The sequence below is a fragment of the Nitritalea sp. genome, assembly GCF_054166705.1.
Genome location: NZ_JBSZCV010000007.1, coordinates 1 through 115343, shown reverse-complemented (window position 1 = coordinate 115343; position 115343 = coordinate 1). Strand labels below are relative to the sequence as shown.

Genomic DNA, 115343 nt, shown 5'->3' with positions numbered 1-115343 from the left:
TGCGATACGCTTCTCTTCTTGCATTACGTCATCCACAGACTTGTATAGAAGATATCCTAATCCAAAGGAAATCAGCAGCGCTACAAGGGATACAATACGTGTTACGTTCATTTCAAATTAAATTTATGAGGTAAACAAAGGTTGATGGTTTCAATTAAGGTGCTATTTTAGGTATTATTTTTCAAATTTAAAATAACCTTTCCATTTTAGCACATCATTCACCGTTTTTATTCCCCAAAATAACTGATGTACGGCGTCCTGTGGTAAAGCAGCGATTGTTTTCGCATCCATAAACCGTAATTCCTCCAGTAATTGCTCGTTTTCAGGCATCTCAGGGTCTTTGCCCAGCAGGGGCTCCCCCGCCACACGCTCCACCTGGAAGAAGAGCTCTACCGCATGGAGTGGGGGCTCAAGGTATTCATGTACGCCTAAAAAAGCTCCCACACGGACTTTCAAGCCTGTTTCCTCCCAAAATTCGCGGCGCAGGTTTTCACGGGCACTACTCCCGAACTCCATCCCTCCGCCAGGTACATTCCAAAACAGCCGCTCCGACCCCATTCGGTGACAGAGCATAAGGACCTTGCCTTCCTCGATTAGGACCCCATTTACGCGTGTACGCAGCCGATGCCCGAAGGTCTTATCGATTTCATTCTGTATATTTGACATCTTTTGTTGAATCGCCCTAAAAATTTTCCCTTTTCATGGAGGAAAACCCTCGGAACCCGGTAAAAGTTGCACTTCTTCCCCATCTGCTTCGGCAGTTTCCTTTTGCGCCCACGGCGGGGCAGGAAGACTTCTTCCGTCAGATAGCGGCTTTTTTAGAAGGTGCGGCGCTGCGCCAAACTCCCTTTGCGCTCTTTATCCTAAAGGGTTTTGCAGGAACGGGGAAGACCAGTGTGCTCGCGGCACTCGTGCGCGTGTTGCCGAAAATCAACATGCGGGCCTTGCTGCTGGCACCGACAGGAAGAGCCGCCAAGGTGATGGGCAACTACAGCGGGCGCTCCGCCTTTACCATCCATAAAATCATTTATAGGCCCGTAGAAGAAAATACGCCAGGGGAAGGTTTTTTTCTGCTGCAGCGCAATTACTACAAAAACACGCTCTTCATCGTCGATGAGGCTTCCATGCTCGGAGATCAGCTCAGCGCCGCAGCAGGTAATCTACTTCGAGATCTGATTGAATTTGTACAAGACGGGGAGGGGAACCAACTCCTTTTCGTGGGAGACACGGCCCAGCTCCCTCCCGTGGGGAGCACTGAAAGTCCCGGGCTGGATGCAGACTATCTGCGTACGCATTTTCGCCTGCCTGTGGAGGAGGTGCTGCTCACCGAGGTGAAGCGGCAGGCAGAAGCTTCGGGGATCCTGTGGAATGCCACTGCACTGCGCCAGCTTTTACCCCTACCGCATCCAGAAGTTCGCTTCGTGACCAAAGGATTCCCCGACTGTTTTCGCATGACAGGGCAGCGGCTCGAAGATGGCCTGCGCTATGCGTATGAAAAGTATGGCGTGGAGCAGACCATTATCATCACACGCTCGAACCGCGCTGCTGTACAGTATAACGGCTATATCCGTCGGGTTATCCACTTCTTTGAAGAAGAAATCGAAGCGGGTGACTTCTTGATGATCGTGAAAAACAACTATATGTATATGGCCGATTCCGATCAGGTTAATTTCCTGGCAAATGGGGATTTCGTAGAGGTCATGAAAATTCGCGGCTTTGAGACGCAGTATGGCTTGCGTTTTGCTACATTGGAACTTCGTCTTGTAGATTATCCCGAAGAGCCTTATTTCGAAGCAAAGGTGCTGCTCGATGTCTTGGCTAGCCATGCGCCGAGCCTGGAACCCGATGCCTATCGCGCCCTGTATAAGGCAGTGGCCGAAGACTATATGGATGTGGCCTCAAAAGTAGAACGCAGAGACTTGATCCGTAAGGATCCCTTCCTAAATGCGTTACAGGTGAAATTCGCCTATACCCTTACCTGCCATAAAGCGCAGGGCGGGCAGTGGGACGCCGTTTTCGTGGATCAAGGCTTCCTCCCTGAGACCGGCGTGGACCGTGAGTTTATCCGCTGGCTATATACAGCCATCACGCGGGCAAGAAAAGAGTTGTATTTCGTGAATTTCAAACCGGAATTTTTCGGCGGAAGCCCCTCTTCGGAGCCGTAAGAAAGCAGGCATAGAAACTTATTTGAGACTGGCTTCGTTACTTGGGTGAGAGATTTGCACAACATTAAATTACCCATATATTTCCTATCATGAAAAAGTATCTTTTATTTTCAGTGGCTGCCCTCTTTTTACTGTTAGCTGAGGCGCATGCTCAGGCCGATGGTGCTGTCATCACCTTTAAAGAAAAAGAGGTAGACTATGGCGATATCAAACACGGCGAGAAAGTGACGCACGTTTTTACTTTCGAAAACACAGGTAAACAGCCGCTAGTCATTTCGAACGTGGCGGCTTCCTGTGGCTGCACGACCCCTCAGTGGCCGAAAGAGCCGATTCTACCGGGTAAAACTGGTGAAATGAAAGTAGTTTTCGATTCCACAGGGAAGCGCGGTGCGCAAAAAGCAACGGTCCGCATCTATTCAAATGCTACCGAACCGATCGAGCGTATTGCGATTATCACCAATGTGATGACGCGTTAAGCGGCTAAGCAAAAAAATAGGAGCGGGCAGCCTGATGAGGTAGCCCGCTCTTTTTCGTTTAGGTGTGCCCTCCTGACACGTATCCACGCGCGTAGGGAGAAAAATGGGGACTTTAAAATTCCCAAAGAAAGCCTACTTGTCCGCCGCCTACTTGGACCTTTTCGAGTAAGGGATAGAGGGCCTGGGTATTTGCCCGATGAAAGAAGTACTTGATCAAATCAAAGCTAAAGAGAAAGGCACCCTGCAGCATCACCGACTGCCCCCATCCCTGCAGGCGTGGCTGTTCCCGCCGCTGACCTCGCTCGATGAGGTAAAGCCCTCCTACCATGTAACCCACGTCGAGGGCAGCATTTACTAACAACACCTTTTCTATGCTATGCTGCTCCTGCAGCGACAGCAGCAAGCTCCCCCCATCTGAGGCACGCGTGGCGCTGTAGTATCCCACACCCGCGATGGCTAGGTTAACGGCATTCCACCCGATATTCATTTCATGGAAGCCGCGCACGCGACCGCTGGTACTGCCGAGCTGGCTTGCCCCCCATGCCATATTACCGATGGCCCAGCTCCCCAGGATGAGCATGCCTTGTTTATTGTAGCGCTGTCTTTTCAGGTCGATGGATTGGATTAGGTCTGTCTGTTCAGGGGATTGCGCCAAGCAGAGAGGCAGGCTGCCAAAAAAGAGGAGGGAGACAAGCAGGAGGCCCGTTAGCCAAGTGGGGGTAGGGAATAGGGTGTGCATGTGGATATAACAGGCTGGTCGATGGATTTGTTGGCAGTGTAGGGAAGCATGCAGCTAATTTTGCCCCTCAGGGCGTAATCTCCAGCAGCCCCTGTTTCTGGTAAGCGAACCAGAAGAGGCGCAGCGCAAAGCCCAGCATCCCGATGGCCACGGCCTTATTGAGCAGCAGCATGCGCGCCTCATTCAGGAAGGGGCTCAGCCGTTTGGCCGCAAAGGCTTTCAGCAGGTCGATGCTAAAAACGGTGCCTAGGATGGCACTGTAGTAGGCGGTAGTATCTAGTGGGCTTTTGTCTTTTAGATGCAGGAATCCTGCGATGGACAACCAAAAAAGGAGTACAAAGGGATTAATGCCATTTACCCCGAAGCCTTTCAGCAAAGCACTTTTTTTACTGCTGCTTCTAGGTAGTAGTCCACCACTATTCGGTCGAGGGGAGCTTTTTTTCCACCAGGCGCTCAGCGCAAAGCCCAGCAGGACAAGGGCTCCTCCATAACCCAGGCCCACCTCCAGATAAGGGTTTTCTTGTAGGCGGGAGACCCCCCAGTAGGTGGTCAGGACATAGATTAAATCGGAAAGCAAAATGCCCGTAGCCACTAGGGCGGCATAGCGGAAGCCTTTCGTTAGGCTGCTCTGCAGCAAGGTGAAAAATACGGGGCCGATCATGGAGGAGAGCACCAGGCCCATGAGGAGCCCTTCCTGTAAGGACTGGATCATTTCGTTCCTTGGATAAATGCCTCCCAGGCGCTGGCCTTCTCTCCTTTTAAGACACGTGGAAATTTATTTTGTCCCCCTTCTTTGCCCTGCGCCCGCATGTGAGCATAGAAGATTTCAGGGGGAAGGATATGTACATATATCGCTTTCAGCGCATGGGCTCGCTCTACAGCATAGTCATCGTTACAAGCTTTAAGTGCCGCATCTAAGGTCTCCGCGACCTGTTGCTCATCCACCGTATCGCTACTGCCGATGTACCAGTGATGGGCGAAAAGATTGCCCTCAGGCTTCCCGATAACTGTAAATTCACGGATGTGGAGGTCCAGTTTTTCTTCCAGCGCCCGGATCCCCTGGTTCATGTTGTCCACCGACAGATGCTCCCCACAAAGGGAAAGAAAATGCTTGGTGCGGCCCACTATACGGATTTCTGCCTCTTTCACCTGGTCGAATGCGATCACATCTCCGATCAGGTACCTCCAGGCACCTGCACAGGTGCTAATCAAAAGTGCGTAGGGCTTGCCGGGCTCCACCTCCTGAAGGGTAAGCGCCTCTGCTTCGGGCAGGAGCTGACCGTCGGCATCGAAATTTTTCTGGTCGAAAGGGATAAATTCGTAATAAATACCATTATTTAAAAGCAGGCGCATGCTCGGGGCGAACGGTTTGGCCTGAAAGGCCAAAAATCCCTCAGAGGCCAGGTAGGTTTCCATGTAAATCAGCGGCCTGCCGAGGAGCTTTTCGAAACTTTTTTTATAAGGGCTAAAAGAAACTCCGCCATGCACGAAGATTTGTAGATTGGGCCAGATGTCGTGGATATGGTTTACTTGGTAGTGCTGGATGATTTTTTCCATCAGGATCTGCAGCCATGCAGGCACCCCGACGATGATGCCGATGTCCCACTTGGGCGCCATTTCGACGATTTGATCTAGCTTCTCCCCCCAGTTTTTCTGGCGGGAGATCGTTTTTCCAGGCTTGTAAAAGCGCTGAAACCAGATGGGCAGTCTGCCAGCGGTAATGCCACTTAGGTCGCCGGAGAAATAGGTGCCGTTAAATTCCAGGTCGGTGCTGCCTCCGAGCATCAGGATTCCCTTCGTGAAGAGGCTGTCAGGCAGCTCGTATTTCGAGAGGCTGAGCATCTGCCGGATGCCGCCCTTGCGGATAGCCTTCACCATGGCGCTGGTAATGGGGATATACTTAGAGCTCGCGCCGGAAGTGCCGCTGCTGAGTGCAAAATAGCGGGTGCGGCCAGGCCAGGTGATGTTTTTTTCTCCCGCCTGCTGCCGCTGCCACCAGCCGGCATAGAGGCTTTCGTAGTCGTGCATCGGCACCTGCTGGCGGAATAGCGCTAAGGCCTCCTGCTCGTTTTGGCGAAATTTTTTTAGAATAGGGAGGAAGCCATACCTTTGGCCGAAGGCCGTCTTGCGCGCGCGCAAAAGCAGTTTCTGAAGCTCCTGCGCCTGCAGATCTGCCGGATTTGTGTATTCCTGCACCAGTGAATCGCGTAAACGAATGCCTTTTTTTAGTAATGTCCCTAATATCGCCATATCTTTGTGTGTAGTAGCTGTTCGAATTCCAAAATTATAAGAATGAGCATCAAAGAAAACCTTTCCAACCTTAAAAATTCTTTTCTACATCCAGATTGTACCCTAGTGGCGGTTTCGAAAACCAAGCCAGTGGAAGCCATACAGGAAGCATATGCAGCCGGCATTCGGGATTTCGGGGAGAATAAAGTGCAGGAGTTAATGGAGAAAGCGCCACAATTGCCCCCAGATATTCGCTGGCACATGATCGGGCATCTGCAGCGGAATAAGGTCAAATATCTCACAGATACGGTGCACCTGATTCATGGGGTAGACTCGATGCGGCTGCTGCGGGAGATCGAAAAGCAGGGGGCGAAGGCAGACCGTGTGCTGCAGGTGCTGCTGCAGGTGCATATCGCCGAAGAAGACAGTAAGTTTGGCTTTGATGCCGAGGAGCTAGAGGAGGCGCTGCTGAGTGAAGAGCTGGCGGCTTATCGCCACGTGCGGGTATGCGGTCTGATGGGCATGGCCACGTTCACGGACGATGAGACGCAGGTAAGTCGGGAATTTGAAGGACTTAAGCGACTTTTTGACCACTGCAGGGCACTGTCCCTGCCGGAGCATGTGCAGCTAGAGACGCTGAGCATGGGCATGAGCGGAGATTATCTTCTCGCCCAAAAGGCGGGCTCCACGATGGTGCGCATCGGAAGTGCTATTTTTGGCGCGCGCGCCTAAACTTGTTTAACCGTTTAATTCATCACTATGCAAGGGAATACCATTCTCCAAATCGCAGCTTTTTCGGGTGCGCTGGCAGTAGGTGTCGGTGCCTTCGGAGCACATGGGCTGGCTGAGACGCTGGCCGCTAATGGCCGCACAGCCACCTTTGAGACAGCTGTGCTGTATCATTTCTTCCATACCTTAGCCCTGCTGCTGGTGGGGGCAGTCGCGCTTATCCGCCCAGAACACTCATTTAAGGGGGTGGCCATCGCCTTTCTGCTGGGGATATTGATTTTTTCTGGTTCTTTGTATGTGTTGGCGGTGTTCAACTTGCCCTTTTTAGGCGCCATCACTCCTTTTGGCGGGGTGGCCTTTATCGTCGGTTGGGTGCTGTTGGCCCTAAAAATGCGAGGGAAATAGGATGAGGAAATGGTTTTTACTGGCACTTGCCAGTCTTTTTTGGCAGGGGACAGGGCTGCTCGCGCAGCAATTTTCCGGTCAGCAACTCACCCGCTATCAGCAGCTGAATGAGCTGCTCGGCCCCACCTCCTTTTTCGACAATCACCTGAGCGGATTTATGCTCTTCGACCCGGATAGCATGCGCCTGATTTTCGAAAAAAATAGCCACATGCACTTTTTACCCGCCTCTACCACCAAGCTGCTTACCTTTTATGCCTCGCTGGTGGCGCTGAAGGAGGCCCCCGCCCACCTGCGCTATCAGGAGCTGGACGCAGAAACACTGCAGATCTGGGGGACAGGCTCACCCGTTTGGAAGTACGGCACGCTGCCGCAGCCCCCGATCGATGCTTTACTAAAAAAATACCGCGTGATTTATTTTTCCTCGGCCAACTGGAAAAGTACGGCTTTCGGATACGGCTGGCAATGGGACGACTATGTATATGCCTACTCGGCGGAGCGCTCCCCGCTGCCGGTTTACGGAAACGTGGTCTCCTTCCTGAACCAAAACCAGCGACCACGGCCCCGCTTTAATGTTTTCCAAGACTTTATGGCGACGACCACAGAGCCGATACGGAACGTGCGGCGTGATTTTCATCGCAATCGTTTCGTGTATAACCCGAGCCTGTACAATCATCCTGGCCCTCTGCTTCCCTTTATTACCTCGGATTCACTCACCGTGCGGCTTTTGGCCTCCATCACCGAGCGGGAGGTACGCTTGAACCAGGCCCCTTTGCCGGCAGGCCACCAGGTGCTGCGCCATGGCGACCTGCAGCGGGTATGGAAAGATATTTTACAGGAGAGCGATAATTTTCTCGCCGAGCAGCTCCTGCTGATGATAGGGGACGCACTCTTCGGGGAGCTGGATGATGAAAAAGCCATCGCGGCCATCACGAAGACCTTTCTTTGGGACCTGCCCGACCCACCCAAGTGGGTAGACGGTAGCGGGCTGTCCCGGCATAATCTGGTGACGCCGCGCAGTATGATCGCCCTGCTGCAGAAGATCGAGGAGCAGATGCCGCGTCAGCAGGTGCTGGAGCTGCTCCCGAAGGGCGGCGTGAATGGCACGCTGAAGTTCAACTACAACGGTCCGCGGCCCTATGTGATCGGTAAAACGGGGACAGTGAGCAATCATCATTCCCTGGTGGGCTATATCCGCACGAATCAGGACCGCTACCTCATGTTCGCGTTCATGCATAATAATTATAGGGTGACGGCCTCAGAGGTGCGGCGAGAAATGGAAAAAGTGTTGCGCTTTATCCGAGATAATTATTAATTTTATCACTGCCACTGAGGTTTTTTGGCCATGGGCCAAAGCCTTTTTCTCGAAGAGACCTCATGGCTGAGCAACCAGACAGGATATGCAGAAAAGAACTTTTTTAAAGAAGAGTGTACTGGGCCTGGCAGGCCTGCCCCTGCTAATGGGGACTAGCCTGAAGGATGGTCTTCAGGGTGGGAGTTCTACCCCGCTGCAGCCACGCTTGGCACCAGGAGATACGATCGGCTTAATTAGTCCCTCATCGGCCTCTACCCCACGGATGAATTTTGTCCTCGCGCAGGAAACCCTAGAGGCGCTCGGCTTTCGGGTGAAGATGGGAACGCATGTGCAGGCACGTCGCGGGCACCTCGCCGGCACCGATGCGGAGAAGTTGGCCGACCTCCATGCCCTGTATGCCGATCCCGAAGTGAAGGCTATCATGGCCATGCGTGGTGGCTCGGGCGCGGCGCGTCTGCTAGCCGATATCGATTATGCATTGATTCGGGCCAACCCCAAGCCGCTGATCGGCTACTCAGACATTACGGCGCTGCACTGCGCCATTTATAGCCAGACGGGGCAGCTGAGCTTTCATGGGCCGAATGCCACGGGTAGCTGGAATGCCTTTAACGTGGAGCAGTTCCGACGCACTTTCCTAGCCGATGGCCCTATTATACTGGAAAATGAGCAGCAGACAGGCGATGACCTGATCGTGAAGCAAAACCGCATCGAAACCCTGGTTCCGGGACAGGCACGGGGCAAGTTGCTCGGCGGCAATCTCACCGTCCTGGCCGCCCTTTCAGGAACGCCTTACTATCCGGATTTTAGTGGCAGCATCTTGTTTTTAGAGGAAATCGGAGAGGATCCGTATAAGTTGGACCGCCTGTTTTCTACGCTCAAGCTGAACGGTACGCTGGCTCAGATCCGTGGTTTCGTGTTCGGGCAGTGCACCTCCTGCGACCCGAGTGGTGGCTATGGAAGTTTGACTTTAGATGAAATTTTAGACGATTATATTTTGCCCCTCGGGGTGCCTGCCTACCGGGGCGCCATGATCGGGCATGTGAACAAACAGTTTTTCATCCCCCTCGGAGCTGAGGCATCCCTCGACGCCGATCGGGGAACCTTAACCCTTTCAAGCCCTTTATTTCTATGATGTCTTTCACCCGTTTACATCACCTTGGGTGGATGGGACTTGTGCTATTGGCCAGTCTTTCTGCCTGTAAAACCACACAATCCACACGTATGCAGAGCGATTCTTTATCTTATTTGGCTTTAGGGGATTCCTATACTATCGGCGAGGGTGTAGGCCCTATGGATACGTATCCAGAGCAGCTTCGCGCCTTGCTGTCGGTGGAAAAAATTAAGCTGGCAGCACCTCTGATCATCGCGCGCACAGGCTGGACCACGGATGAGCTTAGCGCGGGCATCGATGAGGCCGAAATCGCGGGGCAGACCTATTCCTTGGTGACGCTTTTAATTGGGGTCAACAATCAGTATCGCGGTCGTGCGGTGGAGGACTATGCGCGGGATTTTGATCTGCTGCTGGACCGGGCCATCGCTTTTGCGGGTGGCCGTCAGGAGCGCGTTTTCGTGCTCTCCATACCGGACTGGGGAGTGACTCCTTTCGCCGAAGAGCGCGCGGTAGATGCTGAGGCGGTGGCAGCAGCCATTGATGCCTATAATGCGCAGAAACGTGCCATTTGCGCCGAAAAGGGCGTTCATTTTACCGATATTACAGAAACCTATCGACAGATAGGAGCAGAGGTGCCCGCATTGGTGTCGGATAAGCTCCATCCCAGTGCGCTGGTGTATGCCCGCTGGGCAAAGGCCCTGGTAGACCCAGTGGCTGCGGTCTTGCGTGGGCAGCAGCAGTAGGGGAGCCCGTAAGGTAATTAAGCATTAAGGAGAGCTTCGGACTAGCTCCAGCAGGGAGCAGAAAAAAGCCCTGTCACGGTGTAGTGACAGGGCTTTTAGGCTTAGCCTGTGCCCGTGTGGGAGCTTTGCGCCGGGAGGCGCAAAGAAGAAATGCAATAGACTTAGTCTGCGAGGTATTTTTCTACCGGCACATAGTCCATGTCGAAGGCTTCGGCCACGGCTTTATAGACGATGTCTCCATGGATTACATTTAGTCCTGGAACCAGTTCTGCATTCTCCTGTGCTGCGCGCTTCCATCCTTTTTCTGCCAGCTGGATCGCATACGGGAGCGTAGCGTTCGTTAGGGCGAGGGTAGAGGTGTAAGGCACTGCACCCGGCATGTTCGCCACGCAGTAGTGCAGCACATCGTCGATGATGAAGGTAGGGTTTTCGTGGGTGGTCGGCTTACAGGTTTCGATACAACCACCCTGATCCACGGCTACATCCACAAGTACGGCACCTGGCTTCATGATTTTTAGCATATCGCGTGTGATCAGGTGAGGGGCTTTCGCGCCTGGGATAAGTACGGCACCGACGATAAGGTCGGCATGTACGATCATCTCGCGGATGTTATATTCATTCGACATCATGGTCTTTACGTTCGCAGGCATGACATCGTCGAGGTATCTCATGCGTGGGATGGATACATCCATGATGGTTACATCAGCGCCGAGGCCTGCCGCCATCCAGGCCGCTTGTGTGCCCACGATGCCACCACCGAGGATGAGGACCTTCGCAGGGAGAACGCCAGGAACACCGCCGAGGAGGATGCCACGTCCGCCGAGGGGTTTTTCGAGGTAGTTAGCGCCTTTTTGGATGGCCATACGTCCAGCTACTTCCGACATAGGCACCAGAAGCGGGAGGCTACGGTCTGGCTTTTCTACCGTTTCGTAGGCGAGGCAGACGGCTTTGCTTTCCACCATGGCGCGCGTAAGTGGCTCGTGTGAAGCAAAGTGAAAATAGGTGAAGATGAGTTGGTCTTCTTTTATAAGTGCGTATTCGGGCTCGATGGGCTCTTTTACTTTAATGATCATTTCCGCTATTCCATAGACGTCTTCTATGGTTGGAAGGATCGCTGCACCGGCTTCGGTGTAGAGGTCATCGGAAAAGCCACTTCCTTCGCCAGCTGTATGCTGTACGTAGACGGTATGTCCGCGTTTTACCAGCTCTTTCGCTCCAGCAGGGGTAAGTGCTACCCGGTTTTCGTTGTTTTTAATCTCCTTTGGAACACCTATTATCATGATTATCTGAATTTGGGATTATAGCGGCAAATATACAGCTTGGGACGAAAAGGGCTTCATTTCAAGTCAAATATTTTGATACGCATAAGAAAAATGCTTAATTTTGAAATTATATTTGATTTAAAGGCGTTTATCTGAATATAATTTTAAATCGCTGCTTTAAGCTTAAAAATATTTGGCGAGGTGTATAGCTTTCGAAGGAGGGGCTTGTTTGGGGAATTAGGGTAGCTATATTTTAAAAAGAGTGGCAAAAGGGTTTTTTAAAGAATTTAATTTGGAGCTATACGTTTTTTAGCGGGGTCTTCAAAATAAATTTTCGAAAAAACTGAAAAATATTTACATTAGTGGGTTTGTAAAATTGTGAAAAAGTTTTATTTTTGGAATTACAGTGCTTAGGCATTAGAACCCAAAATAGCTTTAAGGATTACTAAATATGACACAAGTGGCAGCATCAACGAAGCAAAAAAACGGCATTAGCAGAACGAAGGCGCAACTTTTAGAAGATTTCAGGCTCGCATCGGAGAGTCGTCATGCTTCTCTTACGGGGAGGAAGGAGGTCTTTATGGGGAAGGCCAAGTTCGGGATTTTCGGTGATGGGAAAGAGTTAGCGCAGCTGGCCATGGCGCAGTTTTTTCGTAAAGGGGACTTCCGTGCCGGTTACTATCGGGACCAGACCTTTATGTTTGCCGTAGGCGAGCTCACGATTCGCCAGTATTTCGCGCAGCTGTATGCGCATACCGATGTGCAGGCAGATCCGGCCTCTGCGGGACGTCTGATGAACGGGCATTTTGCGACGCGTTCCTTAGATGAGCAAGGCAACTGGAAAAACCTGATGGAGATACATAATTCTACGGCGGATATTTCCCCTACTGCGGGACAGATGCCGAAGCTATTAGGATTAGCCTATGCCTCCAAGCTTTACCGCTCTTCGGAGGAGCTGCAGAAAATGACCCAGTTCACGGATGGGGGGAATGAGGTTGCCTGGGGGACGATCGGGAATGCAAGTACTTCTGAAGGGATGTTCTTTGAGGCTTTAAATGCCGCAGGTGTCTTGCAGGTGCCGATGGTGATTTCCGTCTGGGATGATGCCTATGGCATTTCGGTGGGGAGTGAACACCATACCACGAAAGGTTCTATTTCTGAGGCTTTGGCGGGCTTACAGCGTACGGATGAGCAGCCAGGTTTTGAGATTTTTAAAGTCCGTGGATGGGATTATCCTGCCTTAATCGATACGTATGCACGTGCTTCTAAAATCGCACGTGAGTCACATGTGCCTTGTCTGGTGCACGTGGTGGAGATGACGCAGCCTCAGGGACATTCGACTTCGGGTTCCCATGAACGCTACAAGTCGAAAGAGCGCCTAGAGTGGGAAAAGGAATTTGACTGCATCGCCCAGTTCGCCCAGTACCTCCTGCAGGAGGGCATCGCGGAGCAGGAGGAACTCGATGCGATCGATAAAGCCGCCAAGGATAAAGTGAAACTAGAGAAGGAGGCGGCGTGGAAAGCCTTCAGCTCTTCTATAAAAGAGGAATTAGAGGAGGCAGTGGCTCTTTTGCAGCGAATAGCTGCAGAGGCGGGTGCGGCACAGGGTACGCTCAGCCAGATGGCGGATGACCTCAAGAAGACCATGAATCCGATTCGCAAGGACGTGGTGACCACGGTACGTAGGGCGCTTTGGGAGCTGCGCGGAGTAGATTTTCCTGCTAAAGCGGAGCTGCAAACCTGGTATAAACGCATGCAGGAGCGTAATGCCGACAGGTACAACAGTCACCTCTACAGTCAGTCGCCTTACAGTACGGCGAAGGTAAAGCCGGAACCCCTTCGTTTCGCCGAGGATGCTCCTCTGGTAGACGGAAGAGAGGTTCTACAGGCTTGCTTCGACCAGATTTTAGCGCGCGACCCACGCTTTTTCGCTTTCGGAGAGGATGTGGGCAAGATCGGTGATGTAAACCAGGCCTTTGCCGGCTTGCAGGCCAAGTACGGTGAAAATCGGGTGTCGGATACCAGTATTCGGGAGTGTACGATCATCGGGCAGGGCATCGGGGCTGCGCTTCGTGGACTGCGTCCCATGGCGGAAATCCAATACCTAGACTATATCCATTATGCGCTGATGACCTTATCGGATGACTTGGCGTGCTTGCAATACCGCACAAAGGGTGGGCAGAAAGCACCCCTTATCGTCCGCACGCGTGGCCATCGCTTAGAGGGGGTTTGGCATGCAGGTTCTCCGATCGGTATGTTGTTACATTCCCTTCGGGGCATGCTACTCTGCGTGCCACGCGATATGACCCAGGCCGCCGGGATGTATAATACCTTAATGGAGGCAGATGAGCCAGCACTGGTTATCGAGTGTCTCAATGGTTACCGCTTAAAAGAGCGTATGCCAGAAAACATCGGCAGCTATAAGGTACAACTTGGTCTTCCAGAGGTGATCCGCACGGGCACAGATGTGACAGTGGCTACCTATGGCTCCATGTGCCGCGTGGTACTCGATGCGGCTGAGCTGCTGGCAGAAATGGACATCGAGGTAGAGGTGGTCGATGTGCAGACCCTACTGCCTTTCGACACTACAGGTGTGGTAGGCAAGTCTATCGCCAAGACGAATCGCGCCGTTTTCGCCGACGAGGACATGCCAGGAGGGGCTTCGGCCTTTATGCTGCAGCAGGTCATCGAGGGCCAAAAGGCCTACTATCACCTAGACGCTGAGCCCGTGACCATTCATGCACAGGCGCATCGTCCAGCGTATTCTTCAGATGGAGATTATTTCTCCAAGCCTTCCGTGGAGGATGTAGTGGAGCGCATTTATTTGTTGATGCACGAAGCGGATCCGAAGCGTTACCCGATGATTTAAGTAAAAATTATAGACTTCTAAAAATTATAGACACATAAAAAGGGGAGATGCCGCTACAGGTGTCTCCCCTTTGTTTGTAAAAGTTCGCTAGATGAAGGTAATCTAGTGGTCAAGTATGTTTTTTGCTGCAGGCAAGCACTGGCCTTTCGGCCAAAAAAAAAAACTGACCGGTGACTTATCGACGGCGGATCCCTTGGAGGGTCACCTCCGGACTGCTTACCCAAGCAGAGGAATTCAACTGACGGTCCTGGATACGGACCTCTACGCGGATAGTGTCGTTTCGGAAAATGTTATTCCAGCCGCTACTGATCATGGCATAGGCGATGGTGCCTTCCACCGCTTGGCTGTTATTTCCGGACAAGATGCGCGGAAAGCGCCCATTAAAGCTTGTAAAGAAGGGGGGATCCTCCCAGCGAAACTCCTGGAAAACCCCATTACGCTTGATAAAAAACCGTACGAAGATATTGTTGTGATTCGGATTCGGTTCGACCCAAATGGTATCACGTACTTCTTGATTGTTTACGATCGGATTTATACGCCAGTCGATCGGGTTAAATGGCGGAGCATTTGCTGGTCGATTGCGAAAGGTAATCAGATTACCTCCTTGATCTCTTCTAAAGGTCAGTTCCTGAAAGGGGGGCTGGATTTCGGTGGCGTTCAGGCCTAAGTCACCCTCTGCATCTCGAAAGTCCACAGCCACGATGAGCGAGTCTTGGCCGGGCGTTTCGACGAACTCTAGGGAGTTGAACTCAATTTCCGGAACACTGGGGAAATTCGTGGGCGGTGTCACACAGGCCACCATTCCGAGGAGTCCCAAGCCAGCGCTAACCAGTGTGTTTTTACAATTCATGGGTATGCATATTTTAGCCTAAGCGTTAGATCGTTTATCTTTGTCCTGTCAGCCTGCGCTGCGGCGGATGGAGCTGCAAGGTACACTTTGTAGCAGGACATTACAAATTAGAAAAGGATGATCGAATTCGAAAGTTTTTCCGAACATATTCTTAACGCAAAAAGTATCGACTTTGATTCGAAGGCTTTAGAAATATTTCATTTTCAGGCGGTACATAACCCGATTTACGCTGCTTATCTGCATGCGCGCAGGATTAGACCGGAGCATGTACAACGTGTGGAAGAGATTCCTTTTCTGCCCATTCAGTTTTTCAAGCAACATGCCGTAGTCTCAGGTGATCTTTCCCGCATGCAAGCCTGCTACACCTCCTCTGGAACTACAGGGGCCATCACCAGTCGGCATCATGTCTGGTCCGAAGCGTTTTATTTGCGCCATGCGCGTAATCTTTTTCAAGAGCACTATGGGCCGCTGGAAAACTACCATATCCTGGCGCTTCTGCCGGCATATTTAGAGCGGGAGGGCTCTTCGCTAGTGGCCATGGCGGCGGATTTTATTAGGGCGAGTGCCTCGGAACATAGTGGTTTTTATCTTTATGACCACGATGCGCTGCGGGAGAAGCTGGCGCTGCTGGCGCAGCAAAGGGAACGTAAAGTGCTCTTATTAGGAGTGACCTTTGCGCTTTTAGACTTAGTAGAGTCGGGAATTCCACTACCTGAGTTTCCGGAGTTAATCGTGATGGAAACAGGAGGTATGAAGGGCCGGCGTCGGGAGATGATTCGGGAGGAGGTGCATGCGCTGTTAAGGCCTGCTTTCGGGGTGCCCCATATTCACTCCGAATATGGGATGACCGAGCTCCTTTCTCAGGCCTATTCTTTCGGTGATGGGGTGTATCAGTTGCCAAAAACCTTGCGTGTACTGCTCCGGGATGTACACGACCCGCTTTCTCCAGCTGCGCGCAGCCAAGGAGGGATAAATGTGATAGACCTTGCTAATTTTCACTCTTGTGCTTTTATTGAGACGCAGGATCTAGGTCGTTTACGTCCGGATGGAACATTAGAGGTTTTGGGGCGTTATGATCATAGTGATGTGCGGGGCTGCAATTTAATGGTCAATTAGTTTGGCTATATCCCCGAAATCCTCGATATTTAGGCACAAAAAATACAATTTCATGAAAAAGCTTTTCATCGCCGTTTTGGCCGCGGGTTTATTGGCCTTTAGTTCTTGTGTCAGTACCAAGCCTTGTCCTGCCTACGCGAAGGCGCCGGTAGAGCAGCCCGCGGATGTGAAGGGATAAGCGTATGCGGATTTAATAACCCGCATACTTCTTGATATCTTCTTCCGTTATTTCTTTTTGGCCGAGAATGACTAATCTCTCGACCACATTTCGCAGTTCTCGGATGTTTCCTGTCCATTCGAATCCTTGTAGCGTCTTTAAAGCCGCAGGCTGTATAGATTTTTTAGGTGCCCCCTGTTCTGCTGCCACGTCTGCTAGAAACTTATCTACCAGCAGCGGGATATCTTCTTTGCGGTCCTTCAGGGCAGGGACCTGGATGACGATGACACTGAGTCTATGGTATAAGTCTTCTCTGAAGTTTCCCTCTTGAATTTCTTTCCGTAGGTCTTTGTTGGTGGCCGCTAACACGCGTACATCTACTTTTATGTCTTTATCTCCCCCTACGCGGGTGATTTTGTGTTCTTGTAGGGCGCGGAGTACTTTCGCCTGTGCGGATAAGCTCATGTCACCGATTTCGTCCAGGAATAAGGTGCCGCCATTAGCTTGCTCGAATTTCCCTTGTCGCTGTTTGTTGGCTGAGGTGAAGGCCCCTTTTTCATGACCGAAAAGTTCACTTTCGATTAACTCAGAGGGGATAGCCGCACAGTTGACCGCAATAAAAGGAGCGGCGCTGCGTGCACTTTTTTGGTGCAACCAGTGGGCTACGAGTTCCTTTCCAGTGCCGTTCGGGCCATTAATGAGGACGCGTGCTTCTGTCGGGGCTACCTTTTCGATGGTTTCTTTCACTTCTACGATAGCTGCACTTTCGCCGATCATATCGAATTTCTTCGAAAGCTTTTTCTTGAGCACTTTCGTTTCTGTGACAAGTGTTTTTTTATCGAGGGCATTGCGAACGGTGAGCAGTAGTCGGTTCAGGTCAGGTGGCTTAGGGATGAAGTCGAAAGCCCCTTTTTTGGTCGCTTCCACGGCCGTTTCGATCGTGCCATGCGCCGAAATCATGATGAACTGGGGCTGCTTTTCCAGTTTCGCTACTGCATCGAGGACCTCTATGCCATCCATCTTCGGCATTTTGATGTCACAAAGTACCAGGTCAAAGTCTTCTTCCAAGATTTTTTTAAGTCCTTCCTGGCCATCTTGGGCTTCGGAAATCTGGTAGTTTTCGTATTCTAAAATTTCGCGTAGGGTGGAGCGAATCACCCGCTCATCGTCGATAATCAGTAGTTTTGCCATATAGTGTGTTAAAGGAACAAAAAGTGTGCAAGTCTATAAGCCGGGTTCTGTACTTTTCAGCGAAAAGTGCCTGTCATTTATCTAGGACATTTCTCACGAAATGCCTCTATCGGTCTACCCACTTCGGTTATTTACCAGAGTAAAACGGACGAGCAGCCCTTCACCCGAAGCCTATTTGACCTTTCAACCCATGAGGTTTACCTTGCCCGTGCAGTCACCTACACGGCGGTGGGCACTTACTCCACCTTTTCACCCTTACCGGAGAAGTTTCCTCTTCCGGCGGTATCTTTTCTGTGGCACTGGCTGTGACTTGGGCCTTTCGCCCCAAGCCCCTTCCCGTTAGGAAGCATGGCGCTCTATGTTGCCCGGACTTTCCTCCCTCTTTCGAAAAAGACGGCGACAGGCCGACTTGCACACTACAAAATAAACGCTTTTTTTCCAGCTTTTTATCCCGAGGTGAAAAGCTTTTGTTTTTCTTCCCTCTTTCACGGCCTCTCCGCTCCCTAACACCAGGGTAAAGTCTTTTTATTTATCCATACATTTATTTCTGCCTCTTATTTGGATTAAGTTTAAATAGGATATACCTTTGCATTGTTATTAATACTAAATCTAATTAAGACTACAAGATGCGTACAGGACTAACTAGAAAATTATTGTTAGTAGGTGTGGCGGTGCTGCTTTTGGGAGTTGAAACGTCGGCATCTTCCGTTTTTTCCGATACGAAAACCGATAAGGAAAATGAAAAGGAAGAGGTGTTACGAGGCGTTATTCGCGGTAAGGATGGTACCCCGGTACCCTTTGCGAATATCCAAGTACTTGGGACCATTAAAGGGGCTGTGGCGGATATAGACGGTAATTTTTCGCTTGCGAATCTGCCGAACGGGACCTACGAAATCAAGGTTTCAGCAGTGGGTTACCGATCCATCACCCGCGAAGTGAACGTGGTGAATGGCCAAATTCAGGAATTAGAACTGATCTTTAGTGAAATGGGCGTAAACATGCCTGAGTTCACCATCATCTCTGCGAAAGACCGTCTTTTCTCCAAGACTCCAGGGTCGGTGAATTATATCGATAAGCGTGAGCTAAATTTCGTAAATCCGATTAGCATCGCAGAAGCTTTACGTAGAACGCCGGGGGTGAATGTGGTGGAGGATGAACTGACAGGCATGCGCCTCAGCATGGGGATACGCGGTTTAGACCCAAACATGAGTCGTTCTATTTTAATCTTAGAAGACGGGGTGCCTGTAGCCTTAAACCCTTATGGCGAGCCGGAGATGTATTATACGCCTCCTGTAGACCGAATGGAAGGTATGGAAATCTTAAAGGGCTCTGGTCAGATTCTCTATGGTCCTCGTACCGTGGGTGGTGTGGTAAACTTTATCACAGCTAACCCGCCAGAGTCTGCACAGGGACGCGTGAATATACAGGGTGGTCAAGGTGGCTTTTTCTCCGGTCTTTTCAACTATGGGAATACGGTCGGAAATACAGGGTATCATGTCAGCCTACTGAGAAGAAGCGCCGAAAATTTGGGGCCCACCAGTTTTGGACTAACCGACCTGAATGCTAAATTTTTATTTGACCTTAACGATCGCTCTGAGCTGGGCATGAAAATAGGCATTTACGATGAAACATCGAATGCGACCTACATCGGAATGAATCAACTGATGTTTGAGCGTGGGGAGAATGATTTCGATGCCCTGGCTCCAGATGATTTATTAGAAGTTAGGCGTCTGAGCATGAGTCTTTCGCACAAGTACCGACTTAGTGATCGTGCCCGCTTGCGAACGATCGCCTATGGCTACACGACGACGCGTAATTGGAGCCGTCAGGACTTTGCTGTAAACGCGACCAATACAGCGCCTGCAGATTGGACAGGTGAATTCTGGGGGGATCTGAATGTGCCAGGAGGTGCTATTTTTATGCGCGATGGAACAGGAAATCGGGACAGGTCTTATGAAGTAGCGGGCATCGAGCCTAGGTTAGAGCTTGATCATGACCTATTTAATGTAAAAAATGAATTGATTACAGGCATTCGTCTGCATTATGAGCGTGGATTCGTTCAGCGCGTAAATGGCACGCGTGCTGGAGTTCGAAGTGGGGAGTTGCGTGAAGATGAAATCCGTACAGGCCATGCCTTTAGTGCGTATTTTCAAAACACGACGGAAATTACTTCCAAGCTTGATGTCAACGTAGGTTTACGCTATGAAAATTATGTGGCAGAGCGCGATATCTTGAGAAGGCCTTTTGGTGGGGTGGTGCGCGACACTGTCTTAGTGGCCACTAATGTGGTTAGTGAATTTATCCCAGGCGCAGGTTTTAATTACCGTCCCGTGAATAATGTAAATGTTTTCGGTGGGGTGCATAGAGGTTTTGGGCCTCCTCGTCTCCAAGATGCCATTACAGGAGAGGGTGAGCCGCTAGATTTAGATGCAGAGTCTTCCGTGAACATCGAATTGGGGATTCGCAGCCAGTTGTTCCCCTGGTTGTTTGTGGAGCTAGCGGGCTTCCGTATGGATTTCAGTAATCAGATAATACCCGTGGCTCAGTCCCTCGGTGGAGCTGGTTTCGGTGTAGTGAATGCAGGGAGAACGCTGCATGAAGGGGTGGAGGCGATGATCAACCTAGAGCTTTCTCGCCTGTTTAACTGGGAAAAGGTGAATTTATTCTATGATGCGAATATTACGTATGTTAATTCTGTCTTTAGCGAAGATAGAATCATTAATGACGTAAACGTAAAAGGTCTGCGCACCCCTTATGCGCCAGAGTGGCTACTGAATACAGCACTTACGATCGAGACAGAAATGGGCTTTGGCGGACGCCTTACCTTAAACCATGTAGGAGAGCAGTTTACGGATCAAGTGAATACTATCGAGCCACGTTTCGATGGGCGCGTGGGCCTAATGCCTGCCTTTACCACCATCGATGCTACCCTGATGTATGAGGTGAAAAAGTGGAATTCTCGTTTTAATCTAACCATTAAAAACCTTACGAATGAGCGCTTTATCGCCTCTAGAAGGCCGGAAGGTATCCGTATGGGACTTCCACGCTTCATCACGGCGGGTTACGAGTTCCGCTTTTAACAAGCCGATCACTGTCATAAGCGTGCCGCAGTAGGTGGCAAGCAGGTGTCGTAGAAAAAAGCCGAAGAGATGCTCCGTAAAAAGGATCTCTTCGGCTTTTTTATCTAAAAAAATATCGCCTTAGAGAAAAATTTGTTGAAAAGTGCTCTTTTCAAGACTGTAGCAGTTAAGTCTTTGAATTCACCTTCTAATCTGCTATTATTTCTTCCTTTTTTTTTATGTTATTTGGTGATTCAGGTAGGGAAAACGGCAATGCTTGAAAAAAAAATAGTCCGTGTAAAAACCTTTTCAACTCACTTTCAGTTTAATTAGCATAAGGCTTTTAAAGCTTTTCTTCATAGTGCTGGGTTGAACTGTCTCCATTGGAGGCAGTTCTTTTTTTTGGCGTTTTTTAATTTAAATAATAGTTTGTTTGGATTTTTTTTCTGTCTGCAGCTAAAAGTCCAAAGTTCTGATTTGCTACGTATATGCGTGTAAATAAATAATTTAACGCTATGCAAGTCTTTATTCGTTTTAGTCTTTTCTTTTTTCTCTATCTTTTGGTAACTGCTTGTTATCAAACCGAGGAGGAAACACCTATTATAGAAGAACCTGAAGAAGTACAATTAATGGGAACCCTTACCTTAGGTAATGTAGGCGCAAGAGCCTATCTGTTCACAGCCATCGAAGGGGAGGGCATCACGGCGGAATTAGAAGAGGAGAACGCTGACCTTTCACTGGTGATCGGAGGACGATATACCGTGATCAATGGAGCTGGTGCTCCACATCCCTTTCGTCTGCTCGGGCGACAAAATGCGGAAATCCTGCTTTCCGAGGATGAAGCTACAGAAGGTCGCTTCGAGTCTGATCCCGATGTCGATTTTCAGGTAGAGGATTTTGTGATCCAGTTCACCTTGACGCCGGCACTTGCCGCCGAATTAATGCCCTATGTGTGTGGCCGCCACCCTTCGATGACAGGAAATGTAATTGCGGTAGATGCAGAATAATTTCCGATCCTGAGTATTTCGGGTAAGCGACCCCTTGAGCATTTGGATGGTAGGTGTTTAGGATTTCAAGGGGTTTGCTTACCTTTGTGCTTTAAAGCAAGTAGGGATGATCGTAATCGGGAAAACAGTCCTTTCGGACGATATTAAAGAACAATTTTTTGTCTGTAATTTAGAAAAGTGTAAAGGGGCTTGTTGTGTAGAAGGTGATGCTGGAGCTCCATTAGAGGATCGAGAGACCAAACTTTTAGAGCAGCTTTATCCAAAAATCAAGCCCTTTATAACAGAAGCAGGACAGCGGGTAATCGAGTCTCAGGGCACTTGGGTGTACGATATGGACGGAGAGAAGGGAACACCCACGATTGGTGATAACCGAGAATGTGCTTATGCGCTCTATGATGAGCGGGGAATTTTAAAATGCGGCATTGAGCAGGCCTACCTTGCGGGCGTTATTCCCTTTAAAAAGCCCATTTCCTGCCATTTGTACCCGATACGCATCGATAAATATGCTGATTTTGAAGCCTTAAATTACGACCGCTGGGACATTTGCGCCCCCGCCTGTGATTTGGGAACTGCACTAGGAGTTCCTGTCTATAAATTTTTAAAGGATCCGCTTATCCGCAAGTATGGGGAGGCCTGGTACGCTGAATTGGTGCGCCTAATTGAGCAGGAAAAAGATTCAGAGGTCTAAGAATGGTCCTTAGGGCTCAGGGGTAAAATACCGAAGACGTAGTTTTTGGGCGTCCGCCCAAAGAAAAGGTACCAAGCTTCCATAGCCGATCCAGCGGCAGAGGTCCTCGACCCAGTCGGGGTAACTTCCATAATGCACATAGGATAGAAAGGCGATCGCTGTCCAGGGTATGGCAGCGCGCATGCCACTCAGCAGGGCTAAGGGCAGCAGCGGGAGGAGGTACCAGGGATGTAGTGTGGTCTGCGCGATGAGGTACACGCTTAGGGCCATGTAAAAGTAGGCACTCAGGGTTTGAATGCCGGGAATGCCTCTCTTCCATGCCTGCAGGTAAAGTAGCATCAAAGCAATCAGGACAGCGCCGTTCAGGAGTTTGCCCAGCGTCTGAATAGGGTTGTAGCCGAGGAGAAGTTGGCCGATATCCCGTAAGTAGCCGTAAAGAAAAGGGAAAAACTCAAAATTACTTTGATAGAGGCTCAAGCTGCTGCGGAATCCTTCCCAAGCGCCGGGCAGCCAGAAGGGAATACTTAAGCCTAGGGCTAAAAATCCACTTGCCAGGACCTGAAGCGGCCATTTTTTCTTTTTAAGGAGCAGGGGCAGGTAGATCAGGGGGAGCAGTTTAAGCCCGATGGCTGTCCAGCAGACGAGTATGCTCGCTTGCCAGTGACCTTTGGCGAAAGCCAAAAGAAGCACCAACAGACAGCTCACGATGTAAATTTCTGCATGTAAGTTGCCGACGCCTTCCAGGATTACTAAGGGATTCAGGGCATAGAGCAGTGCCTGTCGCGGCTGCGCCAAAAGGTAGAGGAGGAGCCGAATGCTAAGCACCTCAGCCAGTAAAAGCAGCACCTTATGGAAAAGCAGTTGGGTATGCAGCTGTGGTCCGATCCAGGCGCCAAGTGCAAAAAGTGCCTGCTGCAGGGGAGGGTATACGGAGTGATACTGCGGACTGTTCATCTCCTGGAGGAGCTGTAGGGCAGCGTGCCGCTGGGTGGAAGGAAGTAGCGCGATCGCTTCTTCGGGGAGATGGCTGTAAGGGTTTATGCCCTGCTGCACCAGAAGGCCATCGAAAAAAAAGCGGTAAAAATCATCACTGAGTTCTGGCCAAGTGAATAAATAGCTGAAGCGAACTAAAAGTCCTAAAAAAAGGAGTGCATTTAAGTGGTTTTTATCTTCGGCGTGGCGGTAAAGGAGCAGGGAGCTTCCGAAGGTAAGCGCAAAGGTGAGTAGGAGGGGAAGGCTGGCTTCCCGGGTCCAAAAAAAACCCAGCAGCACCATACCGAGGGCATAGGCCAGCCCCAGCACGATGAGGAGGAGGGGGCGGATTTGGGGTTTCGTTTGTAGCATCTGCGATGATCTGTCAGCGAACCGGGGGGTTAGCGGAGCTTTAATTCTTCACGTAGGAAGCTGTCTTCACGACGATTATTTTTCCAGTAGGCTTGTTTTTTTATGGCCTTTCGTGTGGCCTTTGTGCGGATGATGCCACCATTCTTTTCGCTTTGGGTTTCTTCCCAGCCGAGGATTTCATGTGGGAAATCGCGAAGAAAGTCGATTTTTAGGGTTCGTCCTGTATTGCCATAGGTCACTTCCAGCTGCCGGCGCGACTCTGAAATCTCTTGGATACGGATAAAGGCTTCATGCGCCTCGATCGGAGTGTGCCGCAGACGATTTTCTAACACGGAGGGGAATAATTTTACGCTCCCGGTGGGGATGGCCTCCGGTTGGATCCGGACCAGGGTCCAAAGTTCATCTTCTGAGAGTCCATTCACGGAGCCGCTTTGATCACCTTCCGACTCGAAGTAGGAATACATACGCCAGCTGTAGCCATCGTCGCTGTTATGGTTGAGCTGGGCGAAGCTTTGGCCACACCATTCCTGCACGCTGGCGGTGATTTTCGGGCTGGGGCGCTGCACTTTCGTGGGGGTAAAGATGCTGACCATGGTATTGTATTTATAGACCCCGGTCTCGAATTCCCGTATACTGTTTAACTTCAGCACGTTCAGCACGTCTTTTCCTTTAGGGTCATCAAGTTTTACCTGTCTTTTTTTCGAAAAATCTTCTGTCACGTAGATGAGCACAGCCTCTCCTGGGTGAACTTCCCCGTAGCGTGCTTGCTCTAGGGTGAAGGAGCTAACCTCTGCCTCGCCCTTAAACCAGTAGCCACCCCAAACTGAAAAATCGATTCCCTCGCGAGGGATTTCTGACTTACAGCTCCCTAGGATAAGGGTGAGGAGGAAAAAGGGGAGGACTAGCTTACGTATCATTCGCATGAGGTTAATGTCTCTAAAAAAGGAAATCTATCAAAAGGATTGTGTAATTCCCGACCTTCCAGCTGCTGAATCCAGCTTATGCCGGTCACGTTACTCGTCCACACATAGGGAGCGTTTTCGAGGACTTCAGGTAAAAACAAGCCTTCTACAACAGTTAAACCTGCTTTTTGGGCCGCTTGTTTAAGCCGTTCTCTTCCTATTCCCGCGATGCATCCGCTACTCAGCGCGGGCGTGTACCACTGCTCTCCGTCACTCCAAAATACATTAGAGGCGGCGCATTCGCAAATTTCCCCCCGGCTATTTCGCAGAAGCAGTTCGTCCAGCCGACGCCGCTGTTTTTCTCTGGCGGCCCAGACGTAGACCAGCGCACTACCGGTTTTTACCTCGGACCAGGGGGACAGGGGCACCGAGAGTTCTTGGCTCCAGGCGGCTTTCGGTTTTAGTGTGGGCGCATCGCGCCAAGGGTTCAGGCTGATCCACTCTAGCAGTGGGGCCTCGGTGGACAGGTAGCGTCCCTGACCGCTCTTAAAAAAATCATAGCGCACCCGTGCGCGGGCACAGGAAGGGGGGAGATGCTCACGGATGCTGCTTTCGAGGGCATCGAAGGAGGAGAGTGCCGCTTCTGGCCAGCCGAAAAGCTGGCAGGCTTTTTTTCTTCTGGCAGCATGCAGGGCTTGAAACTGGAGACGGTCCTCTGCCCAGCTCATGGTTTCAAAACAGTTTTCTCCGAAAAAGAACCCTCTATTCGGCGGCAGTGCCTTGGCTAGCTGCCATGATCCTCCTGCGCGGAGGAGGTAGATTGTTTCGAAATCGTACACTTTATCGTTCATCAGCGAACAGGTCTTTGCTTGCATTTGGTTTTCCTCCTTAAAAGAAGTGAAAATTTTACGCTTAAAATAGTTTTTCCTGCTTTTAAATGCTTCTCCCATTTTTCACGTACGCTTTCTTTCTATATTAGCATTGTTTTTGGCTAACAGAACTAGAATTATGAGCAAAAGTGGCATTTTCGATATGATCGGTCCCGTGATGATCGGTCCGTCTTCTTCCCATACGGCGGGAGTCGTGCGGATAGGACGTGCTGCCGTACGGGTGCTGGGCAGCATTCCAGAGCATGCGGAGATTACCTTTTATAATTCCTTCGCGCGCACCTATGAAGGGCATGGCAGCGACCGCGCTATTATCGGTGGCTTACTCGACTTTAAAACCGACGATGCGCGGATCAAGCAGTCGCTGGACCTGGCACGGGAAAGAGGTCTCACCTTCACCTTTAAATCAGTAGGAAATGCCTCTACCTATCATCCGAATACAGTGCGGCTGCTGCTGCGCAAAGGAGACCGTCAGGTGGAGGTCATCGGTGAAAGCTTAGGAGGTGGTTTAATTAATATCTCACGTGTGGATGGCTTTCATGCTAATTTTTCTGCGGCGGCACACACCTTAATCATTAAGGCTGAAGACACGCATGGGGCGATCGCCTTTATCGCATCGGTGCTCGCGCAAGAAAAAGCCAATATCGCCACCATGTCTGTTTCTCGGAAAGGCAAGCATGATCGTGCCTGTCATGTAATCGAACTCGATTCCGGTATCCCCGATATTACTGTTCTGTATCTAAAAAGTATTCAGTGGGTGCAGGAACTGATTTACATTCCGGATATCGATATGTGAGCACCTTTTAGCGTGCTCGAATACAAGACCCTGGAGGGCATCTTTACTACTGAAAATGGAACCACTTAAAATGCATATGATGAAAACGATACGAAGTTTATGAAAAAGTATTTCTACGGATTAATCGGCCTATTTTTATACGGCGGCGCAGTCGAGGCCCAACAAATGCGCGTGAACAATTTAGATCTGCGGACCTGCATCGAGGTGGCGCTGGAGAACAATCTAAATTTAAAACGCAGCGAGGTGAATCTTGCACAGGAGGAAATTAACCTCATGCAAACCCAAGGACAGCGCTTACCCTCCCTGTCTGCAGGTGGAAGTACAGGCTATCGCTGGGGGCGTTCGATCAACCCGGTGACCAACCTTTTCGAAACAGATCGGATCGGGAATGTGAACGTAGCCGCCAACTCCTCCATGCCTGTTTTTCAGGGCGGTCAGCTGTATTACTCGGCACAGCAGGCGAAGGTAAATATTCAGGCCGGCATGTATAATGTAGAGGCGGCGCGTAATAGTATCTCCTTGAATGTGATCAACCTTTTCGTCAACATCTTATTTGCTGAAGAGCAGCGCAAAATCGCTGAGAACCAGCTGGCCATAACAGAAGAACAGCTGGGCATTACGCGTAAATTAGTGGAGGCAGGTTCTCTTCCTGTAGCCAGTCAGCTAGATTTAGAGGCGCAAGCGGCCACGAATGAGCTAGAGGTGGTGAATGCGCGTAATAATTTGCGTATCGCGCGGTTAAATTTGGCGCAAGCCATGCAGATCCCCTTTACAGAGGATTTTTCGATCTTTGCTCCCGAGTTAGAGGCGGAAAATTTTCAGCTGACGCAAAATTCCGTGGATGAAATCTTTTTCATCGCCATGGAGGTCCTTCCGGAGGTTCGGGCAGCAGAGCTAGGCGTGGAAAGTGCCGAGTATGGGATTAAAATAGCACGTGGGGCTTTTTTGCCCTCGGTTACAGTAGGGGTAAATATTTTCTCCAACTATGTCGATCGCTTCTTTCTTGGCGAGCGGGACTCCTTCGGGACGCAGCTGGAGAACAACCTTTCTCAGTCAGGGAATATCAACTTAAACATCCCGATTTTCTCGAATTTCCGGAACAAGGCGGGTCTGCAGCGGGCACGCTTACAGAAGCGCTTGAGTGAGTTGCAGGAAGTGGAGACGCGTCAGCAGGTACGGCAGGACATCGAGTCGGCGTACACGAATGCCTTTGCGGCACGCCAATCCTACAATGCTTCTTTACGGCGGGTGGCTTCCTTAGAAGAAGCTTTTCGTATCGCGCAGCAGCGCTTCGATGCCGGTGCGATTAACTCTGCCGACTATCAGATCGCGCAGAACAACTTGTTTAATGCGCAAGCAGATTTAGTAAATGCAAAATATGGTTTTATTTTCCGTGTGAAGGTATTAGACTTTTACTTAGGTAATGACCTAGAATTTTAATTTAACCCAGTAATTTTCATTAAAGCGACATGGCAAAGAAAAAATCGAGCAAAGTACTTCCTATTTTAGGTGGACTTTTGGTTCTCATCGTCCTGTTTGTACTTATCGGTAAGTCGATGGGTTGGATAGGAGGCGAGCGCGAGGTAATAGTAGAAGTGAAGGAAGCGAAGTTCGCTACCATTACCGAAAAAGTGAGTGCTTCGGGTGTGATTCAGCCGGAGATAGAGGTAAAACTTAGTCCGGATGTAGCCGGTGAGATCATCGAGTTAAATGTTTTAGAAGGAGACAGTGTAAAGGTGAACGATCTTTTGGTGAAGATTCGTCCTGATAATTTTGTGTCGGCCTTAGACAGAAGTCGTGCCCAGTTGAATCAAAATAAGGCCAACTTGGCCCAGTCGGAGGCGAACTTAAAGCGTTCAGAGGCGCAGTTTATTCGCGCGGAACTAGAATTTAAGCGAAATGAGAAGTTGTATAAGGATGGCGTCATTTCGGAGGCAGATTTCGAACAGATTAATGCCAATTTCCTCACGGCCCAAAACGACTTGTACGCAGCGGAACAGAGCGTTTTAGCGGCGCAGTATGTGATTAAAAGTGCGGAGGCGACGGTAGCTGAGGCGGCGGAAAATTTACGTCTGACGAATGTATACAGCCCTGTAAACGGTGTGGTCAGTAAACTTCTAGTGGAGAAGGGGGAGCGTGTGGTCGGAACGCAGCAGATGGCGGGTACTGAGATGTTACGTCTGGCCGATCTTTCGCGCATGGAAGTCCGTGTGAATGTGAATGAGAATGATATCGTGCGCATTAATTTTGGTGACACGACGCTAATCGAGGTAGATTCCTACAGTGCGAATGGGCAGCGTTTTAAGGGGATTGTGACCTCGATCGCCAACTCTTCGAATGAAAAAGCCAGTATGGATGCGGTGACGGAATTTGAGGTACGTATTCGTATTTTGAATGAGAGCTATATGCACCTGGTGAGCGAGCGGAACCGTTTCCCTTTCCGCCCAGGGATGACCGCTAGTGTGGATATTATCACACAGAAAAAGGAAAAGGCGTTATCGGTTCCCTTAGCGGCTGTTACCACCCGCGAGGCGCAGCTCGATACACTACCGGATGGTTCTACTCGCGCGAAGACGCTTGTGTTTAAGTACAGTGAGGGCAAGGCCGTTTTGGTGCCGGTTAAAACAGGTATTGCGGATTTTGATAACATTGAAATTTTAGAGGGCGTCGCTGAAGGCGATAAGATTATCGCAGGGCCGTATATTTCTGTGTCGAAGACCTTACGTGACGGCGAAAGTGTACGCCTGATGGAAGGAAGACCATAAGGAAATAGGAGAAGGATTGCTTCCGCTTTGCCCTGCGGGCAAAAAAAACAGTAAAAAGGCCACTCTTTAGAAAAAGGAGTGGCCTTTTTATGGACTAGCGCTCGTTTCCCTGGCCCGGTAACCCTTTCTACTTGCTGAGCAGTCTAAGCAGTGCAGCGTAGACGCGGTGTACAGGGAGCCCCATGACGGTGTAAAAGGAGCCATGGATAGCCTTTACGCCGATATGCCCGATCCATTCTTGGATGCCGTAGGCCCCTGCTTTGTCATAGGGGCGTGCCGTTTCGATGTAATAGGCGATTGCTTCCTTCGTAAGAGGGAGCATCTCCACCTCCACCTCGTCGGCTTCGGTGTGTAGCTGACCGGCATGCAGCAGGCTAAATCCGGTGCAGACCGTATGCGGCTTTCCGGAAAGTAGCTGAAGCATTTCTTTTGCTTCAGTCGCGTCAGCGGGTTTATTGAGAATCGTATGGTCGGCGATGACGACCGTGTCTGCGGTAAGGACGATCTCGTTTTCTGCCACCGACTCCATGAAGGCACGCCCTTTTTTTTCTGCCAAGTAGGGGGCCACCTGTAGGGCTGGAAGTGTCTTAGGGAAATCTTCTGCTGTCTGAAGGGTCCTTACACTGAAGGGAAGGTGCAGTCCGGCGAGGAGTTCCTTTCTTCTGGGGGATCCAGACCCTAAAATCAGGGAGTAGCGACTCAGTTGTTGATGTAAAACTTCTCTCATGGTGTATCCGGTTCTAAAGAAGCGAAAAGCAAGCCTGAAATGGTTTTGGGGAAGAAGAAGGTGCTTTTTTGGGGTAAGGTATGGCCACTATGGCAAACGTCTAAAACCTCCTGCATACTGATTTCTTTTGTGATAAAAGCAACTTCAGGGCCTTTGGCTGCTGCCTCGTAGCAGCGGTTTAGACTGCGCTCATAACGTAGATGTGTAGAGGTGCGCTGTTCTTCCATAGGCATTCCTAGTGCCTTTTCGAAGGCAAAATAATGGAGGATGCTGAGGTCTAACTTTTTCACTTTTTCTGGCCAGGTAGGGTGGGTGTACTCCCAGAGCGCTTCCTTCAGGCGGATTTTATAGGCATGCTGTGCCGTCACCAGGCCGAAGGCAAAGGGCCGCTGCAGGATAAGTTCTTCCATTTCAGTTTTATCGTGCAGGAGCCGGATGTGGAAATAAGGGCTCAACTTTTCTAGGAGCAATTCCTCCGGAAGGAAGTTGGTCCACAGCCGATGGGTAGGCAGAATACGCAGGTCAGGGGTGTGTGCATTTGTCAGGTACATGAGGTGGTAGGAAGCGGCAGTTTTTTCTTCTGGGCTGGCCGTAGGGTCTGCTGCCAGTTCGTTTTTAAAAGCGATAGCGCTTTCTAGCCGATGGTGTCCATCGGCGAGGATAATTTTTTTCGAGCGCATGAAGCGGCAGATTTTAGCGATTTTTTCGGGATCGCGGATCACGCCGAGCACTTCACGTACGCCCTGATAGTCTTCGACATCGAGCAGTGGGTGTTCCATCGCTTCGCTGGCATACGTGTCCAAGATGCCTTCGGGATCCTCGTAGAGCCCATGTGTAGGGCTGGCCTGAAGCTTCGTGGCCCGCAGCAGCCGCAGCCGATCTTCTACGGCATGCGTGATGGTGTTTTCATGGCGGAGGATTTGGCGCTCTTCCCAGTCATAGGCCTTGATATGGGCGATGATGCCTTTTCGACAGGACTCTTTCCGCTGACCGGGCAGGGTGAAGTACTGGTAGTACACGTAAATGCCGGGCTTCTCGTCCTGAACGATAATCTCTTCTGCCTTCCATCGGGCCAGTGTTTGGGCGGCATCCTGTTCGGGATTTTCGCCACGCGGTACGGAGAGATGAATGCTGTTATTTGGGTTTTGGTACAGAGCCTCTCTTTGTCTCGGAGAGACGACATCAAAAAGAGGAGACAATAGCTCCTCTATAGATGCATGAAGGCTTGGATGGTATCTCCAAGCCTTTAGGGGAATAATTTCTGCCATACAGTTAGCGTAAACGGCTTTTCCAGTTGGATCGCACACGCGAGCTGCCGTTTTGTGTGGTGTTAAAATGACGAATAGACTGTTTTTTCTCTTCTATGACGTGGACGGCCAGCGCTGCTAAAAGTTTCTGTTCGTCCTCTGTCCAGTCGGGATCTAGCTTGTCCGGAGTGAAGTATTTTTCGATAAACTTGGTGTCGAATTTTCCGCTACGAAAGACCTCATGCTTGAGAACGAATTTACAGAAAGTGAGCGTCGTTTCGATGCCGCTAATGCTGTAGTCGTTTATGGCTTGGATCATTTTTTCGATCGCCTTTTCCCGAGTCTCATCATGCACAATGAGCTTAGAAATCATCGGATCATAATAAATCGGAATTTCCATGCCCTCTTCGAAGCCATCGTCCACACGTATGCCCGGACCGAAAGGTCGTCTATACGTGGTCAGCGTTCCGATATCCGGTAGGAAGTTGTTTCGAGGATCCTCTGCATATACGCGTACCTCGAAGGAGTGGCCGTTTATTTTCAGGTCCTCCTGTGTAAACGGAAGGGGATTGCCTTCGGCAATGTGTATTTGCTCCTTCACCAGGTCTTTACCGGAGATCATCTCTGTCACGGGGTGCTCTACCTGCAGGCGCGTATTCATCTCTAAAAAGTAGAAATTTAAGTCTTCATCGACGATGAACTCCACCGTTCCCGCACCATAGTAGTTGCAGGCCTTCGCTACTTTCACAGCAGCTTCTCCCATGGCTTTGCGCATTTCTGGAGAAACCACCGGTGAAGGCGCTTCTTCGATGACCTTTTGATGTCTTCGCTGCACGGAGCACTCTCTTTCGAATAGATAGACAATGTTTCCATGGGTATCTCCGAGCACCTGGATTTCGATATGTTTCGGGGAGGTAATAAATTTTTCGATGAAGACAGCTCCATCGCCGAAAGCCGACTGTGCTTCAGAAATGGCACGCTGCATTTGCTCTTCGAACTCTTCTTCCGCTTCTACGATACGCATCCCTTTACCACCACCTCCGGCACTGGCCTTCACTAAAATCGGATAGCCGATTTCTTTGGCGAGCGCCTTTGCTGCGGGGATGTCTGTGATGGCATGATCTGTTCCGGGTACCATGGGAATGGCATACTTGCTCACGGCGTTTTTGGCAGCGAGCTTGGAGCCCATCACTTCGATAGCTTCCGGGCTTGGTCCTACGAATATAAGGCCGGCATCGGTAACATTTTTAGCGAATGTGGCGTTTTCTGATAGAAATCCGTAACCCGGGTGAATCGCATCCACTCCCAGCTCTTTACATACTTCGATGATTTTATCCCCGAGCAGGTAAGACTGTGAAGAAGGAGGAGGTCCTAGGCATACAGCCTCATCAGCGAATTTGACGTGCGGCGCATGGCGATCAGCTTCCGAATACACGGCAACGGTTTTGATGCCCATTTCTTTGGCCGTTCGCATGATACGCAAACTAATTTCTCCGCGATTAGCGACAAGAAGCTTCTTTATCTTTCCCATTAAGTTTTTGGTTGCTTTAATTTACTTGGCTTACGAATTAACTAAATAAATGCTGATTAAGAAAAGATTTTCGCAAAAAAGGTGGGAATTTTGTGGATGCAAGTGATTTATGTTAATTTCGCCGAGTTAAACGGTCGAATTCGCCCATGAACTGCTGCTTTTTAGGAACAGCGGTCTTTAATGCATGTGAAACTTAAACGTTTTAAAAAATTGGATTTATTTGATAAACTAAAGACTAATTTAGGTCCCTTAGGCAAGCACTCTGAGCTTTCAGAAGGTTATTTTATGTTTCCTAAACTCGAGGGAGAAATCGCTCCCCGCATGCAGTTTAAGGGAAAAGAAGTTTTGACCTGGAGTTTGAACAACTATCTCGGCTTAGCCAATCACCCTGAAATCAGAGAGGCGGACGCTGCTGCTGCTGCTAAATGGGGTGCCGCCTACCCGATGGGTGCTCGCATGATGTCCGGTCAGACGGACTTACACGAGCAGCTGGAGCGAGAGCTGGCCGAGTTCGTGGAGAAAGAATCAGCTTACCTGCTCAACTACGGTTATCAGGGTATTATGTCTGTTATCGATGCGCTTTTAGACCGAAAAGATGTCGTCGTGTACGATGCAGAATGTCATGCCTGTATCATCGATGCCCTACGTATGCACCTAGGTAAGCGCTATGTGTTTCCGCATAACGATATCGAAAACTGTGAGAAACAGTTGCAGCGTGCCACTAAGCTGGCCGAAGAGCAAGGGGGAGGCATCCTTCTGATTACGGAGGGCGTATTCGGGATGACTGGAGATCAAGGGAAAATAGCGGAGATCGTAGCACTGAAGAAAAAATATAATTTCCGCCTGCTCGTAGATGATGCACATGGTTTCGGGACCATGGGGAAAACTGGTGCCGGCACATGCGAAGAGCAAGGGGTCCAAAAAGAGGTAGATCTGTATTTCTCTACCTTCGCTAAATCCATGGCTTCTATCGGAGCTTTTATAGCGGGTGATGCTCCTGTTATTCATTATTTGAAATACAACATGCGTTCCCAGATTTTCGCGAAGTCATTGCCGATGCTGCTGGTTGAGGGTGCGTTAAAACGCCTCGAATTACTGCGCACACGTCCAGAGCTGAAGGACAATCTTTGGAAGGTGGTGAATGCGCTGAAGTCGGGCCTAATCGCTAAAGGCTTTAGTATTGGCAATTCCAATTCGCCTGTAACCCCAGTAGTGCTAAACGGTACCGTAGGGGAGGCTGCCACGCTAAGTAAAGACTTACGGGAAACCTATAACATTTTCTGCTCGGTGGTAATTTATCCTGTAGTGCCTAAAGGCATGATTATTCTACGGCTAATTCCGACAGCGGTGCACACCCTAGAGGACGTGGAAGAAACCATTACCGCCTTTGAGGCCATCAAGAACAAGCTTTCTAGCGGCTATTATAAACAAACAGAACTCGCGATGTCATTTGGCGAATAGAAAAAAAACTCAAAAAATGCATGCATTTTGTGTAGAGTTTTACTTACTTTAATGCAGCATTCATGAACATCAACCTAAAATTCAATTTTTATGAACAGATTTAACGAAATTAAGGAGTTAGTATTGAGCCTTGAGGCTGATTTTGAGAAGTTTTACGACAAGAAAAATCAAGCAGCGGGTACACGCGTTAGAAAAGGGATGCAGGACATCAAAAATCTAGCGCAGGACATTCGTAAAGAAGTACAAGATATTAAAAATGCGGAAGGTTGATAAGCTATTTCCTTTAGGTTAAATCTTTATACCGTATACGCACAAACTAAAAAAGGCCAGCTATATTTTACAGCTGGCTTTTTTGGCTTTACGGAATTCCTCCCCATTTTTCTCCTGGAAAATGGGGAGGAATTCTTTACTTAACGTTTATCTTCTACAGCACCTCCGATTAAGAACACATTATTCTCTCGATTGGTATCTGCAAGGCGTAAGCTCGGGTCGATCTCTACTTTTTCGATGTTCGTAAAGTCACGATCGATCGTGATGGTTTTTTCAGTATTCGTCCATGGCCAGCGCTCGGTGTGCACACGCTTGGGCTTGCCTGCCTCCTCGGGCTTGTCACCGCGCTGAATGACAAGGGGCAAATATACCGTCTCTTGAGAACCATCTTTATAGGTGACCACGATGTCTAAAGGCATAGGCATCAGCCCTACGCGTTCTAATGCGATAGAGGTCTTGCCGGGCTCGGAAGCTGGCGTTACCGCACGGATTCCGTAATCTACGGATTTCGTGGAGGCCACGAAATAATCTAAATACCAGTCTAATTCTAGGCCGGATACTTTTTCCATCACGCGGATCACATCATTTCCGTTCGGATGCTTGAACTGCCAGTCATTCCATAGGCGAAGCATGCCCTTCTTGAAGTTTTCCTGCCCGATGATATAAGCCAGCTGCTCCACGAAAACGGCACCTTTCGAATAAGTACCAGCTCCATAGGCTGCATTAAATTGATAATGATCTGCATGTGTGGTTAAAGGCTCCTCTCTTCCAGAGGCCGCTAAGCGGAAATAGCTTCCATAATTTCCTCCTTGGATAAAGCTACTTTCGTCCCCTTTGTCGAAGACGGCATTCATGACCACGTTCGTACCCCAGGTTGTAAAGCCTTCATCGAGCCATGGCTCTGAAGATTCATTAAAGCCCAGAACGCCGTAGTACCACATATGAATCAACTCATGCACCGTTACACCGACGAGGCTGCGCAGGTTGCGATGGCCTGTGACCAATGTAGCCATAGGGTATTCCATTCCACCATCACCCCCTTGGATGACACTAAACTGCTTATACGGATAGGTGCCAAAGTTCTCGGACATATAGGCGATCGCATCTACGGTGTAAGGTTTCAGCTTGGCCCAGTTTTCTGCTGTCTGCTCATTTTTCACATATAGGAAGTGCACCATCGGCCCGCCATTCTCCATTTGGACCTTTTCATGCGTATAATTCGGGTCCGCTGCCCACATAAAGTCATGCACATCGGGAGCATGAAAGTGCCAAGTCAGGGTTTTGCCGCTAGGCTTAGGCACCTGAATGCCAGCATCCTCATAACCATGGCCGATTTCATTCGCATTTTTCAGGTAGCCGGTACCTCCTACGGTGTAGTCCTTATCGATGGTGATTTTCACATCGAACTCCCCGAAGTTGCCATAAAACTCACGTCCGATGTAGGGATTCGCATGCCAGCCCCGCACATCATAAGCTGCCATTTTCGGATACCACTGTGCCATGGAGTAGCGGATGCCCTCACGATTATCACGTCCGGCACGACGAATCTGTAAAGGGACCTGTCCTTCGAATTCCATATCGAACACCACGGTCTGGCCGGGTAAAATGGGCGTGGTCAGGTTCACCTCCAAGATCGTTTCCACATGCTCGAAAGGCACCGGCTGGCCATTCATGGAGAGTTTTTCAACCTGCAGGTAGCCGATTTCATCAGCTTTTAAGTTGGCGATGCGGTCCATCACGCGGCGGTCAGGATCTCCTATGGTGCGGGAGCGCACATCCATCATGCTGCCCGGCTGGAAGGCATTATAATATAAATGATAAAAAGCACGGGTTAGCGTGTCGGGAGAGTTATTTGTATACGCTAGCTGTTGGGTACCGCGGTAGCGGTTGGTTTCCGTATTCATGGTGACGTCCATGTCGTACTTCACACGCTGCTGCCAGCGTTCCACCTGCGCTTCTGCCAGGGAGATACAGGCCATCAGCCAAAGGGCTGCTCCTAAAATCACATTTCTCTGCATGATTAGCTTCTTTTTTTGCCATAAAATAAAGCAAATTTAAGTATCCCCCAAAACCAGTCCTGTAATTTGCTGCTTTTGTTTTGGCCCCTGGCCCGCAGGCACCCATTTATCCTCCTATTTTTCCTTTAAATAAAAAGCGATAGGCTGCTGGCAAAAGAATCGTCTTTTTTGATAGTAAATTTTAAAAGAATATGATGAAAAGTTTCTACCACAGCTACGGCCACTACTGGAAGGCACTTTGGCTGCTGCTCCTTTTTGGGGGCTTCGCCCAAAGTATCCACGCCCAGCAAGGGGTCGACCTGGACCTTTTTGCGCCGATGAAGGCGCGCGCCATAGGGCCCTCTGCCATGAGTGGACGTATCACCGCCATCGATGCGGTGCACGCGAATCCGAATATCATCTACGCAGGGGCGGCCTCGGGCGGGATATGGAAGTCTACCTCAGGAGGAATCACCTGGGAGCCGATTTTCGATGAGGAAAAAGTGCATAGCATCGGGGCTATCAGCATTTATCAGAAAAATCCAAACATCATCTGGGTGGGTACGGGCGAAGGAAATCCGCGTAACTCACTCAACCTGGGCTATGGCGTGTACCGGTCCTTAGATGCGGGGGAGACCTGGGAGCTGATGGGGCTAGAAAAGACGCGTGCCATCCACCGGATTATCGTGCATCCAGACGATCCGAACACGGTCTATGTGGGCGCGATCGGCTCTCCGTGGGGCACGCAGGAGGAACGCGGCGTCTATAAAACCACCGACGGGGGAAAAACCTGGGATAAAATTCTTTACGTGGATGAAAAAACTGGTGTGGGCGAGATGATCATGGATCCGAATAATCCGAATAAGCTATTCGTTAACATGTGGGAACACCGGCGCTATCCCTGGTTCTTTACTTCCGGAGGGGCTTCTTCTGGCTTATATGTGACCATCGATGGTGGAGACAACTGGAAGCGCCTAGACGATAAAAATGGGTTACCGAAAGGGGATCTCGGCCGGATGGGCTTAGCCATTTCCAAGGCCAATTCCCAAAAGGTGTATGCGCTGGTGGAGTCCTCCAAGAATGCGCTTTATGTTTCGCAGGATGGAGGAAAAAATTTCCGTATGGTGAATGACAAGCCCGAAATCGGAGATCGTCCATTTTATTATTTTGAGATTTTCGCTGATCCGAAGAACGAGGATCGCCTCTACACCTTGTACTCGCGCGTCGGGATGAGTGAGGATGGAGGCCGTAGCTTCCGTCAGCTCCTCAGCTACAGCGGCGTGCACCCGGATCACCATGCCTGGTATATCCATCCGGAGGATCCTAAATTTATGATCGATGGAAACGATGGTGGGCTGAACATCACTCGGGATGGGGGTAAGACCTGGTACTTTGCCGAAGGCCTTCCCGTAGGTCAGTGGTACCATGTGAATGTAGATAATGAATTACCTTATAATATTTATGGCGGCCTTCAGGATAATGGCAGCTGGGTAGGCCCTTCCTACGTGTGGCGACGCGATGGGATTCGCAATACCTACTGGCAGGAACTCATGTTCGGCGATGGCTTCGATGTGGTGCCAGACCCGGAAGATTCGCGCTATGGCTATGCCATGTCGCAGGGCGGAAATGTGGCGCGCTACGATAAGGAAACAGGCCAAAAGCGCGTGATTCGCCCGACGCACCCGGATAAGGATGTGTTTTTACGTTTCAACTGGAACGCGGCGATCGCGCAGTCTCCACATGATGCGGCCACCATCTATTATGGCAGCCAGTTTCTACATAAAAGTACAGACCGTGGGGAAACGTGGGAAATTATCAGCCCAGACCTAACCACAGATGATCCTGAGAAGCAAAAGCAGCAGGAAACGGGTGGCTTGACCTTCGACATTACAGGTGCTGAAAACCATACGACCATCCTAGCGATCGCGCCAAGCCCTGTGGATCCGGATGTGATCTGGGTAGGGACCGATGATGGCAATGTGCAGGTGACGCGTGATGGAGGCAAAACCTGGACGAATACGAGCATGAATCTGCGCGGCCTGCCGAAGGCGAGCTGGATTCCTCAGCTGCAGGCGAGCCGTTACGATGCGGGCGAAGCATGGGTGGTAGCGAATAATTACCGCAATAATGATTTTAGTGCTTACGCCTACCGCACGAAGGATTTTGGGAAGACCTACGAGCGTATCGCGGATGATGCGAAGGTCTGGGGCTATACCTTAAGTATTTTACAGGATCCTGTCGAGCCGAACCTGGTGTTTTTAGGAACTGAGTTTGGACTCTATGTGAGTTTCGATGGGGCGAAAAACTGGCAGCAGTGGCGCCATGGGTACCCGAAGGCGGTCTCTACCTATGATATGGTCATGCAGGAGCGCGAGTCCGACTTGGTCATCGGCACCTTTGGGCGTTCGCTGTATGTGTTGGATGATGTGAAGCCGCTACGTGTCCTAGCGGCGAATGCGGGTAAATTGCCTGCGGCAAAGTTGACGGCTATTCAGCCTAATGACGCCTATCAGGTGTCGATCGATCAGCCGCATGGTGAGCGCTTTATGGCAGATGCCAAATACGCCGGGGAAAACAGATCTTTCGGTGCACCGATCCAGTTTTTCTTCCATGACGATGCGAAAAGTAAGCCAGATACGGTTAGCATTGAGCTAGTAGCTGCTTCTGGTGAGGTGATTCGCACCTTTAAAACGGTTCCACGTAAGGGCTTGAACCGGGTGGTCTGGGGCATGGATCGGAAGGCCAGTGTGGAAACGCCAAGCCGCCGCCCACGCCGTGGTTTCTATGAGGCCGGCGGTGGTCCTGCGCTTCCAGGTACTTATACGGTGCGCATGCAGTACGGTGAGGAGCAGGCAGAGACATCTATTCGCTTGTTTTCAGATCCACGGACGGATCCGCAGCAGGCAGACCTGATCGCCCGAGACCGTTTCATCCAAGAGACCGAAGCCTTAAGTGCCGAGGTGATGGAAGTGATGGGCCATATGGGAGAAATGCGCGCTGCCGCGCAAAAGGTTCTGGACTTCGTGAAAGACGGCAGTTCGGAGGAGCAGAAGGCGCTGGCGAAAGCGGCCAAAAACCTGCAGGAGGCTATGAAAGCCGTGAATGAGGCCTTTTACGGTCCATCCCGTGAAGGGCAGGGTATCGTGCGCAACTTATTCCCGACGACGATGTCGCACCTAAGTGCACCGCGTCGCTATGCTTCCTCCTCGATCGGAGCGCCAGGAGCGACCGAACAGCGCTTGTTAGACCACGCGCGTGAGGCCGTAGCCGAGGCGATGGAAGTCTACACACGTTTTGTAGAGGAGGAGTGGAAGCCTTTCGAGCAGCAGGTGAATGCCAGCAAGATGCAGCTAGAGCCGATCTTTTAAGGCTTTAAAGGAGTAACTTTATGTGTAAGAAAAAAGCAGCCCAAAAATTTTGGGCTGCTTTTTTTATTCCGCACTTTTTGTGGAAGGGAGGGGCTGGCTTTTACTTTCTATGAGCAAGCAGTGCCTCTTATAAAAAGGGCTATGGATTTTACATGAAAAAGCTGCATCTTGTGTCCAACATGCAGCCAGATTCGCTTATTCGGACCATCAACAAGCTTGAAAGTCAGGAACTCTTTAAGATTTCCCGCTTTAAGCCACTGATTAAGAAAACCAGGCCACATACTCATGAGGGGTATTATGAGCTTATTTACCTGGCAGAAGGAGAAGGCTTTCACTGGGTGGAGACTGAGAAATTTCAAATAAAAGCCCCAGATGTATTCTTTTTAAAGCCGGGTCAGTTGCATTTCTGGCAATTTACCTCTATACCTAGTGGCTTCGTTTTGATGTTTAAGGAGGCCTTTATAGATCCCTTAAAGGAAGGGCGGCTACTTCAGCAGGTGCAGCAGCTTGGAGCTATCACCCGCTTGGCAGACTGGAAGGATCCTGTGGTAGCGCCGATTTTGGAAGATATTTTGCGTTACGCGCAAAGCCCCACACCGCAGCAGGAGGTCCTGATTAAGGGCTATCTCGCTGTTTTATTAGCCAAATTAGCGATTCAGCTGCAGGCAGGGGAACAAGTGGGTAGAGAGCAGCCCCTCTGTGATCGCTTTCTCAGCCTACTTGCCACGCAGCAACCGCCGCTGCACCGGGTAGCAGCTTATGCCGAATTACTCCAGACCTCGCCTCAAAACCTGAATCAAGCTTGCAAAAAGAAAACAGGGAGTACAGCTTCCGAGCATATCAGCGCACAGCTTATTTTAGAAGCCAAGCGGGCGATTTTACATACAGATCAAAACATCAATCAGATCGCTGATTATTTGCTATTTAATGATGCTTCCTATTTCGTCAAGTTTTTTAAGAAGCATACCGGCGAGACACCGCATCAGTTTCGAGCGCGCTATTTTGGGGACTAGATAGCCGGATATAGCGCGGAAAGGCGGGGAATCGTTCTCGGAATCCTGTTTCGGGAAGGCCAAGACTTTCATTTTTACCATTTTGCGCCTTGATTTTACCATAAGCGCTGGGTTAGGTTGCTGTATTTTTGTGCATGCTGTTGGTTCCCCTAGCATGTATGAAATACACATGATAAACACCTTTCTAAAAACGAGTCTACTCCTGCTGCTAATGGTCAGCTGCTGCACTTCCCTCCACGCCCAAGGGGAGCTGGCACGGCTGGTAGAAATTAGTACGAACTATTATCCGGAGTTGCGCGCCAGGGGTTTCGAGTTGGAGGCCGCGCGCCGTCAGGTGCAGTATGAGCGCTCCGATAGGCTACCTACTTTAGATGGCTCCTATCAGATGATTTATTCCACGAATAATAACATTACGGGAATGTTTTTACCGAATTTGGTTTTGCCGATTTCTGGTCCACCTGTGCTGGAAAATTCCTTCGACATGGTCTTCGGTTCGGCAGCCTCCCTGTTGATGAACTGGACACCGATCACATTTGGGAAACGGGCGAGTCGCATTCAGACGGCCACCTACCGCCAAGCCTTGGCGCAGCAGGAGCAGGCTTTGACTCTTTTAGAACATCAGGTGCGGTTTATAGAGGCCTATCTCAACTATTGGGCGGCGGTCGCTTTGGCGGAGGCTGCCGAAAAAAACAAGGAGCGCTATGCAGATAACCGGAACCTTTCGCGTGTGCTGGTGGAAAACGGTTTACGTCCTGCCGTCGATTCTGCACAGTTTCATGCATTATATGCGCGTTCGGCGATTTCCTTTCTGCAGGCACAAAGTCACGTGGCGGCTAGCCGTGCCCGGGTTCGTGAGCTGCTGGGAGATGATGCGCAAGCCATCGGCATCGATAGTGCTTTATTTCGGGTATTGGGAAAACAGGCGGAGCTAAGCACAGTAAATCACCCCCTGCTGCAGCGCTCTCGTACCCAAACGCAGCTAGCACAGTCTCTTCAGACGGAGCTCAATCGCTCGCTGCTGCCGGATTTGAATTTTTGGGCTACGGCCTTTGCGCGCGGCTCCTCCATTCTTTTTGAGGGAGGCTTTGACTCGCCCACGGATGGCTTGGCTTTTTCCAAATACAATTATGGGATGGGCTTTCAGGTGGTACTTCCGCTACTGCAGTTTTCCCGCACTTCCAAGCTTATGCAGCGTCAAAAGGCAATGATTTCAGCGGCAGAGGCGTATGAGTTGCAGGTGGAACGGGCGCTGGAAAAGGATAGGACAGTGGCGGTAGCTACCCTCTCGCATGCTGTGGAAGCGGCCAGCATCGCGCCTGCCTATGTGGAAGCTGCCGAGTACAGCTTTCGGGCTTTACAGGCGAATTATGATGCCGGCCTGCTGCATGCGAATGAGTTGATCCAAGGACAAGCGGACTTGGCTAAAGCGGAGGCAGACTACATCGAAATGAAAGTAGAAATGTGGAAGGCACTTTTGTATTTCGCTGCGGTGCGTGGCGATGTCACCGTTTTTTTATCCTCTTTACAAGAATAAGCTATGCAATTAATAGACGGAGCCCTTCGCAAACCCATTACTGTCATGGTCGCCCTGCTGGCCATCGCGGTCTTCTCTTATTTGGCTATCCGTTCCATGAAGATCGACATTTTCCCGACATTCGGCCTGCCGACCATCTATGTGGCGCAGCCTTATGGAGGACTGTCTCCAGATCAGATGGAGTCCTTTGTGACGAATTATTACGAGTATCATTTTCTGTATGTGACAGGCGTAAAAGCGGTGGAGTCGAAGTCGGTACAGGGGAATGCGCTTATCAAAATCATTTTTCATGAAGGGACAGACATGAGTCAGGCAGCAGCTGAAGTGGTCGGGTATGTGAATCGCTCTCGTGCTTTTATGCCTCCCGGAACAGTACCGCCCTTTATTACGCGCTTTGATGCCGGCTCTGTGCCGGTGGGGCAATTGATTTTTTCCTCGGAGACACGCACCTTAGGGGAGATTTCCGATCTCGCGCTCTTTAATGTGCGTCCTATGTTTTCTACCTTGCCGGGAGTTTCTGCGCCGCCACCCTTCGGGGGGAGTGCGAAGTCAGTAATCGTGAGGCTTGATCCTGAAAAAATGCAGCGCTATGCCTTTAGTCCCGATGAGGTGGTAGCAGCGCTGGCGAAGTATAATGTGATTAGCCCAGCTGGTAATTTACGCCAGGGAGATGAGATGCTGCTTACGCCAACGAATGCGGTGGCGGAGAGCATCACGGATTTTGAAAATATTCCGCTGACCCTAGGACATGGTGCAGCCGTTTATTTAAAAGATGTGGCTGAGATAGCGATAGCCTCTGATGTCACCACAGGTTATGCACTTGTTAATGGAGCCCGTTCCGTGTACATTCCCGTCACAAAGCGTGCCGATGCTTCCACTTGGGAGGTGGTCAAAAATGTAAAAGCAGCCTTACCTCGCATGCAGGCTGCCATTCCGGAGGATATTCAGGTGTCGTATGCCTTCGATCAGTCAGGCTATGTGATTTATTCGCTGCGCAATGTGCTCTTTGAGGGTGGCCTAGGCGCCCTGCTGACAGGGTTCATGATCTTTCTTTTTTTAGGAGACCGCAGAGGAGCCCTAATCGTGGTGCTTACGATCCCCATCGCTTTGTTGAGCTCGCTTATTCTGCTGAAGCTCGTCGGTCAGACGGTAAACATTATGACTTTGGGCGGCTTAGCCCTCTCTATCGGGATCTTGGTGGATGAGGCCACTGTTACGATCGAAAATATCCACCGACATATGGAAATGGGTAAAAAGAGAGTGCCCGCCATAGTCGCGGCCAGTAAGGAGATCGTGACGCCTAAGCTTTTGATCCTGTTTAGCATCCTGGCTGTATTTGCGCCGGCATTTTTTATGTCGGGCGTACCGCAAGGGATGTTTTTACCCATGGCGCTGGCTGTAGGTTTTGCCATGATCGCTTCCTTCCTGATTTCGATGACTTTGGTACCGGTCTTGGCCATTTGGCTCATGAGCGCGAAAGGTGTGGAAGCCGAGTCACCGCGATTTGATCGTTTCCGGGCACGCTACTTGCGGCGTCTGGAGGCCTTCGAGAATCATCACGTTAGAACGCTTTCGCTTTACTTTTTCGTCGCTACGGGAATTTTTATTGGGGGATTCGCCCTTATCGGCTTGGATATCTTCCCGAAGGTGGATGCCGGCCAGGCAGTCGTTCGCTTACGACTGGAGACAGGTACCCGCTTAGAGCGCACGGAGGAAGCCACCCAAAAGCTCTTGGCCCTGGCAGAAGAGGTGGTGGGGACCGGAAATATAGACATCAGCTCGGCCTTTGTAGGCACACAGCCTTCCAGCTTTCCGGTCAACTTGATTCACCTTTGGACCAGCGGTCCACACGAATCTGTTACGCGGATTAATTTAAAAAAGCATGCCGGCATTCGCATAGAGGAGTTTAAAGAGCGGCTGCGTGCGCGGGTGCGTGAGGAGATGCCCGAGGCAAAAATTTCTTTCGAGCCAGGGGACTTAGTCGATCAGGTGCTCAACTTAGGAGCAAATAATCCAATAGAGGTAGCCATTTTAGGAAAAAATCTAGGCAGTTCCTATGCTGTCGCCCGGGATTTGAGCCAGCAGCTGAGCGGGGATCCAGCCTTTCGGGATGTGCAGGTGGCCACACCGCTGGATTATCCGACCTTAAAAGTCAACATTGACCGGGTGAAGGCGGGGCAGCTGGGGCTCACCGTGCAGGAAATTTCGGAGGCTCTAGTGACGGCCACCTCTTCCAGCCGATTTACAGCGCCCAATTACTGGCGCGACCCAGAATCAGCAGTAGCGTATCAGGTGCAGGTCGAGTATCCACAGTATTTGGTAGCGAATCAGTCGGATGTGGAAATGGTGCCCATCACCAGCCGTGGTGGACAAAAGGTGTTTTTGCGCGATGTGGCGCAGTTTGAGACCTTGAAAACACCTGCTGCCTATGAGCGCCTAAATCAGCAGCGCTATGTAACGGTGACAGCGAATATCCATGCGACCGATTTAGGCTCAGCCGTAAAGCGTCTGGATACAGCCATCGAGGCACTGGGAGATTTGCCAGCAGGGGTGGAAATCGTCCAGAAAGGGCAGGTAGATTTGCTCGGTCAGACAACTCGGGAGCTGCAGCAGGGGCTTTTCATCGCCATCGTGGTTATCCTGCTGATGCTGGCAGCGAGTTTTCAGTCCTTTCGCTCTGCGGCCGTCATCCTGATTTTAGTACCTGCGGTGGTGGGTGGCTCCTTGGTATTTCTTTTGCTCACCGGACATACGCTAAACATCCAGTCCTACATGGGGATGATCATGGCAGTAGGGGTGGCGGTGGCCAATGCCATCTTGTTCGTCACACGAGCAGAGGATTTACGCAAGTCTGGATCCTCTCAGGCCTATCGTTTAGCGGCAGAAGACCGCGTGCGGCCCATACTCATGACCAGCCTGACCATGATTGTCGGAGTAAGCCCTATGGCATTGGGCTTCGGCGAAGGCGGTGATCAAATCGCACCGCTTGGAGTAGCGGTTATCGGCGGCCTGTTGTTTTCCCTGTTTAGTACATTATTTTTCCTGCCTTTGGTCTATCATCATCTGGTAGGAAAACGCCCCTATCAAAGTCCTTCTCTTCACCCAACAGATACTGGCAGTGTTTATTTCCAAGATAATTCCTGATCGTATGCAGCAGTCTTTTTACTCCCTTTTCACGTTCCTACTTCTCCTGCCGCTGATGGCTTGTCAGGGAGATGCCCCTCAGGAGGATGCCCCGGAGGAGGTGCGTGCTGCCTTTCTTCTGAAAAAGGAAGCAGTCGCTATCGAACTTCGGCTTCCTGCCGAGCTTTTGGCTTATGAGCGTGCCGAGCTCTTCACGAAGGTAGATGCCTATGTGCAGCGTGTGCATGTGGATATCGGAGATCGGGTGAAAAAGGGACAGGAGCTCCTGTTACTGGATGCTCCTGAGGTAAATAGTAAAACAGCAGAAGCTGAAGCACGGCTTTTGGAGGCGGAGGCACGCTACCGCGCTTCGGAGGATCAGTACCTTCGGACACTGCGTGCTTCTCGTACGGAAGGCACTGTGGCGGAGGCGGCACTCACCTCTTTAAGGGGTAATTTTCAAGCCGACAGCGCGCATTGGCAGGCGGCCCGGCTCTTAGCCCAGAGCTACCGGGAGCAGCAAGACTACCTGCGGATACGCGCACCTTTTGATGGTATCGTAACGGGGCGGTCGGTAGATCCTGGGGATTTTGCTGCCCCTCGACCTGAAAATGTGTTGCTGATTGTGGAGCATCCTGATAAGTTGCGCGTGCGTGTGCATGTTCCGGAGGCGTACGTGCAGGCCCTTCCTGACTCGGAAACGCTTGCCTTTCAGGTGGACGGCTTGCGCCAAAGTGAATTTACGGCGAGACTGGCGCGCAAATCGGGTAGCATCCATCCGCAGACGCGCACTGAAATCTGGGAATATGAATTCGAAAATAAGGAAGGCCACTTATTACCCGGTATGTATGCGCAGGTGGACCTTCAGTTAAAGCGAGCAGAGGAGTCTTTCGTGGTGCCGACTGCTGCAGTGGCCACGACCTTAGAACGGAAATTTGTGATCCGAGTGCGTGATGCCGCCTTGGAGTGGGTGGATGTGCGCACGGGGATTTCGAAAGGAGGCAGAACAGAGATTTTCGGTAATTTAGCTGCAGGAGATATTTTACTCAGCAGGGCTTCCGATGAGCTTAAAGCGGGTCAGCAGGTAACGATTGCCATGGAGGAGTGAGGCCTTGTGGATAAAAGATAGTGAGACCCCATCTAGTGCTAGTTCACTCCGAAAGGTGCAGCCTAAAATTTTTGGGCTGCTTTTTTTATTCGTCCTCTTTTGTGGGCGGAAGGGCGGTACTTTTACAGCGGGCAATAGATAATTGCCCTATGCGCGCTAGGTGCTTCTATGTATTGTTCGGTGAAAGTAGCAGCCAGAAATGTTGCGTAAACTTAATTTTTTTGTCATGAATCATGTACAACTTCGTTAACTTAATTTTTTTTTCTTATGCAAATACTACATGAAAATGAGCTGCAAGATATCCATGGTGGAATCCTTCCGCTTCTAGTACTCGCTGGTGCCGCACTTCTTTTGTCTAGTTGTGAAAACAATAAGCAAACAGGTACGAATCAACCGGGGTCAAGTTCGGTCAATGTGAACTGTACAGACTGCACGGTTACTGTAACAGTAGAGCGTGGTCATACTTCTAAATAATGTTTCATTTGAGCTGCCGAAAGGCAGCTCACTAATTTCTTCATGCTATGCGTAAATTAATGTTTTTATCTGTCTGGGTGGCCTGTGTTGCTTGTAAGGAGCATGTGCCGAGTACGTATACAATCAATGAGCGGCAAGAGCTGGTTCTCGATGTACGTGCCTCGGGAGGAGCAGCGACCCTGTCTTTCGCCACGGACTCGGAGGTGACGCTTATTCAACAGGATTTCGTCGAAAGACAGGGCTTAACTCCGCATCGTCAGACGCGTATGAATGGAATTCCTAGCGATGTGGTCTATTTACTTGATTTTCAGGTGGGAGGTGTTCGCTTAGATTCTGTGGAGGCAGTAGTCGCTAAAGCCGAAAATGGATTTTTCGATTTTACGGCTTATGATGGCGTACTGGGCTTACATGTTATTCAGGAATTAGCTTGGCGTTTCGATCAACAAACGCGAGAGGTTACGGCGCAAAGGCGCGAAGTGCAGGCGCCAGCGGGTGCGGTTACCTTGGCCTATGAAACCTCCGGGGCTCCGGGCTATATGGTGGTGGAGCTAAAAGATCCTTCCGACCGTCCCCTGCGGGCTCAGTTTAGTTCCCGTAATGCCAGTTTGTTAAGCAGGGTTTTGCCACACACGGAGGAGCACTTGGAAGAATCCGAGGCACATGCGCAACAAGAGGCAGGTTTGCATCTAGCTTCTGCAGCGGCACTTGCTTTGGAATGTAAGGAGGAAACTGTGTTGGATTACCCTTTTCTGGGTCAGCGCATAGCAGAAGCACTTCTAAAGGAAATAGAGGGAGATTTTGAAACTGATGTCCTTTTAGGGAATCAAATCATACGAGAGTCTTCCCTCTTTATTTTGGATCCATTTCAGCGTAAGCTCCACATCGCCTTTCCCGAGCAGGGTACTGAATAGCCGGTGCTGAGCTGTTAGCTGTCCAGCGATGCCTGCTAATGCTTACTTCTGCTAGCACTTCTTACGAGAAGTGCTAGCAGATTTTAGAGGAATCGTGTATCTTATGCAGAAATACCTTTGCTATGAAAAACGTGCTACCCCTTGTCTTTTGTGTCTTACTTATAGGCTGTCAGTCAACTAGCGAAAAGGACAAAAGGCTGGGCCAATTAGCGGCTTTTATAGAGATGGTGGTGGCGGAGGTTAAGCCCTTGGCGATCAGTGCGCCGATGACTGCAGCAGAGCTAGAAGAAATCTGGGAAGAAGCTTCGCGCATGGCAGAGGACGCAGGTGTTCAGCTTTACCGTGAGCCTGAACTGATCCGTACGCACTTGTTTCCAGAGGGTGCGGGGCCAGAGCGTGAGGTACTGCTGGTGTATAAGGGCAACGCGCTCGCCGCTTATTTGGACTTAAAAGCACACCAAGAGCAGCTGGAAGGAAACGAAGTAGCGCGGCGCTTCGGGCGCCTACTTGGATATTCTACCCCGTATGTACATACGCTTTTGGCCCAAAACACTACTTTTCGGAGTCTGCCCGATTTTGGTATCCAGGGAACGAATATATTTTTATACTACGAGGATTTGGCCGCAGCAGAACGGTTTTACGGTGAGCTGCTTGGCTTGGAAAAAGTTTCAGACTATGTGTTTGCGAAGACCTTTCGAATCGCTCAAGACGCTTTTCTAACGCTTGTGGATGCCGCTGTCGGCCGACATGCTGCTGATGAGCCAAAGACTGTGGCCATCGCACTGCTTACAGACGAGCTTCCAGAATGGTATGCCTACCTGCAAGCTGAAGGAGTTGCTATCAAGTATCCTTACAAGCCGAAGGAGGGGGCTGCTCATGATGGATTTGTGGCAGTGGATCCCGAGGGATACTTACTGGAGTTTGAAACCTTCAAGCAGCATCCTGAAAATGAAGTACTGCTGCCGCAGCTGCGGCGCTATGCTCCTTTAGCGCTGCAGTCGGAGGGGAGCAGTACCCGAAAAGGATTTTACGGTGCAGTCTACTGGGCCTACTATGAGGATCTGCAGGAAGCTTCCCTGTTTTACGCTGAAACGATGGGGCTGCCGCTACGCGTGGACCAAGGTTGGGCAAAGGTCTATCAAGCTTCTGAAACGGGGTACATCGGACTCGTAGATGAACGTCGGGGCATGCATCGCTTTTCAGAAAAAAAAGGCGCCAGTATCGCATTTTTGGTAGCCGATTTGGAAGCTTGGTATGCTTATGTGCAGGCACATTCTCCTTTTCCGCTTCATCAAGCATGGTATGTGGGTAGTGAAGACCGCTATACGGCATTTGTGGGAACAGATCCGGGTGGGTATTTTTTAGAGTTTAATCGTTTTCAGGAGCATCCCGATAATCAACGGCTGCTCGAAATTGTAGCGGAAGATCTGCAAGACTAAGCCCCGAGTTAAAAAAGCTCTGGAAGCATTCATCCGCAGACAGGTATAGGATTTTATGCATTTGCATTCGAAAACAAGAAAGGTCTCATTGAATCGGGTATTTTGGGCTTAAGGAAAGTCTCGTAGAATCGGGGTATTTTGGGGTCGAGGAAGGTCTTGTAAAATCGGGTGTTTTGGGGTTAAGGAAGGTCGCGTAAAATCCAGTATTTTGGTCTTAAGGAAGGGCTTGTGGAATCAGGCATTTTGACTTAGCGTGTAGGAGGTTCAGGTGGATCGTAGCAGAAAGCGAGCAGCGGACTCTTTTGTGTTGTCGCCTGCTGTGCTGTCCATAAGCCTTAGGAGAAAAACCTGTGATCCGGGTAGGCACTGCCGCGCTGGAGTAGGTGGCTGTGCACGTAGGGATTTCAACTTGAGGCAAAAAAGATTTTCGTTGATTAAACGGTGGAGAGTAGGGTAGAGGCATAAAAAAGACGGCTGATGGGAACACCAGCCGTCCGTATTTTTGCCTTATTCCTGCTGAAAGGTCTGTTTTCAAACCTTTCGCCCCGACTGGGGCAGCGGGAAAACGTGCTTATTTTTTCAAGACAGAGAAGTCAAAGGTATCGAGGAACTTCGTGGTGAAGTCACCGGCTTTAAACTGCTCGTCTTCCATCAGCGCGATATGGAAAGGGATGGTGGTCTTGATACCATCGATCACAAATTCCTCTAAGGCACGCTTCATGCGGACGATCACCTCATCTCGAGACTGACCAGAAACGATCAGTTTCGCGATCATGGAATCGTAATTCGGTGGAATCACATAACCAGCATACACATGGCTATCCACACGCACCCCACGCCCACCTGGAAGGTGGAGATTGTTGATACGTCCTGGGGAAGGGCGGAAACCATTTGCAGGATCCTCCGCATTGATGCGACATTCCATCGCGTAAAGCTTCGGGAAGTAGTTTTTACCAGAGATTTTTTCTCCTGCCGCAACTTTAATCTGTTCCTTGATTAGATCGAAATCGGTCACCTCTTCTGTGATCGGATGCTCTACCTGGATACGTGTATTCATTTCCATGAAGTAGAAGTTGCGGTACTTATCCACTAGGAACTCGATCGTACCAGCACCTTCATATCCGATAGCCTCAGCACCCTTAATCGCTGCTGCGCCCATTTTTTCACGAAGTTCATCAGTCATAAAAGGACTTGGCGTCTCTTCTACGAGCTTTTGATGCCTTCTTTGGATGGAGCAGTCTCTTTCGGAAAGGTGGCAAGCGCGTCCAGTCGAATCTCCGATGATTTGGATTTCGATGTGACGAGGCTCTTCCACGAATTTTTCTAAATATAAACCATCATTGCCGAAGGCCGCCGCTGCTTCTTGGCGTGCAGAGTCCCAAGCTTTTTTAAACTCCGAAGGGTCGTTCACGATGCGCATGCCTTTTCCACCACCGCCTGCAGTAGCTTTTAGGATCACAGGATAGCCCATTTCCTCGGCGATTTTCATTCCTTGCTCGATGGAATCTAAGAGCCCTTCTGAGCCCGGAATGGTCGGAACGCCAGCCTCTTTCATCGTAGCTTTCGCGGTGGCCTTGTCGCCCATCTTTTGGATCATCTCTGGGCTTGCACCGATAAACTTGATCCCCTGCTCTTGGCAAATACGCGAAAATTCAGCGTTTTCAGAAAGGAAGCCATAGCCCGGGTGAATCGCGTCTGCATTTGTTATTTCTGCTGCAGCGATAATGCGCGACATGTTGAGGTAGGAGTCTTTCGAAGGAGCCGCACCGATACATACAGCTTCGTCTGCAAAGCGTACATGCAAACTGTCCTTATCTGCAGTAGAATACACCGCTACGGTTTTGATGCCCATCTCCTTGCACGTGCGGATAACACGCAGAGCGATCTCTCCTCTATTGGCAATAAGTATTTTTTTAAACACAGTAGTCAAATTTAATGAAACATGAATTAACCTGCAGGATCAACAAGGAAGAGCGGTTGGTCGTATTCCACCGGCTGTGCATTTTCTACAAGCACTTTCACGATTTTTCCAGAGATTTCGGATTCTATTTCATTAAATAGCTTCATCGCCTCGATGATACATACCGTCTGACCTGCTGTCACTGTGTCTCCGACCTCTGCGAAAGCAGGGCTGTCTGGATTTGGCGTGCGGTAGAAAGTTCCGATCATCGGGGACTTGATTTCAAGAAGATTGGCAGAAACAGGGGCTTCTGCAGCCGCAGGTGCTGCCGCTTCAGCAGGAGCTGCTGCTACCGGTGCAGGCGCAGGAGCTGGAGCCGCCGCAGGAGCTGGAGCCGCCACAGGTGCTGCTGGCGCGGCAGGTGCCTCCGCTGCATCCGCATATTTTTTAATAGATAACTTTAGTTCTTTCGTTTCGATTTTTACCTCAGCAAGGCCTGAGCCGGCAATAAAGTCAATTAACTCTTGAATCTCTTTTGCTTTCATGTTTTTAAAGTTTAGTATAGCCAATCGATATGGCAAGATGGTTATTTTGGATTTATACGCCTCTTCGGCTGTCAGGTTGTACTATTTTACTCGTTCGGAATAACTTCCGTCGCGTGTGTCTACCTTAATCATGGTGTCCTGTTCTACGAACAAAGGAACCATCACCGTAGCACCCGTTTCCACCGTCGCCGGTTTTAGCGCATTCGTGGCCGTATCGCCCTTGATACCCGGCTCGGTGTAGGTAATCATTAGCTCCACGAAAGGAGGTAACTCTACCGCTAGTGGGGTTTCGGTCTCGGCATGCACAAGAATGTCGACGAGCTGCCCTTCTTTCATTAGGTTCGCACGTTCGATCAGCTTTTCCTCTATAGGTATCTGCTCGAAGGTGTTCGAATCCATGAAGTGGTAGCCCATATCATCCGCATAGATAAACTGATGCGGGCGCTTTTCTACACGTGCGGTGACGACTTTCTCTCCCGCATTAAAGGTCTTATCCAGAACTTTTCCGCTGGTGAGGCTTTTCAACTTCGTTCTTACGAAGGCGGCGCCTTTCCCAGGCTTGACATGCTGAAATTCCACGATCGTAAAGATGTCGTGGTTCATTACTAAGCAAAGGCCATTTTTAAAATCTGCCGTAGATGCCATGGTTATTTTTGTTTAGATGATGCGTGTGAATAAGTGGAGCCCCCCTTTTGTCGGGTTTTCCGATTTTTTTTTAATCCTTTTCGTGCACGGATTACTTGGGATCGTAGCCCCACTTCAGGTAGATAGAGCCCCAGGTGAAGCCTCCACCGAAAGCCGCTAAAATGATATTATCCCCTTTGCGCAGCTGCGCCTCATAGTCAAAAAGACAAAGGGGAAGGGTGCCCGCCGTCGTGTTCCCATAGCGTTCGATGTTCATCATCACCTTCTCGGGGCCTACGCCCATGCGGTTGGCAGTTGCATCGATGATGCGCTTGTTGGCTTGGTGGGGAACGAGCCAAGCCACATCTTCGGCGGTGAGCTTGTTGCGCTCCATGATGCGCGCGCTCACTTCCGCCATGTTCGTGACAGCAAATTTAAATACAGTAGAGCCCTCCTGATAGGCGAAGTGCTCGCGGTTGGCCACAGTTTCGGCCGTAGCCGGACGACGACTTCCCCCTGCTTTCATGTGCAGGTAGTTAGCCCCTGAACCGTCCGCCTGCAGGATAGAGTCCATAATGCCCACAGGTTCCTCGGTGGGTTCTAGGAGAACGGCCCCGCCGCCATCACCGAAGATGATGCAGGTAGCTCGGTCCTGGTAATCGATTATCGAGGACATTTTATCTGCCCCGATGACGATCACTTTCTTATGCATGCCGGTTTCGATAAACTGCGCCCCCATGGTGAGGGCATACAAGAAACCAGAACAGGCAGCGGAGATATCGAAGCTGTAGCTTTTTTTCGCGCCGACCATGTCTGCCACGATGTTCGCGGTAGCAGGAAAGGGCATATCGGGAGTAACTGTAGCGCAGATGATCAGGTCGATATCCATGGGGTCGGTACCCGTCTTGGCTAAGAGCCCTTTTACTGCCTCCGCCCCGATGACAGAGGTCCCTTGATCGATGCCTTTTAATATTCTGCGCTCTTTAATCCCGGTTCGGGTCGTGATCCATTCGTCATTTGTGTCCACGAGGGTTTCTAATTCCTTATTGGTCATCACATAATCGGGTAACCAACCGTGGACTCCGGTAATCACTGCTCGGGTTTTTTTCATTGGGCTTCTCTAAATGCTTCGCTACGGATGAGAGGGTAAAGCGGGTCCTAGAAAGACTCACCCGATTTAAGCGGTTCATGAAATTATTTTAGCCCCCAAAAATAGTCAAAATAACGGCTTATAACCAAAGAATTAACGGAAGTTTAGTATCAGCTGTAGGGAATAGGGAATTCTGCTTTGGCCAGGGGCCAAAAAAAAACAGGTAGCCATGCACGCGTCACATAGCTACCTGTATACATAAGGAAGAGAAAAGCTTAGGCTAAGACCTCTTTTTCCATGATCACTTCACCCTTATAGTAAAGTTTTCCGTCTAACCAAAACGCGCGGTGCGGTAGGTGTAGTTCACCTGTGGTAGGACATTTCGCAAGGCCTGGAGCACTTAATTTATAATGTGTTCTGCGCTTGTCTCTTCTGGTTTTCGAAATTTTTCGTTTAGGATGTGCCATCTCTTCACTCGTTTAGATTAATCTTTTTTCTTTAATTTCTTTAATATCTCCCAGCGGGGGTCGGTGTTCTCCTCGTCCGTGTCGGCAGCAGCATCTGTGTCTGTTTCCAGCTCCTCATCGGCTTCTTCCTCGTACGTGTCGGTGTAGTACACCATTTTACCTTCTCCCTCGAAATCCTCATCGTCCATCTCATCCCGATAGTCAGGATGGATTTTTTTGGCCGGAAGGCCCAGGAGAAAATACTCTTTTAATAAATCCACAAAGCTTAGCTTCGGGGTATCTTTCATTATCAAATATACTTCGTCGTCCAACTCCCGCTCCTCTGGCCCATACTTGTAATGCATGCGCGCCGTGGTGCTGTAGGACTCCTCGAAGGGAATCAGGCTGCGATCACATAGCAGGGTGACCACACCGTTTAAGGTAAAGCGCGCCTCTAATAAAGTACTTGACTTAAGCAATTTTAGCGCCACATGGATGTTCATGTGCTCTACCCAGTCTTCCAAGCCATGATGCGCGATAAAAGCATCGTCTAGCGTAAAGGTGAAGCCATGCTCGCCTTCCTTTAAGCGGATGATGTCTATTTCAAAGTTTGCCTCGTATCGCATCGCTTGCCTCCTTGTAATTCAAGACCGCAAAATTAGCGGAATTTTATAGAAATAGAAAAGGAAAGTGAGGAAAAGTTTATTCTTATCTGGCTTTTTCCGTTACTTATTGGCTCTGCGTACATGGCACTCCTCCAATCACACCTTTCCATGCCTTCCAGTCCTCCTGAAATACTTGGATCGCCTCGACCTCCAGCTTACCTAAGGCGCCGGAGATGCTTTGGCGTCTTTATGCCTTTTCGAGGGTTGGGTTATCTGTTTTAAAGGTTCATTTTACAGGTAGTGGCGGCACACCTGGGCGATAGGGTCACGATAGGGCCTGCTGATCCCAGATCATCCTTTACTCTTCTTCTTCTTCTTCTTCCCAAGGGTTTCGGTGTCGGATTACCTCTAAAGCGAGGTAAAGAGCTGCCCGCATGGAGCTTTCATCAGCGATCCCCTTGCCGGCGATGTTATAGGCTGTGCCATGGTCTGGAGATGTGCGGATTAGGGAAAGTCCCGCGGTGAAGTTGACGCCGCTTTCGAAAGCCAAGGCCTTAAAAGGTGCGAGCCCCTGGTCGTGGTACATGGCCAGCACGCCGTCGAACTTGCGCTGATGCATCATGCCGAAGAAGCCATCCGCAGGATATGGGCCAAAGACATATTCACCGTTTTCCTTGAAACGGTTGATGACAGGGGAAATCAGTTCTTGTTCCTCCTGTCCCAGCACGCCACCTTCCCCAGCATGAGGGTTGAGCCCCAGCACGGCCACCTTCGGCTTGGCGATGCCAAAGTCCGTCTTAAGGGATTCGAGCATCAGCTCTAACTTGCGCGTAAGCCGCTCCTCGGTCAGTGCGCTCGCCACCTGTGCTAGAGGGATATGTCCTGTGGCTAAGCCCACGCGCATGTCATTTGCACAGAGGAACATCAGGCTATCCTTCGCTTCGAAGGCTTCGGTAAAGTATTCGGTATGCCCGACGAAGGGTTTTTCCTCTGTATGGATCGTATGTTTATTTAAAGGTGCGGTGACGATGGCGTCGATAAGGCCTGCTTTCGCATCTGCGATCGCCTGATCCATGGCGGCTAAGGCCATTTTGCCCGCCTCGCGGGTTTCTACCCCTGGATGAACCTCTGGGCTTTCCTCCACCACATTTATCACATTGATTTTTTTATGATGTACTGCCTCCGCACCTTTTACCTGCATGAAGTTGAAATCCTCCAGCTGCAGGGCCTTGCGGTAAAAGGTCAGTGCTTTTCCGTGGGCGTAAATGACGGGCGTCATCAGCCGCAGCAGGCGATTATCTGCCAGGGCCTTCAGGGTCACCTCCGCGCCGATACCATTAATATCTCCGATCGTAATGCCGATAACCGGCTTCTTTTTATGTTGAGTCATAACTTACGCAGGCCCGGGTGCCGAAGAAGTGCTCGGTGGCGCACATTCGGAAGGCGGGCTTTTTCGATTTAATAAAGCTGCAAGTTAGACAAAATAATATTATATTCCTTAATTTTGAGGGCGTGAAGGGGCATGGGGCCACTTGAAATCCAAAAAGAAGCACATGGCACAGGTTAGACCGAAGAAACATCTGGGACAGCATTTTTTAACCGATCTCAGCATCGCCAAGCGGATCGCCGAGGCGGTGCAGGGCCATGAAGCTACCCGGCAGGTGCTGGAAATCGGGCCAGGGATGGGGGTGCTGACGCAGTTTCTCCTGGACGGTGGCTGGGATCTAAGCGTGGTAGAGGTGGACCGCGAGTCGGTGGAGTACCTGCAGCGGCATTTCGCACAGCTGGAGGGGCGCATTCTTTTCGGGGATTACCTGAAGCTCGCCCCCGCAGCGCTGCCGCAAGGGACCTATGTAGTGGCGGGGAATTTTCCATATAATATTTCTTCTCAGATCTTCTTTCGTGTTCTGGAGTTGCGCAGCCAGGTGACCGAGGTGGTGTGCATGCTGCAAAAGGAGGTGGCCGAGCGCATCGCCGCGCCTAAAGGCAGTAAAACCTATGGCATCCTCTCGGTGCTTCTACAAGCTTTTTATGAGGTGGAGTACCTGTTTACAGTGCCCCCTGACGTGTTTAACCCACCGCCCAAGGTGCAGAGTGGGGTCATCCGCCTGCGCCGCCTGCCGACGTACACACTGCCCTGCTCGGAAAAGAAGTTTTTCACGGTCGTGAAGCAAAGCTTCAGCACGCGCCGCAAGACACTGCGCAACTGTCTCAAGTCGATCGGCCTGTCTGCTGCACTGCTTTCCGATCCAGTGATGGATCTCCGTGCCGAGCAGCTCAGCGTGCAAGACTTTATTCAGCTCACCCAAAAAATAGAAGCAGATGGAACAGCTTAAAGCCTTCGAGCTTTCCCGTGAATTTCTGGAAAGCCTTCGTGAGGCCATCGCACAAGAAGATCATGCCTACCTCACCCAGTCTCTGGAGGGGGTTAATGGAGCCGATATCGCCGCCCTCCTGGACGAGCTCAGCTTGGAGGAGGCCCTGTATGTTTTGCGGCTTCAGCCGAAAAGCAGCGCCGCAGACATTCTCATCGAGCTGGAAGAAAGTGCCGCCCTGAAGGTCGCTCGCGAGATGGATCCGGTGGAAATCGCCAGCTGGGTGGAGGAAATGGACTCCGACGATGCCGTGGACCTCTTAAACATGCTCGGCTCTAAAGAGCGGGAAGACATCATCGCCCACCTGCAGGATAAGGAAAAGTCAGCCAATATTCTGGATCTGCTCCGCTATGACGAGGATACAGCAGGCGGCCTGATGGCCAAAGAATACATTAAGGCCAACCAGAACTGGACGGTGGTGCAGACCATCGAAGAAATCCGCCGCCAAGCCGAGAAGGTGGAAAAGATTTACTCGATTTATGTGGTCGACAACAAGCAGCATCTGCTGGGCAGGGTCTCGCTAAAAAAAATCATTCTCTCAGCCTCCACCACAAAAATTAGCGCCATCTATGAGCCCGAACTGATCTCGGTGGACTCCCACATGCCTGGCGAGGCGGTGGCAGAGGTGATGCGTAAGTATGACTTAGAGTCGGTGCCGGTGGTGAATGCGAAAAACAAGCTGGTGGGCCGTATCACGGTGGATGATGTGCTCGACCTCATCCGAGAGCAGTCCGAGGAGGACTTGCAGGCCATGACGGGGATCTCGGACGATATCGAAGAGTCGGACAGCATTTTCCGCATCTCGAAGGCCCGCCTTCCCTGGCTGCTGATCGGCGTGGTGGGCGGCCTGCTGGGCTCTCAGATCATCGGTTTTTTCGAAGAGGGCCTGTCTAAGTATCTGGCTTTGGCCTCTTTTATTCCGCTAGTGGGGGCCACGGGGGGCAATGTCGGCATTCAGTCTTCCTCCTTGGTGGTGCAGACGCTGGCGGCGAAATCGGCCTTTGATGACAGCCCCGCCCAGCGCTTTATTAAGGGCTTCCTAGTGGCTGTTCTAAATGGGGTGGTGCTGGGGAGTTTCGTATTTCTAGTGGTCGTCTTCATTTATGGCTTTGAAGCGATTTTCGGCCTGACGGTCGGCCTGGCACTCTTTTGCGTGGTGCTCTTAGCCTCTTTCATGGGTACGGTTACCCCGCTGGTGTTAGATCGCCTCGGCATAAATCCGGCCATCGCCTCGGGACCCTTCATTACCACCGCGAACGATCTACTGGGCCTCGCCGTGTATTTCGCTGTGGCGATGTCCTTACTAAATTTAAATTAACCATGACGCAGCAGCTACCTTCCTCTTCTGCAGCCCCCCGCGTGCTCATCATCGATGAAATGCATGCCAGTATAGGCCCCCTTTTAGAGGCGGCAGGCTTCCTTCCCAACTATCAGCCCCGGATAGGGCGTGAGGGGATTTTATCCCAACTCCCACACTATCAAGGGCTTATTTTGAGATCCAAGACGGCAGTGGATGCGGAGCTTTTGCGCCATGCGCCGGCCTTACGCTTTATCGGCAGGGCGGGAGCAGGCCTGGACCAGATCGATGTGGAGGCCCTTCGGGCAAAAGGGATTCAACTCTTTCATGCCGCTGAGGGAAATAAGGACGCGGTCGGGGAACATGCCCTGGGGATGCTCCTGGCCCTTTTTAATCACTTGATGGTGGCAGATGCGCAGGTGCGCAAAGGCATCTGGAAGCGGGAGGCCAACAGAGGGGAGGAGCTGGCGGGTAAGGTGGTCGGCATCATCGGCTTCGGCAACATGGGGCAGGCTTTCGCCAAAAAATTAGCGGGCTTCGATGTGCAGCTGCTCGCTTATGATAAATACAAACAGGGGTTCGGCTCGGAGCAGGTTCGTGAGGTGGAACTGGAAGAGCTATTCGAGCGGGCTGAGGTGCTGAGTGTGCATGTGCCGCTCACGTCGGAAACCCGTAATATGCTGGACATTGATTTTTTTCGACGCTTCCGGAACCCTCTTTATCTCATAAATACTGCACGCGGGGAGCTGAGCACCTTCCATACCTTAAATCAGGCCTTCCAAGAGGGGCTGCTGAAGGGGGCGGTACTGGACGTGCTGGAGAACGAACGTTTTGAGCGCTTTTCTGCCGAGCAGCAGGAGCAGTTTCAGCTGCTGGCGACCCGAGAAAACGTGCTTTTCAGCCCACATGTGGCCGGCTGGACGCATCAGTCCTACGCGAAAATCAATGAGGTGCTGGTGGCTAAAATCCAGGCGGCAGGTTTTTCAGGCCTGTAGAAACAACCTTTTTCTTCATGCTGCGTTTAACTCCCATACCTGTAAGGAGCTTCCTTTCGATACAACTGGTGAGAGGAGGCTTAAACCGGATAAAATTGCTTTCTGAAGGTAATTTACTTATCTTTGCAAAGCAGAATAAAAGACTACTCAAGAAACGGTTTCATCACGATGGAGCCGTTCTTTTATTTTTACAGACAACAACAGCATACTACATCATGGGAAAAATCCAATACTACACCGAAGAGGGGCTGCGTAAGCTTAAGGATGAGCTACACGAGCTAAAGACAAAGGGTCGCTCTGACATCGCCAAGCAGATCGCGGAGGCGCGCGACAAGGGAGATTTAAGTGAAAATGCCGAATACGACGCTGCCAAAGATGCGCAGGGCCTGCTCGAGCTAAAAATCTCTAAGTTGGAAGAAGTGGTCGGGAATGCCCGCATCATGGATGCCAGCAAGTTGGACACTTCCAAGGTGGGGATCTTGAGCACAGTGAAGATTAAGAACGTGAAAAACGGCATGACAGTGGCCTATACCTTGGTTTCTGAGGAGGAGGCGAACTTAAAAGAAAACAAAATTTCTCTGGGCTCGCCTTTCGGCAAAGGGCTTTTAGGCAAGACAGTCGGAGAAATCGCGGAGATAAAAGCTCCAGCGGGTACTTTGGAATTCGAAGTACTCGAAATTTCCTATTAACTCCTGTGTCCCGTGCCGCTATGGCCGGGATTTTTTTGTGTAGCGGGTGGGTTGTTGTTGGCCCGTAGCACCTTTTCCTTCACAAGCATCCAGAATTAAACGAAACGCACGTATGGCTAGCCTATTCACTAAAATTATTCAGCGTGAAATTCCTGCCGAAATCATTGCGGAAGACGCGCAGTACATTGCTTTTTTAGACATCATGCCGCTGGTGAGGGGGCATGTGCTCGTAGTTCCTAAGGTGGAGGTAGACTACCTCTTCGATCTAGAGGACGAGGTCCTCGCTGGTCTGCACGTTTTCGCGAAAAAAGTGGCCAAGGCCATCGATAAGACCATTCCCTGCACGCGGGTGGGGGTAGCCGTGATCGGGCTGGAGGTGCCGCATGTGCATGTGCATCTGGTGCCCCTTCGCAGCATGGATGACATTAATTTTACACGTCCTAAATTGAAACTTAGTCGCGAGGAACTCGCTGAGATCGGCAGCATCATCCGTGCTGGATTTGAGGGCTGAGGAAGATTGCCGATAGAGAGACAGGGTTTGGCAGGGAAAATGCTATATTTGCAGGCTTATTCGTTTTTCTTTTTTTTCGAGCCATGAAACTGCATTTAATCGCCTTAGACCCCGTATATATCCGTCAGTCGGTCCTCCCCGAAGTTGATTTTCTTCGTGAAAAAGAGCTTCAGGTCACTTGCTCAGGCCCTTTTCAGGCCCGGCAGCAGGAACACCTCGGGCGCATTTCAGTTTCTTTCCTGCCTCTGGAAGCAGCGGATGGCCCTCGTTTTTTTTCGGATGTGGCAGCCGCATGGGCCCTGTATGGCTTTTTGAAAAAGGAGCGTCCCGATGTCCTGGTGGCTTTCGATGCACATGCCGCAGCGATCGGGTTTTGGGTGGCCTCCTTTTTGGGTACTGCCGTACGTATTTTTCGCGCTGACCAGCTGCCCGCACTTCCCTTAGAGCCGGCGTGGCGGGGGCTTTGGGGAGGTTTTCTTTTGGGTGCACTGCGCAAACATACCGGGACCGTATGGACGAGTGAGTCACTGGCTGCTAGAAAACTGAGTCAAGCACCTTTTGGGCCCCTGCCCCTAAAAAAAGACACCTTTCTTCCTTCCTATGGGCTGCCTGTGCCGCACCTTTTAGAAGAAGCCAACAAGGAGAATCACCTGGTGGCTATGACGATGCGCTTGCAGGTTAGCGAAAAGGATTATGTGCTGCTACACTGGGGGCCCTTAGGGCGTCAAAGTGGTATTGAGGCGCTTTTAGAAGCTTTTATCACCCTTCCGCAGCGCTGTAAATTGGTCTGTGTGGGCTCTTGGTCCTCAGGAGCACAGGCGCTGGCCCCTTCCTTACGTCGCCGCTTGGAGGATCATGCCCGTATCGTGGTTATCGAGGAGGTAAAGCATCCTGCAGCTCTGATGACACTCGCAAACGTACTGGTTATGCCGCGTGCTTCTGGCTTTTCGCCTGCACTGATGGAGGCGGCAGCCCTGATGCTTCCGATCATTACAGTGGAGGGGAACACGCTGGGAGGGCTGCTGCGCAATTTAAAAACTGCACTTTTATATCCTGAAAAACAGCCGGCCGTGCTGAAAGAAGCCTTAGAATTTGCGCTGCTGAAGCCGGATAGGATGTTGGCACTGGCGGAGGTGCTGCAGGGGGAGGTGCTGCAGCAGTGGCATCGTCCGGTTCTTCATCAGCGTACGCTCCATCTCTACCGTGAGCTTCTGAGCGCCCCGCCTGGGGAGGGCAAAGAAAAGCAGGGATAAGTCATCGAATAGGCGGGGGCAAACCGCAAAAATTGTTTAACTTGTGCCCGTTAAGGGGTATGCACCTTTTCTCTTTTTTAACCAGAAAAATTCATGAAATATCTCATCACGGGAACCGCAGGCTTTATCGGCTTTCATTTAGCGAATGTTCTTTTAGAGCGTGGAGACGCCGTCATCGGCGTCGATAACATTAATGATTATTACGACGTCAACCTCAAGTATCAGCGTCTAGAAATGGCGGGGATAGATGCTGAGCGTGCCAGGTCTGGCGAGCGCTGTTTTTCAACTCGCTATCCCTCCTACAGCTTTCAAAAGATAGATCTTGCCGATAAGGCCGCCTTAGAGGTGCTTTTTCGCCAGGAAGGCATCGACGTGGTGGTTAATTTGGCTGCACAAGCAGGTGTGCGCTATTCTTTAATTAATCCTGATGCCTACATAACGGCGAATATTCAGGGCTTTTTAAATATTTTAGAGCTCTGCCGCGCATTTCCGGTGAAGCACTTGGTTTATGCTTCTTCCAGTTCCGTGTACGGGGCGAATACGAAGATGCCGTTTAGTACCTCGGACAACATCGATCATCCGGTCAGTTTATATGCTGCCACGAAAAAATCGAATGAGCTCATGGCACATACCTACAGCCATCTTTTCGGTATCCCGACGACGGGTTTGCGCTTTTTTACCGTATACGGTCCTTGGGGCAGGCCGGATATGGCTTTGTTCCTTTTTGCGGAGGCCATCCGCAAGGGAGAGCCGATTAAAGTATTCAACCATGGCAAGATGAAGCGAGACTTCACCTATATCGATGACATCGTGACGGGAATCGTAAAGGTTTGTGACCATCCACCTGCTGGTTCTACCACTTGGTCGGGTGATGCTCCGGATCCAGGGAGTTCGTATGCGCCGTATAAGGTGTATAACATCGGTAATAATAATCCCGTACAGCTGATGGATTACATTGGCGCCTTAGAAAAGGCACTGGGCAAGGTGGCAGAGAAGGAAATGCTTCCCCTGCAGCAGGGCGATGTGCCGGCTACCTATGCGGACGTATCGGATTTAGAGCGGGATACGGGGTACAAGCCCAGCACTTCCGTAGAAGAGGGCGTAGCGAAATTTGTGGACTGGTATACGAAACATTATCGTTCGTAAGTATATGGAAAAAGCAATTTTAATCACTGGAGGTGCAGGATTTATCGGGTCGCATGTGGTCCAGTTGTTTGTGGAAAAGTACCCGCAGTATCGCATCGTGAATCTAGATTGCCTGACCTATGCGGGTAATTTAGAAAATCTAAAGGCGGTAGAAGATGCGGCGAATTATTTCTTTGAGAAGGTAGATATCTTAGATGTGCCTGCCCTAGAGGAGGTTTTTCAGCGCCATGGCATTACAGATGTGATCCACTTGGCGGCAGAATCACATGTGGATCGTTCGATTACGGATCCCCTTGCGTTTGTGCGCACGAATGTGATCGGGACGGTCAATTTATTGAATGTGGCCAAAGCTTTTTGGGCGGAAGCCCTAGCGGAGCACCTCTTTTACCATGTGTCTACGGATGAGGTGTACGGTTCCCTGCATGATGGGGGATTTTTCACGGAGACCACGCCCTATGATCCGCAGTCGCCCTACTCGGCATCGAAGGCGAGCAGTGATCATTTTGTCCGTGCCTATGCGAATACATATAAAATGCGTACGGTAATCAGCAACTGCTCGAATAACTATGGGCCGAACCAGTTTCCGGAGAAGTTGATCCCGCTCTGTATCCATAACATCAAGAAGGGCAAGCCGCTGCCGATTTATGGCAAGGGGGAAAATGTGCGGGATTGGCTGTATGTGGTAGACCATGCCCGTGCTATCGATGTGGTATTTCATCAGGGTGTGCCTGGGGAAACCTATAACATCGGCGGGTTTAATGAGTGGCAAAATATCGCGATCGTCCGGCTGCTCTGCCAGAAGATGGATGAGAAGCTGGGCCAGGCGGCAGGTACTTCGGAGCAATTGATTACTTTCGTAAAAGATCGTGCCGGGCATGACTTGCGCTATGCTATCGATGCGACGAAGATTCAGCGGGAGCTTGGCTGGGAGCCGAGCTTGCAGTTCGAGGAGGGGATATCGTTGACCATCGACTGGTATTTAGCAAATGAAGACTGGTTGGCACGTGTCACCTCGGGTGCTTATCAGGCCTATTATGAAGCACATTATAAAAAGGATGCGGAGTAAATACGCTCTATTTTTATTTTTATAAAGGGGAAGTGTCTGTAGGGATGCTTTCAAGGAAAAGCGCCGGTCTTCTGAAAGGGATGCCGGCGCTTTTGTGTATCTTTGGGGCTATGAAACAGGTGTTAAAGGGTTTTTCAGGCCTTTCGTATGGTAGTTATGGGCGCTTTTTCCATGCCGCTCGTTCGCTTCCTTCCTTCTTTTATGGCAAGATGTGGATTTGGCTATTTGCAGGCGTGCTGCTTGTAGGCTGTGGCGCTACTCATCGGGATCGTGAGGCGGTGGCATTTTTAGAAGAAGCTTGGGCTGCACATGGAGAGGTGGCCTCCTGGGAGCGCCTGACGCGCCTGGCATTTACACGGCAGGAGGCTTATTTTACGACCGATGGGCAGGTGGAACGCAATCAGGTGACGGAATTTAACTTTCGAAATCGTCCGGAGAAGGAGAGTTCGGCGCTGTGGCTGCGGGACGAGGTACGCCATGTGGTGCAGCAGGACCGTCAGGGCTTGCGGTACAGCATGGGCGAGAATGGAATCGAAAATCCTGGTTTTTTAGCTCAGCAGGAGCGTTTTTTAATGCAGGCGCGGCTATGGGCGGAAGGGCCCTTTGCGCTACGCGCAGAGGAAAACACGAAGTGGAAGTATGAAGGAGAGGGGCGTCCTGACTTTTTAGAGGACACTATGGTCGGTATTCGGGTGCTCCCAGAGGAGGGAGATACAGCGGCGTCTCGGGTGTATTATTTCCACCCGAAGTCGTATTTGTTGCAGGCGGTCTATCGGAAAGAGCGGGGAGAGGAACGTCTGCTCCTGTATAGCGGTTATGTAGCGGAGGGGGGCTTTTTCTGGCCGGAAGCACAGGAGGAGTGGGTTTTAGAAGCGGGGCAGCGCCGGTACCTGCGTGCGGCGTATGGCTATCATCAGTATGTGGTAAATTAAAGAAAATGAAGAGACAATTTGCGTTTTCACTCGGAGTGGGGCTTGTGATTTCCTTCCTTTTGGGGGCTTGTACAGCGGTAGATCCCGCACAGCGGGCAGTAGACCGGGCGATTTTAGCCCATGGAGGGGAGCGTTTTAAGGAGGTGGAAATCGCCTTTCAATTTCGTGATCGGGAGTATACGATTTTCAAGAGTCCGGAAGGGTTTCGGTATACGCGGAGTTTTCGCGATAGCTTAGGGGCGGTGCAGGACGTGTTGGACAATACTGGTTTTACGCGCTTCATCGCGGGTGAGGCGGTAGAGCTGACGGAAAAAGACCGTGTAGCCTTCACGAATTCGGTAAATTCGGTGGCCTATTTTGCGTTTTTGCCTTATGGGTTAAATGATCCGGCGGTGATTAAAACGTATGAGGGGGAGGTGCAGTTCGGTGATGCCTCCTATGAGCGGGTGCGTGTTGCCTTCCAAGAGGAGGGCGGGGGTGAGGACTTCGAGGATGTTTTTTTGTACTGGTTCGATAGGGTGACGGGAGAGATCGCCTATTTGGCGTATAGTTTTCATACGAATGGGGGTGGCGTTCGCTTTCGAGAGGTGATCCACCGGCATGATGTGGGAGGCTTGATTTTACTTGATTATGCGAACTATAAGCCGGCAGATCCTGCCACTCCATTAGAAGAGCTGGAGGCCTTGTTTTTAGCAGGTGAGCTGGAGATGCTGTCTGAGATTCGGATGGAGGAGGTACGTGTGGAGCCAAAGCGGGAGGATCCTTATGCCTCCTAAGGGCTTGTTTTCCTTGCGATATATATGGTTTAAGGATAGTTTGAGAGGCTTATGGCCTCTTTTTTTGTTTTGTGGATGCTATTCTCGTGGATCTCCCCTTGGGAGGTTTTTAAGGTGTCAGCAGCGGTCCTTCATTTGGCCCTATCGGTAATGAGGCTCATTCGCGTACTGATTTTTTCCGTGGAACAAACGTTGCGCTATCACAAAGAGCCACTTGTCAAACTCCTCCCTTCCCAAGGGCTAAATGGCGTAATCAAAGTGAAAGCCATTACGTAGTTCGTAGAAGAGATAGGCGCTGTAGATAAATCATGAGTTGTTTATGACCCACTCCTCTGGTAAAAAGTGGGCTAAAAGCTATAAGTGTCATAAAAAAATAGGTGGAATTAGTGAAAGTCGCATAAAGTGCGTAGTTTAGGCTTTAAATTTTAACAACCATGGAACTGCGTTTAAACTCTGAGTTCGGCACTTTGCAAGCCGTTCTCATGCACCGTCCTGCGCGAGAAATCGACCGCTTGACTCCTTACAACAAGGAGTATTTACTTTTCGAGGATGTCCCTTATTTAGAAGCCATGCAGCAGGAACACGATGTGTTTACGGACTTGGTTAAGCAAACTACCGGCGCCACTGTGTATCGCTTGCATGAGCTTTTGGTTCAAGTACTGGCTGATGAGAGTACACGTCAGCAGATGTTGCAGGCGCACCTGGCGCGTTCGGGTCAGCAGCATCTGAGCACCTTATTTATGGAGCGGCTTTCTACAGCAGAGTGTGCAGTAGCCCTGACGGCGGGCATAAAAGTGCATGAGTTGAAGCGCAAGGTGCCGCATTTAAACGTAGGGGAGCTGATGGATTCCGCTTTTATTTTGCCTCCGAGTCCCAACTTATATTTTCAGCGTGACCCCATTGCCCTGACGCCGGGGGGTGTCATTTTTTCCAGCATGAAGATGGAAGGTCGGCAGCGAGAAGCAGACCTATTGCGCAGTATTTTCGAGCGGCATCCGCTGTTTAAACATGCGGTAAATCCTTTATTTCCGGCCGCTGGCCAAAATCCCGTGCCCAGTATCGAAGGGGGGGATGTGATTGTGCTCAGTAAGCAGGCGGTGGCCATCGGAAATTCGGAGCGTACAGATGCTAAAGCCATTTACCAAGTAGCGAAGGCGCTGCTAGCTGAAGGTACGGTGCAGCGTGTCTATGAAGTTCATCTTCCGGAGAAGCGGCAGTACATGCATTTGGATACGGTGTTTACGATTTTAGACGAAAACTTGGTGCTCACCTATCCCGATGCCTTAAATGCAGTCTTGCAGACCTCCCTGTATACCTTGAAAAGCCAGGAGGGGGACAAGGTACACATCAAGCGGGAGGTACTCAAAGAATCTTTGCTGACTGTGCTGGAACGTGAAATCCCGCATTTAGATATCATCCATACTGGAAATGGCAATCCGGAATATGCGATGCGCGAGCAGTGGTTCGATGGGGCGAATGTATTTGCCATCGGCGCACGTAGGGTGATTTCCTATAACCGCAACAAGCACACGAATCGGGCGCTTCGGAATGCGGGGGTAGAGGTTTTAGAGATTCCCTCTTCGGAGTTAAGCCGAGGGCTCGGAGGGCCGCGCTGCATGACCATGCCGCTCAGTCGCGCTAAAGTGTAGGGAGTTCGTAAGTGGCCAGCGGTAGAGGACGTTTTTTGGCTATATTTTTGTGCCGAGGGGGAATAAATCGGAAACTTCCTTAAATATCCGTAGAAATCTCTAATTTAGCTTTATGAAAATATCGGCCACCCATCTACGTACCTTGCAGCTGGAAAGAGTCTTTAGAGGTTACGATCCTCGAGCGATAGACGAACTTTTTGCCCACCTTGCCACCACCCTAGAGGAGCATGAGGAGACGACCCAAGCGCTCATGAAAAAATACAAGGAAAGCCAGGAGGATTCAGAGCGCTTGCGCAAAGTAGAGAAATCGCTTTTCCTTACCCTCCAAACGGCGGAAGATACCGCGGCCAAGTTGTTAGCGGATGCCACGCAGGAGAGTCAGCGTGTACGTGAGGAAGCGGAAGCCTATCAGCAGCGTGTACGTGAAGAGGCGGAAGCGAAAGCGCTTCGTATGCGAGAGGAGGCAGAAGCAGAAGCGCTTCGAATGCGAGAGGAGGCAGCCACAGAAGTTACGGCTCTTTTGGCCAAGGCACGTCAGGAGGCGGAGGTGCTGGCAGCACAGACAGCAGAGCAAACTGCAAATTTTGAACGTTTAGTAAAGGAGCGCAGTGCTGCCATTATCGCTGAGGAGCGCGCTGCACTTCAGCAGGTGGCTACGGATGTCCAGCAGGTTTTAGAGGCGCGCAAAGTATTATTTGCGGAGATAGAACGTATGCATCTCTTGCTGCAGGAGAACCTGGCGGCTAGTGCAGAGCGCATGGAGACCTTGGACTTTACCTTACCGGAGAAGTTACTGCGCTCGATAGCTCCAGAAAACTGGCAAGAGGATAATTTAGAAGAGGAAATAGCAGCGCGTAGGAGGACTTTAGAGGAAGCCGAAGAGGCCTTATCGGCTAAGTCGGAGGCTTTGCGCCGGGAGGCGCAAGAGCAGGAAGCACGTCATCAGGAGCTCCAAGTCCGCGAGCAGGAACTGGCATCCCAGCAGACGCAGCTTGCAGCACTTGAACAGCGACGTACGCAAGAGCTAGAGGCCCTAGCCGCCGAAAAAGAGTCTCATGCGCAAGAGCAGCGGGAGTGGGAAGCGCAAATGGCGGCGGAGCGGGAGGAAGCAGCAGCGAAAAAACAGCAGGAGGAGGAAGCAGCAGCGAAAAAACAGGAAGAGGAGGAAGCCGCAGCAGCGAAAAAAGCGGTAGCTGAGGCGGAAGAGGCAGCCGCTTTAGCAGAGCGCCGGGCAGTGACCGCTCTCGAGGAAAAAATTCAGGAGGCATCCACCCAGGAGGAGGTGACCGAGATGCCAAAGCCTATCGGCACGGACGATCAGGAAGCTAGCGCGGCTGTATCGGCGGCAGGGAAGGAAGAAGTGAGGAGCCCGAAGGACGAGGTGCTTCCTAGAAAACGAGTGGGTGAGGATAGCGAAAAGGAAGTAGAGCTCCTACGTAAGGATCGTTCGTTCTTCGATGAATTAGAATAAAGATATGGGTAAAGTAGCATTAGAGGGAATCGAATTTCATGCCTACCACGGCGTATTTTCAGAAGAAAATAAGTTGGGAAATCGCTTTACTGTGGATATTCTGGTAGAGACCGATTTCAAAGAGGCGATGGAGACCGATCAGTTGAAAAATACCGTCGATTATGGTCGCTTGTATAAAATAGCCCAAGGCCACATGTTGGTGCCGGTCAAGCTGCTAGAGCACCTGGCACATCTGATGATCGCAGACATTCGGGCGGCTTATCCCGCCTGCACCGTGGTGGAGGTGAAGATCAAGAAGCACAATCCTCCGCTAGGGGGTGTGGTGAACTTTTCCGTGGTAACGGTACGTTTTCCAGAGGATTATACGCTTTAAAGGTTTTCTAAAAGGAGGGAATAACACGATTATAGCTATGCAATCTAGGTATATACAGTGCGCTTTCGGGCGCTTGGCACTGGTGGCAGTGCTTTTTTTTAGTTGTGTGGGCATGAATTATGCGCAGGTGCAGCCGTATAAGATTTATTTGGCCTCCGAGGGGCGGGAGCTGAGCTTTGAGGAGATGCTGGAGCAGCTGCGGGAGGTACCGCTTGTGTTTTTTGGGGAGTATCACAACAATTCCATTTTACACTGGCTACAGCTACAGGTTTTGAAGGGCTTGGAAGCAGAAAATTTAGTGCTTGCAGGGGAGTTTTTTGAGCGTGATGATCAGCTGACTCTCGACGAGTGGATGGCGGGGAAACTCAGTGATGCGAATTTAGAAGCTGAGACCAAGACCTGGACCAATTTTAAGGCGGACTACAAGCCACTTTTGCAGCATGCGAAGCAGCAGCGCATTCCTTTTATCGCTTCGAATGTGCCACGAAAGTACGCCTCTTATGTGAGCCGGGAAGGCTTAGCGGCCTTAGAAACTTTAAGCCCGGAGGCCAAAACCTATTTGCCGGCATTACCTATTTCCGTGGACATGGAGCTCCCCAGCTATGCGGCCATGAAGGAAATGATGCATGGTGCCGGCGATCGCGCGGATTTTATGGTACAGGCGCAGGCGCTAAAAGACGCCACGATGGCGGAGTCTCTTTTTGCTGCGCTGCAGCAGGGCAAGCAGGTGCTGCACATAAATGGTGCTTACCACACCCAAAAGGGGGAGGGCATCGTCTGGTATGTGCGTGAAAAGATGCCCGATATTTCCTTGCTTCTGATCAGCTGTGTGGAGCAGGAGGACATACATGCCTGGGATGCGCAGCATTCGGATTTAGCTGATTTTGTGATCGTGCTTCCACTGGATAGTCCGAAGTCCTACTGAAGTATGTATAAAAAAGGAGAGATTTCACAGTTGAAACAGGCTTTTTGGACGGCTTTCGGGCAATACATGAAGCCAGTGCCAACAGCCTCGGGGCGGCCAATAAACTGGCAAAATTATAAAACAGGAGTAAAGCATCTTTATTTTCGGATGCAGGCAGAGCGAGACTACGCCCGGGTGGGGATTTTCTTGCAGCATAAAGACGAGACGCTGCGGCTACTTTTTTTCGAGCAGCTGAAGGCGCTCCGCCATCTTTTAGAGCAGGAGATGGGAGAAGAATGGGACTGGGTAGAAGAGGAGCAGGATCCTTTTGGGCTGTCCATTTCGCATGTTTCCAAAACCATTTCTGGGGTAAATGTCTTAGAAAAGGAGGACTGGGGCCCGCTGATTCGCTTCTTCAAGCCTCGGATGATTGCTTTGGATTCCTTTTGGGATAATGTACACCCCGTGTTCGAGGGCTGATAATGAAAAAGAGGTATGCGTGCTGCAGGGTTGTTATTCGTTTTATGGCTTAAAGGCTTTTGCTGCCTAGGGCAGCAAAACCTACCTATAGAGCTCGCGGCCATTGATAAGGAGTTTATTTTTACGCGCGCAGATGTGCCTTCCTATGCGGATACTTCCCAGCAACTTTCTTTAGATGAAATCTTACTACTGGACAGAACGACGCCTGCGTTTCGAGTGGACCCTACCGCCAGCAAAGCGAATTTTAGCAGTACCACGGCGTATTGGTTGCGCCTACCGCTCACCTTTTCTGCAGACGGGCAATCGGTACATGTGTTGGAGTTCTACGATCAGCGGATTAATGCATTAGAAGTGTATGTGCCACGCGCCGATGGAGGTTATCAGATGTGGGCACTGGGGAGTGATAAACCTTTTCGGGAGCGACTTTTTTACCATAAGAATTTCCATGTTTTACTTCCGCAGGGACTGAGCGGGGAACAGCTGCTCTATGTCCGAATCGTATCTCAGAGTAAGGCAGACGTTCGCTTGGCGCTAAGGACCTATGAGCGTTTCTTGTATTATGCCCTAAACGAATATCTATTTTATGGGCTTTTTTATGGGATGATTTTCATGATCGCCATTTATAATTTAATCGTTTTTTTAGCGGTTCGGGAAATAAAATACGTCTATTACATCTTATACTTGCTTTCTGTGGCCTTTTTGACCATGAGCCTGGATGGCATCGGGTATCAGTTTTTTTGGCCTAACTACAGCCAGTTTAATGGCTGGGCCTCAGGTATTTTTAGTTTTTTGGTGATCCTCTTTGCCGTGATTTTCACCATGCATTTTCTAGGCTCTCGCAAAAGAGCTCCCTTTCTGCATAAGCTTTTATGGGCCAGTTTGGCGTTAAAATCTGTATATTTTGTATATGGTTTATTTGTCAACATTCGGTTTTTAGAGCTTTCTTATGTCGATGTATTGCCTTTTCTACTCATCTTCTTAACAGGAGCGCTCGTTTGGCGTGAAGGGATGAAAAGCGCACGGCTGTTTGTTTTGGCCTACGGTATTTTATTCGTCGGAGCCTTTATCAAGCTCCTTGGGATTTTAGTGATTTTAGCACATACTACCCTAGTCTATTACAGTTTACACTTGGCCTTCTTACTCGAAATGTTCATGCTTTCCTTCGCCCTCGGCGATCGCATTCGCATCTTAAAGGCCCTCCGCGATCAAGCCCTCCGCAGAAGTCTCGCGCAGTATAAAGAAAATATCGCCCTGAAAGAGAAAGTAAACCAAGAGTTGGAAGCGAAAGTCCGGCAGCGCACTGAGGCGCTGGAGCGCAAAAATCAACAGCTGGAAGAAGTCAACTTTCGCCTACAGGAAAAGGATGAAGAAATTAAACGCATCAATGCCCTCCTGGATCGAGACAATTGGAAGTTGAAGAGCACCGTGAAAAGTTCTTTAGAAGCGCGGCTGACGAATACCTCCCTCTCCTACGAGGAATTTCAAAAGGTATTTCCAGATACAGCAGCCTGCAATCGGCATCTGGAACAACTAAAGTGGGAGAAGGGCTTTCAGTGCAAACGCTGTGGGGGAGAAAAAGCGAGCCGCGGACAGAAACTCTTTCAGAAGCGCTGCAGCAAGTGTGGCTACGTGGAGTCAGTCACAACGGCTACACTTTTTCAGGGCATACGCTTTCCGCTGGAGAAAGCGTTTTATATCGCCTATTTGGCACAACCGAATAAGCCGAAGGTCAATTTAGACAGCCTGTCCAGCACCCTGCAGCTGCGAAAATCAACCGTAAGCAGTTTCCGGAAAAAGGTTCGGGAGCGCCTGGCCATACTGCCTGAGGCCAACTGGCAACACTTGATTCTCCTCGATGAGAAGCCCCTCGATGTGAAGTCAAAGTGAAGAAGTGTAGCTTTATTCGATGTTTTCTTAGACTCTTTAATCGCTTGTTATTGAAGCGTTATTTAGCTACCGAAAATGCCTTTGCTAACGTTTGAAATCCTATTTTTTTTGTTACTGAAGCGCAATTTTCCCCCTTGTTTATCTTTCCTAAATCTGTCTTTTTTTACGTATTTTTAGTTTTTTTTTTTGGCATGCTTCCGAGTCAGCCTATTTTAGTTAAGGTTTTCGAATTCACTCAATGAAATACTTCGTTTAATTAACATTCAACCTCATGACCCAAAATTTACAACTACTTCTTCGGCGTTTGCTCGCCTGGGAAGTCCAAAAAAGCAGGTTCAGTATCCCGATGCTACTGGCTTTGTCGCTTTGTCTATTCTCTACTAGTATTTTCGCCCAAAGCCAACAAAATGTCCGTGGCACAGTGGTAGATGGTTCAGGTGAGCCCGTGCCAGGGGTTACTGTTCAAGTGGAAGGCTCCAGCAGAGGAGCTATCACCGATTTGGATGGTTCCTTTACCATCCAAGCCGCCTCGAATGAGACCCTTTTGTTTTCCTTTGTTGGTTTTCAGACTGTACGGCAAGCTGTGGGGAATCAGACCACTTTTTCCATTACGCTGGAAGAAGATACCCAGTCTTTAGATGAGGTCGTGGTGGTAGGATATGGCTCGCAGCGTGAACGCGACTTGATTTCTTCCATCTCTTCGGTAAAAACAGAAGACATCACGAAAACCCCTGCACCGAATGCGATGCAGTCCCTCCAAGGACGTGTCGCCGGGGTCCAGATCGTCAGTAATGGAGCTCCGGGTGCTGGACCTACCGTGCGTGTACGAGGCATCGGCTCCTTCGAAGGAGGTGGGGCGCCCCTTTATGTGGTAGATGGCATGTTCTTCGATAACATTGACTTTCTGAATCCTAATGATATCGAAAGCATCAATATCCTTAAAGATGCTTCAGCAGCGGCTATCTATGGCGTGCGTGCAGGAAATGGAGTGGTACTCATCGAAACGAAAGGAGGAAGCTATAACAAGAAGGGAGAGCTCGTCTATGAAAGCTTCTACGGCTTCCAAAATCCGCAGAACGTGTTGCGCATGGCCAATACGGAGCAATTTGTCCGCTATGTGAACGAAACCGGTTCCGCCGCTGACATTCAATTTATTCAAAATGCGATCGAGCGCTTTGGGGCTAACCCGAACAATCCCGAGCTTCCTAATGTAGATACCAATTGGTACCGTGAAATTATGAGTCCAGCCCCTATGCAGAGCCACAGCCTCTCGTTTAATGGAGGAAATGAAACCACGCGCTACTCGATCGGAGGAACATATTTTGATCAAAAAGGACTACTGAGCACCCAGCGCAATGAATTTCAGCGCCTAAACTTCCGCGTAAAAGTAGATTCCTACGTGAAAGACTGGTTAAATGTGGGGGCGAATATAAATGTAACGACCCAGGAACGCTTTAATCAGAATGATGCCGCCTGGTTTAATGCCTATTTTGCTGTGCCCACATTGCCAGTGATGGACCCGCAAAATACAGCTGCCAATCCTATTCCGTATGGAAATGCACAGCTCCTAGGCTATCGCGGGACGCAAAATCCATTCTTTGCCCTTGCCTTTAATGATAACTTGACCTCACAGTCTATCGTGCTTGGAAATATTTTTGCAGACGCTACCATCATCCCGGATAAGCTGACCTTCCGCACGCAGTACAACTATACCGTGAATAATTTCTCCAACAGAAACGTCAATTTCCCCTTCAATGATGGAGTTACCGAAAGACTCTCTTCGTTAAGCCGAAGTAATACGAATATTTTCGATCAAATCTGGGATAACTTCCTGACCTATGAAGAAAAATTCGGCAAGCATCGCTTAACGGCAGTCCTCGGGCAGTCTTTCCGAAGCGAGACTAGTCAATTTCAAAGTGCTCGTGGAGAGGATTTAAATCCGGCTCCAAATCGAAACAATGAGGAATTTTGGTTCCTAAGTAATGCCTTAAACATCGATGAGAATAGCGTCAACGACGGCGCCTCCCGTCTATTTTTCTTGTCCTACTTTACGCGATTAGCCTACAACTATGACGATCGCTTCCTGCTTTACGGTACCTTTAGAAGAGATGGGAACAACAAGTTCCAGCAGCGCTGGGGGAATTTCTTTACCTTCGGAGCAGGCTATGTGCTTTCAGAGGAGAAGTGGTTCAACAGCTCTTGGGTGGACTATTTAAAAATCCGTGGATCTTGGGGTCAACTAGGGAATGATGGAATTAATCCTTCCGTCGGTGCCCCTACCTTAGTGAATACGCAGGCTGCCATAGGGGATGTTTTGCGCCTCGGGCGCCGCCTCAGCCCTACATTCGATTTAATCGATCGCTGGGAGACTACCATCGAAACAAATATCGGGTTGAATGCTTTGTTTTTCAACAACCGACTGAGTGTGGATGCAGATTACTTCATCCGAGATACGCGAAATCTGGCAGTGGTCATTATCCCGCCAGTAATTCGAGCCAGTGAGCGTAGAAGCGTGGGTGCCATCCGGAACCAGGGTTTGGAAGTGACCGTGGGCTGGCAAGACCAGATCACCAAAGATTTCTCCTACTATGTGGGCGGTAACTTTGCCACGTTAAATAACAGAGTGCTCGACTTAGGTGGGCCGATCGGGCTAGATGCCGGATCTGCCGAATTCCGCCAGCGCTCCATTATCGGCATGCCTTTCCAGGCGTTTTATGGGTTCGAGGTGGAGGGCGTCTTCCAGAATCAAGAGCAAATCGACAATTCCGGTCTGGATCCAGAATTTATCGCCGCGAATAACCTGCAGCCGGGTGATCTTCGATTCCGCGACCTAAATGGCGACGGCATCATTAATGATGAGGATCGTACGGTACTAGGTTCTTTCCTGCCCTCCCTCACTTATGGCGCGAATCTTGGCTTCACATATAAAAATTGGGACTTCTCTATGTTGTTCCAAGGACAGTCTGGCTTCACCATCTTGAACCGCCGACGTGGAGAGATCATTTTCACGAACGATACGAATATCGATGCCGAGCTGGCAGAAGGGCTCTGGAGAGGGGAAGGAACCTCAGACCGCTTTCCTTCTGCGGCAGGCTTACGCCGTGGGTGGAACCAAAACATGAGTGAGTTCTATCTAGAAGATGGCTCTTACTGGCGCATCCAAAATATCCGCCTCGCGTATTCTTTTGTAGATAAATCTGTCTTAGGAGTGAAAATGCCACGTACCACCCTGGCGGCCACGGCGGAAAGACCCCTTACCGTGTTTAGCTATAGTGGCTTTAACCCGGAGATACCAAATGGTATCGACCGTCAGGTACATCCTGTGCCTGCTATCTACACCCTTGCCTTAACGATTAAATTATAAAGCTATGTACCGATTTTCTAGAAATAGTTTCATCGCGCTCGGCTGCTGCATGGCTCTTTCCATAAGCTCCTGCACCGACCTCTTAAATGAACCCCTCCAAAATGTCCAACTTATCGAGGACAGAGATTATACGCAGTTTCAGGATATGCCCCTGTTACTGGATGGGGCTTACGCCCAATTTTATACCATGCAGTGGGAAACACATCCCCTCATCGGCATCCGCGGGGATGATGTGAATGCCGCAGGCGATCAGGTCCCCCTTACCTCCACCGATGAGTTTTTCTTCGACAGGAACTTCTGGATGTATAATTCCACCTGGCTGAACCTGTATTCCGATATCCTCATCTGGCATGGAGCCATCGAAGAGTTTAACCGTTTCCGCGAGGCGGGCGCCGATGCGGCCACCGTCGATCAGTATATCGCGGAAGTAAAAGTCTTTCAAGGCTTTCAGCTCCTGCACCTTGCCAGACTGTGGGGAAACATTCTGATTCCGCTGGAGTCGGCTCCTAGCCACCTCTTTGACGTACCTGTTTCCACTTTTGATGAAGTCATGCAGCATGTGGTAAACCTCATGGATGAGGCCATCCCAGACCTACCCGCCCTCCATCCTTCTGAACGTACCGATGTGGTCGGTGGCGTCACCCGATACACGGCGCTAACCGTGAAGGCCATGGCACAGCTGGAGTTGAAAAATTATAGCGGAGTGGTCGCCGCGACAGATGAAATCATCAGCAGCGGGCGGTATGAATTGTTCGAAGACTACTACCAGCTCTTTAAGCGCCCGGGAGAGTTGGCGCGCGAAAGCATCTTGGAAGCACAGTTCTCCGATTTCGGTCAGGCCAGTGGCACAAACATCAGCTTCAACTTCAGCCCTTATGGACCTGCTAGTTGGGCCCCCGCAGTTCCAGGTGCCTCGAATGGCTGGGGATTTTGGGAGCCTAGCTTGAAGTATATCAAATTTATGCTCGAAAGAGGCGAGACCATACGCTTGGAAACCTCGGTTATCTTCACCCCTGACGGCATCGCCCGCATTCAGGAGGACCCCCAGTTTTCCGAGCTGCCGGAATTTGTTTCCAACACCACGCGGGATGGCGACACCTTTAATAGCCACCCCCGCTATCTCTTCCTCAGCGGGAAGCATTACCTCCCCTCGATTCAGCTTACACCTGGGCGTTTCGGTTATGGGACAGGAAACAACTTCCGAGTTATCCGCTATTCCGAAGTGCTGCTGATGCATGCAGAGGCGATCGCCAATGGGGCCTCCAGCTCCGTGCTGACAGCAGCAGAAGCGGTGAATCAGGTGCGGGAGCGATCTGGACTAGAACCCCTCACCACTGTCACGCTGGACGATGTGCTGGATGAAAAATTCGCTGAGTTTGGCATGGAGTGGGGGGTACGCTTTGCGGATCTCATCCGCCACGGCAGATTTCAAGAGCTGAACCGTGAAGGACGAAACTTCAACCCTCAGGAACATACTTTCCTCCCTTATCCGCTCGAGCAAATCGATATCCTGCCGCAGCTGCGTGCTGCTCAGGCCACCAATTAAATTTTCAGGAGCACCCATAGGAATAGCATCTCCTATGGGTGCTTGCTAAAACTAAACCCTCTCTACCTTCACATGAAATTATTTTCATCGACTCCAACCTATCTCTTTGCCTGCCTAGTGCTGCTGACAGCGTCCTTTTCCTGTCAAAATCCCGATCAAAGGGAAGAGGCTGCTGACCAAGAAGAGGTCACGAGGCTATCCACAGACTCGCTATTCAACTTGGTACAATACCGCACTTTTCAGTATTTCTGGGAAGGTGCCGAGCCCAACTCTGGAATGGCCCGGGAGCGCATTCACATCGATGGGGACTACCCCCAAAACGACCAAAACGTGGTCACCTCCGGAGGCAGTGGCTTCGGTATCTTAGCACTTATCGTCGGCATGGAGCGGGGCTTTATCACCCGCAGTGAGGGCCTGGCCCGCATGGAAAAAATCCTAAACTTCCTAGAGACAGCCGATCGCTTCCAAGGGGCCTTCCCGCACTGGTGGTATGGGGATACAGGAAAAGTAAAGCCCTTCAGCCCGAAAGATGATGGAGGAGATATGGTGGAAACTTCCTTTTTACTACAGGGCCTCCTCACTTTCCGAGAATACATGGAAGCGAGTCAAGAGCGCGAGGCGAATATCCAAGCGCGGATTAATGCACTCTGGAAAGCGGTCAATTTCGACTTCTACCGGAACGGTCAGGATGTGATTTACTGGCACTGGAGCCCAAAAAATGGTTGGGAAATGAACCTGCCCATCCGTGGCTATGACGAGTGTCTGATCGTCTATGTGTTAGGGGCCTCATCCCCCACCTTTCCCATCCCCGCATCTGCCTATCATGAAGGCTGGACCCGGGAAGGCACGATCACCCAGGATCCAGCGCATGAGGCATTCGGGCATCACCTTGCCCTTAGGCATAATGGGAATCCCGAGCTTGGCGGCCCGCTTTTCTGGGCGCATTATTCCTTTCTGGGCTTAGACCCACGCCGGCTGTCCGACCGCTATGCAGCGTCTTACTGGGAGCATAATGTCAACCATACCCTGATTAATCGCGCTTGGTGCGTAGAAAATCCCTTAGGCTACAAAGGCTATGGCCCGCAGTCCTGGGGGCTTACCTCCAGCTATTCGGTAAACGGCTACTCCGGTCATAAGCCGGGAGAAAAAACCGATAAGGGAGTCATCAGCCCTACAGCAGCACTTAGCTCGATGCCCTACACCCCTGAATACAGCCAGGAGGCCATGCACTACTGGTACGAAGCCCTCGGCGAAAAGGTATTCGGCCCCTATGGCTTCTACGATGCCTTCAGCGAAGAGCACGACTGGTTTCCGCAGCGCTACCTGGCCATCGATCAGGGGCCTATCGTCGTCATGATGGAAAATCACCGCTCCGGCTTGCTTTGGGACTTGTTTATGCGTGCACCAGAGGTGCAAAATGGACTGCAAACACTGGGCTTCACCTTTTAAACGATTCGCATGAAATATTTACTTCTTTTGGTGGGCTTTTGCCTCGCCATGGGCAGCGCTTTGCCTATTCAGGGCCAGCAGACCCATTCCCAGGACTTGAGCCGCCATGAACACAGGGCCGACTCCCTGCTCCAGCTGATGACCTTGGAGGAAAAAATCGGTCAGCTCAACCTCTCCGCTGGGGGGGATGCGACCACTGGGGAGCGAGAAAGCAGCGATGTGCTCCAAAAGGTGCAGGCAGGCCATATCGGGGGGATCTTTAATGTGAAAGGAGCCGATAAAATTCGTCCCATCCAAGAGGGTGCCCTCCGCGAAAGCCGCCTCGGCATCCCCTTACTTTTCGGCATGGACGTCATCCATGGCTACGAAACCATTTTCCCTATTCCTATCGGCCTTTCTACCACCTGGAACATGGAGCTGGTAGAAGCTAGTGCCCAGATCGCTGCTCGCGAGGCAGCAGCAGATGGAATCGCCTGGACCTTTTCCCCCATGACAGACATCAGCAGAGACCCGCGCTGGGGTCGTGTCTCCGAGGGGAGCGGCGAAGATCCCTACCTCGCCTCCCTAATCGCAGCAGCTATGGTAAAAGGCTATCAGGGGGAGGATTTGGCAGATGCCCAAACCCTGATGGCCTGCCTGAAACATTTTGCCCTCTACGGGGCAGGAGAAGCAGGTAGAGATTATAACACCGTGGACATGAGTCGGCTGCGCATGTTTAATGAATATTTCCCCCCCTATAAAGCAGCGATCGATGCGGGTGTGGGCAGTGTGATGACTTCTTTTAATGAAGTGGATGGCATTCCCGCCAGTGCGAATCGCTGGCTACTCCATGAGGTGCTGCGCGAGCGATGGGGCTTTGACGGCTTTATCGTTACTGACTACACCGCCATAAACGAGATGGTCGACCATGGCATAGGCGATCTGGAAACAGTCTCTGCGCTGGCACTTCGCGCCGGCGTGGACATGGATATGGTGGGCGAAGGCTTTCTGACCACCCTTAAAACCTCCCTAGAGGCCGGCCGCATCACAGAGGCTGAAATCGACCAAGCCTGCCGCCGCGTGTTGATCGCCAAATCCCGCCTCGGCCTCTTCGAAGATCCTTTCCGCTATGGAGGGGCTCAAAACACCGCAGAGCGCCCCATTTTTACAGCCGAACATCGTGCTTTTGCCCGAAAGGTAGCCGTGGAATCCTTCGTTTTGCTCCAAAATAAAGCGCAACTGCTCCCCTTAGCGCCTACCCAAAAAATCGCTCTAATCGGGCCTATGGCCGATAATGTGGAGAATATGGTGGGCACTTGGAGTATAACAGCGCGCACCTCAGCCTCGGTTTCGGTGGAGGAAGGCCTACGCCGCGCCCTGCTACAGGATGGTGCCGTTACGGTGGCCCGCGGGGCTAATGTCGCCGAATCCGCAGCGCTGGAAAGCCGCGTTAGCATTTTCGGAAAACCCACCTACCGCGATGAGCGCCCCGAAGAAGAATTAATTGCAGAGGCGCTAAAGGTGGCAGAAAGTGCAGATGTGATCGTGGCAGCACTCGGAGAGTCGGCTGAAATGAGCGGAGAATCCTCCAGCCTGACAGACATCAGACTACAAGCCAACCAAAGGCGCCTGCTGGAAGTCTTACAGGCCACGGGCAAGCCGGTGGTCCTCCTGCTTTTTACTGGAAGACCCTTGGATCTAAGCGAAGTGCTGTCGCTCGCAGATGCGATCTTGTGTGTTTGGTTTCCGGGGTCTGAGGCTGGTGATGCTATCGCAGATGTGCTTTTCGGCAGCGAAAGCCCCTCGGGCAAACTTTCCATGACCTTTCCCAGACACGTAGGCCAGATACCGCTGCATTACAATCATAAAAATACGGGACGACCGCTACCCGATGGAGAGTGGTTTCGGAAATTTCGCTCTAATTACCTCGATCGGCCGAATACGCCTCTCTTTCCCTTTGGTTATGGTCTCAGTTACAGTACCTTTACCCTTAGCGCACCTAAGGTAAATAAAGAGCGCTTGAAAGGAGAAGAAGAGGTGCTGGAACTGCGGACCACACTGCAAAATACCGGTGACTATGAGGCAGCAGAAGTGGTTCAGCTCTATATCCGCGACCTCGTCGGCAGCATCACGCGGCCTGTAAAAGAATTGAAAGGCTTTCAAAAAATCCGCCTGGCACCTGGTGAAAGCCGCGAAGTCGTTTTTCGTATTCAGCCTGAAGACCTAAAGTTCTACAACTATGCCCTGGAGTTTGACTGGGAGGAGGGCGCCTTTGACCTGATGGTCGGGCCGAACGCGGAAAATCTTCAAAGCGTGCAGATTTACTGGGAAAAGTAAGGCCCGCTCGAATACAAGTTAAATAACCTATAACCCTAGATGACATGCGTATTTTTGTTTGCACACTAGCCTGTAGCTGGCTCCTGTTATCCGCCATCTGCGCCTCGGCCCAAAGCTACCAGCTGGCCACCTATAACCTGCGCTTCGATAACCCTGGCGATAAGGGGAATTTATGGCAGGACCGCCTGCCCCATATGCTTAGCCTTATCCGCTTCCATAACATGGACCTGATCGGCACCCAGGAGGGGCTTGCCAATCAGCTAGAAGACCTTCGCGAAGGGCTGGGCTTTGCCTCCATCGGCGTGGGCCGTGACGATGGCCAAGCGAAAGGAGAGCATTCGGCGATCTTATATAATCCCGAAAAATTTCGTCTCTTAGAAAACGGGGACTTCTGGCTTTCACCCACACCCGAAAAACCTAGCGTAGGCTGGGACGCTGCCATGGAGCGTATCTGTACCTGGGGCCAATTCGAAACGCGGGAAGGTGATCGCTTTTGGGTCTTTAATGTGCACTTCGACCATGTCGGTCAGCAGGCGCGGCTGGAAAGTACCCAGCTGATCCTGCAGCGCATCAGCGAACAGGTGGCGCCCGGTGAGGCGGTTGTCCTGATGGGAGATTTTAATGTGAGTCCAGATAATGCAGCCTATGCTCTGCTGGATCAGGAAGAACGCCTCCACGATACCTTTAAGGTGAGTGAACTGCCCCCCCATGGACCAGTGGGGACCTTTAATGCCTTCAACTGGGACATGCTGCCTGACAGAAGAATCGACTATATCTGGGTGAGTGAGCACTTTAAAACCAAACGTTATGGAGTGCTCAGTGATCATTATGGAAAAAAATATGCTTCCGACCACTTTCCTGTCCTCGTAGAAGTGGAGTTCAAGCGCTAGCCACAGGCCCCTAAACTAGGCTGCGGCCGTCCGCTTTTTGCTTTTGCCTTTGGCGCCAGCGCCAAAAGAAAACGAAAACAAAGATTCCAAGAAAAAGAAGGGCGAGGCCGGTGGCAAAGTCCCCGAGTGCACTCGCCTTTCCTGCTTCTCCCTTCGCAATGCCCCAAAAAGCCCAAGCGCCAGCAAGAAACAGGCTACCAGGGGCGGGTAGAAGCCGAAAGGTCAGCAGGTAGAGCAGTACGGCGATGCCTAAAATCAGAAAGGGCCAAAAGGCGTCCTCTTGCCAGTCTCCTGCATAGGTGCCCGCCAGGCTGGAAGCATTCAAGACCGTAGCTGCGATCACCCAACCGGCATAGAGGCCAATGGCGCCGCTTAGCCAAGGCTGTAGCCGACCGAATGCGGCTTCCTTTTTGTGTAGATGCAGCCGACGGATGAGGCGTAAAATACTGAAGAGAAGCCCGAAAATGAGGAGCAATGCTACCGCTATCCCCTCTGAGGTCCAAGCTACGATCCAGGCGGAGTTCAACAGGTGCGTGGCTAAAAACCAAGGCCAGAGTATAGCCGATGCGGTCTCTCCGCGTCCCTTCGCATAGCCGCGCCATTCAGCCAGTAGCACCAAGCCCAAACCCAAGTAGATGATGCCCCAAATGCTAAAAGCGAAGCCCGCCGGTGTGAGCGCTGTCGTGTATAAAGCGGAGACTTCGCCGACGGTTTTGCGGCTCGCCGCACCAGAAGCAAAGGCATAGTTCATCCCCAGCATGAAGAGGTAAGCGGCGGTGTGCACAAGCGGGCGTATGGGCATCATAGTTGCGTTTAAGATCTGTCCTCCTCACCCTGAAGAAGGCGTAGCAGCTCCCGAATTTCCTCCACCCGCTCCGGATTTCCTAATTTCTCGAAAGAAAGTCCCAAGTTTCGGAAAAAGCGCCGGATGATGGCCATGCTGTCACAGGGCTCGAAATAACTATCCTTGGCCGGCAGGCGCAGGTGCTCCAGGTAATGCTCCACATCCTTCCGCGAGAAAAGAATACCCTTGTTGAAGGGATTGATGTAAAACTGCTGCCCATCGAACTTATAGGTCAGCACAAACAGATTCGGTAAATTCACCCCAAAAACAGGCAGCCCCAGGCGGTTCGCCACCAGCAAGTACACCATGCTGAGGCTGATCGGATTCCCCTTTCGGCTTTCCAGGACCTGGTGCAACATATTATTTGAGGGGGCGTGGAAATTTTTTGTATTCGCCGAGAAGCGCAGCCGAGAGAAAAGCAAGTGATTCAGCAGCTGCACCTGTTCTACAGCATCGCCTTCATCTGAAAAATTACTCCACACATCGAAGTAAAGCTGTTGGAGCTTCGCATTCAGCTGCTCCAGGCTGAGGTCCGGATAGAGGTAAGTGTTCACCAACCAAAGCCCTTCCAGCAGGTCCCGCCGCTCGGAAGCTGCCCAGGTCTGGAGTCGCGTTTTCAGTTGCGCGAACTGCAGGTCATGGATCAGCTCTTCCAGCTCTTTTTGGATGCTAGGGTTAAAACTGCTTTCCCACTGGTTTTCGAGGTAAGGGATCAGGTCGGCCCCTAGGGCCAAAAGGCGACCACGCACGTGTTCTTTTACTTCTCTGTCCTCATCGTCTAGCAGGGAAATCAGGGCATTTAATTCTTGGTCGGTTAGCGGCGCTTCCATACCTTAAAAAACGGGAGCGAAAACCATAAGGTTCCGGCTCCCGTCTAGGCCCTTGAAGCTCAAAAGTTTATTTTTCCAGCTTATGTCTAGGGCCTTGAGGCATTAAAGTGTTTTTTCTCTCTGCTTACGTTTGGATGACGCCTACATTAAAGGCTTCGCGGATAGGGGCATGGTTGGCGGCCTCGATCCCGCGGCTGATGACGCGTCGGGTGTCTTTCGGGTCGATAATTCCGTCCACCCAAAGCCTGGAGGCGGCATAGTAGGGGCTCAGCTCTTCTTCGTATTTAGCCGAGATTTCCTCGAGCAGGCGTTTTTCATCTGCTTCTGTGATCGTCTCTCCGGCCGCTTTAAGGGAGGCCACCTTGATCTGCAGCAGGGTCTTCGCAGCGGAGGCACCGGACATCACCGCCATTTGGCCGGTAGGCCAAGTGTAAATGAGGCGCGGGTCATAGGCCTTTCCGCACATGGCATAGTTTCCGGCGCCATAGCTATTCCCTAGAATGATGGTGAACTTGGGTACCACAGAATTGGCCATGGCATTCACCATCTTCGCACCATCCTTGATGATGCCCCCATGCTCGGACTTGCTGCCCACCATGAAGCCACTGACGTCTTGAAGGAAGACTAAGGGGATCTTACGCTGGTTGCAGTTCATGATAAAGCGGGCCGCCTTATCCGCAGAATCCGAGTAGATCACCCCGCCCATCTGCATTTCTCCTTTCTTGTTTTTTACGACGGTACGCTGGTTGGCGATGATCCCCACGGCCCAGCCGTCGATTCGCGCCGTGGCGCAAATGAGGGTCTTGCCGTAATCTTTTTTATATTCGTCGAAGGCGCTGTCATCCACCAGATGCGCGAGGATCTTACGCATATCGTAGGGCTTCACCCTGTCGGCAGGAAAATCGCCGTAGAGCGTTTCCATATCGCCCTTAGGGGCTTTCGGCTCGCTGCGGTTAAAGCCAGCGTTTTCGGGCTCACCTAGGGTGCTAAAAATGTTTTTGATGGCGTCGAGGCAACTGGGATCGTCGGGAAATTTATTGTCGGTGACCCCGGAAATTTCGCAGTGTGTCGTGGCGCCGCCCAGGGTTTCATTATCTACCTGTTCTCCGATGGCGGCCTTCACCAAGTAGGAGCCGGCTAAAAAGATGGAGCCGGTTTTATCTACGATCAGGGCCTCATCCGACATGATCGGCAGGTAGGCGCCTCCTGCTACGCAGGAGCCCATGATGGCAGCGATCTGTACGATGCCCATGGAAGACAGTTTCGCATTATTTCGAAACTGCCTACCGAAATGCTCCTTATCGGGGAAAATCTCGTTTTGCATCGGGAGGTACACCCCCGCTGAGTCCACCAGGTAGACGATCGGGATGCGGTTTTCCATGGCGATCTCCTGTGCGCGTAAGTTTTTCTTGGCTGTCATCGGGAACCAGGCCCCCGCCTTTACGGTAGCATCATTGGCTACGATCATGGCCGTTCTGCCTTGAATTTTGCCGATGCCGGCCACTACCCCCGCTGCCGGACAGCCGCCCTGCTCAGCATACATGCCGTAGGCGGCTAGTGCGCCGATCTCTAAAAAATCTTGTGGATCATCGATCAGGTAGTCGATACGCTCCCGGGCAGTTAGCTTGCCCTTCGCATGCTCTTTCTCGATACGTTTTTCTCCGCCGCCAAGCTTGATTTTATCCAAGCGCGAACGCAGCTGGAAGAGCAACTGCTTCTGCTGGTCTTCGTTCCTATTGAACTCGATATTCATAAAGTTATTCGGGTTTAGTAGATATCTCGGGCTAAATTAAAGAATTAATGCGGCCCATAGAAATGCTTTTACAGAAAAGCCCTGATTCTTTTGTTTTGCCTACAAGGCTTCCACTTCCTCTTTATACGCTTTTATGGAACGATAGATGGCTGAAGCCAAATAAACTTGCCCCTCTTTCGTGTTCAGGTAGCGCTCCTCATTCGCATTCGACAGAAAGCCCAGCTCGATCAGCACCGAAGGCATGCTCGTGCTCCACAGCACCCAAAAAGGCGCCTGCTTCACCCCTCGACTATGCCGATTTACGCGTGTCCTGAAATCGGTCTCGATTTTATCGGCCAGCGAGATGCTATTATGGATGTAGGCCTTTTGGGTGAAGTTAAATAAAATATAAGACTCCGGAGAAGTCGGATCGAAGCCCTCGTAGGTTTCCTGGTTGTCCTCTTCGAGCAGCAGCACCGCATTTTCCCGCTTGACGATATCAAAGTTGGACTCGAAATTTTTCGTTCCCATCACGAAGGTTTCCGTGCCATAGGCCGCCCGGGAGGGGGAGGCGTTACAGTGGATGGAAATAAAAAGATCCGCTCGATTTCGGTTGGCGATGTTGGAGCGCTCCTTCAGCCCGATAAAAACATCCGTTTTTCGCGTGTAGATCACCTCTACATCCGGCAGCAGCTCCTCTACATACTTGCCCACCTGCAAGGCTACTTTTAGGGCGATGTCCTTTTCCTTAGAAACCGCACCCACTGTTCCCGGATCCTTTCCTCCATGGCCTGCGTCGATAACGATGCGCCGCAATTTATAGTTGGGAGCCATCGGCCCCGTAGGCTGAAAAGCACTTAAAAGAAAAGCCAGCGTCAAGCAAGCGAGGAATAGAATATTTTTAAGCCGGATACGTTTCATAAGCATTAAATACCATTAACTTTGCACGGGCAAAATTCAACAATTTTTATATAAACACGAAGAATTCAGTGCGTAAACACCAGTTCTTATTGCTTCTTCTCGCACTCTGCATGCTTTCGGATCTGGCCATGGGCCAAAGCCGGAGCAGAAGAAACGTCGAGCGCCCTTTAGTGGCTCCGGACACCTTGCCCGTGCCAGGTCAGGAGCGCCCAGAACTGGACCTGAACCTGGATAGCCTACTCGTGGACTTTCCGGATTCGATTCCCCCGAATGACAGTACTGCCGTAAGGCCTAAGGGAGATATTCAGACCACTATCAACTATTACGCCGAAGACTCGATCATCACCGACTTCGTTACTGGGAAAATATATTTGTATAACGATGCCTGGTTTGAATACGGAAATATACGATTAGATGCAGATTTAATCATCATCGATCAGAATAAAAGCGAAATCTATGCGTCGGGCATTGTAGACTCCACAGGAGTGGTGCAGGGAAACCCCATCTTTAAGGAGGGGCAGAGCACCTATGAGATCCGAAAGGAGATGCGCTACAATATAAAGTCCCAAAAAGCCATCATCAAGGATGTGGTGACCGAGCAGCAGGATGGCCTCTTGCGCGGGGAGACCATCAAAAAAACCACCGACGGGAGTATCTACATGGATAAGGGCTTTTATACTACCTGTAATTTGGCGGAGCCCCACTGGCACATCAATGCCGCCAAAATCAAATCCGTACGCGGTAAACAGGTGGTCACGGGGCCCTTTAACCTCTACTTTAATGATATTCCGACGCCGATCGGCCTGCCTTTTGGCATCATTCCCGACACCCCCGATGAAAAGGCTTCCGGTATTATTTTTCCGTCCTACGGACAAGAGCAGGTGCGCGGTTTTTTCTTGCGGAACTTCGGGTATTACTTTGCCTTTAACGACTACGTACACACGCGCCTGACCGGAGAAGTGTATTCCCGAGGGGGCTGGGGAGTAAATGCCGCTTCCGCCTATAAAAAGCGCTACCGCTATGGAGGGAGCTTTAACGTGGACTTCCAGCGCATCACCAGTGATATTACCGAGGCAAACCCGCTAGATTTTTCCACCACCTGGGTGACCTGGCAGCATACCCCGGAGGCACGCGGCAATAGCCGTTTTTCAGCATCTGTAAATGCCGGGAGCACAAATTATAACGATGTGGTGATCCGAAATAACTTCCAGCAAAATATCAATGCGGAATTTTCGTCGAACATCGCCTATAGCAAGACCTTCGCCGGCACGCCTTTTAGTATGTCGGCCAACTTACGGCATTCTCAAAACGTGCAGACAAATGAGGTAAACCTGATACTTCCCGATATAGCGGTAAACATGAACCGGCAGTCGCCTTTCCGAAATGCCAAGTTTGAGCCGATCCGTACGCTAAACATCGCCTATAACTTTAATTTAACGAATACGATCACCAATAGGGAGCAGCAGCAGATCGGGGTAGTCTCGGATGCCTTTCTGCAGTCTCAAAACTTACAGCAGGAGCAAAATTTCTTGGATTTCACCCTGGCGAACTTGCCCCAGCTGCTTCGAGATGCGAATAATGGGGCACGCAATACCATACCGATCACCTCAAACTTTACCTTGTTTAAGTATTTTACAGGAACTGCGGCGGTAAACTATACCGAGCTCTGGTATTTGGAACGCATCAATTATTTCTTTAACCCAGCCGAGCAGCGAGTAGATCGTAATGTCGAGCAAGGCTTTAATCGCGTGAATTTTTTCAACAGCTCTTTTGCTTTAAATACGAATATTTATGGGTTTTATAAATTCAAGCGCTCGAAAAGTATAGAGACCATTCGGCATCACATGCAGCCGACCTTTAGCTTTAACTTTACCCCGGATTTCTCGGACCCACAGCGTGGCTTTTTTCAGCGGGTACAAACCGATAGCTTAGGCAATACGCAGCTATTTTCTCGCCACCAAGGCTTTGTTTTCGGCTCGGCACCTTTGGGCGAAGCCCGCTCCCTGGGGATTAATATCCGAAATACGGTGGAGGCTAAGCTGATAAATAAAAGTGATACGGCGGCGAATCGTACCCGTAAAATCCCGATTCTTCAAACCTTAAACATCGCTACCAATTATAATTTTGCTGCTGACTCTTTTCAGTTAGCCCCTGTCAACATCAATACGCGGACGGCATTCTTTGATAATAAGTTGAATGTCAACCTCTCCGCTACCTTTGATCCCTACGCTTCGGGTACTTTCCGGAATGCCCAGGGGCAAGAGATTACACGCCGTATTAATGAGTTTGCCTTTACGCGGGGTCAGGGGCTGGCACGGCTTCGCAATGCCACGCTGAACGTTACCGGAAGTTTAAATCCCAGGAGAGGAGACCGAAACCCGGGGCAGATGCGTGATGAGTTGACCAATGACTTTATCAACCAAGGAGGGGTCATGAATGAGTTCGTGGAAAACGAGATCACGCGTATTGTCAATGACCCCACCCTCTACATCGACTGGGAGATTCCCTGGAACCTGGGCTTCGGCTATAACATCGTGTACAGTGTGCAGGGAAACGGGATGACTAACCTCACGCAGGCGCTCAACTTAAATGGAGATGTGAGTATAAGCGAGAAGTGGAAGATCAATTTCAACTCGGGGATCGATTTCTCTACGCGGCAGGTGACGCAGTCCATGATCGGCATTGCGCGCAACTTACACTGCTGGACCATGAATGTAAACTGGATTCCTTTCGGTCGCTTCACCTCCTATAACATTGACATTCGCGTGAATTCTGCGATGTTACAGGATCTGAAGGTATCACGTCGCCGTTCTTTCTTCGACCGCTAAGCCTTTAGCGGTAGGAGAGACCCGTTATCTTCCAAACCGACACACTGCGATCATCGCTGACGGAGACGACCTGATCCTCGAAACCCGTCCACAGGACCTTGTTGATGGAAGTCCCATGCCCTGCGTGCCGAGCCTTGTCGATGACCTTCAGAAGGCGCTGTTCCTCCAGCTGCCAGACCTTCACGGATTTATCCATGCTGCCGCTCACGAAATACTGGCCCCCGGGATGAAAGGCCACGCTATTAATGGCATACATGTGCGCCACCACTGCGTTTAAGCATTCGAAGTTTTCCGCATCCCAAAACTTAAGATGCGCATCCCGACTTCCGCTGAGCAGATACTTTCCGCAGGGAGAAAACTTCAGGGAGAAAATGGAGTTTTTATGCGCCCCTTCTAAGCGCTTTACGGGGGCAAAAGAGCCACGCTCCACCACGGTAAGCGCATGTTCGGAATCCCCGATGGCTACATATTTTTCCGATACGGCCAGCGTACGAAGCGATTTTTCAGAGATTTTGATATGTTTTTTTACGGCCCGAGCCACGACGTCCAGTACGATGAGCACCCCATCCCCTGTGGCGATGTACAAAAGATTTTCATCTAAAAATAAGTCGAATATTGCGGAATTCGTAACTTTTATAGACCAAACTTGGTTATTCCTTTCGAGATCGATCACATGAATGCCTTCGAAATTCTGGCCGAGATACAGCAACTTACCCGCTTTATCTACCGTAAGGGCATAGATGGAGTTCGGTACTTTCGCTACCAGTTTTCCGGGATCCGGCTGACGTAAATCCCATGAGACTACCATGCCATTTCCGTCGGCAGTATACACGGCATGTGCATCCGCTCCGGCGACTACAGTGTAAATACAATCGTTATGTCCAGTTAAGGTATGGAGTTTTTCTACAGTAATTCCAGCCATAAAAAGAAAGGGTTATGAAGGCGTTTAAGCAAGAAACTATACCAACAAAAATAGAGAAAATAAGTGCCGTATCTGCCCTTGTTTTACGAGAAATTCCCGAAGTACTCGAAACCGATACCTCCTTTCTTAGCTTTCGCGAGCGCCTCTCCCTCGCGAATATTACCCATCCCATGAAGCAGCGCGAGTGGGTGGCAGCACGTGTGGCCGTAAAAGAATCCCTCGACGCCCTGGGCTTGGTGTACCCCGGGTTTTATAAAGATCGCCATGGGAAGTCCCACAGCATGAATGGCATCGGATACGTATCCCTTTCCCATACCGAGCGCTTTGCCGCCGCCATCTACCACCAGGAAATGCCCGTTGGCATCGACATCGATCATGTACGCGAAAAAACACTTCGTCTCGGGCCGAAATTTCTTTCCGATAAAGAGCTCGAGTTCCTTCCGAAGGACCCCCTGCATTATACGTTGGCCTGGTCGGCTAAAGAAACCATCTTTAAATGCCAGGGCAGAAAGGGTATTAGCCTGCGTGAACATATCCTGCTGGATCCCTTTCCTGTAAATGCCCCCTTCATCTACGGTCAAATTCATCATACCGAGCACTCTAACCATTTCTATAAAGTGAAGCCATTCGTCGAAAATGACCTGGTGATGACCTACACCGTCTGGTGAAGCCCTCTATTCACAACGACTTGGTGATGCCCTACACCGTCTGGTGATGGCTTTCTGTAAAAGAAAAAAAATGAAAAGGAGCTTACTATTTTTTAAACGGAAATTTATTTGGTTTTTTTGATTAAAAAGTTTTCTATGTTTGTTTTTGTGGTTTTGCTTGAAGGGAAAACCGATAAATAAGCTGATCTTCATCAGTTTTTTAGTGTTCCGGTAAAAAAGAGGCCATTTCTTTATTTGTTTTTTAATTAGGAAGCTTTTACATTTACAGCATGATAACGCTACAGGGACGCTACTTCTTTTATTTTTACTTTTACTTTCGATCAAAAGTCGAATCGGAGCTCCCTATTGCCGCTTGAAGAAGAACACATTTATATAATCAAGATAGCAAGGTCCGATTCGAAAGAGTCGGACCTTTTTACATTTTAAACCAGTAACACATGAAAACGCACGTACAAAGTAAAGATTGGGGATTAGGCTTAGCGGGCCCACTGATCATCGCCGGCCCCTGCAGCGCAGAGACGCCCGAGCAGATAGAAAAAATCTGCCTAGAAATGAAAGCGCAAGACATGATTCCTAAGGTTTTTCGTGCGGGTATCTGGAAGCCCCGAACACGCCCCGGCTCCTTCGAGGGAATCGGTGAAGAAGGGCTCCCCTGGATGGAAATCGTCCGGCATCACCTGAACATTCCGATAACGACCGAAGTAGGAAATGCCGCCCATGTGGAGCAGGCACTCAAGCATAATATCGATATCCTCTGGGTGGGTGCGCGCACCACCGTTAACCCTTTCGCGGTACAGGAAATCGCCGAGGCGCTGCGTGGTACAGATATCCCTGTCATGGTCAAAAACCCCATGAATCCCGACTTGCAGCTGTGGATCGGAGCCTTAGAGCGTTTTCATGCCGTCGGCATCACGAAACTCGCTGCCATCCACCGCGGATTCTCCGACTCCTACGATAAAAAATTCCGAAACAAGCCCAACTGGTCCATGCCCATTCACCTGAAAAGAGAGTGGAAAGGGATGGAAGTCATTAACGACCCCAGCCACATCGTCGGGAAGCGGGAGGGACTCCTTGAAACCGCACAGCGTGCAATTAATTTCGGCTTGGATGGCCTTATGATCGAGACCCACCATAACCCCGAAAAAGCTTGGTCTGATGCCGCCCAGCAGGTGACGCCTGCCGCTCTAAAAGCCCTGCTCGCGGCCATCGACTTTAAAGAAACAAACGGGGTGGAAAATCCGGACGAACGTCTGAACGACCTTAGAAAGGCCGTCGATCATATGGACGATCAACTTCTAGACCTCCTGCAGGAGCGCTTCTCCATCATCGAGCAAATCGGCGCCTACAAGCGGGAGCATAACCTTACCGTTTTTCAGTCCGACCGCTGGAAGTTCGTCATGGACTCCCGAACCCAGAAAGGCATCGAAAAAAACCTCGGCGAAAAGTTTATGAAAGAATTGCTTTACTGCATCCATGAAGAGTCCGTAAAGCGCCAAGAAAAGCAGTTGCGCGAGGCCACCATCAGCAAAACTCCGCAGGTATAACGGAAGCAAAACTTGAAAAAGTGCTATTTCAGCCGTAACTTGCTTCTTGCTTAAACGAACAACATGCAACTTCCGAGTGTATCTTTTACGACCGACATCCGGTCTCATTTGCGCGAAGCGCTGGAGCAGCTCAGCTTCAGTAGCTTGGCGGTACTCTGCGATACGAACACCCATGCGGCCTGTTATCCGCTGGTGGCAGAGGTGCTGCCTCCCCATGCCGTGTTTGCCTTTTCAGCCGGTGAGCAGCAGAAGCACCTGCAGACCTGTATGGAGATTTGGCGCTGGATGACCGAGCAGCAGCTGGACAGGCAGTCCCTGCTGCTGAATATCGGCGGCGGCGTGACGGGAGATATGGGCGGATTCTGTGCTGCCACCTACAAGCGGGGCATCCGCTTCCTAAATGTGCCCACCAGCCTCCTCGCCCAGGTAGATGCCAGCGTAGGGGGTAAGTTGGGCGTTGATTTCATGGGCTTTAAAAACCACCTGGGTGTATTTTCCGACCCGGAAAGCGTTTTGATCGACGCTACTTTCCTCAGCAGCCTGCCGGAGCGCGAGCTGCGCTCGGGGTTCGCGGAAATCATCAAGCATGGCCTCATTCAGGATGCCGCCTACTTCCAGTCCCTGAGCAGTCGCAGCGACTGGAAGGCACAGGACTGGCCAGCGCTCATCCAGCATTCGGTAGCCATCAAGCAGGCTGTGGTACAGGAAGACCCGAAAGAAAAAGGGCTACGCCGCATCCTGAACTTCGGGCATACCGTCGGCCATGCCGTAGAGTCCCACTTTCTGGAAACTGCACAGCCCTTACTGCATGGAGAGGCTATCGCGCTGGGCATGATCGCTGAGGCTTTCTTGTCTTGGAAACATACCGGCCTTCCTGAGGAAGCCCTGCACCTGATCACGCGCTATCTCCTCGATGTTTTCGGTAAGGTGGCCCTTCCACTGCAAGAATTTCCCCAGCTGCTAGAGCGCTGCCTGCAGGATAAAAAGAATGCCGGCAGCACGATTCAGCTGGCACTTCTGGCCGACATCGGTACGGCGCTCCCTCAGGTGCCCCTGACCTTAGCCGAGGTAGAGGAATCCCTTCATTATTATGTGGCGCAGTCCCTCGAACTGCCTTGAAAATCCCCCCAACCTATGGATGTATTAACCCTTCCCCAGCACAACCAGTTTCCCCATACGCGCATCCCTTTGCCGGCCTCCAAGTCGGAAAGTAACCGCGCCCTGATCATCCAAGCACTTGCAGGCCCGGACTGTGTGCTCGAAAATTTAGCCGAAGCGCGCGACACCCAAACGATGATTCGCTTGCTTCAGACGCTGCCGCCTTCTTTGGATGTGCTCGATGCGGGAACGACGATGCGCTTTTTGACCGCATTTTTGGCCCGAGGCCAAGAGAAAAAATTGATTACCGGCACGGCACGTATGTGCGAGCGGCCCATCGGAATCCTCGTGGATGCCCTGCGAGAGCTGGGTGCCGAAATCCACTACCTGGGCGCTGAGGGCTTTCCGCCGCTGGCCATCCATGGCATGCAGGAGCAGCGAAGTGCCCGCGTCAGCGTGCGCGGCGATGTGAGCAGCCAGTACGTCTCGGCTCTTTTACTCATCGCCCCCACCTTGCCGGAAGGGCTCCAGCTCCATCTAGAAGGTAAAGTCGGCTCCAAAACATATATCGACATGACGCTGGCCCTGATGCGGCATTTTGGGGCCGAGGCCCAATGGGTCGAAAACGAAATTCACGTGGCGCCTAAACCCTATCAGCCGAATCGCTTTGCCGTGGAGGCCGACTGGTCTGGGGCCAGCTACTGGTTTAGTCTGGTGGCCTGCGCAGAGGCAGGTAGCCTCTTTTTAGAAGGGTTGAAGCCGGAGAGCTTGCAAGGGGATGCCGCCATCGTCGCCATCATGGAGCGCTTAGGGGTGAAAAGTACTTTCCAGGAGGGGGGCGTTCTGCTCGAAAAGCAAGCGGTGCTCGGACTCGAGGCCTGGGATTTTACGCACTGCCCCGACCTGGCCCAAACGGTGGCCGTAACCTGCGCGATCCTCGGGCAGCGCGCGGTGTTCACCGGGCTAGAAAGCCTGCGGATAAAAGAGACAGATCGCATCGCCGCCCTGCAGCAAGAGCTGGGCAAGTGGTCCGCCACCCTTACAGAAGATAGCCCGGGGGCCTTTACCCTTACGCCCAGCATCGAGATGCCGCAGGAGGTGCTTATCCACACCTACGACGATCACCGTATGGCCATGGCCTTTATGCCCCTGATGACCCGCACCCGCGTGCATATAGAAGACCCCGAAGTGGTGAATAAATCCTACCCCAGCTTTTGGAAGCATCTGGCGCGCCTACATCCCACCCTTCAAGTTCCCCATCATGAGCACGCGTAATGTCGCCATCCAAGGGCTGCCCGGCTCTTTCCACCACCAAGTGGCACTGCGCTATTTCGGAGAGGATGTGCACGTGTTGGAATGCAGCACCTTCGAAGAAGTTGCCAGCGCTGTGGCCCGCCAAGAGGTGGCCTATGGTGTGCTGGCCATCGAAAACTCCATCGCAGGTGCTATTTTACCAAATTATGAGTTGATCGACCGCCATCACCTGCAGATCAGCGACGAGCATTACCTGCCCATCGCCCACCACCTGATGGCACTGCCCGGACAGGATATACAGCATATCCGCGAGGTGCGCTCCCATCCGATGGCCCTCCTGCAGTGTCAGGCCTTTTTCGCCCAGCACCCGCACCTGCAGCCACAGGCAGATACCGATACCGCTACTGTGGCTAAAAGAATTCGGCAGCAGCAGCTTCGGGGGGTGGCAGCGATCGCCTCGGAAGTGGCAGCCTCCATCTACGAGCTTCAGATTCTGGCCTCCCATATCCAAACAGTAAAAGAAAATTATACCCGCTTCGTAATCGTCAGCTCCCGAAGCAGGACCTCGCCCAAAGCCTGGCAGCTGGGGCTTGCCCTACATCCTGACCAACAGAAACGGGCCTGGAAAACCTCGATAAAAGTTGCGATGCCGAACCAAGCGGGCATCCTGGCACGCCTGCTCAGCCTTATCGCCGAGGCAGGTGCAGACTTGAGTAAAATCCAGTCCGTTCCCCTGATCCAAAAACCCTGGGAATACGCCTTCTTTATGGACCTCTGCTACGGAGAGCCCCAGCTTTGGGAGCAGCTAAGAGCCGCCATCGAGGAGAACTTCGGGCAGGTCACCGTCTTTGGTACTTATCAAAATCGATTAGCATGAGTAAGCTCTTTGCACAGCGTCACGCCGCCATCCAGCCGTATTACTTCCAGCGCAAGTTGCAGGAGGTGCGCCAACTTGAGGCGGCAGGCCATCGGGTGATCCACCTAGGCATCGGCAGCCCGGACCTACCTCCGGCAGCAGAGGTAGTGGAGGCCCTTTGTGCGGCAGCACGGCAGCCCCAGGTGCATGGCTACCAAAGCTACAGCGGTCTGCCGGCTCTCCGTGCAGCCATGGCCGATTATTATGCGACACAGTACGGCGTTCCGCTGGATGCCGACAGCGAAATACTGCCCCTCATGGGCTCTAAAGAGGGGATCATGCACCTTTCCATGGCCTTTTTGAATCCAGGTGATGCTATTATGGTCCCTGACCCGGGCTACCCCAGCTATGCCGCTGCCGCGCGGATGCTGGGCGCCGAAGTCATTCCCTATGCGCTGAGCGAGGAAAAGGGCTGGGAGCCCAGCGCCGCCGCCCTGGAAGCCGCTTGGAGGCCACAGGTAAAAATTCTCTATGCCAATTTCCCGCACATGCCCACAGGCGCGGTGGGAAGCGCAGAAACCCGGCAGCTGCTGGTGGATTTTGCCCTCGAAAAGGGCCTAGTTCTCGTCCACGATAATCCGTATAGCCAGGTGCTGGTAGAGCAGCCAGAAAGTTTTCTGTCCCTGCGCGGCGCCGCCTCTTGTGTGCTGGAGCTCAACAGTCTGAGCAAGTCAGCCAATATGGCGGGCTGGCGCGTAGGCATGCTCTGTGGCCGCGCGGATTGGATCGCGGCTGTGCTCCGCATGAAGAGCAATATGGATTCCGGCATGTTTTACGGCCTGCAGCTCGGTGCCATAGCCGCCCTCTCGCAGCCGAGAAGCTGGTATACTGCCTTGAATAGCGCGTACGCCGAACGCCGGGAAGCCCTGTGGACCTTTTGTGTCCGGATGGGCTGGCGCTTTCAGCGGGACCGCGCCGGCATGTTCGTCTGGGCGGGCCTTCCGGAGGGGGAGGCTGGCACCCAGGTAGTAGACCGCCTGCTGCGGGAGAAGCATATTTTCTTGACCCCGGGGGAGGTGTTTGGGCCTAGCGGCAAAGCCTACGTCCGACTTTCCCTCTGCGCTCCGCTGGATGCGATCCAGGAAGCCATTCGACGCATCGATGCGGCGGCACCCTAAAGAAAGCCCCTCAAGTAGCCCTTTAAAAACGAATATAAAATAGAAATCTAAAGCGGCATGGTCCCTAGACGCCACCGCCTAAATAGTAATATGCAACATATCCACATCATCGGCCTCGGACTTTTAGGAGGCTCCTTCGGCTTAGCCTTACAGCAAGTCCTACCCACACTCAGCCGCAGCGGCTGGGACAGCAATCCGAACCATGCGAATGAAGCTTTGGCTCTCGGCCTGGTGCAGCGCATCGAAGCTTCCGTTCCAGCCGAAACAGATATTGTCCTGCTGGCCACCCCAGTAGATACCCTCCCCGTCCTGGCTGCTCAGGTATTAGATCAGGTGGGACCCGAAACGCTGGTCATCGACCTCGGCTCCACGAAAGGAGCCTTATGTGCGGCCTTGCGCCAGCACCCGAAGCGTGCCCAGTTTTTAGCCGGCCACCCCATCGCAGGGACGGAATACTCGGGTCCTCGTGCGGCCGTGGCCGGGCTACTCGAGCGCAAGGTCTTTATCGTCTGCGAGATGGAGCGCACCGACCTGCACCTGAAGGAAAAGGCCTACGCCCTGCTCGAAGCCCTGAACATGAAGTTACGTTTTATGGAGCCAGAGGAGCATGATCGCCACCTGGCCTTTGTGTCTCACCTTTCCCATGCCACCTCCTTTATGCTTGGCGAGACGGTGCTCCAGAAAATGGAAGACGACCGCCACATTTTCGATATGGCAGGTTCCGGGTTTGCGTCCACCGTGCGACTGGCCAAGTCGAGCCCCGCCATGTGGACCCCCATCTTTTTGGAAAACCGCAGACACCTGTTGGATGCTCTGGACCGCTATATCGCGAACCTGCAGGAGCTGCGCGGGACCCTGGAAAGTGGCGACAGTGCCGCGCTGCATGCCCGCTTGAAAGGCATAAACCGCATCCAGACCATTTTGGACTTAGAGCCCTAAGTGCTCTAAGCCCTCCGTCTCTTTTGGGCCACGGCCCAAAGCCCAAATCTTTCCTTTATTTCGTACCTTAGCAGCATGAGTATGCGCACTTCTGATTTACGTCCCGCCCTGGAAGCTTTAGCTGAGCAACTTACCGGCGAGCTGGTTTTCGATAGCCTGAGTAGAAACTTGTATGCCACCGATGCCTCCGTGTATCGGGAGCAACCCTTAGCAGTGGCCTTTCCGAAGGATTCGGTAGATTTACAGCGGCTGGTGCGTTTCGCTAAAGAGCAGGGCACCTCGCTGATCCCACGGACGGCGGGCACCTCGCTGGCGGGGCAGTGTGTTGGAAACGGCATTGTCGTAGATGTCAGTCGGCACATGGGCGCGATTTTGGATTTTGATGCCGAGGCGCGTACGGTGCGCGTGCAGCCCGGCGTGGTGCGGGATACCTTAAACCGCTTTTTAAAGCCGCATGGCTTGTTTTTTAGCCCCATTACCTCCACAGCGAACCGAGCCATGATCGGCGGAATGGTGGGAAATAATTCTTCAGGGACCACTTCCATCGTCTATGGCACCACGCGCGAGAAAGTGCTCCGCCTGGAAACCATCTTGAGTGATGGCTCAGAGGCGGTTTTCGAAGCGCTGACACCGGAGGCCTTGCAGGCCAAAGCGCAGGAGCAGAGCCTGGAGGGGAGCCTCTACCGCTGGGCGCTGGACACGCTGGCAGACCCTGAAGTCCAGGAAGATATCCGCCAGGGCTTTCCGAAGGCTTCCATCCACCGTAGAAACACAGGCTATGCGCTGGATTACCTGGCAGCAGCGGCGCCCTTTCAAGAAGCAGGTGAGCCCTTTAACTTTTGTAAGCTGCTCTGTGGTTCGGAGGGCACCCTCGCCCTGACCACTGCAGTGACGCTGTCACTAGACCCGCTGCCGGAGCCGGTGGAAATCGTGGTGGCGGCACACTTTAATAGTATCCATGACTCCATGCGAGGGGCACAGGTGGCCATGCAGCATCCTGCCACCGCGGTAGAACTGATGGACAAAATCATTTTAGACTGCACGAAAACCAGCTTGGCCTATGCCCCGAATCGCTATTTTGTGGAGGGAGATCCTGAGGCACTGCTGATGATCGAGTTTCGAGGCCCCGATGAAGCTAGCGCCCGCGCAAAAGGAGAAGCCTTGATCGCGGCACTGCAGGCAGGGCAACTAGGATATGCCTATCCCATCATCGGTCCCGAGAAAACTGCCGCCGCCTGGGCGCTGCGTAGTGCCGGCTTGGGCCTGCTAGCGAATATTCCGGGCGACCCGAAAGCAGTGGCTTGCATCGAAGATACCGCTGTGGCCATAGAAGACCTGGCTGACTACATCGCTGAATTCGATCAGATGATGGAGGCCTATGGCCAAAAACCAGTGCATTATGCCCATGCTGGCGCGGGTGAAATCCACCTGCGCCCCATCTTGGACCTGAAAACGGAAAAAGGGAGAGCAGATTTCTATGCCATTTCACGCGACACTGCCTTGCTGGTTAAAAAATACCGGGGTTCCCTGTCCGGAGAACATGGGGATGGGCGCGTGCGTGCCCCTTTTATCCCTTTAGTGGTCGGTGAGCGCAATTATGAGCGCTTCCGCGCGCTAAAATATGCCTGGGACCCCAAGGGAATTTTTAACCCCGGCAAAATCGTAGACGCGGCACCCATGGACAGTTCCCTGCGTTACGAAGCAGGCATGGAGACTCCTGTTCCTGAAACGCTACTGGATTTCTCAGCTGAGGGAGGCATCCTGCGCATGGCCGAAAAATGCAATGGCTCCGGTGACTGTCGCAAGGAGGCCGCTTCGGGAGGGACCATGTGTCCCAGCTACCAGGCCACACGGATGGAGCGCGACACGACGCGCGGGAGGGCCAATACCTTACGCGAATTTTTAACCCAAAATAAGGCGGAAAATCCTTTCGACCATCCGGAAATTAAAGAGGTCCTCGACCTTTGCCTTTCCTGTAAAGGCTGTACGGCCGAATGCCCTTCGAATGTGGATATGGCCAGCATGAAGGCGGAGTTTTTACATCAGTACCAAAAGACCCATGGCGTCCCGCTCCGCTCCAAGGCCTTTGCCTATATCGATCGCCTGAATGCACTCAGCAGCCCTTTGGCACCGCTGAGCAATGCGCTGCTTGCCCATCCCCTTACGGGGGGGCTGGTGAAAAAAGTTTTGGGCGTAGCCCCGGAGCGTAGTCTGCCACAGGTAGCATCCCAGTCGCTGATGGCTTGGTACCGCAAGCATGCCCAGACCCGAGTACCGCTGCAGGCGCCGATCAAGACCGTCTATCTGTTTGTAGATGAGTTTACCAATTATAACGAGCCGGAAGTCGGAAGGGCTGCCCTGGAGCTGCTTTATGCCTTGAACTATGATGTGCGGGTGCTTCCCCATCAGGAATCGGGACGCTCCGCCCTTTCGAAGGGGCTTTTAGAGAAAGCCAGAGGCCATGCAGAAGCGAATGTAGCGCTCTTCGGACCGCTTATCGATGCGGAAACGCCGCTAATCGGGCTGGAGCCCTCGGCCTTGCTCAGTTTCCGCGATGAGTATCCACGCCTGGTGCGCGGCGAGGAACTGCGTACACAAGCGAAAAAATTGAAGCAATATAGTCTACTCTTTGAGGAGTTTATTGGTCGCGAAGTGACAGCAGGAGCCATCGGCCCCGAGTCCTTTACGGATCAACCGGCGCAGGTTTTGATCCACGGACACTGCCACCAGAAGGCCCTTTCCAGTGTGAAGTGGATCGAGCGCTGTGTAGGACTTCCTTCGGGCTACCAAGTGCAGGTAATTCCTTCTGGCTGCTGCGGCATGGCGGGCTCTTTCGGTTACGAGCAGGAGCATTATGCGCTCAGCATGCAAATCGGCGAGCTCGTCTTATTTCCTGCGGTTCGAGCAGCAGCACCCGAAACCCTTCTGGTAGCTCCCGGGACAAGCTGCCGGCATCAGGTATTCGACGGTACGCAGCGACGGGCGCAGCATCCTGCCACGCTGCTGCGCGCCGCCTTACGTAGCAAGTAAGGCCGTGCTGGCTGTGTGGGCTTAAAAGCTACAGCTTACTCCCGTATGCATTCCTGCAGCGTCCAAGTTTTGCCACCCAGGGGGCATACGCCGCCTGGGTAAAAAAGTGTATCCCGCGGCTTAGGGCAGCTGGAAAATAAAGGAGGCGATATTCCCCTGCCTAAACTCCTTATTTCCCCACATATAGGTCAGCGGATAGCACTTGATGCTAAACCTGTCAGAATGCAAATAGGTGAAGGAAACGCCCGTCTCCAGTCCGATACGCGTGAAATTCAAGCTCATTTCCTCGAAAACGAAATTGCTAGCGCGAAGACCAGTTGCGTACACCAAAGCAGGCCCTACAAAGGGCGTCAGACGGAATTTTGACGTCGAAACTACATCATAATTGATGTGTGTGGCCAAAGAAACGGTCACATGAAGCTCTGAAAGCAATTCTGCGCTTTGGCGACTGTTGAGTAAATTCCCCTGCAGCGTAGGTGTCAACGAAAATCTACTGTCTTGCAGGTAAAACTGACGCTGCACGAGCGCCCCGAAACCTGTATGTTCCTCAAGACCTGAGGGCCCAAACTGACTAATCACGTGGGTGCCCCCAACATAAACCTGTGCGAAGGTAGCAGGTAGGAGGGAAAACAAAAGAGCAAGCGGAAAAAGAAATCTCAAAAATTTTAGCATTAGTATCTATATTTTTTTAGTAAAAACATCCCGGTGTTCGCAAAATCATATTTTTTATCTACTAAAGATAAACTCCAGCAATGTCTGTAATTTTTGTAAAGTATCCTATTGTTTTTGATGAATTTAGGGTTAAAAGTGAAGGTGCAGGAGCACAGCCCGAACTAAAAAACTTTTTTTCACCACCGAAAACAGGACGGAAAGATGCGTGCGCTTCTCCCCTTGGTTTTGTAACTTGGGGCGCGCAATATCCTTTTTTTATCCCCCATACCCCATGACAGCAGCCCCCCGCTTGATTCTCTATAAATCTTCCGCCGGATCCGGAAAAACCTATACACTGACACGCGAATACCTGAAGTTGGCGCTTCAGCATCCGCAGGCTTTTCGCCAGATTTTGGCCGTCACCTTCACGAATAAGGCTACCCAAGAAATGAAGGAACGTATCCTGAGCACCCTGCGTAGAATCGATCGCGAGGGCCTGCGCCAGGGGGAAAATCTGGACGAGGCCCTGCTGGAAGCCACCCGACTGCAGCCTGCAGCTCTTCGGCAGCGGGCAAAAGAGGTACTTCGTGCGATCCTGCACGATTATGCCAGCTTCTCCGTCAGCACCATCGATGCCTTTTTCCAAAAAGTCGTCCGTGCCTTCGCACGTGAAATGGACCTGAACGCCCGCTATGAAGTGGAACTGGATCAGCGTCGCCTGCTAGAAGCGGCCGTGGACGGGCTGATGCTCCGCGTAACAGAAGATCCCCAGCTCCTCCGCTGGCTGGTAGAGCATGCCACGTCCAAAATTCAGGACGGTCGCTCCTGGAACACACGGGAAGATACGCTCAGCCTGAGTTTGGAGCTATTCAGCGAGCAGTTTCAGCGTGTGGCTCCCGCGATCCTGCAGTTTCTCGCCGAGCCCCAGGGTATGGAACACTTTAAAAAGCAGGTGCTGGCCGAGAGAAATGGGCTCCTGAAGCGGGCCCACAGCTTGCGGCAGGAGGTGCAGCAACTGCTCACACGTTTCGATCTGGTAGCCCAGGACTTTTCTGGGGGGAGCAATAGCTTTATGGTTCGTTTTACCACAGAAGTGGACAGCAGCGATCCCTTTAGGACCTTTACGCCAACTCAGCTCGCTAAAATCCAACATACAGAAGGTCTTTATGCCAAGACCTCTAAGAAGAAAGCCGAAATCGAGCAGGCAGCTCAGGCCGGACTCCTCCATTACCTCCAGGAGTGGCAGGAAAATCACCGCCGCTGGAAGCACGTGCAGGCCCTTTACCGGCATCTCTATGTTTTTGGGCTCCTTCAGGAGCTCCTGCGGCAACTGCAACACGTGAAGGAGGAAGAAAATGTGCTGCTCATTTCCGATGCCAATGCCTTCCTAGCAGGCATCACACAGCTGCATGAGGCCCCCTTTATCTATGAAAAAGTGGGCAATCATTACCAACATTTCCTCATGGATGAATTTCAAGATACCTCAGGCTTTCAATGGAATAGCTTTCGACCGCTGCTCGAAAATAGCTTGGCACAGGGGCAGTCGAATCTGCTAGTAGGAGATGTGAAACAGTCGATTTACCGCTGGCGTGGAGGCGATCTGGGACTGCTTCTCCAGCAGGTGGAAGAAGACCTCGGGCATCTAGGGACCGAAAGCCGGCAGTTGCAGGAAAACTACCGCAGCCTGCCGCGCATTATCCAGTTTAACAATGCGCTCTTCACCTATCTCGCAGGGGCACTTGGGGAAGAAGGCCTGCGCCATCAGCATTTTGATGCGCAGGCAGCAGCACGTATCCAGCTCGCCTATGCGGATGTAGCGCAGGGCCAGGGGCGTCGCGTGGCTCCCGAGGCGTTTCAGGGAGAGGTAACCTGCCACTTCTGCTATCCGGGAGAAGAGGAGGAAGGGGACGGAACCACAGGTGAAGAAGGGATGGATCCCGAAACACCGGAGGCCTTTCGCCTGCTGGAGGCCAAGCTCATCGCCCTGCAGGAGGCGGGCTATGCGCTGCGGGATATCGCCTTTCTCACCCGCACCAAACAGCAGGGCTTCCGCATAGCGGAATTTTGTTTGACTCTCGGCAGAAAATACCGAGAGCGTGAGCACCTGCGCTTCGATGTGCTCTCCGATGAATCCATGTTTTTGCAGGCCGCCCTATCTGTTCGCGCCCTGGTGGCGGCCTTGCAGGTACTCTTTGACCCTACTGACCAGGTGGCCACCCGCAGCCTTTGGCATTACCTGTATGTGCTGCGGGGGGAGGCGCTGACGCATGCCTTGTATGCGGAAGCGATCCAAGAGGGGCCACTAAAAGCCCTGGAGGAGCGTTTTCGGGCGCAGACGGAAAATTTGCGCCAGCTTCCCCTCCTGGATGCAGTAGAAACCCTGATTCACCTGCTTGGGCTGATGGAGGCTGGGCGGGAGGAGCAGGCCTACGTCGCCGCCTTTAAGGAGGAAGTATACCTGTATAGCAGCCGTAAGCGGGCCGACCTCGCTGGATTTTTAGCCTGGTGGGCCGTCGAACAAAACCGCCGTACGGTGAAGGTGCCGGATAGCCACGATGCCATGCGGATCTTAACGATCCATAAGGCGAAAGGCCTACAGTTTAAGGTGGTGCTCATGCCCTTTTTAGACTGGCCGGCTGTAGCGCTTAAAAACACCCTCGTCTGGGCGCCCGCCTATGCGGACCAGCCCGCCCCCATCGTGCCGATCCGCTTAGAGGCAGCGCTGCAAGACACCCCCTTCGGGCCTTTGCTCGAGGAGGAACAGCTCTGGCAGTACCTGGATGCGCTGAACATGCTCTATGTGGCACTCACCCGTGCCGAGGAGGTCTTCTGGTCTTGCTCCCAGCTCCGCAGCAAGCGGGAAAAGGCTGGAGAAAACCTGAAATCCGTCAGCGAGTGGCTCTTAAACGGTACCCAGGTGCTGCAGCAGACAGTGGAGGCGCCAGACCTGCAGCGCGATGAGGACCACTTCCGATGGGGACAGCTGCCCGAGCGCCTGTCCAGCCCCAGCACCCCTAGCCTTGCGCCAGCAGCTGGAAGTAGTGCCCGCTTTCAACCGTGGAGCTCCCGGCTGGCCCTCCGCGCACAGGCCCTGGATTTTTCCGAGGAGGGCTTGCGCCAAAGGGCCCGCAGACAGTTCGGCATGCTTGTACATGAGTTGCTCGAAACAGCTCAAGATCAGCGGGAGCTCCAGCACCTGCTCCAGCGTGCCCATTTTGCCGGCAGGCTAAACGAAACCGAGTACCAACAGATCGCACAGCAGTTCGAGGCCCTCTTCGAGCGGGAATTGATGCGGTCCTGGTACGCCCCAGGGCTTAAAGTGCTTCGCGAGCAGGGGATCTATGTGCCCCAAAAAGGACAGCGGCGTCCCGATCGCATCGTCTTCCTGCCCGATGCCGTGCATGTGATCGACTTTAAGACAGGAGAGCCACGTGCTCAGGATCGGGAGCAGGTTTTGGCCTACCGGTCCCTTGTGGAGGAGCTCCAAGACCTGCCGGTCAAAGCCTTCGTCGTCTACGTGGATCCGGTGCAGCTCGTGGCGCTGGAGGGGAATCAACAAACAAAATAAAGCCAATAAAAAACTAGCCAATAAGCAGATGGAACCCTTTTTAGCCACCATTGCCCGTGATCTGACCCAGCGATTTAGCGATCTCTCGCGTATCTGCGTGGTCGTACCGAACCGCCGCGCCGGACTCTTTCTTCTCCAGCACCTCGAGCAGGAGCTAGAGACTGCGGGGCGTACCTCCTGGATGCCGGAAGTGCTGCCGATCGAACACCTTTTTTATCGGTTGGCCGAAGCAGAGCCGGCGGATTCCCTCACCCTGCTTTTTCAGCTCTACCGCGCTTACACGCGGGTACATCCGGAGCCCGAGCCCTTTGATGCCTTTTATTACTGGGGAGAGCTTATGCTGAAGGATTTTCGGGACATCGACCAGTTTCTGGTGGACCCGGAACTGCTCTACACCGAGCTGCGTGAGGAAAAGGAGGCGCTCAGCGATTTCAGCTTTTTGGAGCCCGAGCAGGTGGAGCTGATTCGCCAGTTTTGGACGCATTTTAGGGCCCAGGCCCAAAGCGAAAATCAGGGATTTCTCCAGTACTGGCAGTATCTGGCGCCCCTGTACCGCGCGTTTAAGGAGCAGCTGGCCGCCGCGAATCTGCACGAAGGGGCAGCGCTTTACCGCCAGGTGGCTACCCGACTGGAGGAGCTGCCAGCACCGGAGAAGCAACATATTTTCGTGGGGTTTAATGCCTTCACGATGGCGGAGGAGCGGCTTATCAAGCACTACATCACCCAGCATCAAGCGCTGATTTTCTGGGATGTGGATGCCTATTACCTGGAGGATCGCCAGCAGGAGGCTGGCCTGTTTTTCCGTCAGTACCGAAAAGATCCCGTCTTCGGGCCAACTTTTCCTTCGCTGCTACCAGATCATATCCGAGCCAAGGCCCCGCACATCCACTGCTATGCGAGCAGCCTGAAGACGATGCAGGCACAGCTGGTAGGGGATATTTTGGCGGCTTTGCCCGAAGGGCAAAAGTGGCAAGAGACAGTGGTGATCCTGCCCGATGAGCAACTTCTTTTCCCAGTGCTGCATGCGCTGCCGGAGCAGGTCGATAAGGTGAATGTCACGATGGGTTATCCGGTGAAAAATGCACCCATATATGCTTTCTTGGAAGCCTGTGTGGAGCTCCAGGGGCATATGCGCGAACAGGAAGGGGAGTGGGTCTGCTACCACCAGCCGCTGCGAGATTTACTGCGCTCGGTCTACCTAAAAGATGCGGCTCCCGAATTTGTGGACCTACTCCTGAAGGAGATGCTGACCCAAAACCGTGTCTACCTGCCGCTAAGCCGCCTGCAGGCGGGTGGAGCGCGCTTTGAACGCGTTTTTCAGCGCGTGGAGCCAGGGAATCTGGCCCTTCATCTAGCGGATTTTGTGCGTTTTATGGCGGAGGAGCTGCAGGGGGACACCTTCCAGCAGGCCTACCTCTTTCAGTGCTACAAGCAGCTGCTGCGCCTGGACGACACGCTGCGCCGGGAGGAGATCCCCAACTTGGAGCTGCGTTTTTTTATACGGCTGTTTCGGCAGCTGTTTCGGGAGGTGAAGCTGCCTTTCGATGGGGAGCCGCTGGGGGGCTTGCAGCTCATGGGGGTGCTGGAAAGCCGTAATTTGGATTTCAAGCGGCTGATTATATGTGACTTGAATGAGGCGAGTTTCCCTCCTTCGGGGGGCTTGAATTCGATGATTCCCTATAAGCTGCGCAAGGCCTTCCGTCTGCCTGTGCAGGAGCAAAACGATGCGATTTATGCCTACACCTTTTACCGCTTGCTCCATCAGGCGGAGGAGGTGCACCTGATCTATGCCCAGCAGGGGGAGGGGGGCAAGCTTATGGAGCGCAGCCGGTATTTGGAGCAGCTGCGGGTGGAGCTGCCCCTAGAAGCAGAGGAGCGCCAGGTCTTTTTGCCCGTAGGGCGGCGTGAGGTGCCGGAAATACGCATCGAAAAAACGCCAGAGGTGCGTGCGCAGCTGCAAGGCTTTTTGGGGCGAAAGGCCCGCAAACGCTTTTCGGCTACCGCTTTTTCTACCTACCTGGACTGCCGCCTGCGTTTTTATTTTAAGTATGTGGCTGAACTAAAGGAGCCCGACCAGGTGCAGGAGGAGGTGGATGCGGGGGTCTTCGGGAATCTGGCGCATTATAGCCTGGAGTTTTTATACCTCGGCTATCGGGAGCGGAAGAAATCTTGGGAAATCACAGCTGAAGCGATTCAGGAGCTGAAAAAAAATTGGGTGCGTCCGGCTGTTGAAAAGGCCATCCGCAAGCATTATGACCTAGCGGAGAGGGGGGAGATTCCCTATAGCGGGCAGTTGTTGGTGGTACGCGAGGTGCTGGAGCACTACGTGCAAGCTGTTTTAGACCGGGATGCTGCGGCGGCGCCTTTCCAACTTATCGGCTTGGAGGTGCGCTGTGAGACGGAAATGCCGATTCTAGTGGATGGGCGTAAGGTGGAGGTGGCCCTGCAGGGGGTGATCGACCGTGTGGACGCGCTGGAGGCAGAGGGGCTGCGCCTGCTGGATTATAAGTCAGGGGCGGACAAAAAGGATTTTCCTTCTGTCGCTAGCCTGTTCGATCGGGAGGATCCCAAGCGGAATAAGGCCGTAATGCAAACCTTTTTCTATGGCTACCTGTATCGGCGGGTAAATCCCTCTGAAGTGCGGCCGCTGAAGCCGGGATTGATCAACTTAAAAGATATTTTCAAACCCCAGTTCAGTCCTTACTTGCAACTTAAGGAAAAGCCGAGGGGCTCTGGGCTGCTGATAAGCGATTATCGGCAGTATGCGGAGGCTTTCGAGGAGGGCTTGGGAGGGCTTTTAGAGGAGATTTTCGCTGCGGAGCAGGCCTTCAGCCAGACAGATGACCTGAAAAAGTGTGGCTACTGCCCGTATAAGGCACTTTGTGGAAGAAATTAAGGACATTAAACCTAAGCGGAAAGGGGATGGTTATAAGAGGTATGCAAGATAAAGTGATCATAGCAGGCCCCTGTTCGGTGGAGACTCCGGAGCAGCTGCGGGCCACGGTGGTGCCCCTAGTGGAGGGGGGCATACGCGAGATTCGTGTGGGTATCTGGAAGCCACGCACGCGTCCCGGCTCTTTCGAAGGCATGGGCAAGCAGGCGCTGCCTTGGGTGCGGGACTTAGCGGAGGAGCTGCAAGTAGATTTTGCCACGGAAGTGGCCCGTCCAGCACATGTGGAAGCAGCCTTAAAGCATAACATCACCCGTCTATGGATCGGGGCACGTAGTACGACAAACCCTTTTACGGTGCAGGAGCTGGCAGAAGCGCTGCGGGGAACCGGTGCTGTGGTGATGATAAAAAATCCGGTGAACCCGGACCCTGCGCTTTGGATCGGGGCGGTGGAGCGCATGCAGGCGATGGGCATCGAGGCTATCCGCTTAATCCACAGGGGCTTTTCAAATTATAGCGATAATTTTTACCGCAATAGCCCCATGTGGCAGCTGCCCATAAGTTTGAAAACCCACTTCCCAGACTTGCCGCTGCTGTGTGACCCCAGCCATATTTGTGGGCGCAGAGATACGCTGGCGCAAGTGGCCCAGATGGCGATGGACCTAAACTTCGATGGACTGATGGTGGAAACACACCATGACCCCGATGCTGCCTGGTCTGATGCCGCACAGCAGCTCCGCCCGGCGGCTTTTTTTGCCCTTTTAAACGGGCTGCGCACGGTGCGCGAAGAGGTAGAGTCGTTACAAGCGAAAAAAATCCTTCAGGAGCTGCGCCAAGCGATAGACGCTTGTGATCGGGACTTGATGGACGCGCTGCTGCGGCGCCAAAACCTGGCCAAACAGGTGGGCTTGCTGAAGAAAAAGTACGGAGTGGCACTTTTTCAGCGGGAACGCTGGAAGCAGGTATTTGCCAGTCGTGCTGAATGGGCAGCAGCCGCGGGCCTAGATGCGGAATTTGTGCAACACATGTACGAATTGATTCATGTGCATGCCTTAAAAACGCAGGAGGCAGCGCTTCAGTCTCCTCATCCACTGGCGATACCGCCGGGCAGTCCAAAAAACGGGGCAGATGCCAAGCTAAACGGCAAGAGCCTAGGCGGTAAAAGGAAAGGCCAGAAGCCCGACGCATCCGATTCAGGGGACGAAAAGCCTACCGGCGAATAGGCAGCAGACGCCGTCTTATTTGTCTTAATTTGCATGTTTAAAATTCAAATACATATCTTTAAAAGCCAAAAAATGTCCATTCCTAAAAAATTTCGATAATTTTATAAACCTTAGACCCTTTTCGTCGTTATACATATTGAAAGCAGGGCAGAAGCAAGCTTGGAAGCGATTTTAGGCTTTTTCGCCCCTTTCCTAAGGTTGAATCAAAGGTTTTCAGTTGATAAATGTTTGATTAGTTTAGTTAGATTAGTATTTAAGTGATAGAACTGGGTTTAAATTCTAGGAAAGACCACCTCAAATAGAGGTGGTTTTTTTTCGTTTAGCACCGAGGGGATGTGTTTAGCACGAATCCCATATTTTTCAGGCTTTTATTTTTTACTTTTTTCAAACATAATCATGTAAGTCATGTTTCTGTGTATGAACTTCTCTTTTTACCACATTTATTCACTTAACCTTTCTGACTCATGGAAACATTAGGCAATGCCACTTTCGAGAATTACATCGGCCTGAACGAAGGCTTTTCTGAGATGGCCTATCAGATGGTGGCGCACGTGCTCACCTTAGGCTATGCAGTGATGCTCGCTGCCCTCCTGTACTTTGTTCTCACCATCAAATACGTAGCCCCTAAGTACCGGCTGTCCTCTGTTTTATCGGTTGTGGTGATGGTCTCCGCTTTCTTGCTTCTCTTCGTGCAGGCGAATAATTGGACGAGCACCTTCGTATTCGATGCCAGCCGTGGAAGGTACTTTTTGGCCGAAGGCCAAGACCTGTTTAACAATGGCTATCGCTACCTCAACTGGCTCATCGATGTGCCGATGTTGCTCTTCCAAATCCTGTTTGTAGTATCCCTGAAGCGAAGCAGTTTCGCGAGTGTGCGCAATCAGTTTTGGTTTTCAGGCACTGGGATGATTCTTACGGGCTATGTGGGGCAGTTTTATGAGGTGACCGATTTAACCGCTTTCGCTGTGTGGGGCGCCCTTTCTACGGTATTCTTTATCCATATTTTATGGCTGATGAAAAAGGTCATCAACGAAGGCAAAGAGGGCACACCTCCAGCTGCTCAGGCTACCTTAAACGGGATTTGGCTGCTGTTCTTAGTTTCTTGGATGCTTTATCCGGGTGCTTACCTGATGCCCCATCTTGCTGGCATCGAAGGGCTTTTCTTCAGTGAACTGGGTGTGGTCGCGCGTCAGATTACCTATACCATTGCGGATGTGAGTTCTAAAGTGATTTACGGTGTGCTGCTTACGGTCGTCGCGCAGGAATTAAGTAAACATGAGGGCTATGTCTACACGAAATTAGGAAATTGATTTTTTCGGGTGAGTTTTTAATTTTTTTAAGTGATTGAGATCTGTTTCTGGCCGCCCTTCGGGCAAAGGGAACAGGTCTCTTTTCCGTTTTAGCCTGCTGTTAGGGCGCTTGGGAAGGGCAGGTTTTGAAAATGTGATGACCAAATCCCGTTATCCAGAAATAAAAATAGAAGAACTAAAGACTTTATCCCCTGATTTTTTACTCCTCAGCTCCGAACCTTTTCCTTTCAAGCAAAAGCACATCGATGAATTTGCTGCTCATTTACCACAAACGAGTATTCAGTTGGTAGATGGGGAAATGTTTTCTTGGTATGGGAGTAGGTTGAGGTATTTTAGGGAGTATGTGGAAAAGTATCTTCTTTGACTTTTGTGGAGGTCTCAGATATCAAGTTATGATTTTTCTATAGTATAAGGTTTTGTTCATGAGTGATTTTTTTTACCTAATCCTGTCTTACATCATTAAAAAGGAAAAAAATTAGATATTTTCACTAATAAAATTTGCGTTTTCAAATCATTTTTTTTTATTTGCTGGACAACTAAAAACAAATTATATATGAAAACAATGTTTAAGTTTCCCAAAAGAGTAATGGCAGTTGCCGGAGCAGCAGCTATGTTGTTGGCTACTTGTGGAGTAGCACTTATCTCCACTTCTACTGTTGAAGCACAATCTGGAAAGATTTGGAATGGAAGTAAGTTCTGTGAAAGACCAGGTGATTTCACATGCCTCCCCGAGGTAGTGGTAGAATAGCAAACTGATTGGTTGGAGCTGCTGTTTTGGTGATCTAAAACAGCACCTAATCTTTAAAAAATTCAAAAAAGTATGCATAAGCTAAACTGGATTATCATCAGTGTTTGTACCCTCCTGATATTTGCCTGCTCAGAAAAGAAGCAGGAGGAGTCGTTGGGAGTTTTTCGAGAGGTGAATACTTATCAATTGGATTTGGATAGATTTACTTCTCCGGTAGAAGACCATTATCAATATGTCCCTAATTGGAAAGGTGAAGAGGCCTATGCATTTCACATTGAGGCCAAAGGACAGATTAAACTGTATAGTTTAGCTACTGGTGCTCTACTTGAGACTTTACCCTATGCGCTCAACCAACCAAACTTGCAGTATGGAATCCATGACTTTTATATTTTGAATGAAGACAGTATTTTCTTAAACCGTCGCCGTGCGTACAAGGTCTACCTCATCGATAGTGTGTATGAGATCATCAATACACTGAATTTTATGTCCGAAAATGATGAAATAGACAAAAATACCGGATGGCCCAAATCTAAAGACACATTTTTACCTGCGTGGAATAGAAACAGGTTTTTCAAGAAGATTGGAGAGGATATTTTTCTATCAGGAACGCCAAATTTTGATGCTCGGTTTGCAGATGCCACATACACAAAAACATTGCTTAATTCCTATTCCCTCAGCTCTGAAAAGATTACACCTCTACTAGGCTATCCAGAGAAGATGCAGGGAAAGGCTTGGGGTGAGTTTTTTGATATGGTTTATTTAGATTATTGTCCTAATGGAGATTTTTTTGTGCTAAGTTTTGCTGCAGATGAGCTGGTGTATGTGACAAATAGATCAATGAAAGTGCTCCAGAAATTTGATGCTTACCCCCAGGGTTACAAAAAAGTACCTCCCTTATCGAAGAAAGAAGTAGAAAGCGGTGATGCTTATGAATCTCATTGGCAAAACCATAATATTTTTGGACCTATTCATTGGGATCCATTTAGAAATCTGATCTATAGGATTATGGAAGAGCCTAATGAGGATTATGTCCCAAATTTGCTTCGAGATCCGATCCAAAGAGCCAGAAATATGGTAATGATGGCCTTTGACCCGAATCAAGAGTATAAAAAAGTGGCTGAAATGCGTTTGAAGAAAACCGAAAAGGGCTTATTTCTTGACCGCTGCTTTGTCAATGAAAAGGGGTTGAATATCACTTACGTGGATCTGGAAAATGAGGATAAGCTTTACTTTAAGACTTTTGTGGTGAAATGAGAGAATTGAGGCTAGCAGTACTGGTTGTTTTGATTTGCTCTTTCGCAAGTTGTTCACAGCATTCAGAAAAGGATAATTATCTTCTCTACCTCGAGGAGATTTTAGGAGAGGCAGCGGACGAATCTCAGAGGTATGTGGTGGTTTCGGATTACAGTTGCTCCACCTGTAAGGAACAGGTTTATCGGGAGATAGAGGAAAAGTCAACTACTAAAGTATGCATCATCCTACAGCCTAGAAATAAGGTTATTCTTCAGGACCGTTTTCAGGAGGCTATTAGGGAAAACAGGCTGATTATTGATACGGCAAGACTTAATCAAGAGAGGGGAGTGATTATTGACAAGGCGGTGGAGATACAGTTCCAAGAAGGTAAATGGGAATTGAAAGAGTTGGATGGAAATTATTGAATAGCCTATCCCTTTCAAGCAAAAGCACATCGATGAATTTGCTGCTCACTTACCACAAATGTGTATTCAGTTGGTAGATGGGGAGATCTTTTCCTGGTACGGGAGCAGGTTGCTGTATTTTGTTGATTATGTGAAAGATAAGTTATAATGAAATTTTTATTACCTGAAAACCAATGGTTTACAATAACAGACTTAATTTTTTTTCAAACTACATTTGCATTTATAGTTGGGGGGTATTTTTAATCAGAAAAATAAATAACGGCGCCGAAAAAATATTTTTCTTGGACAGTCAAGTGTTGGCTGTCGGCAAGTATTAAACCAAATATTCATTCCACATGAGAAAGCTAACACTTCTTATCGTCATGGGATGCGTGTTAATGGCATTCCCTCTTTCTACTCAAAAAGTTCATGCAGATCCATTAAGTAAAGGCTTAGACCTAGCAAAAGTAATTGCGGAAGGTATTGATAAAGGTTGTGACAACCTTCGAGAATCAGGTAATCTACAGAGACGTTGCAAAAATGGGATTTGTGCAACAGTTGCATGTATTTCCTTCAGGACTGCTTGCGATTCGCCACAAAAATGCAAAAAATAGAAAGAATAACTTAGTTTTGAAATTAGTGTAAGTGAAGGTGATTTTTCACCTTCACTTTATAAATTTGTTTGGCTAGTATGAGAAAAATATCTATTTACTTTGTAGCGTTTGAACTTTTATTTGGTTGCGGTAAAGTAGAACAAAACAAAGTCAATGATACGGTACTTGATCATCAATTTTCGGTTAAGTTAGACACTGTTTTTATCCAGCCTTCAAGAAGTTCACAGGTAGGAAGATTCGAATGGTCTGGCAGTGAGGTGTTATATATTGACCATTTGTACGGCTTTATAGAATCTTACGCAATTGATGGAAGCTTTATTAAGCGTAATTTAAGAATTCTGCAGGGACCTGAGGAGTTGGCTAGCATCAGTAATGTGAGTGCGCATGATTCTGGTTTTCTGGTAAAGGGGCAAGGATGGACCTTCTACGAATACGACAGAGACTGGCAGTTTCAGAAGAAATATACGATGCGTGCGGATGCAGCCTTTGAGGTGAGTGAATTGATTCAAAATCCAGTAGCGAGCTCCCCGATGATGTATGAGTTACAGCATTACAACGCGCATTTTCCTGTAACAGCTGACTACCTGTATGCTAAGGTAGACTGCGAACACCCGACGTTAAATGCTTTCATCACGCCAGAATTTTACAAAGAAGCCTTTTTGGTGGCGAAGATTAGTCGAAAAGATGGGAGAATCGAAGAACTGCTTCATCATTTTCCTGAAAGTTATCAGCAGTATCGCTTTGTGCCCTTTCATATCTTTTTTGATTTTCATATAGGGAGTTCTGGCAAGCAATGGATGACTTTTGAGGTGGATCCGACTATTTATGTGTTTGATGCCTCATTGAACTTGATTAGTTCTTTTGGAGAGCCAGGAGTAAACATGCGCAACAAATATCCAGAGACGCGTACCTTGGAGGTAGCGTTTGAGACGGATTTATTCCTTGAATCGCGTTTTAAGGATGGTTTTTATAAGGATGTCTTTGTGGATGAGGCAGCGGATATCGTATTCCGCACCTATAGAACAGGGAGTACTGAACAGGCGACAGGTGAGGAGTTGAAAAATCCATTACGGTTACAGATTTACCAAGGAGAACAGTTGATTTCAGATACTGCGGTTCCTGAGCGCTTTCGATTGATTGGCAAGGTTTCAGAGCGCAAATACATTGCCGACGGCTATTTTGATGAAATGGGTGAACAACAGGGGTTTTATGTATTATCCATTTAAGATGAGAATTTTTTTGTTTTCATGGCTGTGCTGCTGTATGGTGCTGAATTCAGCGCTGGCACAGCGTGAAGTGATACGCGGCAAGGTGGTGGATGCCGAAACAGGCGAGGGCCTAGCCCATGCGCATTTGGTTTTGGTTCAGCAGGCCAAGCAAGCGGTAGGAAATGCAGATGGGGCATTTTCTTTTGCGCTTTCTTCCGAGAAGGGCAGTGATAGTTTACGGGTTTCCTTTATGGGCTATGCCTCGCAGGTATTTGCGCTAGCAGACCTAAAGCGCAACACTTCTTTAGTGATCTCTTTAAAAAAAGTAGAGAAGGAATTGGATGCAGCTGTCGTTTTGGGATATCCTTTAAAGGATCTGATGAAAAAATTTCTCGATAATATGGGGAATACCTTTTATGCAGACCCTTTAGAAATAGATGTGTTCTATCAGGAAGTGATCGAAGAAGAGGGCAAGTATGTAGGGTTTGCACGTGCGGCGGGTTACATGCACTATGCGGGCTATGATCGAGCGTTTTTTGATAAGGCAAAAAAATCAAGTGACGCAAGGGTTCACTACAACACGTTTTACCAAGTGCAAAAGTCGGATTATCACATGTTGCATAAATTTACAGGAAAGGCCAGAAATGTTGTTAACTGGGTCATGTCACAGGAACCTTACCAGTATTTTGGCTTGAATCCCAACTGGTTTACGTATGAAGTATTGGGAGAAACGATTATCGACGATCGACTGGTGTATATACTGTCTTTTCATGCGTCGAGTAAGGCCTTTGATCGGGACATCAAGAAATGGGGACGATCGCATAAGAAAAAATTACAGCAGGGTATATTCTATATCGATCAGGAGGATTATGGGCTTCATCGCATGCATTTAAAGTGGGAGAATGCGAATCCTACTACCAGAATATATTATGGTTCAAGACAGTATAAGCACACCATACTCGAAGAAAATCTTAATGTCTATTATCGTCGAACGGAAGAAGGTCGGTATTTATTTACCTATGTGAACCAAGCGAGAAGTGCGATTGGCTATGGGTATAAGGGGGAGGGTTATCATGAAGGGAAGCAGATGAGGGAATTTGCTGAAATGTATGCATTAGCATCTTCTCCAGGGGATTTATCTTATGATGAGTTAAAAGCGCGCTACTTTTATGGTCTTCGGGAGAGTGCTCCTCATTACAAGTTGAACTATGTAGCTGACCTATACAATGGTTGGATTTTCACTTCGGGTCGATCGACGTACGATCC

General features: G+C 50.8%; 94 protein-coding genes and 1 other RNA gene (1 of these 95 running past the window's edge). 65 read left to right on the top strand and 30 right to left on the bottom strand.

From position 1 onward, the window contains the following. Together ACXIT9_RS03825 and ACXIT9_RS03820 are read right to left on the bottom strand one after the other, a co-directional pair. Positions 1-111, bottom strand: the start of a protein-coding gene (locus tag ACXIT9_RS03825; protein WP_458054925.1) for a hypothetical protein. 471 nt of this gene lie to the left of the window's left edge; only the first 111 of its 582 coding nucleotides appear in the window; it begins with the start codon at positions 109-111; its stop codon lies off the left edge, out of view. Positions 112-174: 63 nt separating this feature from the next. After that, on the bottom strand, positions 175-666 hold the full coding sequence (locus ACXIT9_RS03820) for an NUDIX domain-containing protein (RefSeq protein WP_458054924.1): 492 nt from the start codon (positions 664-666) through the stop codon (positions 175-177). A 35-nt stretch (positions 667-701) separates the two neighbouring features. On the opposite strand from ACXIT9_RS03820, the gene ACXIT9_RS03815 reads away from it, so the two are divergent. Both ACXIT9_RS03815 and ACXIT9_RS03810 read left to right on the top strand, forming a co-directional pair. Then, the gene (locus tag ACXIT9_RS03815) at positions 702-2165 is read left to right on the top strand and encodes an ATP-dependent DNA helicase (RefSeq protein WP_458054923.1); all 1464 of its coding nucleotides are present in this window, start codon (positions 702-704) and stop codon (positions 2163-2165) included. An 89-nt stretch (positions 2166-2254) separates the two neighbouring features. After that, positions 2255-2641: a DUF1573 domain-containing protein gene (locus ACXIT9_RS03810; RefSeq protein ID WP_458054922.1), complete on the top strand. Its 387-nt coding sequence runs from the start codon at positions 2255-2257 to the stop codon at positions 2639-2641. Positions 2642-2753: 112 nt separating this feature from the next. On the opposite strand, the gene ACXIT9_RS03805 is transcribed toward ACXIT9_RS03810, so the two are convergent. The 3 genes from ACXIT9_RS03805 to ACXIT9_RS03795 all read right to left on the bottom strand — a co-directional run bounded on the left by ACXIT9_RS03805 (position 2754) and on the right by ACXIT9_RS03795 (position 5630). Then, a complete protein-coding gene (locus ACXIT9_RS03805) occupies positions 2754-3380 on the bottom strand; it encodes a DUF6992 family protein (RefSeq protein ID WP_458054921.1) in 627 nt (208 codons plus the stop codon). A gap of 67 nt (positions 3381-3447) precedes the next feature. Next, entirely contained in the window at positions 3448-4092 is a 645-nt protein-coding gene (locus tag ACXIT9_RS03800) for a LysE family translocator (RefSeq protein WP_458054920.1), read from the bottom strand. Further along, positions 4089-5630: a GH3 family domain-containing protein gene (locus ACXIT9_RS03795; RefSeq protein WP_458054919.1), complete on the bottom strand. Its 1542-nt coding sequence runs from the start codon at positions 5628-5630 to the stop codon at positions 4089-4091. Before ACXIT9_RS03795 ends, ACXIT9_RS03800 begins: the two co-directional genes overlap by 4 nt. Before the next feature lie 42 nt (positions 5631-5672). Between ACXIT9_RS03795 and ACXIT9_RS03790 the strand changes: the two genes are divergently transcribed. The 5 genes from ACXIT9_RS03790 (at position 5673) to ACXIT9_RS03770 (ending at position 9909) form a co-directional block, all read left to right on the top strand. Further along, on the top strand, positions 5673-6341 hold the full coding sequence (locus ACXIT9_RS03790) for a YggS family pyridoxal phosphate-dependent enzyme (RefSeq protein WP_458054918.1): 669 nt from the start codon (positions 5673-5675) through the stop codon (positions 6339-6341). Positions 6342-6368: 27 nt separating this feature from the next. Continuing rightward, positions 6369-6743 (top strand): DUF423 domain-containing protein, encoded by a 375-nt coding sequence (locus tag ACXIT9_RS03785; RefSeq protein ID WP_458054917.1) that lies wholly within the window; start codon positions 6369-6371, stop codon positions 6741-6743. A 1-nt stretch (position 6744) separates the two neighbouring features. Beyond that, on the top strand, positions 6745-8055 hold the full coding sequence (locus ACXIT9_RS03780) for a D-alanyl-D-alanine carboxypeptidase (protein WP_458054916.1): 1311 nt from the start codon (positions 6745-6747) through the stop codon (positions 8053-8055). An 85-nt stretch (positions 8056-8140) separates the two neighbouring features. Continuing rightward, positions 8141-9187, top strand: coding sequence for a S66 peptidase family protein (locus ACXIT9_RS03775; RefSeq protein WP_458054915.1), 1047 nt, complete (start codon positions 8141-8143; stop codon positions 9185-9187). Next, positions 9184-9909, top strand: a complete 726-nt coding sequence (locus ACXIT9_RS03770) for an SGNH/GDSL hydrolase family protein (protein ID WP_458054914.1) — start codon at positions 9184-9186, stop codon at positions 9907-9909. The genes ACXIT9_RS03775 and ACXIT9_RS03770 overlap by 4 nt, the downstream gene beginning before the upstream one ends. 161 nt (positions 9910-10070) lie before the next feature. Here the strand turns inward: ACXIT9_RS03770 and ald are convergent, their stop codons facing one another. Then, positions 10071-11189: an alanine dehydrogenase gene (ald, locus tag ACXIT9_RS03765; RefSeq protein WP_458054913.1), complete on the bottom strand. Its 1119-nt coding sequence runs from the start codon at positions 11187-11189 to the stop codon at positions 10071-10073. Between the two features lie 433 nt (positions 11190-11622). Between ald and ACXIT9_RS03760 the strand changes: the two genes are divergently transcribed. Then, positions 11623-14040: an alpha-ketoacid dehydrogenase subunit alpha/beta gene (locus ACXIT9_RS03760; RefSeq protein WP_458054912.1), complete on the top strand. Its 2418-nt coding sequence runs from the start codon at positions 11623-11625 to the stop codon at positions 14038-14040. Between the two features lie 175 nt (positions 14041-14215). Here the strand turns inward: ACXIT9_RS03760 and ACXIT9_RS03755 are convergent, their stop codons facing one another. Next, positions 14216-14890 (bottom strand): hypothetical protein, encoded by a 675-nt coding sequence (locus ACXIT9_RS03755; protein ID WP_458054911.1) that lies wholly within the window; start codon positions 14888-14890, stop codon positions 14216-14218. A 117-nt stretch (positions 14891-15007) separates the two neighbouring features. Between ACXIT9_RS03755 and ACXIT9_RS03750 the strand changes: the two genes are divergently transcribed. Then, complete coding sequence (locus tag ACXIT9_RS03750) at positions 15008-16006, top strand: acyl transferase (protein ID WP_458054910.1); 999 nt, start codon at positions 15008-15010, stop codon at positions 16004-16006. A gap of 52 nt (positions 16007-16058) precedes the next feature. Next, entirely contained in the window at positions 16059-16184 is a 126-nt protein-coding gene (locus ACXIT9_RS03745; RefSeq protein WP_458054909.1) for a hypothetical protein, read from the top strand. Between the two features lie 12 nt (positions 16185-16196). Here ACXIT9_RS03745 and ACXIT9_RS03740 read toward each other — a convergent pair whose 3' ends face one another. Together ACXIT9_RS03740 and rnpB are read right to left on the bottom strand one after the other, a co-directional pair. Continuing rightward, entirely contained in the window at positions 16197-17354 is a 1158-nt protein-coding gene (locus tag ACXIT9_RS03740) for a sigma-54-dependent transcriptional regulator (protein WP_458054908.1), read from the bottom strand. Positions 17355-17374: 20 nt separating this feature from the next. Beyond that, positions 17375-17770: RNase P RNA component class A (gene rnpB / locus ACXIT9_RS03735), an RNA gene on the bottom strand. Between the two features lie 210 nt (positions 17771-17980). On the opposite strand from rnpB, the gene ACXIT9_RS03730 reads away from it, so the two are divergent. The 3 genes from ACXIT9_RS03730 (at position 17981) to ACXIT9_RS03720 (ending at position 22108) form a co-directional block, all read left to right on the top strand. After that, positions 17981-20434 (top strand): TonB-dependent receptor domain-containing protein, encoded by a 2454-nt coding sequence (locus ACXIT9_RS03730; RefSeq protein ID WP_458054907.1) that lies wholly within the window; start codon positions 17981-17983, stop codon positions 20432-20434. A gap of 494 nt (positions 20435-20928) precedes the next feature. Beyond that, positions 20929-21420: a hypothetical protein gene (locus ACXIT9_RS03725; protein WP_458054906.1), complete on the top strand. Its 492-nt coding sequence runs from the start codon at positions 20929-20931 to the stop codon at positions 21418-21420. A 106-nt stretch (positions 21421-21526) separates the two neighbouring features. Beyond that, complete coding sequence (locus tag ACXIT9_RS03720) at positions 21527-22108, top strand: DUF3109 family protein (RefSeq protein WP_458054905.1); 582 nt, start codon at positions 21527-21529, stop codon at positions 22106-22108. Positions 22109-22117: 9 nt separating this feature from the next. On the opposite strand, the gene ACXIT9_RS03715 is transcribed toward ACXIT9_RS03720, so the two are convergent. Genes ACXIT9_RS03715 through ACXIT9_RS03705 form a run of 3 tightly spaced genes read right to left on the bottom strand, consistent with a single transcriptional unit; the run spans position 22118 to position 25229 of the window. Continuing rightward, complete coding sequence (locus ACXIT9_RS03715; protein WP_458054904.1) at positions 22118-23452, bottom strand: carotene biosynthesis protein; 1335 nt, start codon at positions 23450-23452, stop codon at positions 22118-22120. 29 nt (positions 23453-23481) lie between these two features. Further along, positions 23482-24369 carry a hypothetical protein gene (locus ACXIT9_RS03710; protein ID WP_458054903.1) on the bottom strand — a complete coding sequence of 296 codons (888 nt, stop codon included), beginning with the start codon at positions 24367-24369 and terminating at the stop codon, positions 23482-23484. Next, positions 24366-25229 (bottom strand): aminotransferase class IV, encoded by an 864-nt coding sequence (locus ACXIT9_RS03705; protein WP_458054902.1) that lies wholly within the window; start codon positions 25227-25229, stop codon positions 24366-24368. Before ACXIT9_RS03705 ends, ACXIT9_RS03710 begins: the two co-directional genes overlap by 4 nt. Positions 25230-25362: 133 nt before the next feature. Between ACXIT9_RS03705 and sdaAB the strand changes: the two genes are divergently transcribed. The 3 genes from sdaAB to ACXIT9_RS03690 all read left to right on the top strand — a co-directional run bounded on the left by sdaAB (position 25363) and on the right by ACXIT9_RS03690 (position 28802). Then, positions 25363-26037: an L-serine ammonia-lyase, iron-sulfur-dependent subunit beta gene (sdaAB, locus tag ACXIT9_RS03700; protein WP_458054901.1), complete on the top strand. Its 675-nt coding sequence runs from the start codon at positions 25363-25365 to the stop codon at positions 26035-26037. A gap of 99 nt (positions 26038-26136) precedes the next feature. Next, positions 26137-27477, top strand: coding sequence for a TolC family protein (locus ACXIT9_RS03695; protein WP_458054900.1), 1341 nt, complete (start codon positions 26137-26139; stop codon positions 27475-27477). Between the two features lie 29 nt (positions 27478-27506). Beyond that, positions 27507-28802, top strand: a complete 1296-nt coding sequence (locus ACXIT9_RS03690) for an efflux RND transporter periplasmic adaptor subunit (protein WP_458054899.1) — start codon at positions 27507-27509, stop codon at positions 28800-28802. A gap of 127 nt (positions 28803-28929) precedes the next feature. On the opposite strand, the gene ACXIT9_RS03685 is transcribed toward ACXIT9_RS03690, so the two are convergent. From ACXIT9_RS03685 to accC (ACXIT9_RS03675), 3 genes are read right to left on the bottom strand one after another with little or no spacing between them, the layout of a single operon-like run. Continuing rightward, a complete protein-coding gene (locus ACXIT9_RS03685; protein WP_458054898.1) occupies positions 28930-29529 on the bottom strand; it encodes a Maf family nucleotide pyrophosphatase in 600 nt (199 codons plus the stop codon). Then, positions 29526-30797: a DUF1015 domain-containing protein gene (locus ACXIT9_RS03680; protein ID WP_458054897.1), complete on the bottom strand. Its 1272-nt coding sequence runs from the start codon at positions 30795-30797 to the stop codon at positions 29526-29528. The genes ACXIT9_RS03685 and ACXIT9_RS03680 overlap by 4 nt, the downstream gene beginning before the upstream one ends. Before the next feature lie 4 nt (positions 30798-30801). Further along, positions 30802-32307, bottom strand: coding sequence for an acetyl-CoA carboxylase biotin carboxylase subunit (gene accC, locus ACXIT9_RS03675; RefSeq protein ID WP_458054896.1), 1506 nt, complete (start codon positions 32305-32307; stop codon positions 30802-30804). Between the two features lie 210 nt (positions 32308-32517). On the opposite strand from accC (ACXIT9_RS03675), the gene ACXIT9_RS03670 reads away from it, so the two are divergent. Beyond that, positions 32518-33768: an aminotransferase class I/II-fold pyridoxal phosphate-dependent enzyme gene (locus ACXIT9_RS03670; RefSeq protein ID WP_458054895.1), complete on the top strand. Its 1251-nt coding sequence runs from the start codon at positions 32518-32520 to the stop codon at positions 33766-33768. Positions 33769-33858: 90 nt separating this feature from the next. Further along, positions 33859-34038: a hypothetical protein gene (locus ACXIT9_RS03665; RefSeq protein WP_009055066.1), complete on the top strand. Its 180-nt coding sequence runs from the start codon at positions 33859-33861 to the stop codon at positions 34036-34038. 140 nt (positions 34039-34178) lie between these two features. Here the strand turns inward: ACXIT9_RS03665 and ACXIT9_RS03660 are convergent, their stop codons facing one another. Continuing rightward, positions 34179-36056: a M1 family metallopeptidase gene (locus ACXIT9_RS03660; protein ID WP_458054894.1), complete on the bottom strand. Its 1878-nt coding sequence runs from the start codon at positions 36054-36056 to the stop codon at positions 34179-34181. Positions 36057-36247: 191 nt separating this feature from the next. Here ACXIT9_RS03660 and ACXIT9_RS03655 point away from each other — a divergent pair, with 191 nt between their 5' ends. The 7 genes from ACXIT9_RS03655 (at position 36248) to ACXIT9_RS03625 (ending at position 49005) form a co-directional block, all read left to right on the top strand. Then, complete coding sequence (locus ACXIT9_RS03655; protein WP_458054893.1) at positions 36248-39403, top strand: VPS10 domain-containing protein; 3156 nt, start codon at positions 36248-36250, stop codon at positions 39401-39403. A gap of 152 nt (positions 39404-39555) precedes the next feature. Next, positions 39556-40416: a helix-turn-helix domain-containing protein gene (locus tag ACXIT9_RS03650; protein WP_458054892.1), complete on the top strand. Its 861-nt coding sequence runs from the start codon at positions 39556-39558 to the stop codon at positions 40414-40416. A gap of 169 nt (positions 40417-40585) precedes the next feature. Next, on the top strand, positions 40586-41950 hold the full coding sequence (locus ACXIT9_RS03645; RefSeq protein WP_458054891.1) for a TolC family protein: 1365 nt from the start codon (positions 40586-40588) through the stop codon (positions 41948-41950). Between the two features lie 3 nt (positions 41951-41953). Next, the gene (locus ACXIT9_RS03640) at positions 41954-45094 is read left to right on the top strand and encodes an efflux RND transporter permease subunit (RefSeq protein WP_458054890.1); all 3141 of its coding nucleotides are present in this window, start codon (positions 41954-41956) and stop codon (positions 45092-45094) included. 4 nt (positions 45095-45098) lie between these two features. Beyond that, on the top strand, positions 45099-46181 hold the full coding sequence (locus tag ACXIT9_RS03635) for an efflux RND transporter periplasmic adaptor subunit (RefSeq protein WP_458054889.1): 1083 nt from the start codon (positions 45099-45101) through the stop codon (positions 46179-46181). Between the two features lie 521 nt (positions 46182-46702). Further along, positions 46703-47566, top strand: a complete 864-nt coding sequence (locus ACXIT9_RS03630) for a hypothetical protein (protein ID WP_458054888.1) — start codon at positions 46703-46705, stop codon at positions 47564-47566. 122 nt (positions 47567-47688) lie between these two features. Then, complete coding sequence (locus ACXIT9_RS03625) at positions 47689-49005, top strand: VOC family protein (RefSeq protein ID WP_458054887.1); 1317 nt, start codon at positions 47689-47691, stop codon at positions 49003-49005. 571 nt (positions 49006-49576) lie between these two features. Here ACXIT9_RS03625 and accC (ACXIT9_RS03620) read toward each other — a convergent pair. From accC (ACXIT9_RS03620) to pdxA, 7 genes are all read right to left on the bottom strand, one after another. Then, positions 49577-50926, bottom strand: a complete 1350-nt coding sequence (gene accC, locus ACXIT9_RS03620; protein ID WP_458054886.1) for an acetyl-CoA carboxylase biotin carboxylase subunit — start codon at positions 50924-50926, stop codon at positions 49577-49579. A gap of 26 nt (positions 50927-50952) precedes the next feature. Beyond that, positions 50953-51450 carry an acetyl-CoA carboxylase biotin carboxyl carrier protein gene (gene accB / locus ACXIT9_RS03615; protein WP_458054885.1) on the bottom strand — a complete coding sequence of 166 codons (498 nt, stop codon included), beginning with the start codon at positions 51448-51450 and terminating at the stop codon, positions 50953-50955. An 81-nt stretch (positions 51451-51531) separates the two neighbouring features. Then, positions 51532-52095: an elongation factor P gene (gene efp / locus ACXIT9_RS03610; protein WP_458054884.1), complete on the bottom strand. Its 564-nt coding sequence runs from the start codon at positions 52093-52095 to the stop codon at positions 51532-51534. A 91-nt stretch (positions 52096-52186) separates the two neighbouring features. Then, positions 52187-53185, bottom strand: coding sequence for a beta-ketoacyl-ACP synthase III (locus ACXIT9_RS03605; RefSeq protein ID WP_458054883.1), 999 nt, complete (start codon positions 53183-53185; stop codon positions 52187-52189). 254 nt (positions 53186-53439) lie between these two features. Beyond that, complete coding sequence (gene rpmF, locus ACXIT9_RS03600; protein ID WP_458054882.1) at positions 53440-53631, bottom strand: 50S ribosomal protein L32; 192 nt, start codon at positions 53629-53631, stop codon at positions 53440-53442. A gap of 17 nt (positions 53632-53648) precedes the next feature. Next, positions 53649-54236 carry a YceD family protein gene (locus tag ACXIT9_RS03595; RefSeq protein WP_458054881.1) on the bottom strand — a complete coding sequence of 196 codons (588 nt, stop codon included), beginning with the start codon at positions 54234-54236 and terminating at the stop codon, positions 53649-53651. 337 nt (positions 54237-54573) lie between these two features. Continuing rightward, on the bottom strand, positions 54574-55605 hold the full coding sequence (pdxA, locus tag ACXIT9_RS03590; protein WP_458054880.1) for a 4-hydroxythreonine-4-phosphate dehydrogenase PdxA: 1032 nt from the start codon (positions 55603-55605) through the stop codon (positions 54574-54576). Positions 55606-55768: 163 nt separating this feature from the next. On the opposite strand from pdxA, the gene rsmA reads away from it, so the two are divergent. The 21 genes from rsmA (at position 55769) to ACXIT9_RS03485 (ending at position 81584) form a co-directional block, all read left to right on the top strand. Beyond that, complete coding sequence (rsmA, locus tag ACXIT9_RS03585) at positions 55769-56551, top strand: 16S rRNA (adenine(1518)-N(6)/adenine(1519)-N(6))-dimethyltransferase RsmA (protein ID WP_458054879.1); 783 nt, start codon at positions 55769-55771, stop codon at positions 56549-56551. Beyond that, entirely contained in the window at positions 56538-57908 is a 1371-nt protein-coding gene (gene mgtE / locus ACXIT9_RS03580; RefSeq protein ID WP_458054878.1) for a magnesium transporter, read from the top strand. Before rsmA ends, mgtE begins: the two co-directional genes overlap by 14 nt. 2 nt (positions 57909-57910) lie before the next feature. Further along, a complete protein-coding gene (locus ACXIT9_RS03575) occupies positions 57911-58882 on the top strand; it encodes an NAD(P)-dependent oxidoreductase (RefSeq protein WP_458054877.1) in 972 nt (323 codons plus the stop codon). A gap of 215 nt (positions 58883-59097) precedes the next feature. Beyond that, on the top strand, positions 59098-59571 hold the full coding sequence (greA, locus tag ACXIT9_RS03570; RefSeq protein ID WP_458054876.1) for a transcription elongation factor GreA: 474 nt from the start codon (positions 59098-59100) through the stop codon (positions 59569-59571). 112 nt (positions 59572-59683) lie between these two features. Beyond that, complete coding sequence (locus tag ACXIT9_RS03565) at positions 59684-60082, top strand: HIT family protein (RefSeq protein ID WP_458054875.1); 399 nt, start codon at positions 59684-59686, stop codon at positions 60080-60082. 83 nt (positions 60083-60165) lie between these two features. Beyond that, positions 60166-61335, top strand: a complete 1170-nt coding sequence (locus tag ACXIT9_RS03560; RefSeq protein ID WP_458054874.1) for a glycosyltransferase — start codon at positions 60166-60168, stop codon at positions 61333-61335. Between the two features lie 93 nt (positions 61336-61428). Further along, positions 61429-62481 carry an NAD-dependent epimerase gene (locus ACXIT9_RS03555; protein ID WP_458054873.1) on the top strand — a complete coding sequence of 351 codons (1053 nt, stop codon included), beginning with the start codon at positions 61429-61431 and terminating at the stop codon, positions 62479-62481. A 4-nt stretch (positions 62482-62485) separates the two neighbouring features. After that, the gene (gene rfbB, locus ACXIT9_RS03550) at positions 62486-63547 is read left to right on the top strand and encodes a dTDP-glucose 4,6-dehydratase (protein ID WP_458054872.1); all 1062 of its coding nucleotides are present in this window, start codon (positions 62486-62488) and stop codon (positions 63545-63547) included. Between the two features lie 110 nt (positions 63548-63657). Continuing rightward, positions 63658-64479 (top strand): hypothetical protein, encoded by an 822-nt coding sequence (locus ACXIT9_RS03545; RefSeq protein WP_458054871.1) that lies wholly within the window; start codon positions 63658-63660, stop codon positions 64477-64479. Positions 64480-64484: 5 nt separating this feature from the next. After that, positions 64485-65255, top strand: coding sequence for a DUF6503 family protein (locus tag ACXIT9_RS03540; protein ID WP_458054870.1), 771 nt, complete (start codon positions 64485-64487; stop codon positions 65253-65255). A gap of 434 nt (positions 65256-65689) precedes the next feature. Continuing rightward, positions 65690-66904 (top strand): arginine deiminase, encoded by a 1215-nt coding sequence (locus ACXIT9_RS03535; protein ID WP_458054869.1) that lies wholly within the window; start codon positions 65690-65692, stop codon positions 66902-66904. A gap of 112 nt (positions 66905-67016) precedes the next feature. After that, positions 67017-68375, top strand: coding sequence for a DivIVA domain-containing protein (locus ACXIT9_RS03530; RefSeq protein ID WP_458054868.1), 1359 nt, complete (start codon positions 67017-67019; stop codon positions 68373-68375). Between the two features lie 4 nt (positions 68376-68379). Beyond that, the gene (gene folB, locus ACXIT9_RS03525; protein ID WP_458054867.1) at positions 68380-68748 is read left to right on the top strand and encodes a dihydroneopterin aldolase; all 369 of its coding nucleotides are present in this window, start codon (positions 68380-68382) and stop codon (positions 68746-68748) included. A 37-nt stretch (positions 68749-68785) separates the two neighbouring features. Further along, positions 68786-69673 carry a ChaN family lipoprotein gene (locus ACXIT9_RS03520; protein ID WP_458054866.1) on the top strand — a complete coding sequence of 296 codons (888 nt, stop codon included), beginning with the start codon at positions 68786-68788 and terminating at the stop codon, positions 69671-69673. A 3-nt stretch (positions 69674-69676) separates the two neighbouring features. Further along, positions 69677-70132 (top strand): DUF4268 domain-containing protein, encoded by a 456-nt coding sequence (locus tag ACXIT9_RS03515; protein ID WP_458054865.1) that lies wholly within the window; start codon positions 69677-69679, stop codon positions 70130-70132. A gap of 15 nt (positions 70133-70147) precedes the next feature. Continuing rightward, entirely contained in the window at positions 70148-72019 is a 1872-nt protein-coding gene (locus tag ACXIT9_RS03510) for a 7TM diverse intracellular signaling domain-containing protein (RefSeq protein WP_458054864.1), read from the top strand. 271 nt (positions 72020-72290) lie between these two features. After that, on the top strand, positions 72291-75383 hold the full coding sequence (locus ACXIT9_RS03505) for a SusC/RagA family TonB-linked outer membrane protein (protein WP_458054863.1): 3093 nt from the start codon (positions 72291-72293) through the stop codon (positions 75381-75383). A 4-nt stretch (positions 75384-75387) separates the two neighbouring features. Next, on the top strand, positions 75388-76929 hold the full coding sequence (locus tag ACXIT9_RS03500; protein ID WP_458054862.1) for a RagB/SusD family nutrient uptake outer membrane protein: 1542 nt from the start codon (positions 75388-75390) through the stop codon (positions 76927-76929). A 72-nt stretch (positions 76930-77001) separates the two neighbouring features. Next, the gene (locus tag ACXIT9_RS03495; protein ID WP_458054861.1) at positions 77002-78378 is read left to right on the top strand and encodes a glucoamylase family protein; all 1377 of its coding nucleotides are present in this window, start codon (positions 77002-77004) and stop codon (positions 78376-78378) included. Positions 78379-78387: 9 nt separating this feature from the next. After that, positions 78388-80694, top strand: a complete 2307-nt coding sequence (bglX, locus tag ACXIT9_RS03490) for a beta-glucosidase BglX (protein ID WP_458054860.1) — start codon at positions 78388-78390, stop codon at positions 80692-80694. 44 nt (positions 80695-80738) lie between these two features. Next, positions 80739-81584 (top strand): endonuclease/exonuclease/phosphatase family protein, encoded by an 846-nt coding sequence (locus ACXIT9_RS03485; RefSeq protein WP_458054859.1) that lies wholly within the window; start codon positions 80739-80741, stop codon positions 81582-81584. Between the two features lie 10 nt (positions 81585-81594). On the opposite strand, the gene ACXIT9_RS03480 is transcribed toward ACXIT9_RS03485, so the two are convergent. The 4 genes from ACXIT9_RS03480 to ACXIT9_RS03465 all read right to left on the bottom strand — a co-directional run bounded on the left by ACXIT9_RS03480 (position 81595) and on the right by ACXIT9_RS03465 (position 85917). Continuing rightward, positions 81595-82389 carry a hypothetical protein gene (locus ACXIT9_RS03480; protein ID WP_458054858.1) on the bottom strand — a complete coding sequence of 265 codons (795 nt, stop codon included), beginning with the start codon at positions 82387-82389 and terminating at the stop codon, positions 81595-81597. 8 nt (positions 82390-82397) lie between these two features. After that, the gene (locus ACXIT9_RS03475; protein ID WP_458054857.1) at positions 82398-83258 is read right to left on the bottom strand and encodes a transglutaminase-like domain-containing protein; all 861 of its coding nucleotides are present in this window, start codon (positions 83256-83258) and stop codon (positions 82398-82400) included. A 124-nt stretch (positions 83259-83382) separates the two neighbouring features. Beyond that, positions 83383-85011 (bottom strand): acyl-CoA carboxylase subunit beta, encoded by a 1629-nt coding sequence (locus ACXIT9_RS03470; RefSeq protein ID WP_458054856.1) that lies wholly within the window; start codon positions 85009-85011, stop codon positions 83383-83385. 99 nt (positions 85012-85110) lie between these two features. Further along, positions 85111-85917 carry an N-acetylmuramoyl-L-alanine amidase family protein gene (locus ACXIT9_RS03465; RefSeq protein ID WP_458054855.1) on the bottom strand — a complete coding sequence of 269 codons (807 nt, stop codon included), beginning with the start codon at positions 85915-85917 and terminating at the stop codon, positions 85111-85113. Between the two features lie 104 nt (positions 85918-86021). Between ACXIT9_RS03465 and ACXIT9_RS03460 the strand changes: the two genes are divergently transcribed. Then, the gene (locus ACXIT9_RS03460) at positions 86022-88739 is read left to right on the top strand and encodes a putative LPS assembly protein LptD (RefSeq protein ID WP_458054929.1); all 2718 of its coding nucleotides are present in this window, start codon (positions 86022-86024) and stop codon (positions 88737-88739) included. A gap of 4 nt (positions 88740-88743) precedes the next feature. On the opposite strand, the gene ACXIT9_RS03455 is transcribed toward ACXIT9_RS03460, so the two are convergent. After that, positions 88744-89661 (bottom strand): WD40 repeat domain-containing protein, encoded by a 918-nt coding sequence (locus ACXIT9_RS03455; protein ID WP_458054854.1) that lies wholly within the window; start codon positions 89659-89661, stop codon positions 88744-88746. A gap of 14 nt (positions 89662-89675) precedes the next feature. Between ACXIT9_RS03455 and ACXIT9_RS03450 the strand changes: the two genes are divergently transcribed. The 8 genes from ACXIT9_RS03450 to ACXIT9_RS03415 all read left to right on the top strand — a co-directional run bounded on the left by ACXIT9_RS03450 (position 89676) and on the right by ACXIT9_RS03415 (position 100228). Continuing rightward, on the top strand, positions 89676-90329 hold the full coding sequence (locus tag ACXIT9_RS03450; RefSeq protein ID WP_458054853.1) for a 4'-phosphopantetheinyl transferase family protein: 654 nt from the start codon (positions 89676-89678) through the stop codon (positions 90327-90329). Positions 90330-90766: 437 nt separating this feature from the next. Further along, on the top strand, positions 90767-91873 hold the full coding sequence (locus ACXIT9_RS03445; RefSeq protein WP_458054852.1) for a chorismate mutase: 1107 nt from the start codon (positions 90767-90769) through the stop codon (positions 91871-91873). Positions 91874-91936: 63 nt separating this feature from the next. Next, a complete protein-coding gene (aroB, locus tag ACXIT9_RS03440) occupies positions 91937-92992 on the top strand; it encodes a 3-dehydroquinate synthase (protein ID WP_458054851.1) in 1056 nt (351 codons plus the stop codon). A gap of 15 nt (positions 92993-93007) precedes the next feature. Beyond that, the gene (locus ACXIT9_RS03435; RefSeq protein ID WP_458054850.1) at positions 93008-94246 is read left to right on the top strand and encodes a 3-phosphoshikimate 1-carboxyvinyltransferase; all 1239 of its coding nucleotides are present in this window, start codon (positions 93008-93010) and stop codon (positions 94244-94246) included. After that, a complete protein-coding gene (locus tag ACXIT9_RS03430) occupies positions 94233-95102 on the top strand; it encodes a prephenate dehydratase (protein WP_458054849.1) in 870 nt (289 codons plus the stop codon). Before ACXIT9_RS03435 ends, ACXIT9_RS03430 begins: the two co-directional genes overlap by 14 nt. Further along, positions 95099-96259, top strand: a complete 1161-nt coding sequence (locus tag ACXIT9_RS03425; RefSeq protein ID WP_458054848.1) for a pyridoxal phosphate-dependent aminotransferase — start codon at positions 95099-95101, stop codon at positions 96257-96259. Before ACXIT9_RS03430 ends, ACXIT9_RS03425 begins: the two co-directional genes overlap by 4 nt. A 90-nt stretch (positions 96260-96349) precedes the next feature. Next, a complete protein-coding gene (locus ACXIT9_RS03420; RefSeq protein WP_458054847.1) occupies positions 96350-97198 on the top strand; it encodes a prephenate dehydrogenase in 849 nt (282 codons plus the stop codon). A gap of 75 nt (positions 97199-97273) precedes the next feature. Next, the gene (locus ACXIT9_RS03415) at positions 97274-100228 is read left to right on the top strand and encodes an FAD-binding and (Fe-S)-binding domain-containing protein (protein WP_458054846.1); all 2955 of its coding nucleotides are present in this window, start codon (positions 97274-97276) and stop codon (positions 100226-100228) included. Positions 100229-100348: 120 nt separating this feature from the next. On the opposite strand, the gene ACXIT9_RS03410 is transcribed toward ACXIT9_RS03415, so the two are convergent. Continuing rightward, entirely contained in the window at positions 100349-100888 is a 540-nt protein-coding gene (locus ACXIT9_RS03410; protein ID WP_458054845.1) for a hypothetical protein, read from the bottom strand. 283 nt (positions 100889-101171) lie between these two features. On the opposite strand from ACXIT9_RS03410, the gene ACXIT9_RS03405 reads away from it, so the two are divergent. The 5 genes from ACXIT9_RS03405 (at position 101172) to ACXIT9_RS03385 (ending at position 110234) form a co-directional block, all read left to right on the top strand. Further along, positions 101172-104447, top strand: a complete 3276-nt coding sequence (locus tag ACXIT9_RS03405) for a UvrD-helicase domain-containing protein (protein WP_458054844.1) — start codon at positions 101172-101174, stop codon at positions 104445-104447. Positions 104448-104475: 28 nt separating this feature from the next. Then, the gene (locus ACXIT9_RS03400) at positions 104476-107343 is read left to right on the top strand and encodes a PD-(D/E)XK nuclease family protein (RefSeq protein ID WP_458054843.1); all 2868 of its coding nucleotides are present in this window, start codon (positions 104476-104478) and stop codon (positions 107341-107343) included. A 26-nt stretch (positions 107344-107369) separates the two neighbouring features. Beyond that, positions 107370-108560 (top strand): chorismate mutase, encoded by a 1191-nt coding sequence (locus ACXIT9_RS03395; protein WP_458054842.1) that lies wholly within the window; start codon positions 107370-107372, stop codon positions 108558-108560. Between the two features lie 464 nt (positions 108561-109024). Further along, positions 109025-109870, top strand: a complete 846-nt coding sequence (locus ACXIT9_RS03390; protein WP_458054841.1) for a bacteriorhodopsin — start codon at positions 109025-109027, stop codon at positions 109868-109870. A 34-nt stretch (positions 109871-109904) separates the two neighbouring features. After that, on the top strand, positions 109905-110234 hold the full coding sequence (locus ACXIT9_RS03385) for a helical backbone metal receptor (RefSeq protein ID WP_458054840.1): 330 nt from the start codon (positions 109905-109907) through the stop codon (positions 110232-110234). 95 nt (positions 110235-110329) lie between these two features. Here the strand turns inward: ACXIT9_RS03385 and ACXIT9_RS03380 are convergent, their stop codons facing one another. Next, positions 110330-110590 carry a hypothetical protein gene (locus ACXIT9_RS03380; protein WP_458054839.1) on the bottom strand — a complete coding sequence of 87 codons (261 nt, stop codon included), beginning with the start codon at positions 110588-110590 and terminating at the stop codon, positions 110330-110332. A 100-nt stretch (positions 110591-110690) separates the two neighbouring features. Here ACXIT9_RS03380 and ACXIT9_RS03375 point away from each other — a divergent pair, with 100 nt between their 5' ends. The 5 genes from ACXIT9_RS03375 to ACXIT9_RS03355 form a co-directional block, all read left to right on the top strand. After that, positions 110691-111872, top strand: coding sequence for a DUF4221 family protein (locus tag ACXIT9_RS03375; RefSeq protein WP_458054838.1), 1182 nt, complete (start codon positions 110691-110693; stop codon positions 111870-111872). Beyond that, positions 111869-112276, top strand: a complete 408-nt coding sequence (locus ACXIT9_RS03370) for a hypothetical protein (RefSeq protein ID WP_458054837.1) — start codon at positions 111869-111871, stop codon at positions 112274-112276. Before ACXIT9_RS03375 ends, ACXIT9_RS03370 begins: the two co-directional genes overlap by 4 nt. Before the next feature lie 335 nt (positions 112277-112611). Further along, positions 112612-112869: a hypothetical protein gene (locus ACXIT9_RS03365; protein WP_458054836.1), complete on the top strand. Its 258-nt coding sequence runs from the start codon at positions 112612-112614 to the stop codon at positions 112867-112869. A gap of 77 nt (positions 112870-112946) precedes the next feature. Further along, complete coding sequence (locus ACXIT9_RS03360) at positions 112947-114095, top strand: hypothetical protein (RefSeq protein ID WP_458054835.1); 1149 nt, start codon at positions 112947-112949, stop codon at positions 114093-114095. A gap of 1 nt (position 114096) precedes the next feature. Beyond that, a partial coding sequence (locus tag ACXIT9_RS03355) for a carboxypeptidase-like regulatory domain-containing protein (protein WP_458054834.1) occupies positions 114097-115343 on the top strand: 1247 nt, incomplete at its 3' end.

Bases quoted from the DNA above. Each gene is read 5' to 3' on its own strand.
- ACXIT9_RS03820 (WP_458054924.1), bottom strand. From the start codon at position 666: ATGTCAAATATACAGAATGAAATCGATAAGACCTTCGGGCATCGGCTG.
- ACXIT9_RS03815 (WP_458054923.1), top strand. From the start codon at position 702: ATGGAGGAAAACCCTCGGAACCCGGTAAAAGTTGCACTTCTTCCCCAT.
- ACXIT9_RS03810 (WP_458054922.1), top strand. From the start codon at position 2,255: ATGAAAAAGTATCTTTTATTTTCAGTGGCTGCCCTCTTTTTACTGTTA.
- ACXIT9_RS03805 (WP_458054921.1), bottom strand. From the start codon at position 3,380: ATGCACACCCTATTCCCTACCCCCACTTGGCTAACGGGCCTCCTGCTT.
- ACXIT9_RS03800 (WP_458054920.1), bottom strand. From the start codon at position 4,092: ATGATCCAGTCCTTACAGGAAGGGCTCCTCATGGGCCTGGTGCTCTCC.
- ACXIT9_RS03795 (WP_458054919.1), bottom strand. From the start codon at position 5,630: ATGGCGATATTAGGGACATTACTAAAAAAAGGCATTCGTTTACGCGAT.
- ACXIT9_RS03790 (WP_458054918.1), top strand. From the start codon at position 5,673: ATGAGCATCAAAGAAAACCTTTCCAACCTTAAAAATTCTTTTCTACAT.
- ACXIT9_RS03785 (WP_458054917.1), top strand. From the start codon at position 6,369: ATGCAAGGGAATACCATTCTCCAAATCGCAGCTTTTTCGGGTGCGCTG.
- ACXIT9_RS03780 (WP_458054916.1), top strand. From the start codon at position 6,745: ATGAGGAAATGGTTTTTACTGGCACTTGCCAGTCTTTTTTGGCAGGGG.
- ACXIT9_RS03775 (WP_458054915.1), top strand. From the start codon at position 8,141: ATGCAGAAAAGAACTTTTTTAAAGAAGAGTGTACTGGGCCTGGCAGGC.
- ACXIT9_RS03770 (WP_458054914.1), top strand. From the start codon at position 9,184: ATGATGTCTTTCACCCGTTTACATCACCTTGGGTGGATGGGACTTGTG.
- ald (WP_458054913.1), bottom strand. From the start codon at position 11,189: ATGATAATAGGTGTTCCAAAGGAGATTAAAAACAACGAAAACCGGGTA.
- ACXIT9_RS03760 (WP_458054912.1), top strand. From the start codon at position 11,623: ATGACACAAGTGGCAGCATCAACGAAGCAAAAAAACGGCATTAGCAGA.
- ACXIT9_RS03755 (WP_458054911.1), bottom strand. From the start codon at position 14,890: ATGAATTGTAAAAACACACTGGTTAGCGCTGGCTTGGGACTCCTCGGA.
- ACXIT9_RS03750 (WP_458054910.1), top strand. From the start codon at position 15,008: ATGATCGAATTCGAAAGTTTTTCCGAACATATTCTTAACGCAAAAAGT.
- ACXIT9_RS03745 (WP_458054909.1), top strand. From the start codon at position 16,059: ATGAAAAAGCTTTTCATCGCCGTTTTGGCCGCGGGTTTATTGGCCTTT.
- ACXIT9_RS03740 (WP_458054908.1), bottom strand. From the start codon at position 17,354: ATGGCAAAACTACTGATTATCGACGATGAGCGGGTGATTCGCTCCACC.
- ACXIT9_RS03730 (WP_458054907.1), top strand. From the start codon at position 17,981: ATGCGTACAGGACTAACTAGAAAATTATTGTTAGTAGGTGTGGCGGTG.
- ACXIT9_RS03725 (WP_458054906.1), top strand. From the start codon at position 20,929: ATGCAAGTCTTTATTCGTTTTAGTCTTTTCTTTTTTCTCTATCTTTTG.
- ACXIT9_RS03720 (WP_458054905.1), top strand. From the start codon at position 21,527: ATGATCGTAATCGGGAAAACAGTCCTTTCGGACGATATTAAAGAACAA.
- ACXIT9_RS03715 (WP_458054904.1), bottom strand. From the start codon at position 23,452: ATGCTACAAACGAAACCCCAAATCCGCCCCCTCCTCCTCATCGTGCTG.
- ACXIT9_RS03710 (WP_458054903.1), bottom strand. From the start codon at position 24,369: ATGATACGTAAGCTAGTCCTCCCCTTTTTCCTCCTCACCCTTATCCTA.
- ACXIT9_RS03705 (WP_458054902.1), bottom strand. From the start codon at position 25,229: ATGCAAGCAAAGACCTGTTCGCTGATGAACGATAAAGTGTACGATTTC.
- sdaAB (WP_458054901.1), top strand. From the start codon at position 25,363: ATGAGCAAAAGTGGCATTTTCGATATGATCGGTCCCGTGATGATCGGT.
- ACXIT9_RS03695 (WP_458054900.1), top strand. From the start codon at position 26,137: ATGAAAAAGTATTTCTACGGATTAATCGGCCTATTTTTATACGGCGGC.
- ACXIT9_RS03690 (WP_458054899.1), top strand. From the start codon at position 27,507: ATGGCAAAGAAAAAATCGAGCAAAGTACTTCCTATTTTAGGTGGACTT.
- ACXIT9_RS03685 (WP_458054898.1), bottom strand. From the start codon at position 29,529: ATGAGAGAAGTTTTACATCAACAACTGAGTCGCTACTCCCTGATTTTA.
- ACXIT9_RS03680 (WP_458054897.1), bottom strand. From the start codon at position 30,797: ATGGCAGAAATTATTCCCCTAAAGGCTTGGAGATACCATCCAAGCCTT.
- accC (WP_458054896.1), bottom strand. From the start codon at position 32,307: ATGGGAAAGATAAAGAAGCTTCTTGTCGCTAATCGCGGAGAAATTAGT.
- ACXIT9_RS03665 (WP_009055066.1), top strand. From the start codon at position 33,859: ATGAACAGATTTAACGAAATTAAGGAGTTAGTATTGAGCCTTGAGGCT.
- ACXIT9_RS03660 (WP_458054894.1), bottom strand. From the start codon at position 36,056: ATGCAGAGAAATGTGATTTTAGGAGCAGCCCTTTGGCTGATGGCCTGT.
- ACXIT9_RS03655 (WP_458054893.1), top strand. From the start codon at position 36,248: ATGATGAAAAGTTTCTACCACAGCTACGGCCACTACTGGAAGGCACTT.
- ACXIT9_RS03650 (WP_458054892.1), top strand. From the start codon at position 39,556: ATGAAAAAGCTGCATCTTGTGTCCAACATGCAGCCAGATTCGCTTATT.
- ACXIT9_RS03645 (WP_458054891.1), top strand. From the start codon at position 40,586: ATGATAAACACCTTTCTAAAAACGAGTCTACTCCTGCTGCTAATGGTC.
- ACXIT9_RS03640 (WP_458054890.1), top strand. From the start codon at position 41,954: ATGCAATTAATAGACGGAGCCCTTCGCAAACCCATTACTGTCATGGTC.
- ACXIT9_RS03635 (WP_458054889.1), top strand. From the start codon at position 45,099: ATGCAGCAGTCTTTTTACTCCCTTTTCACGTTCCTACTTCTCCTGCCG.
- ACXIT9_RS03630 (WP_458054888.1), top strand. From the start codon at position 46,703: ATGCGTAAATTAATGTTTTTATCTGTCTGGGTGGCCTGTGTTGCTTGT.
- ACXIT9_RS03625 (WP_458054887.1), top strand. From the start codon at position 47,689: ATGAAAAACGTGCTACCCCTTGTCTTTTGTGTCTTACTTATAGGCTGT.
- accB (WP_458054885.1), bottom strand. From the start codon at position 51,450: ATGAAAGCAAAAGAGATTCAAGAGTTAATTGACTTTATTGCCGGCTCA.
- efp (WP_458054884.1), bottom strand. From the start codon at position 52,095: ATGGCATCTACGGCAGATTTTAAAAATGGCCTTTGCTTAGTAATGAAC.
- ACXIT9_RS03605 (WP_458054883.1), bottom strand. From the start codon at position 53,185: ATGAAAAAAACCCGAGCAGTGATTACCGGAGTCCACGGTTGGTTACCC.
- rpmF (WP_458054882.1), bottom strand. From the start codon at position 53,631: ATGGCACATCCTAAACGAAAAATTTCGAAAACCAGAAGAGACAAGCGC.
- ACXIT9_RS03595 (WP_458054881.1), bottom strand. From the start codon at position 54,236: ATGCGATACGAGGCAAACTTTGAAATAGACATCATCCGCTTAAAGGAA.
- pdxA (WP_458054880.1), bottom strand. From the start codon at position 55,605: ATGACTCAACATAAAAAGAAGCCGGTTATCGGCATTACGATCGGAGAT.
- rsmA (WP_458054879.1), top strand. From the start codon at position 55,769: ATGGCACAGGTTAGACCGAAGAAACATCTGGGACAGCATTTTTTAACC.
- mgtE (WP_458054878.1), top strand. From the start codon at position 56,538: ATGGAACAGCTTAAAGCCTTCGAGCTTTCCCGTGAATTTCTGGAAAGC.
- ACXIT9_RS03575 (WP_458054877.1), top strand. From the start codon at position 57,911: ATGACGCAGCAGCTACCTTCCTCTTCTGCAGCCCCCCGCGTGCTCATC.
- greA (WP_458054876.1), top strand. From the start codon at position 59,098: ATGGGAAAAATCCAATACTACACCGAAGAGGGGCTGCGTAAGCTTAAG.
- ACXIT9_RS03565 (WP_458054875.1), top strand. From the start codon at position 59,684: ATGGCTAGCCTATTCACTAAAATTATTCAGCGTGAAATTCCTGCCGAA.
- ACXIT9_RS03560 (WP_458054874.1), top strand. From the start codon at position 60,166: ATGAAACTGCATTTAATCGCCTTAGACCCCGTATATATCCGTCAGTCG.
- ACXIT9_RS03555 (WP_458054873.1), top strand. From the start codon at position 61,429: ATGAAATATCTCATCACGGGAACCGCAGGCTTTATCGGCTTTCATTTA.
- rfbB (WP_458054872.1), top strand. From the start codon at position 62,486: ATGGAAAAAGCAATTTTAATCACTGGAGGTGCAGGATTTATCGGGTCG.
- ACXIT9_RS03545 (WP_458054871.1), top strand. From the start codon at position 63,658: ATGAAACAGGTGTTAAAGGGTTTTTCAGGCCTTTCGTATGGTAGTTAT.
- ACXIT9_RS03540 (WP_458054870.1), top strand. From the start codon at position 64,485: ATGAAGAGACAATTTGCGTTTTCACTCGGAGTGGGGCTTGTGATTTCC.
- ACXIT9_RS03535 (WP_458054869.1), top strand. From the start codon at position 65,690: ATGGAACTGCGTTTAAACTCTGAGTTCGGCACTTTGCAAGCCGTTCTC.
- ACXIT9_RS03530 (WP_458054868.1), top strand. From the start codon at position 67,017: ATGAAAATATCGGCCACCCATCTACGTACCTTGCAGCTGGAAAGAGTC.
- folB (WP_458054867.1), top strand. From the start codon at position 68,380: ATGGGTAAAGTAGCATTAGAGGGAATCGAATTTCATGCCTACCACGGC.
- ACXIT9_RS03520 (WP_458054866.1), top strand. From the start codon at position 68,786: ATGCAATCTAGGTATATACAGTGCGCTTTCGGGCGCTTGGCACTGGTG.
- ACXIT9_RS03515 (WP_458054865.1), top strand. From the start codon at position 69,677: ATGTATAAAAAAGGAGAGATTTCACAGTTGAAACAGGCTTTTTGGACG.
- ACXIT9_RS03510 (WP_458054864.1), top strand. From the start codon at position 70,148: ATGCGTGCTGCAGGGTTGTTATTCGTTTTATGGCTTAAAGGCTTTTGC.
- ACXIT9_RS03505 (WP_458054863.1), top strand. From the start codon at position 72,291: ATGACCCAAAATTTACAACTACTTCTTCGGCGTTTGCTCGCCTGGGAA.
- ACXIT9_RS03500 (WP_458054862.1), top strand. From the start codon at position 75,388: ATGTACCGATTTTCTAGAAATAGTTTCATCGCGCTCGGCTGCTGCATG.
- ACXIT9_RS03495 (WP_458054861.1), top strand. From the start codon at position 77,002: ATGAAATTATTTTCATCGACTCCAACCTATCTCTTTGCCTGCCTAGTG.
- bglX (WP_458054860.1), top strand. From the start codon at position 78,388: ATGAAATATTTACTTCTTTTGGTGGGCTTTTGCCTCGCCATGGGCAGC.
- ACXIT9_RS03485 (WP_458054859.1), top strand. From the start codon at position 80,739: ATGCGTATTTTTGTTTGCACACTAGCCTGTAGCTGGCTCCTGTTATCC.
- ACXIT9_RS03480 (WP_458054858.1), bottom strand. From the start codon at position 82,389: ATGATGCCCATACGCCCGCTTGTGCACACCGCCGCTTACCTCTTCATG.
- ACXIT9_RS03475 (WP_458054857.1), bottom strand. From the start codon at position 83,258: ATGGAAGCGCCGCTAACCGACCAAGAATTAAATGCCCTGATTTCCCTG.
- ACXIT9_RS03470 (WP_458054856.1), bottom strand. From the start codon at position 85,011: ATGAATATCGAGTTCAATAGGAACGAAGACCAGCAGAAGCAGTTGCTC.
- ACXIT9_RS03465 (WP_458054855.1), bottom strand. From the start codon at position 85,917: ATGCTTATGAAACGTATCCGGCTTAAAAATATTCTATTCCTCGCTTGC.
- ACXIT9_RS03460 (WP_458054929.1), top strand. From the start codon at position 86,022: ATGCTTTCGGATCTGGCCATGGGCCAAAGCCGGAGCAGAAGAAACGTC.
- ACXIT9_RS03455 (WP_458054854.1), bottom strand. From the start codon at position 89,661: ATGGCTGGAATTACTGTAGAAAAACTCCATACCTTAACTGGACATAAC.
- ACXIT9_RS03450 (WP_458054853.1), top strand. From the start codon at position 89,676: ATGAAGGCGTTTAAGCAAGAAACTATACCAACAAAAATAGAGAAAATA.
- ACXIT9_RS03445 (WP_458054852.1), top strand. From the start codon at position 90,767: ATGAAAACGCACGTACAAAGTAAAGATTGGGGATTAGGCTTAGCGGGC.
- aroB (WP_458054851.1), top strand. From the start codon at position 91,937: ATGCAACTTCCGAGTGTATCTTTTACGACCGACATCCGGTCTCATTTG.
- ACXIT9_RS03435 (WP_458054850.1), top strand. From the start codon at position 93,008: ATGGATGTATTAACCCTTCCCCAGCACAACCAGTTTCCCCATACGCGC.
- ACXIT9_RS03430 (WP_458054849.1), top strand. From the start codon at position 94,233: ATGAGCACGCGTAATGTCGCCATCCAAGGGCTGCCCGGCTCTTTCCAC.
- ACXIT9_RS03425 (WP_458054848.1), top strand. From the start codon at position 95,099: ATGAGTAAGCTCTTTGCACAGCGTCACGCCGCCATCCAGCCGTATTAC.
- ACXIT9_RS03420 (WP_458054847.1), top strand. From the start codon at position 96,350: ATGCAACATATCCACATCATCGGCCTCGGACTTTTAGGAGGCTCCTTC.
- ACXIT9_RS03415 (WP_458054846.1), top strand. From the start codon at position 97,274: ATGAGTATGCGCACTTCTGATTTACGTCCCGCCCTGGAAGCTTTAGCT.
- ACXIT9_RS03405 (WP_458054844.1), top strand. From the start codon at position 101,172: ATGACAGCAGCCCCCCGCTTGATTCTCTATAAATCTTCCGCCGGATCC.
- ACXIT9_RS03400 (WP_458054843.1), top strand. From the start codon at position 104,476: ATGGAACCCTTTTTAGCCACCATTGCCCGTGATCTGACCCAGCGATTT.
- ACXIT9_RS03395 (WP_458054842.1), top strand. From the start codon at position 107,370: ATGGTTATAAGAGGTATGCAAGATAAAGTGATCATAGCAGGCCCCTGT.
- ACXIT9_RS03390 (WP_458054841.1), top strand. From the start codon at position 109,025: ATGGAAACATTAGGCAATGCCACTTTCGAGAATTACATCGGCCTGAAC.
- ACXIT9_RS03375 (WP_458054838.1), top strand. From the start codon at position 110,691: ATGCATAAGCTAAACTGGATTATCATCAGTGTTTGTACCCTCCTGATA.
- ACXIT9_RS03370 (WP_458054837.1), top strand. From the start codon at position 111,869: ATGAGAGAATTGAGGCTAGCAGTACTGGTTGTTTTGATTTGCTCTTTC.
- ACXIT9_RS03365 (WP_458054836.1), top strand. From the start codon at position 112,612: ATGAGAAAGCTAACACTTCTTATCGTCATGGGATGCGTGTTAATGGCA.
- ACXIT9_RS03360 (WP_458054835.1), top strand. From the start codon at position 112,947: ATGAGAAAAATATCTATTTACTTTGTAGCGTTTGAACTTTTATTTGGT.